Origin of the sequence: Bradyrhizobium sp. 45 (assembly GCF_023073155.1) — a bacterium.
Taxonomy (GTDB): domain Bacteria; phylum Pseudomonadota; class Alphaproteobacteria; order Rhizobiales; family Xanthobacteraceae; genus Bradyrhizobium; species Bradyrhizobium canariense_D.
Genome location: NZ_JADPIX010000131.1, coordinates 55067 through 164939, shown reverse-complemented (window position 1 = coordinate 164939; position 109873 = coordinate 55067). Strand labels below are relative to the sequence as shown.

At 64.0% G+C, this 109873-nt stretch carries 118 protein-coding genes and 3 pseudogenes (2 of these 121 cut by a window edge); 64 read left to right on the top strand and 57 right to left on the bottom strand.

The features are described 5' to 3' along the window. Positions 1-353, top strand: the final stretch of a protein-coding gene (locus IVB42_RS30125; RefSeq protein WP_247295114.1) for an alpha/beta hydrolase-fold protein. The gene continues 964 nt to the left of window position 1, outside the view; the window shows 353 of its 1317 coding nt (coding positions 965-1317); its start codon lies off the left edge, out of view; its stop codon occupies positions 351-353. An 11-nt stretch (positions 354-364) separates the two neighbouring features. Here IVB42_RS30125 and IVB42_RS30120 read toward each other — a convergent pair whose 3' ends face one another. Together IVB42_RS30120 and IVB42_RS30115 are read right to left on the bottom strand one after the other, a co-directional pair. Further along, on the bottom strand, positions 365-631 hold the full coding sequence (locus IVB42_RS30120; RefSeq protein WP_018460323.1) for a Plug domain-containing protein: 267 nt from the start codon (positions 629-631) through the stop codon (positions 365-367). A 62-nt stretch (positions 632-693) separates the two neighbouring features. Next, a complete protein-coding gene (locus IVB42_RS30115; protein ID WP_157643161.1) occupies positions 694-1761 on the bottom strand; it encodes a hypothetical protein in 1068 nt (355 codons plus the stop codon). Between the two features lie 101 nt (positions 1762-1862). Here IVB42_RS30115 and IVB42_RS42085 point away from each other — a divergent pair, with 101 nt between their 5' ends. Next, complete coding sequence (locus IVB42_RS42085) at positions 1863-1991, top strand: hypothetical protein (protein WP_018460321.1); 129 nt, start codon at positions 1863-1865, stop codon at positions 1989-1991. A gap of 62 nt (positions 1992-2053) precedes the next feature. On the opposite strand, the gene IVB42_RS30110 is transcribed toward IVB42_RS42085, so the two are convergent. Further along, a complete protein-coding gene (locus IVB42_RS30110) occupies positions 2054-2338 on the bottom strand; it encodes a hypothetical protein (protein ID WP_018460320.1) in 285 nt (94 codons plus the stop codon). Positions 2339-2510: 172 nt separating this feature from the next. Between IVB42_RS30110 and IVB42_RS30105 the strand changes: the two genes are divergently transcribed. Then, positions 2511-3320, top strand: coding sequence for a substrate-binding domain-containing protein (locus IVB42_RS30105; RefSeq protein ID WP_026234000.1), 810 nt, complete (start codon positions 2511-2513; stop codon positions 3318-3320). Here IVB42_RS30105 and IVB42_RS30100 read toward each other — a convergent pair. Continuing rightward, entirely contained in the window at positions 3294-3992 is a 699-nt protein-coding gene (locus IVB42_RS30100; RefSeq protein ID WP_018460318.1) for an ABC transporter permease, read from the bottom strand. The genes IVB42_RS30105 and IVB42_RS30100 overlap by 27 nt on opposite strands. Before the next feature lie 217 nt (positions 3993-4209). Further along, positions 4210-5262, bottom strand: coding sequence for a histidinol-phosphate transaminase (hisC, locus tag IVB42_RS30095; protein WP_026233999.1), 1053 nt, complete (start codon positions 5260-5262; stop codon positions 4210-4212). A 222-nt stretch (positions 5263-5484) separates the two neighbouring features. On the opposite strand from hisC, the gene IVB42_RS30090 reads away from it, so the two are divergent. The 5 genes from IVB42_RS30090 to IVB42_RS30070 all read left to right on the top strand — a co-directional run bounded on the left by IVB42_RS30090 (position 5485) and on the right by IVB42_RS30070 (position 11439). Next, a complete protein-coding gene (locus tag IVB42_RS30090) occupies positions 5485-6963 on the top strand; it encodes an FAD-binding oxidoreductase (protein ID WP_247393610.1) in 1479 nt (492 codons plus the stop codon). Positions 6964-7221: 258 nt separating this feature from the next. Continuing rightward, positions 7222-8073, top strand: a complete 852-nt coding sequence (locus IVB42_RS30085; protein WP_018460315.1) for a 3-hydroxybutyryl-CoA dehydrogenase — start codon at positions 7222-7224, stop codon at positions 8071-8073. 139 nt (positions 8074-8212) lie between these two features. Continuing rightward, positions 8213-8677, top strand: coding sequence for a group III truncated hemoglobin (locus tag IVB42_RS30080; protein WP_247295107.1), 465 nt, complete (start codon positions 8213-8215; stop codon positions 8675-8677). A gap of 264 nt (positions 8678-8941) precedes the next feature. Continuing rightward, positions 8942-9595 carry a Rieske (2Fe-2S) protein gene (locus IVB42_RS30075; RefSeq protein WP_018460312.1) on the top strand — a complete coding sequence of 218 codons (654 nt, stop codon included), beginning with the start codon at positions 8942-8944 and terminating at the stop codon, positions 9593-9595. 116 nt (positions 9596-9711) lie between these two features. Then, positions 9712-11439 (top strand): methanol/ethanol family PQQ-dependent dehydrogenase, encoded by a 1728-nt coding sequence (locus IVB42_RS30070; protein ID WP_247368967.1) that lies wholly within the window; start codon positions 9712-9714, stop codon positions 11437-11439. Between the two features lie 306 nt (positions 11440-11745). Here the strand turns inward: IVB42_RS30070 and IVB42_RS30065 are convergent, their stop codons facing one another. The 7 genes from IVB42_RS30065 to xoxF5 form a co-directional block, all read right to left on the bottom strand. Beyond that, positions 11746-12006: a hypothetical protein gene (locus IVB42_RS30065; protein ID WP_018460310.1), complete on the bottom strand. Its 261-nt coding sequence runs from the start codon at positions 12004-12006 to the stop codon at positions 11746-11748. A 57-nt stretch (positions 12007-12063) separates the two neighbouring features. Next, positions 12064-14376 (bottom strand): molybdopterin cofactor-binding domain-containing protein, encoded by a 2313-nt coding sequence (locus tag IVB42_RS30060; RefSeq protein ID WP_085384846.1) that lies wholly within the window; start codon positions 14374-14376, stop codon positions 12064-12066. Between the two features lies 1 nt (position 14377). Beyond that, positions 14378-14830, bottom strand: coding sequence for a (2Fe-2S)-binding protein (locus tag IVB42_RS30055; protein WP_007601363.1), 453 nt, complete (start codon positions 14828-14830; stop codon positions 14378-14380). Positions 14831-15472: 642 nt separating this feature from the next. Continuing rightward, positions 15473-16036 (bottom strand): S-(hydroxymethyl)glutathione synthase, encoded by a 564-nt coding sequence (gene gfa, locus IVB42_RS30050; protein WP_018460308.1) that lies wholly within the window; start codon positions 16034-16036, stop codon positions 15473-15475. Positions 16037-16069: 33 nt separating this feature from the next. Continuing rightward, the gene (locus IVB42_RS30045) at positions 16070-17179 is read right to left on the bottom strand and encodes an S-(hydroxymethyl)glutathione dehydrogenase/class III alcohol dehydrogenase (protein ID WP_018460307.1); all 1110 of its coding nucleotides are present in this window, start codon (positions 17177-17179) and stop codon (positions 16070-16072) included. Between the two features lie 61 nt (positions 17180-17240). Next, positions 17241-17729 (bottom strand): c-type cytochrome, methanol metabolism-related, encoded by a 489-nt coding sequence (locus IVB42_RS30040; protein ID WP_007601366.1) that lies wholly within the window; start codon positions 17727-17729, stop codon positions 17241-17243. Positions 17730-17838: 109 nt separating this feature from the next. Next, positions 17839-19644, bottom strand: a complete 1806-nt coding sequence (gene xoxF5 / locus IVB42_RS30035) for a lanthanide-dependent methanol dehydrogenase XoxF5 (RefSeq protein ID WP_018460306.1) — start codon at positions 19642-19644, stop codon at positions 17839-17841. 512 nt (positions 19645-20156) lie between these two features. Here xoxF5 and IVB42_RS30030 point away from each other — a divergent pair. Further along, entirely contained in the window at positions 20157-21125 is a 969-nt protein-coding gene (locus tag IVB42_RS30030; RefSeq protein ID WP_007601369.1) for a helix-turn-helix domain-containing protein, read from the top strand. A gap of 58 nt (positions 21126-21183) precedes the next feature. Here IVB42_RS30030 and IVB42_RS30025 read toward each other — a convergent pair whose 3' ends face one another. From IVB42_RS30025 to IVB42_RS30005, 5 genes are all read right to left on the bottom strand, one after another. After that, positions 21184-21609, bottom strand: coding sequence for a hypothetical protein (locus IVB42_RS30025; RefSeq protein WP_085350671.1), 426 nt, complete (start codon positions 21607-21609; stop codon positions 21184-21186). A 130-nt stretch (positions 21610-21739) separates the two neighbouring features. Continuing rightward, positions 21740-22729, bottom strand: a complete 990-nt coding sequence (locus IVB42_RS30020) for a tripartite tricarboxylate transporter substrate binding protein (RefSeq protein ID WP_085384845.1) — start codon at positions 22727-22729, stop codon at positions 21740-21742. Between the two features lie 113 nt (positions 22730-22842). Continuing rightward, positions 22843-23772, bottom strand: a complete 930-nt coding sequence (locus IVB42_RS30015) for a transporter substrate-binding domain-containing protein (RefSeq protein ID WP_247471631.1) — start codon at positions 23770-23772, stop codon at positions 22843-22845. Next, positions 23769-24125 (bottom strand): c-type cytochrome, encoded by a 357-nt coding sequence (locus tag IVB42_RS30010; protein WP_247471628.1) that lies wholly within the window; start codon positions 24123-24125, stop codon positions 23769-23771. Before IVB42_RS30010 ends, IVB42_RS30015 begins: the two co-directional genes overlap by 4 nt. Before the next feature lie 10 nt (positions 24126-24135). Next, a complete protein-coding gene (locus IVB42_RS30005) occupies positions 24136-25800 on the bottom strand; it encodes a methanol/ethanol family PQQ-dependent dehydrogenase (RefSeq protein WP_247368970.1) in 1665 nt (554 codons plus the stop codon). Between the two features lie 345 nt (positions 25801-26145). On the opposite strand from IVB42_RS30005, the gene IVB42_RS30000 reads away from it, so the two are divergent. The 4 genes from IVB42_RS30000 to IVB42_RS29985 all read left to right on the top strand — a co-directional run bounded on the left by IVB42_RS30000 (position 26146) and on the right by IVB42_RS29985 (position 28060). Continuing rightward, positions 26146-26538 carry an EF-hand domain-containing protein gene (locus IVB42_RS30000; protein ID WP_026233996.1) on the top strand — a complete coding sequence of 131 codons (393 nt, stop codon included), beginning with the start codon at positions 26146-26148 and terminating at the stop codon, positions 26536-26538. 171 nt (positions 26539-26709) lie between these two features. Further along, positions 26710-26790 (top strand): pyrroloquinoline quinone precursor peptide PqqA, encoded by an 81-nt coding sequence (pqqA, locus tag IVB42_RS29995; RefSeq protein WP_018460299.1) that lies wholly within the window; start codon positions 26710-26712, stop codon positions 26788-26790. A 36-nt stretch (positions 26791-26826) separates the two neighbouring features. Beyond that, positions 26827-27732: a hypothetical protein gene (locus tag IVB42_RS29990; RefSeq protein WP_018460298.1), complete on the top strand. Its 906-nt coding sequence runs from the start codon at positions 26827-26829 to the stop codon at positions 27730-27732. 118 nt (positions 27733-27850) lie between these two features. Continuing rightward, positions 27851-28060: a hypothetical protein gene (locus tag IVB42_RS29985; RefSeq protein WP_018460297.1), complete on the top strand. Its 210-nt coding sequence runs from the start codon at positions 27851-27853 to the stop codon at positions 28058-28060. A gap of 170 nt (positions 28061-28230) precedes the next feature. Here IVB42_RS29985 and IVB42_RS29980 read toward each other — a convergent pair whose 3' ends face one another. From IVB42_RS29980 to IVB42_RS29965, 4 genes are read right to left on the bottom strand one after another with little or no spacing between them, the layout of a single operon-like run. Further along, positions 28231-28584: a hypothetical protein gene (locus IVB42_RS29980; RefSeq protein ID WP_018460296.1), complete on the bottom strand. Its 354-nt coding sequence runs from the start codon at positions 28582-28584 to the stop codon at positions 28231-28233. Positions 28585-28631: 47 nt separating this feature from the next. Next, positions 28632-29342 carry an ABC transporter ATP-binding protein gene (locus tag IVB42_RS29975; protein ID WP_018460295.1) on the bottom strand — a complete coding sequence of 237 codons (711 nt, stop codon included), beginning with the start codon at positions 29340-29342 and terminating at the stop codon, positions 28632-28634. Further along, entirely contained in the window at positions 29332-30069 is a 738-nt protein-coding gene (locus IVB42_RS29970; RefSeq protein ID WP_018460294.1) for an ABC transporter permease subunit, read from the bottom strand. Before IVB42_RS29970 ends, IVB42_RS29975 begins: the two co-directional genes overlap by 11 nt. 1 nt (position 30070) lies before the next feature. Continuing rightward, positions 30071-31051 carry an ABC transporter substrate-binding protein gene (locus tag IVB42_RS29965; RefSeq protein ID WP_204513979.1) on the bottom strand — a complete coding sequence of 327 codons (981 nt, stop codon included), beginning with the start codon at positions 31049-31051 and terminating at the stop codon, positions 30071-30073. Positions 31052-31139: 88 nt separating this feature from the next. Here IVB42_RS29965 and IVB42_RS29960 point away from each other — a divergent pair, with 88 nt between their 5' ends. Continuing rightward, the gene (locus tag IVB42_RS29960; protein WP_018460292.1) at positions 31140-31499 is read left to right on the top strand and encodes a hypothetical protein; all 360 of its coding nucleotides are present in this window, start codon (positions 31140-31142) and stop codon (positions 31497-31499) included. Between the two features lie 120 nt (positions 31500-31619). Here IVB42_RS29960 and IVB42_RS29955 read toward each other — a convergent pair whose 3' ends face one another. Beyond that, positions 31620-32438 (bottom strand): quinoprotein dehydrogenase-associated SoxYZ-like carrier, encoded by an 819-nt coding sequence (locus IVB42_RS29955; protein ID WP_026233994.1) that lies wholly within the window; start codon positions 32436-32438, stop codon positions 31620-31622. Positions 32439-32488: 50 nt separating this feature from the next. Continuing rightward, on the bottom strand, positions 32489-33412 hold the full coding sequence (locus IVB42_RS29950; protein WP_026233993.1) for a quinoprotein relay system zinc metallohydrolase 2: 924 nt from the start codon (positions 33410-33412) through the stop codon (positions 32489-32491). Between the two features lie 127 nt (positions 33413-33539). Between IVB42_RS29950 and IVB42_RS29945 the strand changes: the two genes are divergently transcribed. Both IVB42_RS29945 and IVB42_RS29940 read left to right on the top strand, forming a co-directional pair. Further along, positions 33540-34421 carry a substrate-binding domain-containing protein gene (locus tag IVB42_RS29945; RefSeq protein ID WP_247295105.1) on the top strand — a complete coding sequence of 294 codons (882 nt, stop codon included), beginning with the start codon at positions 33540-33542 and terminating at the stop codon, positions 34419-34421. Between the two features lie 10 nt (positions 34422-34431). Beyond that, complete coding sequence (locus IVB42_RS29940) at positions 34432-34989, top strand: PQQ-dependent catabolism-associated CXXCW motif protein (RefSeq protein ID WP_018460288.1); 558 nt, start codon at positions 34432-34434, stop codon at positions 34987-34989. A 127-nt stretch (positions 34990-35116) separates the two neighbouring features. Here IVB42_RS29940 and IVB42_RS29935 read toward each other — a convergent pair whose 3' ends face one another. The 6 genes from IVB42_RS29935 to IVB42_RS29910 all read right to left on the bottom strand — a co-directional run bounded on the left by IVB42_RS29935 (position 35117) and on the right by IVB42_RS29910 (position 39985). Continuing rightward, positions 35117-35416, bottom strand: a complete 300-nt coding sequence (locus tag IVB42_RS29935; RefSeq protein WP_007601401.1) for a copper-binding protein — start codon at positions 35414-35416, stop codon at positions 35117-35119. A gap of 137 nt (positions 35417-35553) precedes the next feature. Next, a complete protein-coding gene (locus IVB42_RS29930) occupies positions 35554-36168 on the bottom strand; it encodes a hypothetical protein (protein WP_247393614.1) in 615 nt (204 codons plus the stop codon). Next, positions 36165-37013, bottom strand: a complete 849-nt coding sequence (locus IVB42_RS29925) for an ABC transporter permease (RefSeq protein WP_018460286.1) — start codon at positions 37011-37013, stop codon at positions 36165-36167. Before IVB42_RS29925 ends, IVB42_RS29930 begins: the two co-directional genes overlap by 4 nt. Then, positions 37010-37816 (bottom strand): ABC transporter ATP-binding protein, encoded by an 807-nt coding sequence (locus IVB42_RS29920; RefSeq protein WP_018460285.1) that lies wholly within the window; start codon positions 37814-37816, stop codon positions 37010-37012. Before IVB42_RS29920 ends, IVB42_RS29925 begins: the two co-directional genes overlap by 4 nt. Continuing rightward, positions 37813-38793, bottom strand: coding sequence for a YVTN family beta-propeller repeat protein (locus IVB42_RS29915; protein WP_026233991.1), 981 nt, complete (start codon positions 38791-38793; stop codon positions 37813-37815). Before IVB42_RS29915 ends, IVB42_RS29920 begins: the two co-directional genes overlap by 4 nt. Positions 38794-38803: 10 nt before the next feature. Next, entirely contained in the window at positions 38804-39985 is a 1182-nt protein-coding gene (locus IVB42_RS29910) for an ABC transporter substrate-binding protein (protein ID WP_018460283.1), read from the bottom strand. 127 nt (positions 39986-40112) lie between these two features. Here IVB42_RS29910 and IVB42_RS29905 point away from each other — a divergent pair, with 127 nt between their 5' ends. Next, positions 40113-40613, top strand: coding sequence for a DUF3280 domain-containing protein (locus tag IVB42_RS29905; RefSeq protein ID WP_018460282.1), 501 nt, complete (start codon positions 40113-40115; stop codon positions 40611-40613). 9 nt (positions 40614-40622) lie between these two features. On the opposite strand, the gene fghA is transcribed toward IVB42_RS29905, so the two are convergent. Beyond that, positions 40623-41468: an S-formylglutathione hydrolase gene (fghA, locus tag IVB42_RS29900; RefSeq protein WP_018460281.1), complete on the bottom strand. Its 846-nt coding sequence runs from the start codon at positions 41466-41468 to the stop codon at positions 40623-40625. 70 nt (positions 41469-41538) lie between these two features. Beyond that, the gene (locus IVB42_RS29895; protein ID WP_018460280.1) at positions 41539-42159 is read right to left on the bottom strand and encodes a response regulator transcription factor; all 621 of its coding nucleotides are present in this window, start codon (positions 42157-42159) and stop codon (positions 41539-41541) included. Positions 42160-42305: 146 nt separating this feature from the next. Between IVB42_RS29895 and IVB42_RS29890 the strand changes: the two genes are divergently transcribed. From IVB42_RS29890 to IVB42_RS29850, 9 genes are all read left to right on the top strand, one after another. Continuing rightward, entirely contained in the window at positions 42306-43664 is a 1359-nt protein-coding gene (locus IVB42_RS29890; protein ID WP_026233990.1) for a histidine kinase, read from the top strand. A gap of 153 nt (positions 43665-43817) precedes the next feature. Beyond that, positions 43818-46337 (top strand): TonB-dependent receptor, encoded by a 2520-nt coding sequence (locus IVB42_RS29885; protein ID WP_018460278.1) that lies wholly within the window; start codon positions 43818-43820, stop codon positions 46335-46337. A gap of 131 nt (positions 46338-46468) precedes the next feature. Beyond that, the gene (locus IVB42_RS29880) at positions 46469-46768 is read left to right on the top strand and encodes a hypothetical protein (RefSeq protein WP_085384859.1); all 300 of its coding nucleotides are present in this window, start codon (positions 46469-46471) and stop codon (positions 46766-46768) included. Beyond that, positions 46765-46998: a hypothetical protein gene (locus tag IVB42_RS29875; protein WP_018460276.1), complete on the top strand. Its 234-nt coding sequence runs from the start codon at positions 46765-46767 to the stop codon at positions 46996-46998. The genes IVB42_RS29880 and IVB42_RS29875 overlap by 4 nt, the downstream gene beginning before the upstream one ends. Positions 46999-47167: 169 nt before the next feature. Beyond that, positions 47168-47335, top strand: coding sequence for a hypothetical protein (locus tag IVB42_RS29870; RefSeq protein ID WP_162847266.1), 168 nt, complete (start codon positions 47168-47170; stop codon positions 47333-47335). A 60-nt stretch (positions 47336-47395) separates the two neighbouring features. After that, positions 47396-47803: a hypothetical protein gene (locus IVB42_RS29865; RefSeq protein ID WP_018460275.1), complete on the top strand. Its 408-nt coding sequence runs from the start codon at positions 47396-47398 to the stop codon at positions 47801-47803. Positions 47804-48666: 863 nt separating this feature from the next. Beyond that, positions 48667-50130 (top strand): GH1 family beta-glucosidase, encoded by a 1464-nt coding sequence (locus tag IVB42_RS29860; protein ID WP_085361044.1) that lies wholly within the window; start codon positions 48667-48669, stop codon positions 50128-50130. Positions 50131-50278: 148 nt separating this feature from the next. Continuing rightward, entirely contained in the window at positions 50279-51511 is a 1233-nt protein-coding gene (locus IVB42_RS29855) for an acetyl-CoA C-acetyltransferase (protein WP_247335377.1), read from the top strand. Positions 51512-51868: 357 nt separating this feature from the next. Beyond that, entirely contained in the window at positions 51869-52171 is a 303-nt protein-coding gene (locus IVB42_RS29850) for an HU family DNA-binding protein (RefSeq protein WP_007601427.1), read from the top strand. A 70-nt stretch (positions 52172-52241) separates the two neighbouring features. On the opposite strand, the gene IVB42_RS29845 is transcribed toward IVB42_RS29850, so the two are convergent. The 5 genes from IVB42_RS29845 to IVB42_RS29825 all read right to left on the bottom strand — a co-directional run bounded on the left by IVB42_RS29845 (position 52242) and on the right by IVB42_RS29825 (position 56228). After that, positions 52242-52397, bottom strand: coding sequence for a hypothetical protein (locus IVB42_RS29845; RefSeq protein WP_247295101.1), 156 nt, complete (start codon positions 52395-52397; stop codon positions 52242-52244). Positions 52398-52402: 5 nt separating this feature from the next. Then, positions 52403-54808, bottom strand: coding sequence for an endopeptidase La (gene lon, locus IVB42_RS29840; RefSeq protein WP_247335373.1), 2406 nt, complete (start codon positions 54806-54808; stop codon positions 52403-52405). Between the two features lie 8 nt (positions 54809-54816). Further along, a complete protein-coding gene (locus tag IVB42_RS29835; protein ID WP_007601432.1) occupies positions 54817-55200 on the bottom strand; it encodes an Hsp20/alpha crystallin family protein in 384 nt (127 codons plus the stop codon). 154 nt (positions 55201-55354) lie between these two features. Further along, complete coding sequence (locus tag IVB42_RS29830) at positions 55355-55921, bottom strand: ferritin-like domain-containing protein (RefSeq protein WP_085384836.1); 567 nt, start codon at positions 55919-55921, stop codon at positions 55355-55357. Positions 55922-56021: 100 nt separating this feature from the next. Further along, on the bottom strand, positions 56022-56228 hold the full coding sequence (locus IVB42_RS29825) for a hypothetical protein (protein ID WP_007601434.1): 207 nt from the start codon (positions 56226-56228) through the stop codon (positions 56022-56024). A gap of 89 nt (positions 56229-56317) precedes the next feature. On the opposite strand from IVB42_RS29825, the gene IVB42_RS29820 reads away from it, so the two are divergent. From IVB42_RS29820 to IVB42_RS29810, 3 genes are all read left to right on the top strand, one after another. Continuing rightward, complete coding sequence (locus tag IVB42_RS29820) at positions 56318-56944, top strand: MarC family protein (protein ID WP_247335370.1); 627 nt, start codon at positions 56318-56320, stop codon at positions 56942-56944. A gap of 158 nt (positions 56945-57102) precedes the next feature. After that, positions 57103-57756: a class II aldolase/adducin family protein gene (locus tag IVB42_RS29815; RefSeq protein WP_198957640.1), complete on the top strand. Its 654-nt coding sequence runs from the start codon at positions 57103-57105 to the stop codon at positions 57754-57756. A gap of 12 nt (positions 57757-57768) precedes the next feature. Then, positions 57769-59556 (top strand): chloride channel protein, encoded by a 1788-nt coding sequence (locus IVB42_RS29810; RefSeq protein WP_085361046.1) that lies wholly within the window; start codon positions 57769-57771, stop codon positions 59554-59556. Positions 59557-59606: 50 nt separating this feature from the next. Here IVB42_RS29810 and IVB42_RS29805 read toward each other — a convergent pair whose 3' ends face one another. After that, positions 59607-59864 (bottom strand): DUF2798 domain-containing protein, encoded by a 258-nt coding sequence (locus IVB42_RS29805; RefSeq protein ID WP_085350586.1) that lies wholly within the window; start codon positions 59862-59864, stop codon positions 59607-59609. A gap of 286 nt (positions 59865-60150) precedes the next feature. Between IVB42_RS29805 and IVB42_RS29800 the strand changes: the two genes are divergently transcribed. From IVB42_RS29800 to IVB42_RS29780, 5 genes and pseudogenes are all read left to right on the top strand, one after another. Then, positions 60151-60540: a hypothetical protein gene (locus tag IVB42_RS29800; RefSeq protein WP_247335410.1), complete on the top strand. Its 390-nt coding sequence runs from the start codon at positions 60151-60153 to the stop codon at positions 60538-60540. Between the two features lie 1034 nt (positions 60541-61574). Continuing rightward, complete coding sequence (locus IVB42_RS29795) at positions 61575-62195, top strand: TetR/AcrR family transcriptional regulator (RefSeq protein WP_345947075.1); 621 nt, start codon at positions 61575-61577, stop codon at positions 62193-62195. Positions 62196-62247: 52 nt separating this feature from the next. Beyond that, positions 62248-63440, top strand: a pseudogene (locus IVB42_RS29790) (MFS transporter). Positions 63441-63576: 136 nt separating this feature from the next. After that, a complete protein-coding gene (locus IVB42_RS29785; RefSeq protein WP_026233102.1) occupies positions 63577-63987 on the top strand; it encodes a hypothetical protein in 411 nt (136 codons plus the stop codon). A gap of 138 nt (positions 63988-64125) precedes the next feature. Beyond that, positions 64126-64335 (top strand): hypothetical protein, encoded by a 210-nt coding sequence (locus IVB42_RS29780; RefSeq protein ID WP_018456179.1) that lies wholly within the window; start codon positions 64126-64128, stop codon positions 64333-64335. 257 nt (positions 64336-64592) lie between these two features. Here the strand turns inward: IVB42_RS29780 and IVB42_RS29775 are convergent, their stop codons facing one another. Next, positions 64593-65564, bottom strand: a complete 972-nt coding sequence (locus tag IVB42_RS29775) for a LysR family transcriptional regulator (RefSeq protein ID WP_247298573.1) — start codon at positions 65562-65564, stop codon at positions 64593-64595. Positions 65565-65684: 120 nt separating this feature from the next. On the opposite strand from IVB42_RS29775, the gene IVB42_RS29770 reads away from it, so the two are divergent. The 9 genes from IVB42_RS29770 (at position 65685) to IVB42_RS29730 (ending at position 74919) form a co-directional block, all read left to right on the top strand. Further along, on the top strand, positions 65685-66722 hold the full coding sequence (locus tag IVB42_RS29770; RefSeq protein ID WP_085352578.1) for a class 1 fructose-bisphosphatase: 1038 nt from the start codon (positions 65685-65687) through the stop codon (positions 66720-66722). 13 nt (positions 66723-66735) lie between these two features. After that, entirely contained in the window at positions 66736-67611 is an 876-nt protein-coding gene (locus tag IVB42_RS29765) for a phosphoribulokinase (protein ID WP_063993396.1), read from the top strand. Positions 67612-67627: 16 nt separating this feature from the next. After that, positions 67628-69649, top strand: coding sequence for a transketolase (gene tkt, locus IVB42_RS29760; protein WP_247369264.1), 2022 nt, complete (start codon positions 67628-67630; stop codon positions 69647-69649). A gap of 14 nt (positions 69650-69663) precedes the next feature. Beyond that, positions 69664-70749, top strand: coding sequence for a class II fructose-bisphosphate aldolase (gene fba / locus IVB42_RS29755; RefSeq protein ID WP_247471623.1), 1086 nt, complete (start codon positions 69664-69666; stop codon positions 70747-70749). 31 nt (positions 70750-70780) lie between these two features. Next, entirely contained in the window at positions 70781-72241 is a 1461-nt protein-coding gene (locus tag IVB42_RS29750; protein WP_085352576.1) for a form I ribulose bisphosphate carboxylase large subunit, read from the top strand. Positions 72242-72252: 11 nt separating this feature from the next. After that, on the top strand, positions 72253-72660 hold the full coding sequence (locus IVB42_RS29745) for a ribulose bisphosphate carboxylase small subunit (protein ID WP_018456187.1): 408 nt from the start codon (positions 72253-72255) through the stop codon (positions 72658-72660). Between the two features lie 98 nt (positions 72661-72758). Continuing rightward, positions 72759-73694 (top strand): CbbX protein, encoded by a 936-nt coding sequence (gene cbbX / locus IVB42_RS29740; RefSeq protein WP_247369261.1) that lies wholly within the window; start codon positions 72759-72761, stop codon positions 73692-73694. Beyond that, positions 73691-74428 carry a ribulose-phosphate 3-epimerase gene (gene rpe / locus IVB42_RS29735; protein ID WP_018456189.1) on the top strand — a complete coding sequence of 246 codons (738 nt, stop codon included), beginning with the start codon at positions 73691-73693 and terminating at the stop codon, positions 74426-74428. Before cbbX ends, rpe begins: the two co-directional genes overlap by 4 nt. Before the next feature lie 278 nt (positions 74429-74706). Further along, on the top strand, positions 74707-74919 hold the full coding sequence (locus IVB42_RS29730; protein WP_018456190.1) for a hypothetical protein: 213 nt from the start codon (positions 74707-74709) through the stop codon (positions 74917-74919). 115 nt (positions 74920-75034) lie between these two features. On the opposite strand, the pseudogene IVB42_RS29725 reads toward IVB42_RS29730, so the two are convergent. Beyond that, a pseudogene (locus IVB42_RS29725) lies at positions 75035-75852 on the bottom strand (universal stress protein). A gap of 210 nt (positions 75853-76062) precedes the next feature. On the opposite strand from IVB42_RS29725, the gene IVB42_RS29720 reads away from it, so the two are divergent. After that, on the top strand, positions 76063-77601 hold the full coding sequence (locus IVB42_RS29720; RefSeq protein WP_247369259.1) for a Do family serine endopeptidase: 1539 nt from the start codon (positions 76063-76065) through the stop codon (positions 77599-77601). Between the two features lie 267 nt (positions 77602-77868). Then, positions 77869-78243: a hypothetical protein gene (locus IVB42_RS29715; protein ID WP_026233103.1), complete on the top strand. Its 375-nt coding sequence runs from the start codon at positions 77869-77871 to the stop codon at positions 78241-78243. Positions 78244-78249: 6 nt separating this feature from the next. On the opposite strand, the gene IVB42_RS29710 is transcribed toward IVB42_RS29715, so the two are convergent. After that, positions 78250-78567 carry a DUF6496 domain-containing protein gene (locus IVB42_RS29710; protein WP_018456194.1) on the bottom strand — a complete coding sequence of 106 codons (318 nt, stop codon included), beginning with the start codon at positions 78565-78567 and terminating at the stop codon, positions 78250-78252. 85 nt (positions 78568-78652) lie between these two features. Continuing rightward, complete coding sequence (locus IVB42_RS29705; protein WP_018456195.1) at positions 78653-78847, bottom strand: DUF3072 domain-containing protein; 195 nt, start codon at positions 78845-78847, stop codon at positions 78653-78655. Between the two features lie 115 nt (positions 78848-78962). Between IVB42_RS29705 and IVB42_RS29700 the strand changes: the two genes are divergently transcribed. Beyond that, the gene (locus tag IVB42_RS29700; protein WP_018456196.1) at positions 78963-79184 is read left to right on the top strand and encodes a hypothetical protein; all 222 of its coding nucleotides are present in this window, start codon (positions 78963-78965) and stop codon (positions 79182-79184) included. A gap of 15 nt (positions 79185-79199) precedes the next feature. Further along, entirely contained in the window at positions 79200-79412 is a 213-nt protein-coding gene (locus IVB42_RS29695; protein ID WP_018456197.1) for a hypothetical protein, read from the top strand. A 130-nt stretch (positions 79413-79542) separates the two neighbouring features. On the opposite strand, the gene IVB42_RS29690 is transcribed toward IVB42_RS29695, so the two are convergent. Continuing rightward, positions 79543-79791 carry a hypothetical protein gene (locus IVB42_RS29690; RefSeq protein ID WP_247369257.1) on the bottom strand — a complete coding sequence of 83 codons (249 nt, stop codon included), beginning with the start codon at positions 79789-79791 and terminating at the stop codon, positions 79543-79545. Between the two features lie 94 nt (positions 79792-79885). After that, positions 79886-80143, bottom strand: coding sequence for a hypothetical protein (locus tag IVB42_RS29685; protein WP_018456199.1), 258 nt, complete (start codon positions 80141-80143; stop codon positions 79886-79888). A 138-nt stretch (positions 80144-80281) separates the two neighbouring features. Here IVB42_RS29685 and IVB42_RS29680 point away from each other — a divergent pair, with 138 nt between their 5' ends. Further along, the gene (locus tag IVB42_RS29680; RefSeq protein WP_018456200.1) at positions 80282-80503 is read left to right on the top strand and encodes a hypothetical protein; all 222 of its coding nucleotides are present in this window, start codon (positions 80282-80284) and stop codon (positions 80501-80503) included. Here the strand turns inward: IVB42_RS29680 and IVB42_RS29675 are convergent. Continuing rightward, the gene (locus tag IVB42_RS29675) at positions 80500-81990 is read right to left on the bottom strand and encodes an HWE histidine kinase domain-containing protein (RefSeq protein ID WP_085352570.1); all 1491 of its coding nucleotides are present in this window, start codon (positions 81988-81990) and stop codon (positions 80500-80502) included. The two genes, IVB42_RS29680 and IVB42_RS29675, sit on opposite strands and share 4 nt — an antisense overlap. 13 nt (positions 81991-82003) lie before the next feature. Continuing rightward, a complete protein-coding gene (locus IVB42_RS29670) occupies positions 82004-88291 on the bottom strand; it encodes a HAMP domain-containing protein (protein WP_247363566.1) in 6288 nt (2095 codons plus the stop codon). 282 nt (positions 88292-88573) lie between these two features. On the opposite strand from IVB42_RS29670, the gene IVB42_RS29665 reads away from it, so the two are divergent. Further along, positions 88574-88870 (top strand): hypothetical protein, encoded by a 297-nt coding sequence (locus tag IVB42_RS29665; protein WP_085352568.1) that lies wholly within the window; start codon positions 88574-88576, stop codon positions 88868-88870. Between the two features lie 4 nt (positions 88871-88874). On the opposite strand, the gene IVB42_RS29660 is transcribed toward IVB42_RS29665, so the two are convergent. Beyond that, positions 88875-89387, bottom strand: coding sequence for a DUF4142 domain-containing protein (locus IVB42_RS29660; RefSeq protein WP_085352567.1), 513 nt, complete (start codon positions 89385-89387; stop codon positions 88875-88877). 96 nt (positions 89388-89483) lie between these two features. Between IVB42_RS29660 and IVB42_RS29655 the strand changes: the two genes are divergently transcribed. Continuing rightward, positions 89484-89678 carry a hypothetical protein gene (locus tag IVB42_RS29655; protein WP_026233106.1) on the top strand — a complete coding sequence of 65 codons (195 nt, stop codon included), beginning with the start codon at positions 89484-89486 and terminating at the stop codon, positions 89676-89678. A gap of 315 nt (positions 89679-89993) precedes the next feature. Beyond that, entirely contained in the window at positions 89994-90200 is a 207-nt protein-coding gene (locus IVB42_RS29650; RefSeq protein WP_007594775.1) for a hypothetical protein, read from the top strand. 137 nt (positions 90201-90337) lie between these two features. On the opposite strand, the gene IVB42_RS29645 is transcribed toward IVB42_RS29650, so the two are convergent. After that, positions 90338-90586 carry a hypothetical protein gene (locus IVB42_RS29645; protein WP_018456205.1) on the bottom strand — a complete coding sequence of 83 codons (249 nt, stop codon included), beginning with the start codon at positions 90584-90586 and terminating at the stop codon, positions 90338-90340. 175 nt (positions 90587-90761) lie between these two features. Between IVB42_RS29645 and IVB42_RS29640 the strand changes: the two genes are divergently transcribed. Beyond that, positions 90762-90929 carry a hypothetical protein gene (locus IVB42_RS29640; RefSeq protein WP_162847273.1) on the top strand — a complete coding sequence of 56 codons (168 nt, stop codon included), beginning with the start codon at positions 90762-90764 and terminating at the stop codon, positions 90927-90929. Here the strand turns inward: IVB42_RS29640 and IVB42_RS29635 are convergent. The 6 genes and pseudogenes from IVB42_RS29635 to IVB42_RS29610 all read right to left on the bottom strand — a co-directional run bounded on the left by IVB42_RS29635 (position 90926) and on the right by IVB42_RS29610 (position 95425). Next, positions 90926-91414, bottom strand: a complete 489-nt coding sequence (locus IVB42_RS29635) for a DUF3147 family protein (protein ID WP_247369254.1) — start codon at positions 91412-91414, stop codon at positions 90926-90928. The two genes, IVB42_RS29640 and IVB42_RS29635, sit on opposite strands and share 4 nt — an antisense overlap. Beyond that, on the bottom strand, positions 91414-91761 hold the full coding sequence (locus IVB42_RS29630; protein WP_018456208.1) for a DUF3147 family protein: 348 nt from the start codon (positions 91759-91761) through the stop codon (positions 91414-91416). The genes IVB42_RS29635 and IVB42_RS29630 overlap by 1 nt, the downstream gene beginning before the upstream one ends. Next, entirely contained in the window at positions 91758-92342 is a 585-nt protein-coding gene (locus IVB42_RS29625; RefSeq protein WP_247298602.1) for a phosphatase PAP2 family protein, read from the bottom strand. The genes IVB42_RS29630 and IVB42_RS29625 overlap by 4 nt, the downstream gene beginning before the upstream one ends. Before the next feature lie 134 nt (positions 92343-92476). Next, a pseudogene (locus IVB42_RS29620) lies at positions 92477-92575 on the bottom strand (NAD(P)-dependent oxidoreductase); the annotation flags it as partial. A gap of 188 nt (positions 92576-92763) precedes the next feature. Continuing rightward, positions 92764-93315, bottom strand: coding sequence for a DUF4142 domain-containing protein (locus IVB42_RS29615; protein ID WP_085352563.1), 552 nt, complete (start codon positions 93313-93315; stop codon positions 92764-92766). 322 nt (positions 93316-93637) lie between these two features. Then, positions 93638-95425 carry a thiamine pyrophosphate-requiring protein gene (locus tag IVB42_RS29610; RefSeq protein WP_204513879.1) on the bottom strand — a complete coding sequence of 596 codons (1788 nt, stop codon included), beginning with the start codon at positions 95423-95425 and terminating at the stop codon, positions 93638-93640. A gap of 157 nt (positions 95426-95582) precedes the next feature. Between IVB42_RS29610 and IVB42_RS29605 the strand changes: the two genes are divergently transcribed. From IVB42_RS29605 to IVB42_RS29570, 8 genes are all read left to right on the top strand, one after another. Continuing rightward, the gene (locus IVB42_RS29605) at positions 95583-95957 is read left to right on the top strand and encodes a PRC-barrel domain-containing protein (protein ID WP_007594753.1); all 375 of its coding nucleotides are present in this window, start codon (positions 95583-95585) and stop codon (positions 95955-95957) included. A 24-nt stretch (positions 95958-95981) separates the two neighbouring features. Next, positions 95982-96140, top strand: a complete 159-nt coding sequence (locus IVB42_RS29600; protein WP_007594751.1) for a hypothetical protein — start codon at positions 95982-95984, stop codon at positions 96138-96140. A gap of 200 nt (positions 96141-96340) precedes the next feature. Next, entirely contained in the window at positions 96341-97495 is a 1155-nt protein-coding gene (locus tag IVB42_RS29595; RefSeq protein WP_085352694.1) for an HlyD family secretion protein, read from the top strand. Then, positions 97492-99111: a DHA2 family efflux MFS transporter permease subunit gene (locus IVB42_RS29590; RefSeq protein ID WP_247396512.1), complete on the top strand. Its 1620-nt coding sequence runs from the start codon at positions 97492-97494 to the stop codon at positions 99109-99111. The genes IVB42_RS29595 and IVB42_RS29590 overlap by 4 nt, the downstream gene beginning before the upstream one ends. A 92-nt stretch (positions 99112-99203) precedes the next feature. Next, a complete protein-coding gene (locus tag IVB42_RS29585; RefSeq protein WP_247391544.1) occupies positions 99204-100205 on the top strand; it encodes a nitronate monooxygenase family protein in 1002 nt (333 codons plus the stop codon). A gap of 107 nt (positions 100206-100312) precedes the next feature. Further along, positions 100313-100732 (top strand): hypothetical protein, encoded by a 420-nt coding sequence (locus IVB42_RS29580; protein ID WP_026233109.1) that lies wholly within the window; start codon positions 100313-100315, stop codon positions 100730-100732. Between the two features lie 98 nt (positions 100733-100830). Next, a complete protein-coding gene (locus IVB42_RS29575) occupies positions 100831-102396 on the top strand; it encodes an alkaline phosphatase D family protein (protein ID WP_247396509.1) in 1566 nt (521 codons plus the stop codon). A gap of 145 nt (positions 102397-102541) precedes the next feature. After that, positions 102542-103360, top strand: a complete 819-nt coding sequence (locus IVB42_RS29570; RefSeq protein WP_247298616.1) for an aldo/keto reductase — start codon at positions 102542-102544, stop codon at positions 103358-103360. A 235-nt stretch (positions 103361-103595) separates the two neighbouring features. Here the strand turns inward: IVB42_RS29570 and IVB42_RS29565 are convergent, their stop codons facing one another. After that, positions 103596-103823, bottom strand: a complete 228-nt coding sequence (locus IVB42_RS29565) for a hypothetical protein (protein WP_026233110.1) — start codon at positions 103821-103823, stop codon at positions 103596-103598. 96 nt (positions 103824-103919) lie between these two features. Beyond that, complete coding sequence (locus IVB42_RS29560; protein WP_240543189.1) at positions 103920-104360, bottom strand: hypothetical protein; 441 nt, start codon at positions 104358-104360, stop codon at positions 103920-103922. A gap of 169 nt (positions 104361-104529) precedes the next feature. Here IVB42_RS29560 and IVB42_RS29555 point away from each other — a divergent pair, with 169 nt between their 5' ends. Continuing rightward, positions 104530-104802 (top strand): helix-turn-helix domain-containing protein, encoded by a 273-nt coding sequence (locus IVB42_RS29555; protein ID WP_018456224.1) that lies wholly within the window; start codon positions 104530-104532, stop codon positions 104800-104802. Positions 104803-104806: 4 nt separating this feature from the next. On the opposite strand, the gene IVB42_RS29550 is transcribed toward IVB42_RS29555, so the two are convergent. Then, positions 104807-106039 (bottom strand): PLP-dependent aminotransferase family protein, encoded by a 1233-nt coding sequence (locus IVB42_RS29550; RefSeq protein ID WP_018456225.1) that lies wholly within the window; start codon positions 106037-106039, stop codon positions 104807-104809. A gap of 91 nt (positions 106040-106130) precedes the next feature. Further along, positions 106131-106658: a DUF3124 domain-containing protein gene (locus IVB42_RS29545; RefSeq protein ID WP_247471617.1), complete on the bottom strand. Its 528-nt coding sequence runs from the start codon at positions 106656-106658 to the stop codon at positions 106131-106133. Between the two features lie 67 nt (positions 106659-106725). Between IVB42_RS29545 and IVB42_RS29540 the strand changes: the two genes are divergently transcribed. From IVB42_RS29540 to IVB42_RS29530, 3 genes are all read left to right on the top strand, one after another. Next, positions 106726-108453 carry a cation:proton antiporter gene (locus IVB42_RS29540; RefSeq protein ID WP_085352555.1) on the top strand — a complete coding sequence of 576 codons (1728 nt, stop codon included), beginning with the start codon at positions 106726-106728 and terminating at the stop codon, positions 108451-108453. Positions 108454-108606: 153 nt separating this feature from the next. After that, a complete protein-coding gene (ribB, locus tag IVB42_RS29535) occupies positions 108607-109683 on the top strand; it encodes a 3,4-dihydroxy-2-butanone-4-phosphate synthase (protein WP_018456228.1) in 1077 nt (358 codons plus the stop codon). A 160-nt stretch (positions 109684-109843) separates the two neighbouring features. Beyond that, positions 109844-109873, top strand: partial view of an acyl-CoA dehydrogenase gene (locus tag IVB42_RS29530; RefSeq protein ID WP_247391548.1) — the 5' end (the start) only. Its footprint extends 1185 nt past the window's final position; only the first 30 of its 1215 coding nucleotides appear in the window; its start codon is at positions 109844-109846; the stop codon falls past the right edge of the window.

The following is a 109873-nucleotide window of genomic DNA, read 5'->3' as shown; positions in this document are numbered from 1 at the left end:
AGTATCACAGCGCATGGACGGGGCCAGCCACACCCCATCTCATCTCCAAGGCGGGCGTGCTCACGCCGGCCGAGCCGCCCGGCCTGCCGCTGATCGTCGCCGCGCCGACCAAGCCGATCCGGTTCTGGTTCTTCGGCGGCGACCAGGACCTGTTCTATCCGAACCCCACCATTCCCGATGGCATGCACGACTGGACCCTCTCCAACGCGCTGATGGCCAAGGTGCTCGCGGAGAAGGGCTACCACTATCAGTTTCTGTTCGTCCGCAACGCCAAGCACGTCGACCGTCCCACGATCGCGCAGACGCTGCCGTCGGCGCTGGAGTGGGTCTGGAAGGGCTATCCTATCCCCTGAGCGAAAGTAGCCTAGCGCCCGATCGTCACGCCGGCGGTCGAGCGCATGGCGTCCTTGAGGCTCGTCGCGTTCTTGTCGTCGAGGACCTCTCGCGTCAGCACGGTGGTCTGGCCGGGCGTGTTGAGGATCGTCTCTCCGCGCGAAAAGGAGAGGCGGTCGGCCTTGTAGGGTGAGGCCTGATCGGTCGTGGGCGCATGGCGTTTACTGGATGCGGCGAAGGCTCCTTGCGAGACGCAGAGGACGACAATCACGACCAGTCGCAACGATCTTGCGGGCATGCGATCTCCCAAATTCAGGGCGTTAGCCTAGCATATGGGCTGCTCGTCACTGGAATAAAGGGTCAGGCGAGAGCGGCCTGGCGTTCCCGCATTAATTCGCGGACCGGATCGGGTTTCCCCGGCTCGGCGAGCCGTGTAAAACTGCGCTGGCTTGCATGCGCGGGGGCTTCGACAATCACGCCTTCGCAGACGATCTGTCCGCCGAGCATCCGGAATTCCAGCTTGTCGTAGCGCGGCATCGTCTCGCCGGGCGCGGGCGGCAGCAGCCCGACGCTGCCCTGGATGTTCAGCGTGGCATCATCGGCGCCGTGGAGGCGGGGATTCCACATCCTGATCCCGGTCTCCGCCCAGCGCTGCCGGATTAGCGCGGCGCGGTCGGCGGGCTCTGCGGCTCTCACGCGAGCTTTCGGTGCATACGGGATCTCCGGAGCCGGAGACACGAGGGCCGGAGCTGGCTCGATAGTTGTGACGACGCCGAGCGTCTCGGTGGAGTCTTCCGCGGCGCCGGGGGAAGGATCGCTCTCGATGCTATCCTCAGGGACATGCTCCGGCGAGATGTCGCGATCGGCGAACGCGACACACGTGTCGTCGAGAGTCGAGGAAGTATCCACGTCGACGACCAGAGCGATGGCGTCAACCGTGACGACCTCGACATCGACAGAAGAGGCCTTCTCCGCCACAACGGGCTCAACGTCGGCCGAAAGTTCGGAAGTTGGATCGCTGTTGATGATGAGTTCGGGGACGTCGACCGCTTCGCGCACGACGTCGATAGTCGCGACCGAAACTTCCACGACGATCGGCTCGACTTCCGTCGGCGTCTCCTGGGATGAATCGTCGCTGCCGCTGACATCGGCTGGCGTTTCCGACGGGCTCTCCGCGATGACAGGGCTGGAGGTGTTGTCTTCGGCGGCTGAAGCCGCGACCGGGACGTCGCAGTGCGACGTATCCGCGTTGATGCTGGTGTCGAGAGCCGGAGCCGTATCTGCAATTTCTGCAACAATGGCGGGTGAGGCGTCTACTGCGTCAGGCGTGACGTCGATGCTGCCACCGTGCGGCGCGGGGCGAAGCCGGGTGAACGCCCATTTCACCGCGGCGATGCGGCGCAGCAACGATATCAGTCTCGAAAGCACTGGGAGTTGTCCAAGAGGTACTCGGCTTGAGGCCATCGCTGATTCGCCAGCAATGTAAAAATCCCCGGCTGTCACACTGATGTCAATGTAGGTAGGACCAATTGCAGAACATCCACGCCTTCAGGGCGCGCGGCTGCGATTTAGCCGGCGTGACTGTAACCAAGGTGCAGCCCCGCCAATACGCTTCGTTCGACACCAACACCTTCGCACATGACATCGACAAGCTTTGACGGCACAAAGGTTCTGGAGAGGGGACGATCGCCCCTCTCCAGGATTTTCGATCGATACCGGCCTACTTTCCGGCGCCGGAGCCGGAGCCAGCGCCGCCGCCGGCCTGGCTGCCCATGTTATTGGTGTTGCTGCCGCCGGCCGACGGGGTCTGCTTGCCCTTGCTGTCGGCGGCCTCGTTCTGCATGTTCGACGACGCGCCGGTTGTCATGCCCTTGGTCGCGGGGCCCCGCGACGAAGGGCCAACGTCGCCCTGGCCGGATGCGCCTGGGGCGGGTTGTGTCTGCGCAAAGGCGCCGCCGGTCGCCAGCGCCATGATGCACGCGGATGCCAAAATGATCTTCTTCATCTGGTTTCCTCCTGGGTTGCCTTGACGACAACTTGCGCGCGGAGCGGACGTTCCTCACTTAGGAGCGCCGCGAGGCTCATGACCAAGCGCATTGCGGCGCTGTCGAGGTTCCCTGTACAGCTCTATCGACGGTAAAGTTTGGAACATCGAGCATCTTGTGTAAGGACGAGGCATGAAAAGGATAATGACTCTCGGAGCGGTTCTGCTCTGGTCCACCATCGCGTTCGCACAGGAGCGCACCATTACTGTGGCCTCGACGACGTCGACGGAACAGTCGGGGCTGTTCGGTTACTTGCTGCCGCTGTTCTCGAAGGCCAGAGACGTTGACGTGAAGGTCGTTGCCGTCGGTACGGGTCAGGCGCTCGACATCGGGCGGCGCGGCGATGCAGATGTCGTGTTCGTCCATGACAGGCCTGCCGAAGACAAGTTCATGTCCGAAGGCGAGGGCGTGAAGCGCTTCGACGTCATGTACAACGACTTCGTCATTGTCGGGCCGAAGAGCGATCCCGCCAAGATCGCCGGCGGCAAGGATGTGGCCGAGGCGCTGCGCAAGATCGCGGCCGTGAAGGCGCCGTTCATCTCGCGCGGCGACAAGTCCGGCACGCACGCGGCCGAACTGCGGCTGTGGAAGGAGGCAGGCATCGACCTCGGTGCCGCCAAGGACGGCTGGTATCGCGAGATTGGCCAGGGCATGGGTCCAGCACTGAACATGGCGTCGTCGTCGAACGCCTATCTGCTGTCGGACCGCGGCACCTGGTTGTCATTCAAGAACCGCGGCGACCTTGCCGTCCTCACCGAAGGCGACAAGCGGCTGTTCAACCAGTACGGCGTCATGCTGGTCAATCCGGCCAAGCATTCGAACGTGAAGGCGCGGGACGGGCAGGCCTTCGTCGACTGGCTGATCTCTCCTGGGGGGCAGGAGGCCATCGCGGGCTACAAGGTCGGGGGCGAGCAGCTATTTTTCCCCAACGCGTCCCACTAGCAGGAAGGCGACGGTCGACACTGCGACGCTGAGTGCGAGCAGGATCAGCCCGAGCCCGAGCGCCAGCGGCAGGTCGCCCTTGCTGGTCTCCAGCGCGATCGCGGTCGTCATCGTGCGCGTGAAACCGCGAATATTGCCACCGACGATGAGGATGGCGCCGACCTCGGCGATCGCGCGCCCGAAGGCTGCGAGAAAGGCCGTCAGCAGCGAGGTCCGGCCCAGCGCGAACAGCAAGCCGATGCTGCGTAGCGTTGACAGCCCGTCGATCCGTGCGAGGTCGCCATACTCCGCCCACAGCAGGCTCGCCGGCCGGTGCACCAGTGCGACCACGATCGGTGTGGCGAGCAGCGTCTGCGCGACCACCATGGCCGCCGGCGTGAACAACAGGCCGGCGGCCCCGAGCGGGCCCGAGCGCGACAGCAGAAGATAGAGCGCGAGCCCGACCACGACCGGCGGAAGGCCAAGCAAGGCATTGGTCAGGACGATGATGACCTGCCGCCCACGGAACCGGGTGATCGCAAGCAGCGCCCCGAACGGCGCCCCGATCAGAAGCGCGAGGATGCTGGCAGTCAGGCTGACGCGCACCGACAGCCCGACGATGCCCAAAAGCTCTGCGTCGGCCTCGCCGATCAGTGTGAATGCGGCGCCGATGGATCGCGCGAAGTCGTTCATCCGTGCCCGAGCTTCGGCGCCCGCCACGATGCCTCGGGTGCGCCGATTTCGGGACTGCGGGGGTGATTCACGTATATTTCCCTGAGGGCAGCGTCGTGCAAGGCAGCGGCGGAGCGGTTTGGTAACCCGAATTTGACCGGAAATCAAAGCCTTGCGCGGCATGGGTACGAGGTGGCGTTCGGCCTCATCTTTTGCCCGATGCGGGGACGGTCGGGGCTCAGATCAAGCCGCGCAGCACTTCAACGAGCCGGGCACACTCGGCCTCCGTTCCGATCGTGATGCGCAGAAAGTCCTCGATGCGCGGCTTTCCGAAATGCCGGACCAGAACGCCACGCTGGCGAAGCGCTGCCGCGAGATCTGCTCCGCTCCGGCTTCGATGGCGCGCGAAAACGAAGTTGGCGAGCGACGGCAGCACATCGAAGCCGAGTTGTCTGAGATCGCGGGCCAAGGTTTCGCGGCTTGCGATGATACGGGCACGGGTGTCTCGGAACCAGCCGTCGTCCTCGATCGCGGCGACGGCGCCGGCGATCGCGAGGCAATCGAGCGGATAGGAGTTGAAGCTGTCCTTCACCCGTTCCAGCGCTTCGATCAGCGGTCGTTGGCCGATGGCAAAACCAACCCGCAGGCCAGCGAGCGAGCGCGACTTCGAGAAAGTCTGGATAACCAGCAGATTGTCGTGGCGTGCAACCAGCGGCACGGCGCTCTCGGCGCCGAAATCGACATAGGCCTCGTCCACCACCACCAGCCGGTCCGGCTGTTCGGCGAGCAGCCATGCGATGGCGTCGCGCTGAAGGGCGATGCCGGTTGGAGCGTTCGGATTGCAGAGCAGGATGGCGCTCGATGGTCGCCTGTAGTCGGAGATATCGATCCTCATCGCAGCATCGAGCGGCACCTCGTCATGCGTTATTCCATAGAGGCCGCAATAGACAGGGTAGAAGCTGTAGGTGACGTCGGGGAATAGAAGCGGTGGTTCGTGCTTCAGAAGTGCCTGGAAGGTGTGGGCCAGCACCTCGTCGGAGCCGTTGCCGACGAACACTTGCTCGGGCGCCACATCGCAATGGGCCGCGATGGCCTCGCGCAGGCGCGTTGCGCGCGGATCGGGATAAAGGCGCAGCCGCTCCGCGGCCGATGCGATCGCCGCCAGCACGCGCGGCGAGGGCGGGTAGGGATTCTCGTTGGTATTGAGCTTGACGATGCCGTCCTGCTTGGTCTGCTCGCCGGGGACATAGGGCGAAAGCGTGTGGACGACTGGACTCCAGAAACGGCTCATGAGCTCCAATCCGAATTTGATCGGGGCACAGTAGGGTATGCGGGAGCCCGGTGGAAGTGCGCCTGCGTTCAGCATTGCAGGCAAATCCGCACGAGGCTTACTGCCGGAGACGTTCCCGCAAGCGCGACCCCTATGCTAGGGTCATTGCACCACCGCCCAGAATGAAAAAGAACGAAGGCCGGCGCGCCCCAAGGCGCGCAACGGCCGAAAAGAGAGGAACACATGCCGGGTGCAGCCCTTCCCACCGCCCCCTCGATTCCGAGCGCGCCGGTGACGTCAGCCGTTCTCGACCGCTTGCGGGCCATCGTCGGCGACAAAGGCCTGATCGTGGACGAGCAGGACAAGCTGCCCTTCGTGACCGACTGGCGCGGCACGCTGGCGGGGCAGGCCGCGGCGATCGTGCGTCCGGCCATCACCGCGGAAGTCTCCGCTGTCGTCAAGCTCTGCTACGACAACGGCATTGCCATCGTTCCGCAAGGTGGCAACACCGGCCTGATGGGCGGTGCCACGCCGTGGCCCATGCACCGCGGCATCGTGCTGTCGCTTGGTCGCATGAACCAGGTGCTGAATATCGATCCCGTCGGCTATGCTATGACTGTGGAGGCGGGCTGCATCCTCGAGACGCTTCAGGACACAGCCGCGCGCCACGACCGCCTCTTTCCGCTCAGCCTCGGTGCTCAGGGCTCGTGCATGATCGGAGGTAATCTGTCCACCAATGCCGGCGGCGTGCAGGTGCTGCGTTATGGCAATGCGCGAAATCTGGTGTTGGGTCTCGAGGTCGTGCTGGCTAACGGCGATATCTGGGACGGCCTGCGCGCACTCAAGAAGGACAACACCGGCTATGACCTCAAGCATCTGTTCATGGGCGCCGAAGGGACGCTCGGCATCATCACCAAGGCGGTGCTGAAACTCTGGCCGGCGCCGAAAGACGTGTGCACGGCATGGCTCGCAATTCGCGATCCCAAGGCAGCCATCGACCTTCTGTCGGAGGCGCATGCCGCTTCCGATGACAATGTCGGCTCCTGTGAGCTCATCAGCCGTGCGTGCACCGACATGGTGCTGCGCCACATTCCCGGCACCCAGGATCCCCTCAAGGCTGAGACGGAATGGTATCTCCTTCTCGAATGGTCATCGGCACGGCCACGGCAGGACGGAGGCACGGGCATGTCGGACAGGATGGAGCAGTTCTTGGCCGACCAACTCGAGACGGGCCGGGTGCTGGATGCGGTGATCGCGCAAACCGAAGCGCAGTCGCGCAACATGTGGCGGATTCGCGAGAGCGTGGCCGAGGCATCGCGCACCGAAGGTCCGGGCTTGAGCTACGACGTGTCGGTCGCGGTCTCCAGGATTCCCGAGTTCATCGACAGCGGTCTCGAGGCCGTACTCGCAATCCTGCCGGCGATCCGCCCCTATCCGCTCGGCCACATCGGAGACGGCAATGTGCACTTCTCCTTCATGGGCCCGAAGCGCATGGACCGCGATACGCTCTCCCAATATTCCGCGGCGATCACACGGGCCGTCAACGACCTCGTCACCTTCATGGGCGGCTCGATCTCGGCGGAACATGGCATCGGCATCGAAAAGCTCGACGAGCTCCAGCACTACCGTTCCCGGACCGAGCTCGACATCATGCGCACGATCAAGCGGGCGCTCGATCCCAAGAACATCATGAATCCGGGCAAGGTGCTTCGTCTCGGTTGAGCTGTGCCCACCTCAAGCCCGGTGCTCCCGAACGCTCGGCGCTCACGGAGACGGATGCCGCGGATAGGCCGGGCCAAACAGCCGGGGGCGTCAAATCATGCCGTGTGGCGGCCGAAAGGCGGCTTTATTCCCGCCTTGGATGCTTTAAGGAAGGGACAGGATCAGGTCGCACCCGCCCGGGGGCGGTGCTAGACCCTGATGCAGGAACAAAGGGGCGGGCCGGCATGGCACGTCCGCAAGGATGAAGGATTTGAGGCAATGATCCAAAGCGTTGGCATCATCGGGGCAGGCACCATGGGGAACGGCATCGCGCAGATCTGTGCCGCGGCCGGGCTTTCGGTCGTGATGGTCGATATTTCCGATGCGGCGGTGAACCGCGGGATTTCGACGGTTGGCGGCAGCCTCGAGCGCCTGGTCAAGAAGGAGAAGATGTCGGCGGGCGATCGCGACGCCACGCTCAAGCGCATCACCGGCACCACCGACCGCGCCAAGCTCGTTGATTGCGATCTCGTCATCGAGGCCGCGACCGAGAACGAGGAACTCAAGGTCAAGATCCTGAAGGATCTCTGTGCGACGCTGTCGCCACGCACGCTGCTCGCCACGAACACCTCGTCGATCTCGATCACGAAGCTCGCCGCGGCGACCGACCGTCCCGACCGATTCATCGGCATGCACTTCTTCAATCCGGTTCCAGTTATGGCGCTGCTGGAGCTCATCCGCGGCTTGCAGACCTCCGACGACACCCACGCCAAGGCGCTCGATTTGGCCAAGCGCGTCGGCAAGGTGGCGATCACGGCCAAGAACAGCCCGGGCTTTGCCGTCAACCGCATCCTTTGTCCGATGATCAACGAGGCGATCTTCGCGCTGCAGGAGGGGATTGCGACGGCGGAAGAGATCGATGCCGGCATGAAGCTCGGCTGCAACCATCCGATCGGCCCGTTGGCGCTCGCCGATCTCGTCGGGCTCGACACCATGTTGTCGGTGATGGAGGTCTTTTACAAAGGCTTCAACGACCCCAAATACCGTCCGGCCCCCTTGCTCAAGGAAATGGTCGATGCCGGCCATCTCGGCCGCAAGACGGGGCAGGGCTTTTATACCTACAGCGCCTGACAACGGCGCGGGCGGCGGGCGTTGAGTGTGCTCGCCGCCAGACCCCGCGATTTGCGCTGCGACAAAGACGCCGCGCGCAATCGGCCCGACAATGTCGAACGGGCGCCGTGCGGGAACAACGGAACGGATAACAAGGGACATGTCGGATCGACTGAAGGCCGAGCGCGAGGCTGCGACCGCGCGGCGGAATTTGCTGACCCAGGATGCAATCGAGCGCACGGGGATCACCGAAGAGATGATCGGGGAACTCGTGACCCGCTTCTACGGGCGCATCCGCGAGGATGAGCTGCTGGGGCCGGTGTTCGCGAACGTGCAGAATTGGGACGAGCATCTGGCCAAGCTCCGGGATTTCTGGTCGTCGGTCGTGCTGATGAGCGGCCGCTACCATGGTTCACCGATGCGGGCGCATATGCCACTGAACCTGATCGGGGATCATTTCGACCGCTGGCTCGATTTGTTCGAACAGACGGCACGCGAGGTCTGCCCGCCGCCGGCAGCCGCGCTCTTCATCGACAGGGCGCGCCGCATCGCCGACAGTTTTGAGATGGCGTCGGCAACGTTGGCCGGACGCATCGCTGCGCCGCGTCACGTGCTCCGCTCCTAGAACACAAAACGCCTGCCTGAGAAATGCGCAGCCGCGCTGATGGCGCTACGATGGCGCCGAGCGTCGGCGCATTGCACCAATACCGGCAGCATTGATCTGATCTGCAAAATCATCATGCCGGTCGCGTAGCGTGACGTTGCAATTAGAAAAATGCGCGTAAATGCGCGTGTTCTCGTTCAATCAGTGCGAGCATAACCATGTGATGCACTGCGGGAAAAAATCTTTGCCTTTTTTTCGGCAGAGTTCCAGCGCCTGCTTGCGGGCATGTCGCGTGCATCGTTCAACACATCCTCTTCATCCTCCGACAACACAGCGGAATCCGACGCTGACGCCTGCACGGAGCAAACCCGGCGGGCGCTGTTGATGAATGCGCTGGCCACCACGGCGTGCCTCGCCTGTTCCACGCAGGTCCACGCGGGCGAGGATGCGCCCGGCTCCGACGAACGGCCTCAGAAGGGCGATCTGCTCGTGTTCTCCGAAGGCGATCAGGAGGGAAAGCCCGTCACCGCGGCCGCTCTGTCGGCCGGCGGACCGCCGGTGCATGCCTGGCCGAAAGATCCGAAGACATCGGTCGTGCGCAGCGCCTCGCGCCTCAATGAGATTCTGATCATCCGCCTTGACCCCACCGAGCTCGACGAGCAGACGAAAGCGCGCGCTGTCGACGGCATCCTCGCCTATTCGGCAATCTGCTCGCATGCCGGCTGTCCTGTCACGGCCTGGGTGAAGAGCGATGTCGGCGACAAGGAAGTGCTCAAATGCATGTGCCACAACTCCGAATACGATCCTCGCGCGGGCGCGCAGGTCGTGTTCGGGCCGGCGCCGCGACGGCTCGCTGCGCTGCCGCTGGCGCTGGCTGACGGCTCGCTCAGCGTCGCCGGGAACTTCATCGGAAAGGTAGGTGGCGCGCAGCCGGGATGATGGGCGTGCGGGTTGTGCCCGCGTCACGAGAGGCCGCATCCGCCGATGGGCGGACGACGGGACGAACGACAAGAATTCAAAACAAGAATTCAAACGGATATAAAAGGGGAACGTCCATGACCAGGAAGCAATGGTTACTGTCCGGCTTTGTCGCCTTCACGTGTCTTGCATCGACCGCCGCCATGTCAGGCCCGATCGAGAACTACGCGCCGGTTACCGCGCAGCGGTTGGAAAACCCGGAGCCCGCCAACTGGATGCTTTACCGGCGGACCTATGACGGGCAGGGCTACAGCCCACTCGACCAGATCAACACCTCGAATGTGAAGAACCTCACCCCGGTCTGGACTTTCGCGACCGGCGTGGTCGAAGGTCACGAGGCGCCGCCGATCGTCAACAACGGCGTGATGTTCGTGGCGACCCCGATGGGCCAGGTGATCGCGCTGAACGCCAAGACCGGCGACGAATATTGGCGCTACAAGCGGCAGCTCCCCGACGACCTGTTCCAGTTGCATCCGACCAGTCGCGGCGTCGGCCTCTGGGAGGACAAGCTCTATCTGGCCACTACCGACGACCATGTCGTCGCGCTCGACGCCAAGACCGGCAAGGTGGTGTGGGACACCAAGGTTCAGGATTACAAGAAGGGCCAGTACATGACCCTGATGCCGCTGATCGTCGACGGCAAGGTCATCGTGGGCGGCTCCGGCGGCGAGTTCGGCGTGCGCGGCTATGTCGCCGCCTATGACGCCAAGGACGGCAAGGAGCTCTGGCGGACCTATACGATTCCGGGCGAAGGCGAACCCGGCCACGACACCTGGCAGGGCGAGGACTGGAAGAACGGCGGCGGCTCGGCCTGGATGACCGGCAATTACGACAAGGACACCAAGACGATCTATTGGGGCGTAGGCAACGCCGCGCCCTGGCCCGGCGAGATGCATCCGGGCGACAATCTCTATACCTCGTCGGTGCTCGCGCTCGATCCGAACACCGGCAAGATCAAGACCTATCATCAGTATCACCAGAACGATTCCTGGGATTGGGATGAGGTCGAAGCGCCGATGTTGATCGACCTGCAACGCGACGGTCGCAACATCAAGAGTCTGGTCCATCCGGGACGCGATGCGATCTTCTGGATACTCGAGCGCACGCCGACCAAGATCAACTACGTCGCCGGTTGGCCGTTCGTCTCCACCGACGTCTGGAAGGGCATCGACGCCGAGAGTGGCAGGCCGGTCGTCGATCCCGCGCACAAGCCGATGGTCGGCAAGCGCGTGGAGTTCTGTCCGTCGCTGTGGGGCGGCAAGGATTGGCCCTCGGCGGCCTACAGCCAGAAGACCGGCCTCGTCTACGTGCCCGCCAACGAGAATTTCTGCGGCGGGTTCACCGGCGAGAAGGTTCCGCTCAAGCCCGGCGAACTCTGGCTCGGCACCAAGCCGGAGGACATCGGGCTGAAGACGAAGCCCGGGGCGGATCATTTCGGCGAGCTCCAGGCCTGGGACCCCGTTACGGGCAAGAAGATGTGGCAACACAACTTCCCGAAATCGCAGCTGTTCGGATCGGTGACGGCGACCGCGGGCGATCTCGTCTTCGTGGGCGGCACCAACGACCGCAACTTCCGCGCCTTCAACGCCAAGAGTGGCGAGCTGCTGTGGGAGCAGAAGACCAATTCCGGTATCATGGGCATGCCGGTGTCCTATGAGATCGACGGTACGCAATACATCGCGATCCAGTCGGGATGGGGCGTGGATGCGCAGCGCATCCAGGATGCCCTCGTGACCAACAATATCGGCATCGAAGCCAACGTGCCGCAGGGCGGCGTGATCTGGGTGTTCGCGCTGAAGAAATAGGCCCCGCTGGCGGATCGAAAGAAGCGGAGTGTCAGGGGGCAAATGCGGCGGACGGTAACGTCCGCCGCATTTTGCGTGGGCGTTGTCCCTTCTTCCCCTGCGGGAGAAGGTGGCGCGAAGCGCCGGATGAGGGGTTCTATCCGCGCGTCTCAATGTGCGGACCCGCGCAGGCATACCCCCCACCCACGCGTGATCGTGGCAACTGGCGTCGCTGCCCTCTCCCGCAAGGAAAGAGGGCACATCGATGCGCTTCGGCGAAGAAGTAGAGCCGATATTCGCGATGTCAAAACGCCGATGCTCAGATCGCTACTTCCCCTCGCGCTCGACCTTGTCCTTTTCCTTCTGGTTCATCTCGCGAACCTTGGGATCGGGATTGTGCTGTCCGGTAGTCTGGGTGGTCGAGGGCGGCGTGGCATTGGCGTTGGGCAGCGAGTTCTGGTCCGGCGTGCTGGGGCGCGTCGCCGTTGTCGGCGGCGTGGTGTTGCTCTGGGCGTATGCGCCAGTGGCCGTCAAAAGAAAGGCGCTCGACAGCAACGAGACTGCGAGCGCCTTTGGGATATGGGTCATCGATCTGCTCCTGTCAGATCGATGCAAACGGCGCGAGGCCGCCTTGTGTTCCCGCCTTTACGCTTCCAATTGCTTGCCGAGCGGAAGGCTGCGGATGCGCTTTCCGGTCGCGGCGAAGATGGCGTTCATCAGCGCCGGCGCGAATGGCGGGACGCCAGGCTCGCCCACGCCGCTCGGCGGCGTGTCGGGTCCTGGCGGCACGATGTAGACGTTGGTCACCGCAGGGGATTCGTCGATCCTGAGGACCTGGAAGTCGTCGAAGTTCTTCTGCTGCACCTTGCCGTCCTTGAAGGTGATCTCGCCGTATTTGGCGAGACTGAGCCCCATGATCGCCGCGCCCTCGATCTGGGAGGCGATGCGCTCGGGGTTGACATAGGTGCCGCAGTCGATGGCGGTGTCCACCCGCGGCACCGCCAGCTTGCCCTTGTCGTCGACGGCCACCTCGACGATGGTCGCGATATAGCTGACGAAGCTGCGGTGCACGGCGATGCCGAGGCCATGGCCCTTCGGCACTTGACGGCCCCATTCGCCCTTCTCGGCGACCAGCTCGACCACCTTGCGCAGGCGCGCGGTGTCGATCGGATAGCTGTCCAAGGGCTCGCCGTAGTTCCACATGTCCTTCACGGCGGGCTTGACGATGCGCGGGCTCCCGATCAGCGCGAGCAGCGTCTCCTTCTGGTCGCGGCCGGTCGCATGGGCGATCTCGCCCACCATCGACTGGACCGCGAAGGCGCGCGGGATGTTCGAGACCGAGCGGAACCAGCCGATGCGGGTGAACGCCGCGGCTTCCGGGTTCTCGCAGGAGATGTTAGCGATCTCGAACGGCATGTCGACGAGGCCCATGCCGAGCTCGAAGGGCGCCTCATGCTTTGCACCCGCCGCGAACGTCGAGGCGATGCTCGGGGCCACGCTGCGATGGCGCCAAGCGATCACCTTGCCGCTCTTGTCGAGCCCCGCCTCGATCCGTTCCACGGAGACCGTGTGCAGGAAATCGTGGCGGACGTCGTCCTCGCGCGTCCACTGCACCTTGACGGGTACGCCGAGCTCCTTCGACAGCAACGCGGCCTCGAGCGCAAAGTCGCATTTCGACTTGCGGCCGAAACCGCCGCCGAGCAGCGTGACGTTGACCGTGACATTGCCCTCGGGAATGCCGAGCGTCTTCGCGACGTCCTCGCGCGTACCGCCCGGGCTTTGCACCGGCGCCCAGATCTCCGCCTTGTCACCCTTGACGTCGGCGACCGCCACCGGCGGCTCCATGCTGACATGAGCAAGATGCGGCAGATAATATTCGCCGACGACGACCTTGTCGGCGCCCTTCAGAGCAGCCTCGGCATCGCCTTCCTGGCGCACCACAAGGCCCGGCTTGCGCGAGGCCTCCTCGAGCTCCTTGCGGTAGGCGACGGAATCGTATTTGCCGTTGGCGCCATCGTCCCAGGTCAGCTTCAGCGCGTCGCGACCCTTGATCGCCGCGCCGGTATTGCGCGCGATCACGGCAACGCCGCCGAGCGGCTGGAATTTCGACGGCCACGGCCAGCCGCGCACCTCCATCACCTTCTCCACGCCCGGGACCTTCAACGCCGCGTCCGGATCGAACGAGACCAACTTGCCGCCGGTCACCGGCGGGCGCGCGATCACGGCATACTTCATGCCAGGCAGCCGCACGTCGGCGCCGTAACGCGCTTTGCCGGTGGTGATGTCATGGAGATCGACGATGCCGATCTGGCCCTTGCCGAGATAGCGGAAGTCCTTGGGGTCCTTCAGCTTGAGCCCTTCGATGCTCGGGACCGACTCCTTGGCAGCGTCGGCTGCGAGCTCGCCGAACCCGAGCTTGCGGCTCGTCGCGCTGTGGACGACTTCGTGATTGACGGCCTTGACCTCGGTTGCCGGCACACCCCAGCGTTTCGCGGCGGCCTGCTCAAGCATGGTACGGGCGGAGGCACCGATCTGGCGCATCGGCATCAGATAATGCCGCGTGCTGCGCGAGCCGTCGGTGTCCTGGTTGCCGAACTTGACCTCGTCGCCATGGGCCTGTTCCACCTTGACCCGTGACCAGTCGGCTTCCATCTCCTCGGCCACGATCAGCGGCAGGCTGGTGCGCACGCCCGTTCCCATCTCGGCGCGGTGGGCGAGGATGGTGACGGTGCCGTCGGGCGCGACCGCGACGAATACGCGCGGATCGACCACGACGCCGTGCGGCATCTTGCCGGCGCCGGTCTCGTAGGCGAACGCCTGGCGCGACATCACGGGCGCCGCGAGCACAAAGCCGCCGGTGATGCCGAGCCCCTTCAGGATGCTGCGGCGCGAAACCTTCTCGACCTTGATGTTCTTCTCGAAGCCACGAAGCTTCTTCGGGTTGTCGATGAAATTCATGTCACACTCCCGTCGATGCGAGATGGACCGCATTCTCGATGCGCTGGTAGCAGCCGCAGCGGCAGATGTTGCCGGACATCGCCTCGCGGATCTGGTCGTGCGACGGCTTCGGGTTGTCCATCAGCAGCGCAGCCGCCTGCATGATCTGGCCCGCCTGGCAGAAGCCGCACTGGGGTACGTTGACCTGACGCCAGGCCTTCTGCACCGGGTGATCGCCGTTCGGATGCAGTCCCTCGATCGTCGTGATCTCGCGGCCGGCGACGTCGTTGATCGACGTGATGCAGGCGCGCACGGCTTCCTTGTCGACGATAACGGTGCAGGCGCCGCACAGGGCCTGGCCACAGCCGAACTTGGTGCCGGTCAGCCCGGCCTCGTCGCGCAGGAACCAGAGTAGCGGGAGATCCGGGTCGCCGTCCCAGCTCTGTTCCTGGCCATTGATCTTCACCTTGATCATGATCGTCCCTCGCTCTTCATAAGCTTGCCGATTTCAGATTTTCCAGATGCCGGTCGGTGGAACGCCCGCTGCGCGGCGTCGCGTTCCAGCCGTCCTCCCGCGCGGGCAGATCCCGGCAGGACTCAGAGGAATGCCAATGTCATGTCCGGATGTGCTCGATACCTCCCGTCGTGTTCTTGATTATTGAATTTCGCGCGGCATCGTCACGACGCGATCGTAGCAGGATCGCTTCGGTCTGGCGTTCACAGCCAAGTGTTTTCCAATCAGCTGTTCTCGACGGGAAAAGATTGCAACGAAGGTTTGTCAAAAGCAGGGCGCCCCATCGCGCCGCGCGCCTCTCGAGATGGGCGCACTAAAAAAAGAGCTTCGTCCGCCAGAAGACCTGTGCGGACGAAGCAGGATGCCTCAGTCGAGGGAGGGAGAAACGCAGGCCGCGGACTTCAAGCCGGAAGCCGGCGGCCCTGCGCAGTCATTCAGAGACCAGGACTGAGGGAGTTGACGGTCCCCACACAAGTGCAGTTGAAAAGCGGCGGCATCGCCGCGATTGTCCCGGGCCGGCTCCGTCCGCTCGCTGGGTGTGGTGGAACGCGAGCGGACGGGGCGCAGCAAACGTCAGGCGACCTTTGCTCAGGCGGCCTTTGCTTAAGCGGCCTTGGCTTTCGCCACGTGGGTCGCGATCGCGTCCATCAGCGCCGGTGACAGGCAGTCATAGGGCTCAAGTCCAAGCTCCTTGAACCGAGCCCGTATTCCGCCCATCTGCTCCGGCTTCACGCCCGATTCGATCACCGACGAGACGAAGGCGGCGAATTGCGGCGCCTGCGAACCCTGCTCCTGGAACAGTTCGGGGTGGATGAAGTCGAGGCCGTAGAACGGGTGATCCTTGTTCTCGATGCGGCCGTACATGTGCGTGCCGCAGGCCTTGCAGGCGTAGCGCTGGATCGTCGCCGATGGATCGACGATCTGGAGCTTGTCGCCGTTCTCGAGCACGGTGACGTTCTGGCGGGGTACCACGGCGACGACGGAGAAATTCGCCCCCTGCGGTTTCCAGCACTTGGTGCAGCCACAGGCGTGATTATGCGCGACGTCGCCCTTGACGGCGACCTTGACCTGATGGTCCTTGCATTTGCATGCGAGCGTGCCGCCGGCGAAGCTGCCGCTGCCCTGTTTGATGCCGTTATCGATCGAGGGATGGAGTGCAACAGTCATGGGTCGATCCTCCTTGGGGTGACGCTTTTCGAACTAGAACACGACGACTGAACGGATGGACTTGCCCTCATGCATCAGGTCGAAGCCTTTGTTGATGTCTTCGAGCTTGAGCGTGTGGGTAATCATCGGGTCGATCTGGATCTTTCCGTTCATGTACCAGTCGACGATCTTCGGCACGTCGGTGCGGCCCCGCGCGCCGCCGAAGGCGGTGCCGCGCCAGTTTCGCCCGGTGACGAGCTGGAACGGGCGGGTCGCGATCTCCTTGCCGGATTCGGCAACGCCGATGATGATCGAGGTGCCCCAGCCGCGATGGCAGGCTTCCAGCGCCTGGCGCATCACTGTGGTGTTGCCGGTGCAGTCGAAGGTATAGTCGGCGCCGCCGTCGGTCAGGGTCACGAGATGCGGGACGATGTCGCCGGTGATCTTCTTGGGATTGACGAAGTCGGTCATGCCGAACCGGCGTCCCCATTCCTCCTTGGAGTCGTTGATGTCGACGCCGATGATCTTGTCCGCGCCAGCCATCTTGGCGCCCTGGATCACGTTCAGGCCGATGCCGCCGAGGCCGAACACGACCACGTTGGAGCCCGGCTCGACCTTGGCGGTGTTAACGACGGCGCCGACGCCCGTGGTGACGCCGCAGCCGATGTAGCAGCTCTTGTCGAACGGCGCGTCCTCGCGGATCTTGGCGACCGCGATCTCCGGCAGCACGGTGAAGTTCGAGAAGGTCGAGCAGCCCATGTAGTGGTAGATCGGCTTGCCTTTGTAGGAGAATCGGCTGGTACCATCGGGCATCACGCCTTTGCCCTGCGTCGCGCGGATCGCGGTGCAGAGGTTGGTCTTCTGGCTGAGGCAGCTTTTGCATTGCCGGCATTCCGGCGTGTAGAGCGGGATGACATGGTCGCCCGGCTTCACCGAGGTCACGCCAGCACCGATCTCGCGGATGATGCCCGCGCCCTCATGGCCCAGGATCGACGGGAAAATTCCCTCGCTGTCGAAGCCGTCGAGCGTGTAGGCGTCGGTATGGCAGATGCCCGTCGCCTTGATCTCGACCAGGACTTCGCCGACCTTTGGTCCTTCCAGATCGACTTCGACGATCTCGAGCGGCTTCTTGGCTTCGAAAGCGACGGCGGCACGTGTCTTCATCTTAAGCTCCTTAAATTCCAGCAGGGCGCCCAGATCCAGGTCCTGGTCGGGCTCCGCACGTTCATTTCTTGCCCATGCACGAATCTTCGTTCTTGGTATAGGCGTCGTTCTTGTCCTCGTGCTTGCCGGGTCTTGTGCGGCCCCAGGCCTCGTTGGAGCGGGCGCGCAGGTAGACGTAGAGATCGTCCATGTAGCAGGCGACGTTCGGGTTATCGCCGAAGGCCGGCATCACGTTCTCTGCAGCAGTCGAGATGTTCTTGCGGCCGGAGGCGACGACGCCGAGAAAATCGGCATAGCTCATCGTCTTCAGCGAATCCTTCAACGCCGGGGCGTAGGTCGAGCCCATGCCGTCCGGGCCGTGACACACATGGCAATCCGAGTGATAGCGGCGGTATCCGGAATAGGTGTACCAGTCGACGGATCCGTCGGTGATCTTGTAGGTTGGGTTGCCTTCCTTGTCGGACCATTCGCCGGTTTCGTTCTGCTTGACGGCAGTCGGGTCACCTGATCCGTCAGCGACGGCAATTCCCCCGGACGCGACCAAGAACATCGCAGCAATGGCAGAGCAGATTTTACGCAAGAGATTTTCCTCGGAAGGCATTCGGTGAGACGAGCCGGCGCGTGGAGTTGATCCACGCGCCGGAGCGATGCTGAGAGGCCTAGTTGGGCAGCGAGAACACGGTCAGCGTACCGCCGAGTGCCGTGTAGTTGCTGAGCGCCGCGTAGCCACCGACGGCGCCGAGACCGGCGGTCGGATCGGTCAGGCCTGCCGCCAGACCGATGCCGGCCCAGCCGCCCACGCCGGAGAGCACTGCGACATACTGCTTGCCGCCGTTCTCATAGGTGGTGACGTTGCCGATGATGCCGGAGGGAGTCTTGAACTTGTAGAGCTCCTTGCCGGTCTTGGCGTCGACTGCCTTCAGGTAGCCTTCGAGCGTTCCGTAGAACACCACGTTGCCCGCGGTTGCGAGCGCACCCGACCAGACCGAGAACTGCTCCTTGTTCGACCAGACGATCTTGCCGGTCTTGCCGTCCCAGGCGATGAAGTTGCCCATGTGGGTTTCACCCTGTGGCGGATACATCGAGAGCGTTGCGCCCACGTAGGGCTGACCCGCGGTGTAGCTCACCTTGAACGGTTCGTAGTCCATGCAGACGTGGTTGGTCGGAACGTAGAACAGCTGCGTGTCCGGCGAGTAGGCTGCCGGCTGCTCGTCCTTGGTGCCGAGCGCGGCCGGGCAGATGCCCTTCACGTTGTGGTCCTCGCCCGCCTTGTCGGTCGAAGCTGCATCGAGCACCTTCGGGCGGCCGTAGGTCGGCGAGTTCTTGTCCATGTCGACGCCGGAGGTCCAGTTCACCTTCGGATCGTACTTTTCGGCGACCAGAAGCTCACCGGTGGCGCGATCGAGCGTGTAGCCGAGGCCGTTACGATCGAAATGCGTCAGCAGCTTGCGCGGCTGGCCGTTGATGGCCTGGTCCGAGAGGATCATCTCGTTGACGCCGTCATAGTCCCACTCGTCGTGGGGCGTCATCTGATAAACCCACTTGGCCTGGCCGGTGTCAGGGTTGCGAGCCCAGATCGTCATCGACCATTTGTTGTCGCCGGGACGCTGCTTCGGATTCCAGGTCGAGGGATTGCCCGACCCGTAATAGACGAGGTTCAGCTCGGGGTCGTAGGAGATCCAGCCCCAGGTGGCGCCGCCGCCGATCTTCCACTGATCGCCTTGCCAGGTCTTCAGGCTCGAGTCCTTGCCGACCGGCTTGCCGAGTGCGGTGGTCTTCTCTGCGTCGACCAGGATCTGATCGTCCGGTCCTTCAGAGTAGCCGCGCCAAGCCAGCTTGCCCGTCTTGATGTCGTAGGCGGTCATATGGGCTTGAACACCGAACTCGCCGCCGGAGATGCCGATCAGCACCTTGTCCTTGACGACCATGGGGGCCGAAGTACCGGTCTCGCCCTTGCTGGCGTCGCCGTTCTTCGCGGTCCATGCCACCTGACCGCTCTTGGCATCGAGCGCGACGAGCGTGGTGTCGGCCTGATGCAGGAAGATCTTGCCGTCGCCATAGGCCAGGCCGCGGTTGACCGTGTCGCAGCACATCACTGGGATTACGTTCGGATCCTGCTTCGGCTCGTACTTCCAGACGATCTTGTTCTCATTGGAAAGGTCAATAGCGTAGACCTTGTTTGGGAACGGCGTGTGGACGTACATCATGTTGCCGATGATCAGCGGGCCGCCTTCGTGGCCGCGCAGCACGCCGGTCGAGAAGGTCCAGGCGACCTGGAGCTTGCCTACGTTTTGTGCGTTGATCTGGTTCAGCTTGGAATAGCGGGTGTTGGCGTAGTCGCCGGTCGGCATCACCCAGTCTTTCGGGTTCTGCGACATCTTGAGCACTTCGTCGTTGGCCGACGCGCTGCCGACGGCGAGAGCCGCCGCGGAGCCAAGATAGGCCGCGAGTAGTACCTTGCGCATAGTCATTCCTCCATTGGTCTCGTTTATTGTTTCCGAAGCATTGCTTAATCGCCGGGCTTTTCGTCCGGCGTCTGCTCGTGCAGGGCGGTCACGATTGGACCAGAAACGATGCTGTGGTGTTTCCTCCTCCTGATGAGAGCCACGGGTCCACGTGCGGAGCGGCCCGTTCTTGTTGTTCCTGATACAATCCCTAACGACTTCGTCATCGGGAAACTTGCCCAAGAGAGAAGCTGGTTTGCTTGACAGCGCACGGGTCGGAAGTTTTTGATTTTGCAGTAGCGAATTCAGCGGCTTCCGCAACGCTTTGGCAGCGCCTTCACCGCTCAGGTTCCGCTTGACGGCGCTGCAACTAAGGCGGAGGATTAACTTACAAGGGTGGCAATGGAACGATGGCGCTCGTTCTAGAAGATCGCTCAAAATCGAGGTAAACGTCACGCAATCACGGTTCAGGGCTCCGGCAGCGCGGCTCGCGATTCGCGTCAAATCTCCGGATCAAACCAGTGGCTGGATTAATGTCCGACACGATTCACACGCTCTCGACGACGGGCATGACGCCGAAACGTCAGATCCAAAGCTGGATCGACGGGCTGACCAGCCTGTGTGGGCATTTCGACGTAGATCCGCTGGAAGCGTCTTCGCTCGAAGGCCGCATCGACTACACCAGCGTCTCGCGTCTGAAGCTCTGCCAGATCGAGGTCAGCCAACATCGCATCGCGCACACGCTGGCGCGCGCCAAGGCCAATGAACACCCGTATATCAAGATCCACTTCCAGACTTACGGCGTGTCCTATTTCGAGCAGGAAGGCCGCCACATCGAGCTGAACCCGGGCGACATCATCGCCTATGACGTCTCCTGTCCGCATTCGATCATCAGTCCCGCTTTCACGCGCCATGACGTGGTGATCGTGCCGAAGGCGCTGCTGCGCGACCGTGGATTCCCGTCGCAGCGAATGCCCGCCTGCAAATTGACCTCACGCACGGGGACGGGGCGCATCGCCCATGATTTCGTCCATGCGACCTTCGACGAGGCGGCCAAGCTGTCGGCGAACAGTGCGGTCGGCGTCGCCGATTCGCTGATCGACCTCTTGCTGCTGCCGCTGCGCGAGGCCGACACGATGCTCGATCGCGTCGGACCCGAAGCGACCTATGTGCGCGCGCAATTCTTCATCCGCGAGCATTTGCGCGATCCGGATCTGTGCATCGACCAGATCTCCGGCGAACTGGGCTGCTCCAAGCGTTATCTGCACATGCTGTTCTCGGAGCGCGGCACCACGGTGAGCGACTACATCTGGCAGGCGCGTCTTCAGAATTGCCGCCAGGAGCTCGAGGCCCACGCCGGCAAGACCATTACCGACGTCGCGTTCTCCTGGGGCTTCTCCAGCTCATCGCATTTCAGCCGGGTGTTCCGGAAATATTTCGGCGTAGTGCCGTCCTCGATCCACAAGGCGCAACAGGGCGCGGTTGCGGCGGACGAGCACTAGGCAAACGCCAGGTTCGGAGTCGACGCGACGGTTGACCGTCACGCGCCCGCGATGTCTCTCATGCCGATATGGCGATGTAGGGAATGCTGGTCAGGAGAGCGACGAGCAACACCGCGTTGCCCAGCATTCCACTCCAATGCAGTCGGCGTAGCCGGCGCGGGGCCTCGGCATCGCCGGCGTCCCTGGCGCTGAGCTGTTCGTCCATCTGTTGCATGAACCAGCGGCGCCCATAGATCGCCAAGGCTGCAAGGAGGCCAACGCCCATCGCTGCGACCAGACGACCGTCGAGCAGGAAAGCGACCGCTCCGATGATTCCGGCAACGCGCATCACCAGAAAATGCGCATTGAACATTCCGCGCAAAAGCTGGGCGACGGGCTGGATATCCAGCTTCACCAGCAGGAAGGCCGGAGACGCCAGGGTGAAATAGCCCATCGGAAAGAGTAGGATGATCATGACGGCTACGGCAACGCCATCCGGTGTCATGGGATCGGCCTTTCTCGTCCGCGCCGGCGAGACCTTCCCGCCAGCGTCGCACAATCATAGCGGGAAAATGCGCTTCCGGCACTAGGCTTTGGTCGGACGCCGCGCTGCGAAGGGCGTCATGCCTCGCGGTTCAGGCGGGTTCGAGGCCGAGCGATCGCGCGCTCTCGATCCAGATCGGCAGCTCGCGCTGATACAGGGCGTTGGTTTCCTTGAAGCCGATCGCGGGTTCGAGCACGAACGTGTTGAGAACCTCCTTCACCTTCGGATCGCTGTTGGCAGCGACGCAAAGCTCCGCCAGGCGGTCGACGACCGGCTGCGGTGTCGCTTTCGGCACGGCCCAACCGGAGAAGCCGCTGACGGTGAAGAATTTCGACGTCGCGCCCTGCTCGGGGAGGGTCTTGATATCAGGGATGGCGTCGACCTTCTTCGAATGCACCGCGAACACGGTGCCGCGATCGCTTTGCAAGACCGATTGCGCTGCGGTGTAGCTGCCCATGGCCACATCGAGCGTACCTTCCAGCATGCCCGTCCACATCGGGGCTTCGCCGCGATAGTGGATCGGCTCGATGGCAAGGCCATACTGCTTGTTGAGCTCGTGGACCGTCATATGCGGGGCCGAGCCCGCGCTATAGGTGCCGAAGTTGACTTTGCCGCTCTTGCGCGCAAAGGCGACGAAATCCTCCAGCGTCTTGACGCCGGTTTTCGGGTTCGCCACCAGCAACAGGCCGGCGCCCGGAATGACGCTGACCAGCGTCAAATCCTTGTCCATGTCGTAGCCGGGAGTCTTCATCACCACCCGGTTCATGATGTAGGTGGTCGAGATCGAGCACAGGATTGTGTGGCCGTCGGGCTCTGCGCGGGCGACCTCCGCCGTCCCGATCGCGCCGGCGGCACCGGGCTTGTTCTCGACGACGACGGTCTTTCCGACCTGCTTGGCAATGAATTCACCATAGGCGCGCGCGAGCAGATCGGTCTGTCCGCCGGCGGGATAGCTGCAAATCATGCGGATCTGCCGCGATGGCCACGCAGCCTGCGCCGAGGCGCCACGCGAGACGAAAGGCATCGCGAGTGTGGTGGTGCCGGCGGCGATGAAGCGGCGGCGATCGAGTTTTGCGGACATGATTCTCTCCCGGGTTGTCGCCGACGGTACTGCATCGGGTCGCCTCTGCCATGGGTGGCTGGCGAGACAGATTGGCGCATTCGAAGGGCCGCGCTGGGTGCGCCAGCTGTCCACTAGCGCTGAATGATCTTCAACCAGACGTCGCCAAGGATCGCAGGCTCCCGCGGCGGCAGATAGCTCAGCCCCGCCTGTGTGCCGAATTCGGCGATCTTGCCCTCGGCAGCAAGCCCGGTCAGCGCCTTGTTGACGGCGTCGAGCAGTGCGGGATCGCTGGCCAGCCCGACATAGCCGCGATTGGCCCCGATCGGATAGTAATAGCCGGACGCGGTGATCGCCGTGTCGGGGTGCGCGGCGCGATGGGCGTCGAAGCGGCCGAGGTCGATCAGCGTCGCGTCATAATCGCCACGGGCAAGTGCGCCGAGGAGATCATCGCGGCCGGGGACGAGATGCGTGATGTCGTCGATCAGGCGCCCCTTGTCGAAGGTCATGAGGATCGCATCGCCGAGCGAGCCGCTCTCGATGACGAGGCTCAGGCCGGCGAGATCTCCGATATCGCCGATGTTGCGACCCCGCGCCTTCGGCCCGAGCACGACCGTCATCGGCGAGTAGACATAGGGCTGGCTCGGCGCGAGCACGCCGAGCGCGACGCGGCGGCGCCGGTCGTCGCGCGTGGCGCCGGCAAAATCCGGCAAGCGCGCCGTTTTCATGCCGGGCTTGACGAGGGAGTCCGTCGTCAGCGCGTAGCCGCCGACGAGCGAGCAACGCCCATCGGACAGCAGCGCATTGGCCTCGAGCTGCGGGCTCGAATCCTCGTCCAGCTTGCTCTCGAACCACTGGATCGTCAGCGGCCGTCCGAGCCGGTCGGCGATCGCCTGCGCCAGCAGCACGTCGAAACCCGAGCCGGGCTTGCCCTTGTGATGCACGGAGAGCGGCGGCCTGACCTCGTCGAGACAAATCTTGAGCGGATCGTCGGCCGCGCGTGCAGCTGCGGCCGCCGCCGCGAGAATCGCGGCAATGCTCCAAACGGCCAGCCAGCGCCTCATGGTTTTCTCCGGCTCGAGATGAAGGCCCAGAGATTCCCGATCTCCTCGTCGCTGAGAATGTCAGCCCAGGGCGGCATCTTGTTGTTCTTGCCGTTCTTCACGGTGGTGACGAAGCGCGTCTTGTCGTCGGGGAAGGCGCGCAGGTCCGGCGTGATGGTGCCGGGGTTCATCATGTTGGGGCCGTGGCAGTGCGAGCATTTCTCGGCATAGGTCGACTTGCCGTGGTCGATCTGTGCCTGCACGGGATTGCCGGTTGAATCATCCGCGGCACGAACGGTCGCCGCAAGCGCGACCGTCAGCACCGCGAGGGCGGCGAGGATCGCCACCGTCTTGTGAGATAGCTTTCTCAGCATCGTGCCGTGGTTATTGCTTGACCGCAAAAACCCAAAGTGAGCCGCCGGGCGGGACTTTGGCCAGCCGTTCGTCGCCGGAGAACAGCGAGTAGACGCCGCCATAGCCGCTCGTCACGGCGACATACTGCACGCCGTCCTGCTGCCAGGTCACCGGTTGTCCCTCGATGCCCGAGCCGGTCTGGAACTGCCAGAGCTTCTTGCCGGTATCGGCATCGAAGGCCTCGAACTCGCCGGTCAGCGCGCCCGAGAACACGACACCGCCCGCGGTCGACAGCACGCCGGAGAAGCGCGGGATGTCGCTGGGTGCTTCCCACTTCGCCTTGCCGGTCATGGGATCGATCGCCTTCAGATGACCGCGCGGGCCGTCACCCCATTCCCAGAGATCGGTGAGGTCCATGCCGAGATACCATTCACCCTGCTTGAAGGTGGCGGGTTCGGTCTTGTACCTGCCGCCGAAGGCGAGCGTGTTGGCGTAGGCGAGGCCGGTCTGCGGATTGAACGACATCGGCTCCCAGTTCTTGCCGCCGAGGATCGACGGATAGACGGTCACCTTCTTGCCCTCACGCGCATCCTTCGAGACGTCGGTCTCGATGGGACGTCCGGTCTTCATGTCGATTCCCGTCGCCCAGTTGACCTTCACGTAAGGATTGGCCGCGAGCAGCTTTCCGTTGGTGCGGTCGAGCACGTAGAAGAAGCCGTTGCGGTTGGCGTCCATCAACACCTTGGTCGGCTTGCCCTCGACGTTCATATCGGCGAGGACCATCTCGGCCACGCTGTCATAGTCGAACGGATTGTTGGGCGAGAACTGGTAGTGCCACTTGATCTTGCCGGTCTTGGAATCAATCGCCAGCACGGAGCAGGTGTAGAGGTTGTCGCCCGGGCGTACCGCCGAGTTGAACGGTCCGGGATTGCCGATACCCCAGTAAACCGTGTTCAGCTCGGGATCATAGGAGCCCGTAATCCAGGTCGAGCCACCGCCGAGCTTCCAGGTATCGCCCTTCCAGGTGTCGCCGCCGGGCTCATCCGGAGAGGGGATCGAATGGGTGCGCCACAGGTGCTTGCCCGTTGCGGGATCCCAGCCGTCGATGAAGCCGCGGGTGCCGAACTCGGCGCCGGAGATGCCGGTGATCACGACGCCGTCGGCGACCAGCGGCGCCACCGTCATCGAATAGCCTTCCTTGATATCGGCCGCCTTCTGTCGCCACAGCTCTTTGCCGTCCTTGGCGTCGAGCGCGATCACGTTGGCGTCCAGCGTGGTGCGGAACACCTTGCCCTCATAGAGTGCTGCGCCGCGATTGATGATGCCGCAGCAGACGATGCGCGGCGTTTCGGCAGGATACTCGACCTTGGATTTCCAGATCTGCTTGCCGGTCTTGGCGTCGACCGCCATGGTCGCGTTGTGCGACGTCACGTAGATCACGCCCTGGTACACCAGCGGCTGCGATTCCTCGCTGCGATCGTCGTTGAAAGAGTAGTTCCAGACCGGGACAAGGTTCTTGACGCTGTCCTTGTTGATCTGGTTCAGCGTCGAGAAACGCTGAAGATTGTAGCCCATCCCGTAGTTGAGAACGTTCGATGTATCGGTCGCGCCTTTGACCAGCTGCTCGCTGGTTTGTGCACTTGCACAAGTCGATGCAAGCATGACGAGGCTCGCGGCCATCGCAAAGCGTTTCATCCGTCCCTCCCAATATGCGCGCCTATTGACGCTGCGACAGCAACACTCCGCCCGAATGCAAAACGCGTCAATACGAAAGTCGTAATTGCGATGCCGATATGGTAGGCGGCGCGGGATGCCGTCACCTGACGGAGACCTGACAAAGCAACTCTCACTTGTGCGCAGGCGCTGAAGAAATTCCGCGGCATGGAGCAGAGCGCGTGCGCCACGGCAGCGGTCGCGCCGACGGGTTCTGCAAGTTGTGCGGTGCGCAGGCTGCAATTCGGGACTTGAACCGAGGCTCGCTTGTGGACTTATGTCGTTTCGATCCGGTTCGAATCGGAGCTCTTGGTGAGGGAGGTTTTCATGATATCGCGTCGCTCTGTTGCACTTGCGCTCACGATTGCACTGCTGTCCGGTCCGGCATGGTCGGCCTCCGGCAACGCGGTCAAGACGTTCGATACCGACAATGACGGCACCCTCGATCTTGCCGAGGTGAAGAAGGCGGCGGCGGCGTTGTTCGCCAAGCTCGATCCCGATCACGACGGCACGCTCGACGCCCGCGAATTGCGCGGACGGTTAACAGCGAAAGAACTCGCCGCCGCCGATCCCGATCGCGACGGGACTCTCACGCTCGACGAATATCTCTCGGTGGTGGAGCAGCGCTTCAACGCGGCGAATCCCGACAAGGATGGAACGCTGGATGCGAAGGAGCTGAACTCGCGCGCCGGTCGCGCGCTGCTGCGCTTGTTGCGGTGAGAACCGCGCCGCTTGACTGGGAGCGAAGGCGAGTTGCCCGAGAGAGAAATTTGCAAGCGCGATGCGACAGTTCGCTGTGTCAACGGTGCGATTCCAGACTTGCGCTGTGGCTGACGCAGCCCTAGGTTTTCGCCGGCGCGATGTCGCGCTCAATCCCTTGGGAGTCCCCGAATGGCCTGGAAAGCTCCGAAGATCGTGGAAGTGCCGGTCGGCATGGAAATCAACATGTACGCCTGCGCTTTGCGCAAGTAAGACCACAAGTAAGACTGACGACCTGCCGCGGCTTCGATGGCAACCACCGTCGAAGCCGTGGTAGTGTCGGGGATGCGCGCGAGAGCCCTTACATTCTGGACCATAGCCGCCTGCACCGTCGCGCTCGCGCCGGCATGCGTCCGCGCCGAAGAGGGCTTCGATACCGAACACATCTTCGGCTTCATGATCGGTACCGATGTCGGCAATCCCGGCGAGCGCGAATTCCAGACTCAGACGACAGGCCGATTCGGCAAAGGAGGCGGGACCTATCGCGCCCTCTCGCAGGAGGTCGAGATCGAGATCGTGCCGCTGCCGAACTTTCGCATCGAGGTCGGCGGCACTGCCACCCTGCACGACATCACCGGCGTCCCCGACATCGGCGACCGCCGCCAGTTCAATTTTCAGGGCGCTTCGCTCGACCTGCGCTATCGCCTGCTCGATCGCGAGCGCGCGCCATTCGGGTTGACCGTCGCCGCCGAACTCCATGGCGACCGCATCGACGAGACTTCTGGAGCAAAAGGGCGGATGTACGGTACCGATTTCACGCTCGCCTTCGATCGCGAGCTGATCCCGAACTTCGCCATCGGGGCGCTCAACCTGATCTATCAACCCGAATGGGCGCGTTTCGAAATGGCGGGACTGTCCGAAAAGAGTTCGACCATCGGCGCGGCCTTCGCCGGCCTGGTGCGCGTGCGGCCCGATGTGCTGCTCGGCGGCGAGGTGCGCTACTTCCGGCAGTACGAAGGCATCGGCCTCGGCGAGTTCGCAGGACAGGCGCTCTTCGTCGGTCCGACCGCTTATTTCCAGCTTTCCGAGCGCTCGCGCCTGACCATGAGCTGGAGCATGCAGGCATGGGGCCGGCCGGCCGGATCGGGCGGCAATCTCGACCTCGTCAATTTCGAGCGCCACCAGGCAAGGCTGGTCTTTGGAGTTAATTTCTAGCGCTCGGGGAGAGTTGACAGGCAATTCCCGCTTTATTTCGGGCGGCCGGATTGAAACTTCCCGCTCATCGGAACGTAATCTTTTGTGCTAACTTCATCGCCTCTGCGAGGATCCCGGCATGAATCCGATCGACCTGGTGGTGACTGTGTGTGCGTTGCTCTCGCCAGCGACCTGCGAGGAGCAACATCTGGTGTTCAACTATGCGGGGTCGCCGACGCAATGCGCGATGGCTGCGCCGCCCTATATCGCGCAATGGATTGGTGACCATCCGAAGTGGCAGGCGGTGCGGTGGCGCTGCGAATATCCGCATCCGAACGACAAGGCGTAAAGCCCTGAGCTGCGTTGCCGGTCGCGACTGGCTTAGGTCCTCATCCTGAGGAGCTTGCGAAGCAAGCGTCTCGAAGGATGGCCGCAGGGCGACAGACGGGCCTGCATGGTTCGTGACGCGCGTTCCGCGCTCCTCACCATGAGGGGATAACGCTCGTAACGCAGCCCCCGTTACTTGCTGCAGTCCTTCAGATCCTTGTCGGCGATCGAGAACACCGCATCCGCCTTGATCTCGATGTCGCGCACGATGCATTGCCGCGCATTGGGATAGCTGACCCTGGCGTCGTAGCGGCCGGGCTCGACGCCGGTGATGCGCAGCCGCTCGTCGTGGTCGACCTCCTTGTCTTTGTCGTTCAGGCACTGGTTCGGCCCCCACTCGGTCTTCCCGGCCGGGGAGAGCTGGAAGCCGGAGATCGCCTCCGTCGTCAGATTCCAGAGCCGGATACCCTTGCCCTTGGCCTGGGCGAGCGCCGCGCCCGGCATCGCAACCAACAGGATGCCGATCGCAATCAGCGTACGCCGCATGATGACCCTCCCGCGAAGATGTCGTTGGTCCAATTGACCATGAGTTCTCATTGCGATTCAAGCTGCAACGCCGCGAGCTCGGCCCTGATCTTGCCGAGTTCGGCCTCGCTGCGCTCCGCGCGCGGGATGGCAATCGGCACCTCGCGCACGATGCGCGCCGGTCGCGGCGACAGCAAGAACAGGCGGTCGCCGAGCCGGATCGCGTCATCCAGACTGTGGGTGACGAGCAACGTCATCACCGGACGGCGCGCCACCAGCGTCGCGATCTCGTCGCGCAAACGGCCGGCGAGTGCGTCGTCGAGCGAGGCGAGGGGCTCGTCGAGCACGAGCAGGTCAGGCTCGACGGCAAAGGCGCGAGCGAGCGCGACGCGCCGGGCGAGGCCAAGCGACAGCTCGCCTGGAAAATGACTGCGATGCGCGTCCAGCTCCAGGATCCTGAACAGCTCGGCGAGCTTGGCGTCGGTGACATCGGGTGCCGCAAGCCGCACATTCTGCTCGACCGAGCGCCATGGCAGCAGCCGCGGCTCCTGGAAAACCATACCGATCCGCGCTTCCGGCGGGCGCGAGACGCGTCCCTCGAAATCGCGGTCGAGGCCGAGGATAATGCGCAGCATCGTGCTCTTGCCGCAGCCGGACGGTCCGATCAGCACGCCGACCTCGCCGGATTGAAGCGCGAAGCTGACCGGCGCGAGCACCTCCTGCGTCCCGCCCGCGGCACTCTTGAACCTCTTGCCTGTGATATCGACCTCAAGCCGCACGGGGTCGCCATCGTGTTGCGCGGGCTTCGAACGGTTGCACCAGCGCGGTCTCGATCACGAGCACGACGGCGGCGAAGGTTAGCGAATAGGCCAGCAGCCGCGGCGTGTCGAACAGCTGGAAGGCGACGCCGATCTCGAAGCCGACGCCGTTGGGTCGCCCCAGGAGTTCGGCGACCAGCACGATCTTCCACACCAGCGACAATCCGGAGCGGGCTGAGGCTGCGATATAGGGCGCCAGTTGCGGCAGCACGACGTGGCGGAAAGCGCGCCAGCGCGGCATCGCGAACACGCTCGCCATCTCGTCGAGCGAGCGGTCGAGCGCGCGCGCGCCCTCGCGCAGGGTGACGATGGCGGTCGGCAACTTGTTGATGGCGATCGCCGCGATCGCTGCGGCTTCGGTGAGCCCGGCCCAGATATAGGCCAGCACGATCACGACCAGCGCGGGCAGGTTCAGGAGCAGGATTAGCCAGGGATCGCCGAGCCGGTCGGCGAGCTTCACCCGTCCCATCAGATAGCCGATGGCGCTGCCGAGCGACATCGCCAGCACGAAGGCGAGGCTTACGCGGGCAAGCGTTGCGCCGAGATGCAGGAACAGCGCGCCGCTCGATGCTTCCGCGACGACGACGTCGAGCACGGCGGGCGGGGAGGGCAGCTTCGCGGCGCCGACGAAGAGGGCGGCGATCCACCAGATCGCGAGCAACAGGGCAAACGACAGAAGACGCAGCACCTCACTCCCCGGCAACTGCGTGAAAGAACGTGCCGGGATCGAGCTCGGCAGCCGGGCCGACGAGGTCGCGGCCGCCGGTCTCGGCCAGCACGCGGTAGAGCACGCGCGCGTCCCTTTCTTCGTCATCGATGCTCCGGCGCGGAATGCCGTCGCGATAGCGCTCGCGATAAGTCTTGAGCAGGGTGGCATCGCTCGTGCCGGTGAGCGGTGCGATCTTGTCCCAGGCGGCATCGGAGGTCACCAGCAGCTGCTTGGCCTTGCGGGTCATCGCGATGAAGCGCGCCACCGCATCGCGATGACTTGCCGCCCAGGTTTCGTCGAAGACATAGCCGACCGCGGAGACCGCGCCCTTGGCGCCGAGTTTCGGCAATATGTCCTCGATACCGGCAAGGCGTCTAAAACCCTTGGCCTCCAGCTGTGCGCAGAAATTCCAGAAATTGAGGCTCGCATCCATCTCGCCGTCGAGCGCCTTGGCGGCGAGCAGAGGCGGAGCACCATAGACGATGGTCGCCTCCGATTTCAGGTCGATGCCGTCCTGCTTCATGCGCGCCTGGAGCAGCAGCCAGCTCTTGTCGATGGGACCGCCGCCGACGGCGAGCTTGCGGCCCTTCAAGTCGGCGAGCGACTTGATCGGCGAGGAGGCCGGCACCATCACCGCGCCGAGCGCGCTGGAATAGGGATAGAAGGTGAGCTTGGCGCCAAGCGTGCGCTCGCGAGACACCCACAGCCAGTCGGAGAGGATGATGTCGGCATTGCCGGCGCGCAGCGCGATCTTGCCGGCCTCGGGGCTCGCAAGCTCGGCGACGTCGAGCGACAGGTCGGCCTCCTTGTCGAGGCCGTTGGCGCGGATCGCGGCCAGCTCCCAGGAGAATGTTCCGGTCTTCTGCACCGCAAGGCGAATCGTATCCGCGGCGCGGCCGGGCCCGGTTAGCGTCAGCGCCAGCGCCACCGCGAGCGCCAATGATCCACCAAATGTTCTCATCACGTTGTGAGCCGTTTCCTCTGACAGAAGTGCTTTTCAGGACAATACGCATAGCATAGCTTCCGTCGCAACCAGCGGGAGGACGCTCATGAATCTGGCCGGACAGCTACGACCGATTGTCGCCGCATTGGCGGTGTGGGCTGCGACCGCGCTCGCCGCGCAGGCTGAACAGGCCAATGATTATCCGACGTCGGCGCGTGCCGAGTATGTCTATGGCTGCATGAAGGCGAATGGCGAGAGCCGGCAGGCGATCGAACAATGTTCCTGCTCGATCGACGTGGTGGCCTCGATCGTGTCCTATGAGCGCTACGTTACCGCAGAAACCGCGCTCAGCATGTCCCAGGTCCGCGGCAATCTCGGCGTCCAGTTCCGCACCTCGGAGCAGGCGAACTCGGCCGTGAATGATTTGAGGCGTGCCCAGGCGGAAGCCGAGGTGAGGTGTTTCTGACCGCTTGGTTGTACGACCACCGTATTCGTCATGCCCGGGCTTGTCCCCGGGCATCCACGTCTTGGCGGCACCTAAGATCGTGGATGGCCGGGACAAGCCCGGCCATGACGACCGGGAGCCTCACGTCCCCGGCTTCTCCACGTCCCACTCGTTCCGGAACACGTGTCCGTCCGTGTCCTTGGCTTCCGCGCGAAAACGCCTGGCGCCGTTGGATACATAGGTGAAGCGCAGATTTGGATCTTCCGAGATCGAGATGCCGCCTTCCATCGACAGCACGGGGCTGTCGTCCTGCGTCAGCTTGAGCTGGTTGATGAAGAAGGCGGGAATGTAGAGCTGTGTGACCTGGTCCATCTGCAGGCCGGAATTGTTGGGATGGCCGATCATGATCTGCGCTTCCCGCATGCGGCTCGCCGGGGCCTCCTCGCGCGCGAATTGGCGGTAGCGCATCTGGCCGAGCCGGTTCTGGGCCTCCTCGGCATTCTTCCCTGCTGGTGCCGAGCAGCCGCCGGAGGCCTTCACGTAGACTTTCGAGACATAGAGCTGGCCATCGCTGAGCTCGGCCACCGCATGAACGTCGGTGTAATTGTTGACGCGCACGCGGGTCGAGATTTCAGTGACGTTGGCATCCGGTCCGAGCTCGAACTTCGCCGCCATCGGCGCGGGATTACGATCGATCACCAGCGTGATCGAACGGATGCGGCGGGCATCGCCGGGCGAGAGCTTGCTGCGCAGGGTCACCGGCACGATGGCCGCGTCTTCGGCACGATACGGCATCTCGATTCCAATGACATTGCCGCCGTCATTCATCGGACGGCTGCTGAAGATGTCCTGCACCAGGCCCGGCCAGGGATCGTAAGCCTCTTCCGCCTGCGCCGGCACGGCGAATGCAATGCCGAGGAGCAGGGCGATCAGAGGCAGTCGGCGCGTGCATCCCGTCATGGTCATGGTCCCGCGGACGAAGCAACGTTTCACGCATCGTAGCGCGTCCGCTACTCCCATTCAATTTCCGAAAATGCTGCGGTTGCGTTGCGGGCGTTGTAGTCGTCGAACAGCTCCCAGTGCGGCCGTTCCGAGGCGGCGGCCCTGTCTGCAGCGGTTCGGATCGGCTCGCCCTTCTTGTTCGACGCCCGGATGTCCGCCAGCAGTGCCGTCAGATAGCGCCGTTCATCGGTCAGCGCGGCAGGCCATTCACTCACAGGTCCGTGACCGGGAACGACGCGCTGCGCCGGAATGCTCTCGAGTTCCGCGAGGATGCGAAGCCAGCCGCGAATGCTGCCGTCCATCACCGGAATATGGCGGAGGAAGATGAGGTCGCCAGTGAACAGCGTCTTCGTCATCTCATCGAACACGGTCAGGTCATTGTCGCTGTGCCCGGCCGGCCAAGCCCGCAGGTTGAGGCGGCGCGCACCGAGATCGAGCATCAGGGTGTCCGTGACGAGCATTGTGGGCGGCACGATTTTCACGGGAGATATCAATTCGTCGCCCATGATGCGCCTAAAATTGTCGAGATAGTACGGCCCACGGGCAGCGAGCGCCCGCGGCAATCGGCTGTGACCGACGAAAATGGTGTCCCCGGCGACGAAAGCCGCATTGCCGAAAACATGGTCGGGATGGCCGTGGGTATTGATGACGTAGCGGATCGGCTTGCTGGTGCGGGCCCGCACCGCCGCCAGCAGCGCCTCGCCCTCGCGAACGCTACCGCCGGTATCAATCACGGCCACCGCATCTTCGCCCACGATGAAGCCGACATTGGCGATGTCGCCCTCGTTCTCGCGGGTCATCAGGGCGATGGTCCCGGAGTGTACGAAGATTCCCGGCGCGACTTCGCTCACAGGCAATTCGGCCGCTGCGGCGCATGCTAGCGTCGCTGTTACCAGGGACAAGGCTGCGATCACGAGAGCGATGCGAGACACTTTTCAGCCTCAGTTCAAAGGTTGCGCGCATTGCACTGCAACAAAGAAAGCCAGCACAAAGTCTGGCAAAACATGGCGCGTCATGCGTTGCATGGCTAGCATTCAAACAAGCCTAGGAGGAAGCGCGATGACGGAGGCCGGACGACATCGTCGCTGGTTGCTTTCACTGAGTATCCTGGTTGCGTCTTGCGCGTTCGGCGACGTCGCCATAGCGCAGACCAACGAGACGGGTGACCTCTCGTTCGAACTGGTCGACCCCAAGGTGCTACGCGTCTGTTCCGACCCGCGCAATCTGCCGTTCTCGAATGAGAAGGGCGAGGGGTTCGAGAACAAGCTTGCCGAGCTGTTTGCGGACAAGCTCCAGAAGAAGCTCGACTATGTCTTTTTTCCGCAAGCCACCGGCTTCGTGCGCATGACGCTCGGCTCGCATCGCTGCGACGTCATCATGGGCTTCCCCCAAGGCGATGACCTCGTGCAAGGCACCAATCCCTACTACCGCACGAGCTATGCCTTGGTCGCGAAAGCAGGTAGCGGGCTGGAGGAGGTCGACACGCTGGAGGATGCCAGGCTCAAGGGCAAGCATGTCGGCATCGTCGCCGGCACGCCGCCTGCGACCAACATGGCCATTGCGGGACTGATGGGTGATGCAAAGCCCTATCCGCTCATGATCGACACGCGCTACGACAATTCGGCGCAGGCAATGATCGATGATCTCACGGCGGGCAAGATCGACGCCGGCGTGCTGTGGGGACCGATGGCAGGGTTCTACGCGAAGAAGGCGGGGTCGCTTCATGTCACGCCGCTGGTGAAGGAAACCACCGGGCCAAAACTGGTCTATCGCATCGGCATGGGCGTGCGTGGCGCCGACCAGAACTGGAAGCGGCAGCTCAACAAGCTGATCCAGGAGAACCAGGGCGAGATCAACAAGATCCTGCTCGATTTCGGCGTGCCGCTGCTGGACGAGAACGATCGGCCGCTTGGCGCGGAGACGACCAAGAAGGCACCATGAGGCAGACGCCATGAGGCGGCACCTTGCGGCTGCGCTGGTCGGCGCCGTGCTGGTGGCGCCGGTCGTTGCGCAGCAGCAGGAGCCGTTCGAGCCCGAAGGCTATCGCACCGACAACTACCGCGCGCCCGTGCCGCCGACGCTCGGCGGCGCGCGCGTGCTGTCGACGTCAGAAGCCGAGGCGATTTGGCGCGCGAAGAGCGGCGCCTTCATCGACGTGCTGCCGCGCGCGCCGAAGCCGAAAAACCTTCCCGCGGGTACCGTTTGGCGCGAGGCGCCGCGCAAAAATATTCCGGGCAGCATCTGGCTGCCGGATACCGGCTACGGCACGCTGCCGCCCGCCATGGACGACTATTTCCAGCGCGGCCTGGCGCGTGCATCACACGGCGATAAGAACGCGCTGCTCGTGATCTATTGCCTGGCCGATTGCTGGATGTCCTGGAACGCCGCCAAGCGCGCGCTCGCGTATGGCTACTCCAACATCGCCTGGTATCCCGATGGCACCGACGGCTGGGAGCGTGCAAAGCTTCCTACTGAGGAGGCGCAGCCCGAGCCGCGGCCGGAGCAATAGGCAAGAGATCGTCATGCCTGGGCTTGCCCGGGCATCCACGTTCTTGGTGCCTCGTGGCTGTGCGTGGATGGCCGGGACAAGCCCGGCCATGACGCCCTGTCGCACGTGGGAAGAGGCGAGGAAAAGCTTACTGCTTCTGCAACTTCGTCAGCGTGCCCGTCCCGTTATTGTCGGTCGCAGAGTAGCTCACCCTGTCGCCGGCGTGGACGGCGTCGAGCATCGCGGCATCCTTGGCCTTATACTCCTGGAGCGCGCCGGCGCCGCCTGCGCTGCCGCCGACTGTGCCCTTCTGCGTCTGCTGGATCGAAATCGTGCTGTTGAGCCGATCTATCCGGGTGACCATTCCGGTCAGATCGTCAGCGAATGCGCTGCTTGCGAGCATGCTGATGGCTGCAGCGCCTGCGAGGATGAATTTCGTGGTTCCCATCGAGGCCTCCCGATGCCTTGGATTACCCGTCGACAAGACATCCTAGACCGATTTGGTTCCGGCATATAGCACGGCGGCAGGTTAATGATCGCCATGGAGGCGCGGGAACCGGCCGCAAGCGGTCAATGAGGCTGACTCTATTCCATTTCCTGCTGGATCAAGCGTCCAAGCGCAAACAGCCGCTGGTCGATGGTGGTGGGAACCTCGCAGACGAATCGCACCACCTTGTGGCGGTCCTCGAAAATGCGAGTCTTCCAGATCAGCTCGTTGCTGAGCGCATCGACCTTAGCCTCGTCGCGCGGCGTGGCGCCTTGGAGCGCCTGAAGCTGGACGCTCTCCTCGCGGATCTTGTCGGCGGCTTCGCGCTGCTTGCGGCTGACGCGTTCCAGCCCGCTCATGACCTGCGAGCGCTGAGCGTTGAGCGTGTCGAACAGGCCTGCGAACAGCAGTTTTGCGTTCGTGGTCTTGTCGGCCGCGGAGCCCGCCAAAAACTCCTTCACCAACTTCTCGCCCTCGTCCAGCGGCGTCTTGCGTGCCGACAGTTTGGCGACCAGCGCGCTGACCTTGGCGTCGTCCTTCCATTTGTTCTGCACGTCGTCGAGCGGAGGACCGGCCCATACGGCGGCGAGCGAAATTTCCGGCACTTTGGCCTGCGTGCAGGGCCAATCCGGATAGCGCGGATCGGCCGCGCGTGCCGCCGTGCTCGCGGCTGCGAGCATCAGAGCGGCCATGGCCAGAACCCGAACCGTCATCCTTCGCCTCCCGCAGGCCCCCGTCGCGCCAGCCCGCGCGAGGGATCATAGGCCAGAATCGCGCCGATCATGAAGACGATTGTGCAGGTCGCGACCACCGCCAGCGAGATCCAGTTGATCTGTCCGTACAGCGCGAAGCGGATCAGCTCGACCGCATGGGTGAACGGATTGGCCTCGCAAACATAGTAGAGATATGGGCTGCCCTCCTGCACCCGCCAGAGCGGGTAGAGTGCCGATGAAGCGAAGAACATCGGGAAAATGACAAAATTCATCACGCCGGCAAAGTTCTCCAGCTGCTTGATGCCGGAGGAGATCAGCATGCCCAGCGAGCCCAGCATCAGTCCGGACAGGATCAGGGCCGGCAGCACGGTGAGATAGCCCGATAGGGGAGGGGTGATGTCCCAGAACCAGGCTATCAGCAGGAACGCGTAGACCTGGAGCAGCGACACCGCGGTGCCCGCGAGCAGCTTGCAGAACAACAGGTAGCCGCGCGGCAGTGGGCTCACCAGCAGCGTGCGCATGTTCCCCATCTCACGGTCATAGACCATCGAGAGCGAGGACTGCATGCCGTTGAAGAGCTGGATCATGGCCATCAGCCCCGGCGCGATGAAGACCTCGTAGAGGATGTAGGTCTCGTAGGGCGGGATGATGGAGATGCCGAGCACCTGGCGGAAACCGGCGGCGAAGATGAACAGCCAGACCAGCGGCCGCACCAGCGCCGAGACGAACCGCTCGCGCTGGTGCAGGAAGCGCAGTCCCTCGCGCCAGACAATGCCCGTGAGGCAGGTCATGTATTCGGCGGCCGAGAAGCCGCGCTGCGCCTCGCGCGTGGTGATGCTGCTCATGCGCCGCCGCCCGGCAGGGTCTGCGCGCCGGTCAGGCGCATGAAGGCGGTGTTGACGTCCTGCGCGCCGGCTTCCGCGACGACGCGGCTCATCGGTCCCTGCGCCAGCACCTTGCCCTGATGCAGCACCACGAGATCGTCACCGGCCATGATTTCGTCGAACAGATGCGTGGCCCAGAGTACGCCGATGCCTTGCTCGCTCACGAGCTGGCGCACATGGCTGATGATGTCGGCGCGCGCCTTGACGTCGAGGCCGACGGTCGGCTCGTCCAGCAAGAGCAGGCGCGGCCGGTGCAGCAGCGCCCGGGCGATCTCCAGCCGCCGCATCTGCCCGCCCGAGAGATCGCGCACCTTGCTGCCGGCGCGCTCGGTAAGCCCGATGCGACCGAGCAGCTCGGCGGCTCGAGCGCCGGCTTCGCGGCGGCTGATGCCGTGGAGTGCGGCGTGATAGAGCAGGTTCTGCGTCAGCGACAGATCGAGATCGAGCGTGCGCGGCTGGAACACGACGCCGAGCAACCGCAGCGCCTCGCCGGGACTCTTGCTGATGTCATGGCCGAAAATGCCGACGCGGCCGGACTGGATGCCGAACAGGCGCGTGATCAGCGAGAACAGCGTGCTCTTGCCCGCCCCGTTGAGGCCAAGCAGGGCCGTGAAGCTCGCGGGCTGCACGTTGAAGGACACGTCCATCAGCGCGCGGCGCGGTCCATAGGCGTGGCTGACGTCGTCGATCGATAGCGCGGGCACGGTCGCCGGATCGGGCCTTGGTGTTTCGCGTTGTTCGGCGATGGGAACAGGGCTGGTCATGGCGCGATCGTGATACCCCAGGGCAGTTCGCCCACTTGAATGGTCTTGATCACCTTTTGCGCGGCGACGTCGATGACGGAGACGTCGTTCGAGACGCCATTGGTGGTGAGCAGAAATTTTTCGTCCGGGGTGAATGCCATGTGCCAGACCCGCTGTCCCACCAGCAGATATTTCGTCACCTTGCGCGAGGCGGTATCGACCACGGCGACGCGATTGGCGGGACCGAGCGCGATGAAGGCGGTCTTGTCGTCCCGGGTCATGCCGATGCCAACGGGCTGGATCGCCTCTTTCCTCAACCCCGGAATCTCGAAATTGATCTTGCCGGTCACCTCGTGCTTTCCGGGGTCGATGATCGAGACGGTGCCGCCGATCTCCGAGGACACCCACAATTCGGAAGCGTCGTGCTTGAATTCGGCAAAGCGCGGTCGCGCGTCGACCAGCACGTTGGCGACGATCTGGCGCGACGACGTGTCGATGAAATGCGCCATGTTGGTGGTCTCGGACGTGTTGATCAGCGTCTTGCCGTCCGGGCTGATGGTCATGCCCTCGGGCTCGACGCCGACCTGGATGTCGCCAAGGCGAGCGCGCTTCTCGAGGTCGATCACGGTCACTGTGTTGTCGTTCTCGTTGGCGACATAGAGGACCTTGCCGGCGGCATCCTGGGCGAACAATTCAGGGTCGGGACCGGAGGGCAGGCTGTCCACCACGGTTTGCGTCTTCGCGTCGATCATCTGGATCGTGTCGTCGTCGCCGACCGCGACCATCACGAACTTTCCGTCGCGCGTGAAGTCGATGCCACGCGGGCGCTGGCCGACCTTGATGGTCTTGGTCACCGTCCAGCTTTCGGTATCGATCACCGACACCGTGTTGCTCTTCTCGTTCGAGACATAGGCGATGAACGCATGCGCCGGCGCTGCCGCCAGCGCCAATCCGGACAGCAACCCAACACGCCACGCGCGGAACGTCCAAGTCCTCACTTTAATGTCCTCACTTCAGCTTGCATTTGCTCTCCGGGCGGTCATAGCCGAGCGTGTCGAGCTCGGAGACCTGGTGCAGGAAACCTTCTTGCGGCGACACCGACACCACCATGCGGCCATCGACCAGCAGGATCGGCTGGCGCAGCTGCAGGTTCCAGTCGCGCAAGGTCAGCTTCGTGCCCTTGAAGGCGGCGACCGAGAACTCCGGGCCCTTGATGAAATCGGTGACCTTCTTGACCTCGCCGGAATTGGTGCGCGACGTGGCCTCTCCGATCATGCGCACGGCGGTCCACGCCTGCATGTCGAGCGCAGTCATCCGCCGCGCGTTGAGCTTGACGAAGCGGTTCTGCATCTGGATCGCGCCCCACTGGTCCTGCGCAGCGTCCCAGCTCCGCGGCACGAGGCCGGCCGAGCCCGCGACAGGCCGTGGATCCCAGGTGCGATAGGGCAGGTAGGCGCCGAACACCTCGCTCTCGTCAGCGGCGACCAGTACATCATAGGCCGGAGCTTGTTGCGTGAACACCGGCATCTGCCGCTGGATCAGCGTCACGCCGGAGTCCGTGCGGCGCGCGCCGCCTTTGTCTTCGAAGCTGCGCTCCTGCACGATCTTGGCGCCGAACCGCGTCGCGGTGCGCCGGAGCGCATCGGCGAACAGTCTGTCCTCGTCATGCGAGCCAACCACGAGCAGCCAGCGCTTCCATTGCTTCCACACCAGATACTGACCGAGCGCATCGGCCAGCATTGCGCGCGTCGGCGCGGTGTGGATGACGTTGGCACGGCAATCGGCCTCGCGCAGCCGCTCGTCGATCGCGCCGGCGTTGAACAGCAACGTGCCGCGCTCGCGCAGGGCGTCGGCGACCTTCAGCAGCGTGTCGGCCGGCAGGTCGGCGATGATGAAGCCGTTGCGTGCGGCGAGCTCTGTCGCGGCCTGCACGGCATCTTCGCCCTCCTTGATACGACGCTCCTCCAGCGCAAATCGCTGGTTGAGGAATTTGCCGGTAGTGTTGTTGTCCTCGATGGCCAGGCGTGCGCCGGCGACGCCGTCATTCTCCGCGGGCTGCTCGACCAGCGACAGCGTTGATCTGGTGCCGGCGATTCCGAGATAGCCGACGCCGATCATGACAGGGTCGGCTGCGAGCGCACTCGTCGCAGCAAAACCCAGGCAGATCAGGCCGACCAACCATCGGATCATGTTTCCTCCAGATGTTCTCCCCGGCTTGACCGCCGATGGAGAATTGTCTCTGCTAAAGCATGACCGATTTGTCAGGGCATGCAACCCCGCATTTCGTCCTCACGCCGCCACGCCGGGAATCACGATCATGCGAGCGCTGATATGTTTCGCCGCTTTGCTGTTGACGGGCTCGGCCGCATTCGCCGATCCGCCGAAACTCGCGGTGTTCGATTTCGAACTGATCGACACCAGCCTGCCTGGCGAGTTCTACGGCTCCAAGCCCGAGGAAGCGCGGCTCGACCTCATCAGCGAGCAGTTGCGCAAGGCACTGGTTGAGTCAGGCAGGTTCCAGCTGATCGATATTGCGCCGGTCCGGGATGCGGCCCGTCACGCCAATCTGCAGGCCTGCGGCGGCTGCGACCTCAAGCTTGCCGGGCAGCTGGGTGCCGATTTGGAAATCACTGGCATGGTGCAGAAGGTCTCGAACCTGATCATCAATCTGAACATCTACCTGCGCGACGTGAAGACCGGCAACATGATCACGGCCGCCAGCGCCGATATGCGCGGCAACACCGATGAATCCTGGACGCGCACGATGAGCTATCTGATCCGCAACCGCTTGCTGGCGCCGAACTACGGCAAGCCGTGAGGGAGATATTTACCCCTTCAATCGCTCCGCATGCCAGTGCAGGTGATCGCCCATGAAGGTCGAGATGAAGTAATAGCTGTGGTCGTAGCCCGCCTGCCGCCGCAGCGTCAGCGGAATGTTGGCCTTGGCACAGGCCGCCTGCAGCAATTCAGGACGAAGCTGCTCTTTCAAAAAGTTATCGGCCTCGCCGACGTCGACGAGGAAGCCTGAAAACTTCGCGCCGTCCTCGATCAGCGCCACCGTGTCGTGGCTGCGCCAAATGTCCTTGTTCGGCCCGAGATAGCCGGTCAACGCCTTGATGCCCCAGGGCACGAGCGACGGCGCGACGATCGGCGCAAAGGCGCTGGCCGCGCGAAAACGGTGCGGGTTGCGCAGCGCGACCGTCAGCGCGCCATGGCCGCCCATCGAATGGCCCATCACCGATTGGCGCTTCGCATCGACCGGAAAATTTTCCGCCACGAGTTTCGGCAGTTCGTCGGTGACGTAGCTCCACATGCGATAATTGCTTGAAAACGGCGCTTCCGTCGCGTCGACATAGAAGCCGGCGCCAAGACCGAAATCATAGGCATTATTGGCATCGCCGGGCACGTCGGGGCCTCGCGGGCTGGTGTCGGGCGCGACGAAGATCAAGCCGAGCTCGGCGCAGGCTTTGCGGAATTCGCCCTTCTCGGTGACGTTGGCGTGCGTGCAGGTGAGGCCGGAGAGATACCAGACCACAGGCAGCTTGGCGCCCTGTGCGTGCGGGGGAACATAGACCGAGAACGTCATGTCGGTTCCGGTCGCCTGGCTGGCATGGCGATACACGCCCTGCACGCCGCCATAGGATGTATTGGTCGAGACAGTCTGGATCGTCATGCCGTTATGCTCCGTGGCATCAAACCACATCAGGATTGCAACGCTTGTGTGACCGAATTCGCGGCGGCCGTCAGGCCACGCCGCTGTCGATCGCCAGCCGCACCAGCTCGACAGAGGTTTTCACCCCGAGCTTCTGGCGCATGATGGACGAGGTGTTGGCGACAGTCTTGTAGGACGACTGCACCAGCCAGGCGATCTCGGATAGGCTCTTTCCGGCGCTGAGCAGCCGCAAAATCTCCATCTCGCGCGCGTTCAGCTTCGACAGCGGGCTTTGCGCCAGCGCGGGTCCCGCAAAGGCGATGCTGCGCGCGATCGCGCTCGGCAGATAGGTGCCGCCGCCGCCGACGGTGCGAATCGCCTCGACGAGATCGTCGGGGTCACCGGTCTTGGAGACATAGCCCTTGGCGCCGCACTCGATCGCCCGCGCGGCAAAAGCAGGGTCGTCGTTCATGCTGAACATGATGATCCGGGCCTCGGGCGCGCGCTCGAGGATGCGGCGCGCGAGCTCGAAGCCGGACACGGTCGGCAGGTTGATGTCGATGATCGAGAGGTCGGGGCGCTCGACGATGAAGACGCACTCGCCGTCTTCGGCGTCGGCGGCCTCCAAAATCTCGATCTCGCCCTCGTCCGCCAGCACGGCACGGCAGCCGGAGGCGACGATGGGATGATCGTCGACGATCAAAATGCGCATAGGCGTTCCTCGCGACAGCGTCTTGGCCTGTTTCGCGCCCGGCCGGGATTGCTGTACGCTTTCGATTAGATATCGGGCGCTTCGCCTCTGTCAACGTTATCGGACAAGGGGCAGGCCAATCCTTCGCGGGGGCACGGGCGATACCAATGTGGCAAAATCTATCCTTGCGCGGGCGCATCAACCTGCTGCTGGCGCTGCTGCTGGCGCTGGGACTCGCCGTCAATATCGGCCGCCAGGTCGCGGAAGCCGGGCCGCGCGTGCAGGCCGAGGACCAGAGCGTGATCCGGCTCGCGCGCGAATTCATCGAGATGATCGTTGCGGATCTCAACGAGGCGCCCGATCCGGATGCCAGGCTGAACCAGATCGCACGCGACCTCAGCCGCCTGCGCCATGTCAGCATCGCGCTTCGGGACGAAGCCGGCCGTCCGCTGACGCAGCCCCGGACCGACGCCGATGACGACACCCGCGCGCCGCCGGCCTGGTTCGTCAGCCTGGTTCATCCCGAGCAGACCGCGGTGAGCGTGCCCGTCTCGATCCATGGCAAGCCGGGTTCGCTGCTGATCACCTCCCATCCCGATGACGAGATCGCCGAGATCTGGGACGCCATCGTGACCCAGCTCGAGGTCGGCTCGGTGATCGCGCTGGCGCTGTTCCTGGTGATGATGAATGTGATCGGCCGGGCATTGGCGCCGCTCCAATCCCTTGCGGACGTGATGGCCGAGCTCGAAGACGGGCGTTATCAGGCGCGCGTCGCGCCGGGCGGCGCGCCGGAACTCGCCGCGATCTGCACCAAGCTCAACCATCTTGCGGCAACGCTCAGTGACGCCATCGAGGACAAGCGGCGCCTCGCCGAGCGAACGGTGTCGCTCCAGGACGTCGAGCGCAAGGAGATCGCGCGCGAGCTCCATGACGAGTTCGGGCCATACTTGTTCTCGCTACGCGCGCATGCCAGCGCGCTGGCGAAGCAGGCGGACGGACGCGCCCCGAATGCGGAGGCCGTGCGAAAACACGGCAGTGCCATGCTGGAGCAGATCAACGCGCTTCAGCAGTTCAATCGCCGCGTGCTGGAGCGCCTCCGGCCAGTCGGCCTGGCCGAGTTCGGCCTGCGCCAGGCGCTGGAATCGCTGTCGCGGCTGTGGCGGGAGTCGCATCCCGATGTCACCATCGAGACCGTGATCTCGCCGGCGCTTGGCGTCACCGGGGAGACCGCCGACCTCACCATCTACCGCATCGTGCAGGAGGCGCTCACCAACGTGTTCCGCCACGCCGGCGCGACCTCGGTTAACGTCGTCATCGAGCCGGTGGCGGAGGCGGCAAGCGACGGCCGCAGCTGTGCCCGGGTGCGGGTCAGCGACAATGGCCGCGGCATGGAGCCCGGCCAAAAGCTCGGCTTCGGGCTCGTCGGCATGCGCGAGCGGATTCTCGCGCTGGGCGGCACGCTCAACGTCGTCTCGGGTGACGGTGGTCTGACCGTAGAGGCCCTGGTCCCGACGGCAGCGGCCTGATCGCGTCGGGAAAAATTCCCGATTTGGTCGGGAAATTTGGTGCGATACGGCCCGACCTTTTGTGGCTGGCGCACGCATTCCTGCCGATTACACTCGTCTCGACCAACCGGGGGAAGATCAAAACAGTCGGTGGTCACGGATGGGAAGGCTGGGATGGGCGATCGTGTTTGGTTCAAGCGTTTTCGGTTCAAGCCTATTGGGTTCAAGCCTCTTGGGTTCAATCGTCGTTTGTTGATCGCCTTGGTTTCGACCGGGCTGCTCTCCGTCTTCGCGATCCCCGCGGGGGCCGCGCAGGACGAGGAAACCAACGTCCAGAACCTGCCGCCGGTCGAGGTGACGGCGCCGCCGCGGTCAACGGCGCGGCGCACCGCGTCATCGCGTCCGGTCGCGCACATCGGAGCGCCGTCATCCGCCAGCCCCAAGACGCGCCTCTACGTCTATCCGACCGCGCCGGGTACCGGCAGAGGTCTTGACGTCGACAAGGTCCCCTCGGCGATCAACGCCGTCGACGCCAGCCAGATCAAGCGCACCGGCTCGCTGAACATCACCGACGCGCTTCGCGACAACATCGCCGGCGTCAACATCAGCGAGGTTACCGGCAATCCATTTCAGCCGGATGTCGAATTCCGCGGCTTCGTTGCCTCGCCGGTGACGGGCACGCCGCAAGGCCTCGCTGTGTATCAGAACGGGGTTCGCATCAACGAGGCCTTCTCCGACGCCGTCAACTGGGACCTGATCCCGACCGCGGCGATCCGGTCGGTGACGCTCGTGACCAACAATCCCGCCTTCGGCCTCAACGCGCTGGGCGGCGCGATCAATTTGCAAATGAAGGACGGTTTTACCTATCAGGGCGCGGAGCTTGATCTCATGGGCGGCTCGTTCGGCCGCATTCAGGGCTCGGCGCAATGGGGCAAGACGGTCGACAAGAACTACGGCGTCTATGCCGCGCTCGAAGGCCTGCACGACAACGGCTTCCGCAATTTCTCCCAATCGGACGTGCGGCGCTTCTACGGCGACGTCGGTTACAAGGCGGGCGACAGCGAATTCCACGCCAACATGGGCGTCGCCAAGAACGATTTCGGCGCCAACGCCACCGTTCCCGCCGAGCTGCTCGACAAATATTGGGGCGCGACCTACACGACCCCGCAGACCACTTCCAACCGCGTCGGCTATCTCAACCTGACGGGCAAGGTCGATGCGACGCCGACCTGGACACTCGAAGGCACCGCGCATGTGCGCAGGTACGAGCAGAAGCTCGTCGACGGCAATCCGACCGACGCGCAGGAATGCACTGACCCGGGGCTCGCTGGGCTTCTTTGCTTCGGCGACGGCGCCACACCGGCAAACGGCGTGAACGGCCTGCCGCTTGCCAATCCTTTCGCGTCCGGGACCATCCTCGGCGAGATCGACCGGAGCTCGATACGTTCGACCACCTTCGGCGTGTCGGGGCAGGCCACCAACACCGACCAGCTGTTCGGCCACGACAACCGCTTCGTGATGGGCGCGACCTATGACGCCAGTGTCACGCGCTATAACGCCACCGCCGAAATCGGCACGATCGGAGAAAGCTACGTCGTCAGCGGCGGCGGCCTCTTCCTGGGGCCGACTGGCGTACCTGATACCGTTGCCGGCCCTGTCTCGCTGCGGACCGTCAATCAATATAACGGCCTCTACGCAATGGACACGTTCAATATCACGGACGCCTTCGCCGTCACCGGCGGCGGCCGGTTCAACGTCGCGCGCATCACGCTGGAGGATCAGCTCGGGACCGATCTCAACGGCGATCACACCTTCACCCGCTTCAATCCGGTAATCGGCGGCACCTACAAGATCACGCCGGAGCTGACGGCCTACGCCGGCTATTCCGAGGCCAACCGCGTTCCGACGCCGCTCGAGCTCGGCTGCTCGGATCCAGCCCGTCCCTGTCTGATTGCCGCGTTTCTCGTCTCCGATCCGCCATTGAAGCAGGTCGTGTCCAAGACCGTGGAAGCGGGCCTGCGCGGCAGCAGGGAGCTGAACATCGGCACGCTCGGCTGGAAAATCGGCGGCTTCCGCGCCACCAATTACGACGACATCGTCGCCGTTCCCGCAGTCGGCCGCACCGGCTTCGGCTATTTCTCCAACGTCGGCCGTACCAGGCGTCAGGGGCTCGAAGCTGAGGTCAACATCAAGTCGCCCACGCTTCAGTTTCAGGCGAGCTACGCTTTCGTCGACGCACGCTATCTCGACGCTTTCGCGCTCGGTTCCGAAAGCCCGTTCAGGGATACTGTCACCGAGACCATTCAGGTGCTACCCGGCAACCAGCTCCCCGCGATCCCGCGCCATCGCGTCAAGGTCGGCATCGACTATGCCGTCACCGACGTGTGGAAGGTTGGCGGCAACGCGCTGTTCGTCTCCAGCCAATATCTGGTCGGCGACGAGTCCAACCAATATACGAAGCTGCCGTCCTACACCGTGTTCAACTTGCACACGTCCTACCAGGTGACCAAGAACGTCCAGCTCTACGGCAAGATCGACAATATCTTCGACAGGCGCTACGCGACCTACGGACAGTTCTTCGACCGCGAAGCCGTGCCCAACTTCACCAATGGCGGTGCCGAGTTCACCGACCCGCGCTCGCTCAGTCCGGCAAGGCCGCGTGCGTTCTATGCGGGGATGCGGGTGACGTTCTGATCTTGGCTCGGTAAGCCCGGGTTGGCGCCGCCCGGCATGGCGTGTCACGCCGGCTCTGCTCTACCTCAAGCCGATTGACTCATTGTTCATGTTTTGTTCTTATGCTGCTCGTCCAGCCAAGGGAGCGAGCCATGGACAACCGCATCAACGAAATCCGCAGGATCATCAGGGCGTTACGCGTCAGCATGCGTGAGGCCGAGGCGATCATGCATGAGCAGATCAACAGGGACGAGGACTGCAGCTTCGTCGCAGGCGAAGTCATGAAGATGCGCACGGTAATGAGCGGGCTCGTTCAGGAGCGGGCCGCGCTCGGAGACACCGACCCGATCGTCGTCGCCAGCCTGTTCGTTCCCCGCCGTCGGCCGATGCCATCGCGCGTCGGGGTTGAGAAGCGCAGCCTTGTTCCGCCGCGAAAGATGGCACGAGCATGAAGGGGGAGAGGCCGACCTACTTCTCCGACATGCAGGAGCCGCCGGAATTTCTGAAGGCGCTTCATCATGCGCGGCGCCTGTCCTGCCTCGAGGGTTGGTGCCGCATGCACATCGAGGCCATCCAGGTTGCGATTGATCAGTACGCGGAGGCGGCTCTCGGTAACCGGGAGTTCTTCCTCAATAAGCCGCACAGCATCGGTGGAAGTCGCAGCGGCGGCGACGTGCCGTGACAGCGGTGCGTGTCAGCGTATCGACCTTTTGACATCTCCGATGATCCCGCCCGCCGGCGAAGCTTGGCGTCGCGTTGTTTTTACCGATTGGAAACCATAGCGAATGATCCTAAAATTGTAACGAAACTGTTCGGCTGTCTCTGCGTCGGTTCGTCGGAGGGCCCGTCCGATGACAGAGCACCAGTTGAGAGAGCAGGAATTCCAGATCGCGCGGTACCGGCATTTGGAGCGCGAAGTGACCGATCCACTTGCCGCCTGTCTGCTTCACAGCATCATTGAAGACCTGGAGGCCGAGCTGCGCAGGAATAGCCCGGATTGGCTCGGGCCGCGCGATTAACGCTTTGTTAGCGCTGATCGTGTCGATATGCGCGAGGAAATACCAGGGGAGACTGCTCCCATGTTGAAGGACGGCACCTACGCCGCCTGGTACAAGACGCCGCTCGATCAGGGGACCGGGATCGTCCATATCGCAGACGGACAGATCTGGGGCTGCGACAGCCTGATGACCTATCACGGCTCTTGCAAGGTCGACGGCGATCGCTTCACCGCCACCGTGTCGACGAAGCGCCATACCGACGGACGCGCAACCGTGTTCGGCGTCGACGATGAGCTCACGCTGGACATCGAGGGAAACTGCCCGGGCAAGGTGGCGACCTACACGGCGACGGCAGCGCAAGCGCCGGGAATGATCCTCCAGGGTACGCTGATTCTGACGGAACAGCAGGCGCCCGCACCTGAACGAACCGGGCAGATGCCGCCGTTCAATCCCGACAAGCTGCCAAAGTTGCCGAAGCGCTCGCGCTGATCGCGGAAGCCCGCGCGCCACCGCGGCGGAAGGACCTCATGTCTGCTCCCGACCCAGGCAGACATTCCGCAATCCAGGCTCGCCAAGCAACGAGAACGGTCCCGTCGTTGGTCATGGCAACACCGAGCCAATTCATCCGCGCTGGATTCCCGCCGTCATCAAGCGATCACTGCGAATACGAAAGCTGATCTTCCGTGACGACTCGCTCGATTTTCTCCGACTTGCACTTGATGCGGTATCGGAGACGTCCATCGGACTCGATGGGCATATGCTGGACGATGGTGTAAATCATCGGTGGCTCAGTTGCGGCACGTCCTTGTGGGCCTTGGGGCTGGTGGCGAACGTCTTCATTCAGCTTGTAGGCATACGACATATATCTACCTCGAATTCACGGTGGCTCTGACGCGGGTCAGTCATTGTATCCCTGGCAGGACAGGCGCTTGGTCAAGCGGAAGAGGTTACCACAGTCTGATGCGGTCAAACCGCGTCATAAGTCAGTCGTTCTCTTGCTTGACCGGTGCAGACAGACAATCGCCCAGAGCGGAGCGGCGATGGCTGCAGCATACGCCATATTTGCGAAGTTTGGTCGTAATTTCCGAGCGGTATATGGCATTCTGTGAGCCTACGGGCCCTCGTATCGAGGGAACTGACAACTTCCTTGCCGGATTGGGCTGGAATTCGAATGACGGTGGGGCTGGTATTTCGGCTTTGGGGTAGCTCTGCCGACGATCGCCCTAGCCCCTTTCGGACAACTTTGTCGCATTCCGCAATCCTGCATCCTCGGCCCTCGGCTCGCCCGCTTCTCAAACGACCCGCGATTCGCCATGGTGCCACCGAAAGAGCATCACCCCGGAGCACGATCAATGTCGGACAAGGTCTCGCGTCGCCAGTTCGCCACGCTGGCGGGATTGTCCGCAGCCGGAATCGCCAATCCTCTCGAGGTCGCGGACGCCAAGCCCGCATCGCCGCCGCGAAACGTGGACGGTTTCCCCGCGGGCTTCGTCTGGGGCACGGCGACCTCGTCCTATCAGGTCGAGGGCGCGGTCAACGAGGACGGGCGAGGGGCCTCGATCTGGGACAAGTTCGTCCGCATCCCCGGCAAGATCGAGGATGGCTCGACCGGCGACCGCGCCAACGAGCACTATCACCGCTACAAGGAGGACATCGCGCTCATCAGGGAGCTCGGCTGCAAGGCCTATCGCTTCTCGGTGGCCTGGCCGCGGCTGTTTCCGGACGGCGACGGCAAGCCCAACCCGAAGGGACTCGATTTCTACAACCGCCTGGTCGACGAACTCCTCAAGAACGGCATCGAGCCGTGGCTGACGCTCTATCATTGGGACCTGCCGCAATCGCTCCAGGACCGGTTTGGCGGCTGGCGGTCGACGGAGACCTGCAAGATCTTCGGTGATTACGCGGCCTATGTCGCCGAGCACCTGACCGATCGCGTCAAGAACGTATTCACACTGAACGAGAGCGGTCGCTTCGTCTATTTCGGCTACGGCATCGGCATCGACGCGCCCGGCGTGACGCTGCCACAAGCCGAGGTCAACCAGATCAGGCACAACAGCGCGCTCGCGCACGGGCTTGCGGTGCAGGCGGTACGCGCCCATGGCCGCCGTGGCACCAGGGTGGGGCCGGCGGAGAACATCGATGCCTGTGCCCCCGCGATCGACACGCCGGAGAACGTCCGCGCCGCAGAGATCGCGCTGCGCGAAATGAACGCCGGCTATCTCAACGTCATCATGACGGGCCAGTACACCGACGCCTTCCTGAATTTCGCCGGGCGCGACGCGCCGAAATACACGGATGCGGAGCTGAAGATCATCTCCTCGCCGGTCGATTTCCTCGGCCTCAACATCTACGCGCCGCAGAACTATGTGGTGGCCTCCGACCAGGGCGCGGGCTTCATGCCGCTGCCGATCCCGAAATCCTTCCCGCACATGAATTCGGACTGGCTGCGCGTCGGCCCCGAGACGATCTACTGGGTGCCCAAGCTGGCGGCAAAGATCTGGAAAACGGACGCGATTTATATCAGCGAGAACGGCACCTCCGGCGACGACGTCGTGACGCCCGACGGCAAGATCTACGACACCGACCGCATCATGTATTTGCGCAACTACCTGGCCCAGCTCCAGCGCGCCACCGCCGAAGGCGTGCCGGTGCGCGGCTATTTCCTCTGGAGCCTGATGGACAATTTCGAATGGGTATTTGGGCTCAACAAGCGCTTTGGGCTCTACCACGTCAATTTCGATACGCAGGTGCGTACGCCGAAACTCAGCGCCAGCTTCTATCGCAACGTGATCGCGAAGAACGCAGCGGGGGTTTGATTGCTCTCCCTCGCCCCGCTCTTGCGGAAGGGCGACGAGCTTGGCTCGCGTTGAGAGGGCGGGGTGAGGCGGTTCCGCCAGCGCGCATTGACTCCCTTCGCCCGCTGATTCAAAACGCTTCCAACCGTTCAACAAGAGGATAATGCCAATGATCGACGCACTCATCATCGATGCCTGCCGGACCCCGCGGGGCGTTGGCAAGGCCGGCAAGGGGGCGCTCTCGGGCATTCATCCGCAGCAGCTGGGAGCAACCGTGCTGCGCGCGCTCGCGACGCGCACCGGCATCGACACCGCCGACGTCGACGACGTCATCTGGGGCTGCAGCGCGCAGGTCGCAACGCAAGGCGGCGATCTCGGCCGCATGTCGGCGCTGGACGCCGGCTACGACGTGCGCGCGAGTGCCGTAACGCTCGACCGCTTCTGCGGCTCCGGCATCACCGCCGTCAACATGGCCGCAAGCTCGATCATGTCGGGCACGGAGGACCTCGTCGTCGCCGGCGGCTGCGAGATGATGTCGATGGAAGGACGCCGCGGCGGCGGTCCGATGATGATGGACAACGGCAATCTGCGCCTGCGAGCGCGGCATCCGCAGTCGCATCAGGGCGTCTGCGCCGACGCGATCGCGACGCTGGAAGGCATCACGCGAAGGGACGTCGACGCGCTCGGCCTCGAAAGTCAGAAGCGTGCCGCGCATGCGATCGCGAACGGCCACTTCAAGAAGAGCCTCGTGCCGGTGCATCGCGAGGACGGCAGCCTCGCGCTCGACCATGAAGAATATCCGCGGCCGCAGACCACGATGGAAGGGCTGAGCGCTTTGAAGCCCGCATTCCCCGCAGTCGCCGACCATGCGCTCGACGACAGGGGCACGACCTATCGCGGCCTGATCCTGCAGAAATACCCCGACCTCGAGATCGACTTCATGCACCACGCCGGCAACTCGTCCGGCGTCGTCGACGGCGCCGCCGCGATCCTTCTGGCTTCGCCCGCTTACGCCAGGGCGCACGGCCTGAAGCCGCGCGCCCGCGTCGTCGCGATGGCGAATATGGGGGACTCGCCGACGCTGATGCTGAACGCGCCGGTGCCGGCGACGCGCAAGGTGTTGGCGAAGGCGGGGCTGACCATCGACGACATCGACCTGTTCGAGATCAACGAGGCCTTTGCCGTGGTTGCGGAAAAATACATCCGCGACCTCAAGCTCGACCGCGCCAAGGTCAACGTCAACGGCGGCTCGATCGCGCTCGGCCATCCCATCGGCGCCACCGGCTCGATCCTGATCGGCACCCTGCTCGACGAGCTTGAACGGCGCGACTTGAAGCGCGGTCTCGTCACCATGTGCGCGGCCGGTGGCATGGCCCCGGCCGTCATCATCGAACGTATCTAGCGCGAGCGAAGCTCGTCGCGCTCCCTAGAAATAAGGGAGAGAAAGTACCCGCGATCGCCACATCACGACGATCTAGGCTTATTTTCCAGGGTGAATCGCGACCGGACTCCGACAAAGAGGCCGGTCATCGCTTGTCGAAAGCATCGAATCAGCTTTAGCAAGGCTGCGTGCGGGCCTTTGAAACAAGGTAAAATCCGCTGCCTGAGGCTTCTCCCGCTCCGGAAGTGGCTAAAAAGCAGGGTTTTTTGCCACAGAGGGCCAAAAAAGCCCGTAAAACCCCGACAAAACTGTGCAGAAGGCTATAGGCCTTCACCGGTTGGTCTAATATGCAGCCGTCAACGAATCAGAGGAGACACGATGGCCACCCAAATGTCGAAATCGCAGCTGATCGAAAAGATCGCGACCACCACCGAGCTTTCCAAGCGTGACGTCAAGAGCGTCATGGAGACGCTGACCGACGTCGGTCACAAGGAGCTCAAGAAGAACGGCCTGTTCCTGGTGCCGGGCTTCGCCAAGTTCGTGGTCATCAAGAAGCCCGCCACCAAGGCGCGCAAGGGCACCAACCCGTTCACGGGCGAAGAGATGATGTTCAAGGCCAAGCCGGCCCGGAAGATCGTCCGCGCCCGCCCGGTCAAGGCCGCCAAGGACGCCGTGGGCTAACAACGCAAAGGCCCCCTCGAGCGAGGGGGCCTTTTGTTCGGGGCTGTCGCGAGGACTTGAGACGGAGGGCTCAACCCTTGCGGCGCTTCGCGCGGACCGGGATCGGCTGAAGCCGCGGTCCGGATGCCGCCAGCGCATCGCGAACCCCGTCTATGGCGCGATCGAGCAACTGGCGCAACCGCTGCGTCTTTCGCGATTGCTTCGCTTTTTCCAGCAGTTTCTTCATCGCATTCACTCCGCCGCTTCGACCTTGGCCTCGATTTTGGCCTCGGCCGGCTCGAGCGCCGCGGCGATGGCTTCGTCGACGCGCTCCAGCCAGATGAATTCGAGGTTGTCCCGCGCGCTCTGCGGGATATCGTCGTAATCTCGCTTGTTGCGCGCTGGCAGCATCACCCGCTTCAGGCCCGCGGCCGCGGCTGCCACCACCTTCTCCTTGATGCCACCGACCGGCAGCACCAGGCCGCGCAGCGAGATCTCGCCGGTCATGGCGGTGTCGCTGCGCACCGTGCGATTGGTGAGCAGGGACGTCAGCGCCGTGAACATCGCAACGCCCGCGCTCGGTCCGTCCTTCGGGGTCGCGCCTGCCGGCACGTGAACGTGGATGTCGCTCTTTTCGAACAGCTGCGGATCGATGCCGAGCTGCGTGGCCTTGCTCTTCACCAGCGTCATCGCAGCCTGCACGCTCTCGCGCATGACCTCGCCGAGCTGGCCGGTCAGGATCATGCCGCCGCGGCCTGATACCCGCGAGGCCTCGATGAACAGGATGTCGCCGCCGACCGGCGTCCAGGCCAGGCCAGTGGCCACGCCTGGAATGCTGGTGCGCTGCGCGATCTCGCCTTCGAAGCGCGGCTGGCCGAGCACAGTGCCGATGTCCTTTGGCGTCACGACGATCTTGGCAGCCGTGCCCTCGGCGACCTGCACGGCAGCATGGCGGAACAGCTTTCCGATCTCCCGCTCGAGGTTACGCACGCCGGCTTCGCGGGTGTAGCCCTTGACCACCAGCTTCAGCGCCTCCGGCTCGATCTCGGCCTGCTCGGCGGTCAAGCCGTTGGCCTCGAGCTGCCGGCGCACCAGATAGCGCTTGGCGATCTCCAGCTTCTCATCCTCGGTGTAGCCGGCGAGGCTGATCAGCTCCATGCGGTCCAGCAACGGACCCGGGATCTGGTCCAGCATATTGGCGGTCGCGATGAACACCACGCGCGACAGGTCGAAGGGCACGCCCAGGTAATTGTCCCGGAACGTCCCGTTCTGCTCGGGGTCGAGCACCTCCAGCATCGCGGCGGAAGGATCGCCCTGCACGCCGCGGCCCATCTTGTCGATCTCGTCCAGCATCATGACGCAGTTCCGGGCGCCGGCCTTCTTGATGCCCTGGATGATGTTGCCAGGCAGCGCGCCGATATAGGTGCGCCGGTGGCCGCGGATCTCGGCCTCGTCATGCACGCCGCCGAGGCTGACGCGCACGAAGGGACGGTCCATCGCGCGTGCGATGGACTGGCCGAGCGAGGTCTTGCCGACGCCGGGCGGTCCGACGAAGCACAGGATCGGCGCCTTGCCCTGCGGCGCCAGCTTGCGCACCGCCAGATATTCGATGATCCGGCTCTTGATCTTCTCCAGGCCAAAGTGATCGGCGTCGAGGATGCGGCGCGCTTCCTTGATGTCGATCGGCTTCTCCGCGGGCAGTGCCCACGGCAGCTCGATCAGCCAGTCCAGGTAAGTGCGGACCATGCCGGCCTCGCCGGCGGCCTCCGGCATGCGCTCGTAGCGGCGCAGCTCCTTCTTCGCATGTGCATCGGCCTCGGGCGGCATGTTGGCCTTGGCGATGGCAGCGGTCAGCTCGGCCACCTCGGCCGCCTTGCCGTCGCCTTCGCCGAGCTGGCGCTGAATGGTCGCCATCTGCTCGCGCAGGATCGCTTCGCGCTGCCGCTCGTCGAAGCTGGCGCGGGTCTGCTGGCCGATCTCGTTGCTGATGCGCAGCACCTCCAGCCGTTCGGCCAGATGCTTCGACACCTTCTCGACACGCAGAGCGAGGTCGATGGTCTCCAGCACCTCCTGCTTGTCCTGCGGCTTGATGTCCATGAACGAGGTCGCCAGGTCCGCCAGCGCGCCGGGCGCCGTGGTGCCCTGGAACATCGCGACCAGTTCGGGCGGCGCCTGCGGCAGCAGCTCGATCGCCTCGATGGCCTGGCGCTGCAGGTTCAGCCCGCGGGCCTCGATCTCGGGCGTGCTGGTGGTCGGCTCCGGAATCTGCTGGATCCGCGCGGCCGGGAACGGCGTCCCCGGCAGGAAGTCGAGGATGCGCGCGCGCTGCACGCCCTGGCAGACGATGTGATGGGTGCCGTCGGGCGCGGTGATGTAGCGCACGATGTTGGCGATGGTCGCGACCCGATAGAGGTCGTCCGGTCCGGGCTCCTCGGTCTCGGGGCTGCGTTGCAGGACGATGCCGACCGGTCGCTGCTCCCGCAGCGCCTGTTGCGCGGCGGCGACCGACTTCGGCCGCGCGATCGCGATCGGCGCGATGGCGCCGGGGAACAGCACCATTTCGCGCACGGGAATGATGATCAGCGCGTCTTCGGGAATCTTCACGTCGGAATTGCTCTGGGGATTGGTCGGTGCGGTATTCATTGGTTCGGTGGTCATGATCGACCTCAGGATTTGGCGAGGCGCAGCGCGACGCAGCCGTCCATCACGAAGCGGCTGATGGCGTAACGGCCAACGGGCAATGCAATGCGGCGCTCAAAACGCCCCTGCGGCAGTTCGAGCCGGTGGATGCGGGCGTTGCGAAGCTCTGGCGGAAGGGTGCGCTGGCCGGAGATGACGAGCACGCCGTCATGGATGACAGTCTCGACATTGTCGGGATTGACGCCGGGAAGCGCGACCAGGATCAGGAGCTCATGCTCGGTTTCGAGCACGTCGATCGGCGGCTCCCAGCAGGCTTCCTGCCGGCCGAACTGCTGGCGCAGCCGTTCGGCGCGGGTCAGCGAGTCCAAGGCTTCGGACAGCATCCAGTCGAGGGGATTTTTGGGTTGCATGATGCGGGCTCGGCGGGTGAGGAACGCTGAATATGGGGCCGGTTCCCGAGAATTCCAGCCCGGCTGCGCGCAGGTGCCATGCGGATCGTGCGATCCGAAAACAAGCGCCGCGGCCTTCCGGGCCGCGGCGTTCCGTCGTCACCCTATGTGTGCCTCAGGCCGCCTGGCGGTATTCCTCTTCCGCCTCGAGGTTGATCACGGAGGTGGCGAGCTCGGTCAGGGCGTGATCGGTCGCCTCTTCCTCGTCCAGCGTCGCCTGCAGCAGCTTTGCCGCGTCCTGCATGCCGAGCTCCTCGGCCCAGGTGCGCAGCGTGCCGTAGCGGGAGATTTCGTAGTGCTCGACCGCCTGCGCGGCTGCGAGCAGGCCGGCGTCGAGCGCAGGCGCGTTCTTGAACTCCTTCATGATCTCGGCACCTTCGTCGGTGATGCCGTTGATCGCTTCGCAAGGCTTGCCGCGGGCCGGCTTGCCCAGCATCTTAAAGATCTGGTCCAGACGTTTGACCTGGCCCTGGGTCTCGCGCAGATGCTTGTTGAAAGCCGCCGCGAGCTCCTTCGAGTTGGCAGCCTTGGCCATCTTGGGCAGGGTCTTGATGATCTTGTTCTCGGCGAAATAGATGTCCTTGAGCGTCTCCAGGAATAGGTCGCTCAACATCTTCGGCGCCTGACGGGCGCGGCCCGTCGACGATTTCTTGCTTGTGCGCTTCTTTGCTCGTTTTGCCATACATCCTCCTCTTGAGGTGACGCGCGAAGGCATCGCCTTCCGCAATCCTCAGGCGATCAAAAGCTTTCGGAGAACGAAAGTTCCAAACTGCAGCCTGCGCTCAGGTCGGGCGCTTGTAGGGATCTTCCTGCCGCTGCCGCGCCTCGGTGTTGCGGTCGAGCTGCGCGCGCTCGCGGCGCCGCAGGCGCCCCGCCTTCGCCACGCCGTAGACGAGGACCGCACCGAGCACGAAGGCACCGATGAACCAGAGCCAGAGCAGGTTGCCCGAAAGGTGACCCAGCAACATTCCAATTCCACTGTCACTCATTGTGCATCTCCGGTGATTTTCAAAGCGGTTCTATCGGGCTAAGTCAGTCCGCCAGCCATCGTTCCTGCGTCCAGGGAGCCCACCGAGACATGATCGACTTCACCCTGTCCGCGTTCGTGACGCTGCTGCTCGTGGTCGATCCGGTGGGCCTTGCGCCGGCCTTCCTCGCTGCGACCGGAGGCATGCCCGACAAGACCATGCGCACCATCGCGCTGCGTGCGCCGCTGATTGCGGCGTCGATCCTGGTGGTGATCGCCCTGATCGGAAACTGGCTGCTGCGCCAGCTCGGGATCGGCATCCCCGCCTTCCAGATCGCCGGCGGGCTGCTGCTGTTCGGCGTGTCCTACCAGATGATCTTCGGCGACCGTCCGCATCGCGAGGCCCGCGAGGCCGATAAGGCAACCTCGGAGCATGCCTCCGACGTCGCGGTATTCCCGCTGGCGATCCCGATGATGGCCGGTCCCGGCGCGATCGCGACCACGCTGCTCCTGACCGGCGATGCCGGCTACGGACCGAGGCTCGCGATCATCATCGCGGTCGTGCTCGCCGTGTGCCTGCTCTGCATGCTCTGCTTTGTCTCCGCGAACATGATCGCGCGGAGCCTCGGGCGCACCGGCAACGCCGTCCTCTCGCGCGTGCTCGGCATGCTGCTCGCGGCCTATTCGGTGCAGTTCGTGATCAACGGCATCGCTGCGGTCCGGGCAAGCTTGCCGTAGAGCTGCGACAATCTGTTAATGCGTTGATTTTCATGTTTATTCCATGATGCCATGAGGCGGCTGGCGGGATCGCGCGCGATCCGGTCCGCTTTCTCTTGCGCTGCCATATTGCTTGACGTACTCCCCGTCTGACAGGCGCCCATCGTCAGGAAATCGAGATGTCGATGACAGCGGACGAGCTCGACAAGAGACAGGCCATCATCGGCGCCTGCCGCCGCATGAATGCGCTCGGCATCAACCAGGGCACCTCGGGCAATATCAGCGTCCGGCATGTGGACGGGCTTCTGGTCACCCCGACCAGCGTGCCCTACGACGCCATGACGCCGGACCAGATCGTGTTCATGACGATGGACGGCTCGCACGCGCCCGATCAGAAGCCGTCCAGCGAGTGGCGCTTCCACCTCGACATCCTGAAGGCCCGGCCAGACGTCGACGCCGTCGTCCACGCCCATCCGACCTATTGCACCATCCTGGCGATCATGGGCCTGGAGATCCCGCCCGTGCACTACATGATCGCGGCCGCCGGCGGCGACAGCATCCGCTGCGCGCCCTATGCCACCTTCGGAACGGCGGAGCTGTCCGAACATGCCGTGCGGGCGCTGGAGGGCCGACTTGCCTGCCTGCTCGACCATCACGGCATGATCGCGATCGGCAAGTCGCTGGACAAGGCGATGTGGCTCGCGGTCGAGGTCGAGACGCTGGCGCGGCAATATCACGGCTGTCTCCAGATCGGAGAGCCGCCGCTGCTGTCGAGCGCCGAGATCGAGCGGGTCCGCCAGCGCATGTCCGGTTACGGCATGTCGGAAGGGTAGGGCGGACAGAACGTGTTCCTGCGGATCAGACATCTCGCCGACCGCAAGGGGACGAACCGCATCATGGTTCGGCTGCGGGCGCTGCTACGCAGCAACGAATTCTATCTGATCCCGCTGGCGCTGGTGATCGGCACGCTCGCCGGCGCCATCGTGACGCTGATGGCCGAGATTGCGCAGATTGCCCACATGGTGATCTACGGCATTCCCATCGACGTCCGCCTGTCCGCCAATACCAGCGTCAGTCCGTGGGCCGCGCTGATCGCGCCCGCGCTGGGCGGGTTGGTGCTTGGGATCATGGAGTGGTGGCGGCGACGGCTCAAGCTCTCCAGCGCGGTCGATCCGATCGAGGCGAACGCACTGCGCGGCGGCAATCTGTCGATGCGCGACAGCGTGGTGGTGTCCAGCCAGACGCTGATCTCGAACGGCTGCGGCGCCTCCGTCGGCCTCGAGGCCGGCTATACCCAGATCGGCTCGGGTATCGCCTCGTTGCTCGGCAAGTTCTTCAATCTGCGCCGCAACGATCTGCGCCTGATCGTCGGCTGCGGTGCCGCTGCGGCGATCGCGGCGGCCTTCGGTGCACCGATCACGGGCGCCTTCTACGCCTGCGAGCTGATCGTCGGCGTCTACTCGGTCGGCAGCGCGGCGCCGATCCTCGCCGCCTCGCTCGCGGGCGCCCTGACCGCGCAATGGCTCGGCGGCGCGCCATACTCGCTCGAAATACCCAAGGTCAGCGCCGTCGGCGTCGAGCAATATCTCGCGCTGATCGGTCTCGCGCTCGTCACCAGCGGTGTCGGCATCGCCGTGATGCGCTCGTCCTCGATGTTCGAGCGCCTGTTCAAATGGCTGCCGGTCTGGTTGCGCCCGGTGATCGGCGGCCTCATCGTCGGCGGTTTTGCGATCGTCACGCCGCAGGTGCTGGCGGCCGGCCACGGCGCAATGGTGCTCGATCTCTTTCACGACATGACGATCGGCCTGATCGCGCTGATCATCGCCTTGAAGGTGACGGCCTGCCTGATCTCGCTCGCCTCCGGTTTCCGCGGCGGCCTGTTCTTTGCCTCGCTGTTCGTGGGCAGCCTGATCGGAAAGTTCTTCTCCGCGGTGCTGCTCTTGATCAGCCCGAACTTCGTGATCGATCCGCTGGTCGCGATGCTGACGGGCATGGCGACGCTGGGCGTCGCCATCGTCGGCGGTCCCTTGACCATGTCGTTCCTCGTGCTCGAGATGACCCGCAACGTCGACGTTACCGCCGTGGTGCTCGCCGGCTGCATCGTCACCTCGATCTGCGTCCGCTTCATGTTCGGGCACTCCTTCTCGACCTGGCGCCTGCATCTGCGCGGCGAGACCATCCGCAGCGCCAACGACGTCGGCTGGCTGCGCAACCTCACCGTCGAGCGGCTGATGCGCTCAGATGTTGGCAAGGTGCCGTCGACCACGACGATCGCCGCGGTCCGCCGCGAATTCGCGCTGGGCTCGCGGCCCGGGATCGTCATCGTCAACAATGCGGACGAATATGTCGGCCTTGTCCTGCTGCCCGACCTGTTCTCGGGCGACCTCGACACCATCGCCGACGAAATCCAGGTGATCGAGCTCGCGCGCCTGACCGAGATCGTGCTGATCCCGGAAATGAACGTGAAGTCGGCGATGGCGGTGTTCGACGAGGCGGAGGCCGAGATGCTGGCGGTGGTCGATTCCACCGACAGCCGCAAGGTGGTCGGCTTCCTTACCGAGACCTTCGCCCGCCGCCGCTATGTCGAGGAGATCGACAAGGCGACGCGCGGCGTACTCGGCGCGCTGTCGTAAGGTCACGCGGAAGCGGGACGGCGTGCGTCATGCGCCGCCGTCCGCGCCTGCTATCGGCCTGGCTGCAAGGGAGCAGCGACGACGCTAGCCACGATCCGGCGGACCAGTGGCAGCACCATCAGCAGCGTCGGAAAGGCGACGAGCCATGACAGCGCCCAGGCGCCCGGCCAGGTCGCGAGGAACGCCGGCGTTGCGCCGAGGCTTCGAAGGGTGGAAATGACCGACACCACGGCTGTCATGAGGATGGACAGCACAAATGGCATCACGATCGACGCATAGCGCGCCGGCAGTTTGCGAACCGCAATCATCTGGTTTCTCTTGGAATAAGACGCGTCAGTCACGGTGAACCCAAGAATGGCATCGATCCCGACGGCGTCGGTTGATGCGTTGGTTCACGTAAAACGCTTACGGCGACCGAAAGACGGTGCGCCTGTTCATTATCCGCTCATGTTGGATGGTTCAAGCTGGATCTGGACGTTCGATCTACAATCGTTCAACGCGTGGCAGATTGCCGCGATCACGAAACCATTTCAGTGGTTTGGACGTTTAGTCTTGTTTGATTATGTCGCTTCGAGCGAGAACAGGAAGGTCAAGATGAATAAAGGACCGATGATTTCCGCAGCCGGCCGCAGCGTTGGGCTGGCAGCTTTCGCAAGTCTTGTTCTGATGACGGCCCCGATCACCCCTTCGGCTGCCAACTCGCCCGCGCCCACCAAAGCCGCTGCCGCGGGCTCGGTCGCTCCGGCTGCCACCGATTTCAGCGCGGCTCGCCGCCACCACTATTATCGGCGAGGTCCGAACGCTGCAGGCCTCGCTTTCATGGGCGTGGCGGCAGGTCTGATCGGCGGCGCGATCGCAGAGAGCAGGCGCCAGGAGTACTACGAGGACCGCTATAATTACGGTCCCGGTCCTTACTACGGCGGCCAGAGATATTACGGCGGCGGTCCCTACTATGGTCCGCGTGGCTATTATCAGCCGTATTAGGCGCCTGTCCTCGCCGCAGTCTCGTTCTCGCCAATGGGCGGTGTTTTGCACCGCCCCTTGTTGCTTCTGCGCGAGGCGTCTCATTGCGCGACCTGTGTCGCGGGCGCGTCAATCCCCTCCAGAAAAAAAGATTCCGCTTTACCGAAATTCGGAATTGGCGTATGTGTCGCCCATCCCGGCTCATCCTTGAGGGGCGATCTTGTGGTCGTCATGTTCGCGAGCCGGGCTTGCGGTGGACGCGGCAGCGTTCGGGTGCGAGAGGCCAAGGGCAGGGCGGATTGCTCTCCGTGAGCCCAAGGCTTCGTTCCGACGAGCGGCGCTGCTAGGCTTCGTCTCGTCTGTAAGTTTCCGGCTCCGTCGACAGGGCTGGAAAAACTGCGGCGAAATGGCGAGCCGTGCGTACGGCAAAACCGTGTGGTCCTGGCCGTCGTTGCTACGGTCAAGCCCTGGCGAATGCGGCATCCGCGTCAACCGGCGCGGTGCCGGTGACTTTCGTTGGGGCGAGGGAGGCCAAAGAGAACTCGGCTCCCGAGAGAGCACGGCATAAGCCGTCCAACCATCGCGCAGGGAAGGCCGAGTGATTGGCTACACCTGTATGCTGCTGTGCGGTTTTCCTGCGTGTGCTTTTCGCGCAGCGGACCGCGGGTGCCAGCCGGCACCCGGCCTTCCCTGCGCCCTCTTGGACAAGAGGGTGGAGCGATCAAGCAAAGCTCGGGCGAAATCAGCCGCGAGGATGAGAAGGCATGTCTGCAAGTTGAAATGTGCGCAGGACCGCGATGTGGCCTGCGCCGTGGCGATGCCCGGCAGTCAGGCGTAACAACCTCAAATGTCGTCGTGGCTAAGGCCAGGACCATACCGCGAGGTCTATCGATTTAAGGCGGTATCAATCCCACCGAACGAATGTCCGCCCAACCCCTTCCCTGGGATAATGGGTCCTGGCCTTGGCCAGGGACGACGCCGGAGTTAGTGGCCCTACCGCCCCAATCACAACCAAGTGTCTTTGTTTGGAAACAAACATTCCCTATTATCCCGCAATGCAAAAAGCGGCCCGCAAATCCAGCTCCGTCGCCCGTTCGCCCGGCCGTCCGCGGGAGTTCGACATGGACACCGCGCTCGACAGGGCCGTCCGCGTGTTTTCCGAGCGCGGTTATCATGCCACGTCGATCGGCGATCTCACCGCGGCGATGCGGCTGGCGACGGGCAGCGTCTACAAGGCGTTTCGCGACAAGCATGCGGTGTTTCTCGCCGCCTTCGAGCGCTACGCCGCGCTGCGCCAGGAGCAGACGCGCAGCGCGGCGGCAAAAGGCGCCAATGGCCGCGAGCGGCTGCGCAACATGCTGCTGTCGTATGTAGAGCATTCCCAGGGCAGCGAGGGGCGGCGCGGCTGCCTCGTGGTCGGCAGCGCGGTCGAATTGTCCGCGGTCGATCCGGTGGTCGCCGCCCTCGTCAGCGCGCGGCTCGAGACCAACGAAGGCTTCATCGCCGGCCTCATTCGCGAGGGGCAGGCCGACGGCTCGATTCCCCGCCATGTCGCCGCCGCCGACACCGCGCGCCTGATGATCTGCATCACGCAAGGCCTGCGCGTGGTCGGCAAGGCGGGCCTTTCGCTCGACGGCAAGCGCCTGGTCGCCGTCGCGATGAAGCTGCTCGCCTGAATTTTTTGTCATATTAGGAAACGACCGTTTCCGATATCTGGAGAGCCTGTGAATGACGATGAATGCCACGATCGAGACCGCGCCGGATCCGGATGCGGTGTCGCAGCGACTGACCTTCGTGCTTGCCGCGGCCTGTGGCATGGTCGCCGCCAACATCTATTACGCCCAGCCGCTGATCGCCCCGATCAGCGCCGCGCTCGGCCTGTCGCATGAAGCGGCGGGACTGATCGTCACCATGACGCAGATCGGCTACGGCGTGGGGCTTCTCTTCATCGTCCCGCTCGGCGACCTCGTCGAGAACCGTACCCTGATTTGCTCCGTCATCACGCTCGGCGCGGCAGCCCTGCTCGCCGCGGGCTTCGCGTCCCACGCGCTGCCCTTCCTGATCGCCGCGTTGTTCATCGGACTCGGCTCGGTCGCGGTGCAGATCATCATTCCCTATGCCGCGCATCTTGCGCCGGCAGCCATTCGCGGCCGCTTCGTCGGCAATGTCTCGACCGGCCTGATGCTCGGCATCATGCTGGCGCGGCCGGTGTCGAGTTTCGTCACGGCGATGCTGTCGTGGCATGCAGTGTTCTTCTGCTCGGCCGCGTTGATGATCGTGCTCGCAGCGGTACTCTGGATGACGCTGCCGAAGCGCAGGCCGGTCGCGCGGATGCATTACGGCGAGTTGCTGCTGTCGATGCTCCATCTGGTGCGGACCACGCCGCTGCTGCGCCGCCGCGCGCTGTACCAGGCCAGCCTGTTCGGCGCATTCAGCCTGTTCTGGACCGTGACGCCGCTGCTGCTCGCGAGCGAATTCGGCTTCACCCAGCGCGGCATCGCGCTGTTCGCGCTTGCCGGTGTCGCCGGCGTGTTCGCAGCCCGATCGCGGGACGGCTTGCCGATCGCGGTCATAGCCGCATGGCCACACTGGTCGCGCTGCTACTCGCGGCCGTAGGATTCCTGATTACGCATGTCGGCGCGCCCGGATCGGTGCTGAACCTCGCCTGCCTGGTCGTGGCTGCGATCGCGATCGACATCGGCGTGCAGGGCAACGTCGTGCTCGGCTTCCGCGCGATCTTCGCGCTGGGGCATGAGCACCGCAGCCGCCTGAACGGTCTCTACATGGCGACCTTCTTCACCGCGGGCGCGGCGGGCTCGGCGGTCGGCGCGTGGGCGTTTGCACAAGGCGGCTGGACGCTCGCATCGGCCTTTGGCCTCGCGCTGCCCGTCGCAGGCCTGGTCTATGCGGCCACCGAGTAGGGGCTGGTTGCTCCAATTAGCGATCCGGCCCGTTTACCAAGGCCGCCGGGTCGGCAATTTCCACCTCGCAGTTTCCCTGCCGCTGTAGTACTTTGGTCGCAAGCGAGCCTGGTTAACGGGCGGCAGGGGGAGGCTGATGAGGCGTGCGGGGCTGGTTGGCGTACCGCGGGTACGACCATGGTCGTGGCAGGCGTTTCTGCTTGGATTCATCGTTGTCGCAATGTCGGCTGCGCTCCAGGGCGGCTGTGTCGCGCTCGGCGCAAAACTCTATTTCGCGGCGTTCCTGCCCAGCCTGTTCGTGCTCGGCATTATTGCGGGCGCACCGGCGGCGGCGTTCGCCGCACTACTCACCATTCCGCTGGTATGGTGGGCATTCATGCCGCCCTTCTTCGAGTTCAATTCGCTGACCAGCGCGCATGCCGATTCCATCAAGCTGTTCTGCCTGCTCGCCGTGCTGGTGATCGGCCTTGCCGATCTCTGCCGCGAGATCATCAGCCGCGGTGGGTTGAAGCCGCGGGGCGAGAGCGCGGCGACGAATTCGCAATAGATCGGCCTTGTGCGGCCGCGCACGTTGCGCGCGGGCAACAGTCCGGAAACCATTCGCACGCTTGCTGTGCGGCGCTAACTTTTCGAAAAAGATTTGGCCGCAATTTCTCCCTCGGGAATGACGAGGGAGTTTTCGGACATGAACGGCCAAATCACCGGTCACGCCATCTTGGAGAACGTGCGCCGCTACCGCGGTATCGCATCGCTCTATCGCCAGACCGCTGCATTCCGCCCGGACCAGAGCTGGTCGCTGCTCGAGCAGGCGAAGGATTGGGAAGCGCGGGCGCTGCTGGAGCTGGAAGCCTATTTCGCCGCGCGGATGGACTACGCCCCTACACGCGCGGCCTGATCGTTAACCATCGGCGCGGCCTTGCGCAGGCCCGCCGAAGGGCCGGTCGTCGGGTCGTGCACGGAAAACACGGGGCGATTACGGAGTTATCTCGTCGCCCGTCTGTGCTAGCAACGTCCCGACCGAGACATCCCAATTCGGCCGGGGCAAGCGATGACCACCTTCAACCGCATCTTCACGACCGAGCGCCTGCTCCAGATCATCGTCATTCTCGCGGCTACGGTCGCGATGAAGCTGATGGGCTGAATTTCGACGGGCTATCGCGCGCCGAATTCGGGCACGTCGGGAAGATAGTTCGACCCCTCCGATCCCAAGAAATCGAACATCGCCTGCGCCGGCGGCAACAGCACCTTGTCGCTGCGGCGGATCACGTACCATTGCCGCACGATCGGCAGGCCCGCGACGTCGAGCACGATCAGCCGGCCCTCGGTGAGCTCGTGCGCCACGGTGTGGGCCGAGATGAAGGCGATGCCGAGCCCGGCGATGACCGCCTGCTTGATGGTCTCGTTGCTGCTCATCTCCATGCCGATGATCGGCTCAAGATCCGACCTCTGGAACATGCCTTCCATCAGTGTCCGCGTCCCCGAGCCGGGCTCGCGGGTGAGGAAGGTCTCGTGCACGAGGTCGGTGAGGTTGAGGCCGGAATCCTTCTCCAGCCAGTGCCCCTTGCGCGCGACGATGATGTGCGGATTGCGCCCGAGCTGCCGGACGTCGACGCTGACATCGGCCGGTGGCCGACCCATCACCGCGAAGTCGAGGTCGTAGCCGTGCATGGCCCCGCGGATCTCCTCGCGATTGCCGACCGTGAGCTTGATCTCGATCTTCGGATACCGCTTCGAGAATGCCGCGATCGCGTGCGGCACGAAATATTTCGCGGTCGAGACCGCGCCGAGATGCACCGTGCCGCCGGTTCGCCCCGCAAGCAGGTCGAGCGAACCCTGGCAGTCCGCGATTGCGGCCTCGACGCGCTCGGCGAGCGCCAGCACCTCCTTGCCGGCTTCCGTCAGCAGCATGCCGTCGCCGGTCCGCTGAAGCAGCGGCAGTCCGGCGAGATCCTGCAGCTGACGCAATTGCTGGGTCACGGCCGGCTGCGTCAGGCCGAGCTGGGTCGAGGCTGCCGTGACGCTGCCTTTTGCCGAGAGCGCCGCAAGCGAGCGAAGCTGCCGGATCGTGAGATGCCGGAGCTGTGCCGTCGAATGGACATTATAAGATAATTCTTTGGCGCTCATTATGAATAGAAATTTTCCTTATTAAGCCGCCCCTGTCAATCTCGTCGTTGTTGGCACTGACCGCACCGACCTCCAGCGAGGAGGGAACTGGATGCGGCGCCTGCAAAGGGATGGACGCAGATGACCGGGCAACTCAGGCTGGACGACCACCTTCAGCGGTATTCCGAGACGGCGCCGCATGCGCTGGCCGTAGCGGCCGCGGTCGATGCCATCGCGGCGGCCGCGATCGAGATCGCCGATCTTATCGCCACGGGAGACCTTGCGGATGCGTCGGGCCTGACCACCGGCCGCAACAGCGACGGTGACGTGCAGCGCGATCTCGACGTGCAGGCGGATGCGATCCTGCGCCGCTGTCTCGGCAAGCTGCCGATCGCGGCACTGGCGTCGGAGGAGATGCGTGAACCGCAGATCGGTGACCGCGCGGCGAAGATCTGCGTCGCGATCGATCCGCTCGACGGCTCCTCCAATATCGACATCAACATGACCGTGGGCACGATCTTCTCGATCCTGCCCGCGCCCGACGATCTCGCGCTCGCCTTCCATCAGCGCGGCTCGGCGCAGCTCGCGGCGGGATTCGTCACCTACGGCCCGCAGACCTCGCTGGTGCTGACGCTCGGCGAGGGCGTCGACATCTTCACGCTTGACCGCGGGTCCGGTTGCTTCCGTCTCGCGCGTAGCGCCGTGCAAATCTCCGAGACCTGCGAGGAGTTCGCGATCAACGCCTCGAACCGCCGGCATTGGGAACAGCCGGTGCGCGCCTTCGTCGACGAATGCCTCGCCGGTGTGGAAGGGCAGGCCAACCACAATTTCAACATGCGCTGGGTCGGCTCGCTGGTGGCCGAGGCCTATCGCATCCTTACCCGCGGCGGCGTGTTCCTCTATCCCTCCGATTCACGGCCCGGCTATGGCGATGGCCGCCTGCGCCTCGTCTACGAGGCGCACCCGATGGCTTACATCGTCGAGCAGGCCGGCGGCTCGGCTTCGACCGGGCGCGAGCGTATCCTCGAACTCTCGGCGCAGAGCCTGCATCAACGCGTGCCGCTGATCATGGGTTCGAACAACGAGGTGCAGCGCGTCGAGGAACTGCATTGCGATCCCTTGCTGGTCGCCAGCGTCTCCGCACCGCTGTTCGCGCGGCGCGGCTTCTTCCGGCTCTGAGCGAGGCGCCCCGATGTCCAGGAAGCATCCGATCATCTCCATCACCGGCTCTTCCGGCGCCGGCACCACGTCGGTCAAGAAGACCTTTGAGCAGATCTTCTTCCGCGAGAAGGTCAACGCCGCCTACATCGAAGGCGACGCCTTCCATCGCTACGATCGCGCGGAAATGCGCACGCAGATGGCGAAGGAGGCCGATCGCGGCAACAGGCATTTCAGCCATTTCAGCCCCGAGACCAATCTGTTCGAGGAGCTGGAGCGGGCGTTCCGCGACTATGGCGAGACCGGCACGGCGACGACGCGGCACTACGTCCACGACGCCGAGGAATCCGCGCTGCATGGCGCCGCACCCGGCACCTTCACCGAATGGAAACGGCTGCCGGAGAGCTCCGACCTTCTGTTCTACGAGGGCCTGCACGGTGCTGTCGTTACCGACAAGGTCAACGTCGCGCGTTATGCCGACCTCAAGATCGGCGTCGTGCCCGTTATCAATCTCGAATGGATCCAGAAGCTGCACCGCGACCGCAGTGCGCGAGGCTATTCGACCGAGGCCGTTACCGACACCGTTCTGCGGCGGATGCCCGATTACATCCACTACATCTGCCCGCAATTTTCCGAGACCGACATCAACTTCCAGCGTGTGCCGACGGTGGACACCTCCAATCCGTTCATCGCGCGCTGGATCCCGACGCCGGACGAGTCGATGGTCGTGATCCGCTTCAAGAACCCGCGCGGCATCGACTTCCCCTATCTGCTCTCGATGCTGCCGCAAAGCTGGATGTCGCGTGCCAATTCGATCGTGTGTCCCGGCGCGAAACTCGATCTTGCGATGCAGCTGATCCTGACGCCGCTGATCATGCAGCTGATCGAGCGTAAGCGAAACCTGAAGTGAACGAGAGGAGGATCCGATGAACATCTCCGTCCACGCCGACGCTGACCTCACGGCGGTATCGCATGGCGATCTCGCCAACGCCGTCCGCTTCCTCGCGGTCGACGCCATCGAGACTTCGCAGTCCGGCCACCCCGGACTGCCCATGGGCATGGCCGATGTCGCCACCGTGCTGTTCTCGCGCTTCCTGAAATTCGACTCGGCTCACCCCCATTGGCCGGATCGCGATCGCTTCGTGCTGTCGGCGGGCCATGGCTCGATGCTGCTCTATGCATTGCTCCATCTCACCGGCGGCGACGTCAGCCTCGATGACATCAAGGCCTTCCGGCAATGGGGCTCGAAGACGCCGGGCCATCCGGAATATGGCCATACGCCGGGCGTCGAGACCACGACCGGTCCGCTGGGGCAGGGGATTGCGACCGCGGTCGGCATGGCACTCGCCGAGCGCATGGCCAATGTGCGACATGGCGACGGCCTCGTCGATCATTTCACGTACGTCATCGCCGGCGACGGCTGTCTGATGGAGGGCATCAGCCAGGAAGCGATCTCGCTCGCCGGGCATCTCGGGCTGGGCCGCCTGATCGTGCTGTTCGACGATAACGGCATATCCATTGACGGCCCGACCTCGCTTGCGACCTCCGATGACCAGCTCGCGCGCTTCGCTGCCTCCGGCTGGTCGGTGCGCCATGTCGACGGGCACGATCCCGAAGCAGTTGCGCAGGCGATTGCCGAGGAGCGTGAGAGCACAAGACCGTCGCTGATCGCCTGCCGCACGGTCATCGGCTACGGCGCGCCGGATCGTCAGGGCACCGAGAAGGCGCATGGCGCGCCGCTCGGCACGGAGCAGACGGCCGCGGCGCGGCGAACGCTCGGCTGGGACTATCAGCCCTTCGTGGTGCCTGTCACGATCCTGAAAGCATGGCGGATGATCGGGCAGCGCGGGCAGGTCGAGCGTCTCGCCTGGCTCGATCGCTATGAATGCGCGACGCCCGAGCAGCGCGACCTGTTTATCGAGGGCAAGGCGGTTGCCCTGCCGAACGCCTATGCCCAGGCCTCGGCGAAATTGCGCGAGCGCTTTGCCACCGAGCGTCCGAAGCTCGCGACGCGGCAGGCGTCGCAACAGGTGCTCGACGGCATCGCCGAGACGATTCCCGGATTTGTCGGCGGCTCGGCGGATCTCACGCATTCGAACCTGACGCATGCCAAGGCGCAGACCCCGGTCAAGCGCGACGCGTTCGCCGGCGATTACATCCATTACGGCATCCGCGAGCATGGTATGGCGGCCGCGATGAACGGCCTCGCGCTGCACGGGGGCTTCATTCCCTATGGCGGCACCTTCCTCGCGTTCTCCGATTACAGCCGGCCGGCGATCCGCCTTGCGGCCTTGATGCGGATCCGCGTCATTCATGTGATGACCCATGACTCCATTGGCCTCGGTGAGGACGGCCCCACGCACCAACCGGTCGAGCATCTCGCAGCGCTCCGCGTCATTCCGAACCTGCTTGTTTTCCGGCCGGCCGACGCGGTTGAGACGCTGGAAGCATGGGACTGCGCGCTCCAAGCTGAAAATCGTCCCTCCGTGCTGTGCCTGTCCCGTCAGGCGCTGCCGACCTTCCGCAGCGATGTCCGCGGGAGGAACCGCGTCGCACGCGGCGCCTATCTGATCGTCTCGCCGGACGGTGGCCGCGACGTGACGCTCATCGCAACGGGTTCGGAAGTGTCTATTGCGCTGGAGGCGGCCCGCCTGCTCGCTACCGAGCACGTCCGTGCGGCCGTGGTCTCCGCGCCCTGCTTCGCGTTGTTCGAGGAGCAGCCGGAGGATTACCGCGCCGCTGTGCTCGGCACCGCGCCGCGGGTTGGCATCGAGGCGGCAGTCGTCGGCGATTGGCACCGCTGGATCGGCACCGAGGGCGAATTCGTCGGCATGCGCGGCTTCGGCGCTTCGGCGCCGGCCCCGGTGCTCTACCGCGAATTCGGCATCACGCCGCAAGGCGTTGCGGAAGCCGCCCGGCGGGCGATGGCCCGCGCCGGCAAGCAATAACAGGAGGATTTGTCGTGGCCCGTATCACTCTTCGTCAGCTGCTCGACCACGCCGCCAGTCACGGCTACGCGGTGCCGGCGTTCAACATCAACAACATGGAGCAGGGCATCGCGATCATGCAGGCGGCGGCCGAGGTCGACGCGCCCGTCATCATCCAGGCTTCGCGCGGCGCGCGCAGCTATGCCGGCGACCTCATGCTCTCGCACATGATCGATGCGCTGGAGCGGACCTATCCAGACATCCCGCTCTGCCTGCACCAGGACCATGGCAATGACGAGGCGACCTGCGCGTCCGCGATCGCCCATGGCTTCACCTCGGTGATGATGGACGGCTCGCTCAAGGCCGACGCCAAGACCGCGGCCGACTACGACTACAACGTTGCGATCACCCGCCGCGTCGTCGATCTCGCGCATTGGGTCGGTGCCTCCGTCGAAGGCGAGCTCGGCGTGCTCGGCTCGCTCGAGCATGGGGGCGGCGAGCAGGAGGACGGTCACGGCGTCGAAGGCACGGTCAGCCATGATCAGTTGCTCACGGATCCCGACCAGGCGGTCGACTTCGTCCGCGCCACCAAAGTCGATGCGCTCGCGATCGCGATGGGCACCTCGCACGGCGCCTACAAGTTCAACCGCAAGCCGGACGGCGACATTCTGGCGATGCGGGTGGTCGAGGAGATTCATCGCCGGCTGCCGAACACGCATCTCGTGATGCACGGCTCTTCCTCTGTGCCGCAGCCGCTCCAGGACATGTTCAACCAGTTTGGCGGCGAGATGCCGCAGACCTGGGGCGTGCCGGTCGAGGAGATCGTCCGCGGCATCACGAGCGGCGTGCGCAAGGTCAATATCGACACCGACTGCCGGCTGGCAATGACCGCGGTGTTCCGGAAAGTGGCCGCGCAAACGCGCTCGGAGTTCGATCCGCGCAAATTTCTCAAGCCCGCCATGGATGCGATGCGCGAGCTCTGCCGCGAGCGCTTCGAGCAGTTCGGCACCGCAGGCCACGCCAGCGGTATCAAGGTCGTTCCCTTGAGCGAGATGGCGCGGCGCTACCGCGCCGGCGATCTCGATCCGCGCGTCGACGCCCGCCAGCCCGTCGCGGCCTAATCATTCAGAGAGAGAAGAGCAGGAGAGAGCCATGAATGCACATGCAGGAACCGTCCGCGGCAAGGAAAGATATCGATCGGGCGTGATGGAATACAAGCGCATGGGCTATTGGGAGCCCGACTACGTGCCCAAGGACACCGACGTCATCGCGCTGTTCCGCGTCACGCCGCAAGAGGGCGTCGATCCGATCGAGGCGTCAGCCGCAGTCGCCGGCGAATCCTCGACCGCGACCTGGACGGTGGTGTGGACCGATCGGTTGACCGCCGCCGAGAAGTATCGCGCGAAATGCTACCGCGTCGATCCGGTGCCGGGCACGCCAGGCTCGTACTTCGCCTACATCGCCTATGACCTCGACCTGTTCGAGCCGGGCTCGATCGCCAACCTCTCGGCCTCGATCATCGGCAACGTATTTGGCTTCAAGCCGCTGAAGGCGCTGCGGCTGGAGGACATGCGTTTCCCCGTCGCGTATGTGAAGACGTTCCAGGGACCGGCCACCGGCATCGTGGTCGAGCGCGAGCGGCTCGACAAGTTCGGCAGGCCGCTGCTCGGCGCGACCGTCAAGCCTAAGCTCGGCCTCTCGGGCCGCAATTACGGTCGCGTGGTCTACGAGGCGCTGAAGGGCGGGCTCGACTTCACCAAGGATGACGAGAACATCAACTCGCAGCCGTTCATGCACTGGCGCGACCGCTTCCTCTATTGCATGGAGGCGGTGAACCGGGCGCAGGCGGCCTCCGGTGAGGCCAAGGGGACCTACCTGAATATCACCGCGGGAACCATGGAGGATATGTACGAGCGCGCCGAGTTCGCGAAGGAGCTCGGGTCCTGCATCGTCATGATCGATCTCGTGATCGGCTACACCGCAATCCAGTCGATGGCGAAATGGGCGCGGCGCAACGACATGATCCTGCATCTGCATCGCGCCGGTCACTCGACCTACACGCGGCAGAAAAGCCATGGGGTGTCGTTCCGCGTCATCGCCAAGTGGATGCGGCTCGCCGGCGTCGATCACATCCATGCCGGCACCGTGGTCGGCAAGCTCGAAGGCGATCCCAACACCACGCGCGGCTATTACGATGTCTGTCGCGAAGACTTCAACCCGGCCAAGCTCGAACACGGCCTGTTCTTCGACCAGTCCTGGGCGAGCCTGAACAAGATGATGCCGGTCGCCTCCGGCGGCATCCATGCCGGCCAGATGCACCAGCTGCTCGACCTGCTCGGCGAGGACGTCGTGCTCCAGTTCGGCGGCGGCACCATCGGCCATCCCATGGGCATCGCGGCCGGCGCGATCGCCAACCGTGTGGCGCTGGAAGCGATGATCCTCGCCCGCAACGAGGGCCGCGACTACGTCCACGAAGGACCGGAGATCCTGGCCAGGGCGGCCGAGACCTGTACGCCGCTGAAAGCTGCACTTGAGGTTTGGAAGGACGTCTCCTTCAATTATGAATCCACCGACACGCCGGACTTCGTGCCGACCGCGCTCGAAACCGTTTGAGGAGATTTGACATGAAGCTGACCCAAGGCTGCTTCTCGTTCCTGCCCGATCTGACCGACGACCAGATCACCAAGCAGGTGCAGTATTGCCTGACCAACGGCTGGGCGGTGAACATCGAGTTCACCGACGATCCGCATCCCCGCAACACCTATTGGGAGATGTGGGGCCTGCCGATGTTCGATCTCCAGGACGCCGCCGGCGTGATGATGGAGCTCGCCGAATGCCGCAGAGTGTATGGCGACCGATACATCCGCCTCAGCGGCTTCGACTCCAGCCATGGCTGGGAATCGGTGCGGATCTCGTTCATCGTCAACCGCCCGCCGCAGGAAGCCGAGTTCGAGCTGGTGCGGCAGGAGGTGAGCGGACGCGCGATCCGCTACACCACCGTGCGCCGGCAGCTCGCGCACGCACCAACCTAAGTCATTCTCCTCCGCGCGGAGCACTCCCTGCTCCGTTTCCTTGGCGGACCACTGCTTCGCCGCTCCCCCGCGGCGAAGCCCTTTTCTTCGAGGTGCCGATGCTGGATGTTCCCCACGCCGTGACCACTGAGCCCGGCGAGACCAGTTTCGATCTCCGCAAGGAGGCCGAAGAGGCTGGAATCACGGGCACGCTGCAGCAGCTCGAGCAGGAGCTGATCGGATTGAAGCCGGTGAAGAGCCGCGTGCGCCAGATCGCGTCGCTCTTGCTGATCGAACGTATCCGGCAGCGTGCGGGATTGGCTTCGTCGCCACCGACGCTGCATATGTCGTTTACCGGCAATCCCGGCACCGGCAAGACGACGGTCGCGCTGCGCATGGCAAAGATCCTGCACGGCCTCGGTTTCGTGCGGCGCGGGCAGGTGATCTCGGTGACGCGCGACGATTTGGTCGGCCAGTATATCGGCCACACCGCGCCGAAGACCAAGGAGATCCTGAAGAAGGCGATGGGCGGCGTGCTGTTCATCGACGAGGCCTATTATCTGCACCGTCCCGACAACGAGCGCGACTACGGCCAGGAGGCGATCGAGATCCTGCTCCAGGTGATGGAAAACCAGCGCGAGGACCTCGTCGTGATCCTTGCCGGCTATGGCGAGCGGATGACGAGCTTCTTTGCCTCTAATCCCGGCTTCCGTTCGCGGATCGCGCATCACATCGACTTTCCGGACTATGCGGAAGCCGAGCTGCTCGTCATCGCCGAGCTGATGCTGAAGGAACGGGGTTATCGCCTCTCGGCGGCGGCGCGCGAGGCGTTCGAGAAATACATCGCGCTACGTCGGACCCAGCCGTTCTTCTCCAATGCGCGCTCGATCCGCAACGCCGTCGACCGCATCCGCCTGCGGCAGGCCGATCGGCTGGTGTCCGATCTCGACCGCATGCTCGATATCGCCGACCTCGAAACGATCGATCCCATGGACGTCCTGGCGAGTCGCGTCTTCAGCGGCGGTGCGGACGCGCAGGGGAGTGCGAAGCCATGACGAGAGAAATCCTCATCGCGCCGTCAATCCTGGCTGCGAATTTCGCCCGCCTCGGCGAGGAGATCGTGGCGATCGATGCGGCGGGTGCCGACTGGATTCACTGCGACGTCATGGACGGGCATTTCGTCCCGAACATCAGTTATGGCGCGGACGTCATCAGGGCGATCCGGCCGCTGACGAAGAAAATGTTCGACGTGCATCTCATGATCGCGCCCGCCGATCCCTATCTCGAAGCGTTCGCGAAGGCCGGCGCGGATGTCATCACGGTGCATGCCGAAGCCGGTCCGCACCTCGATCGCTCGCTCCAGGCCATCCGCGCGCTCGGCAAGAAAGCCGGCGTCAGCCTGTGTCCCGCGACTCCCGAAAGCACGATCGAATATGTGCTCGATCGCCTCGACCTCGTCCTGGTGATGACGGTCAATCCGGGCTTTGGCGGCCAGTCCTTCCTCGAATCCCAACTCGAGAAGATCGGGCGTATTCGAAGCATGATAGGCGACCGGCCGATCCGGCTCGAGGTTGACGGCGGCATCACGCGCGACAATGCCGCCGCCGTGGCCGCTGCGGGCGCCGATACGCTTGTAGCGGGCTCCGCCGTGTTTCGCGGCAAGAGCAGCGCGGACTATGCCGGCAACATCGCGGCCATCCGCGCCGCTGCGGAAGCCGGCAGGGTTCCGATGCTGCAACATAGTTCGGCGCAGACAATGCGTGCCGGTGAGCCCGCGCTCATCCGGTAGACTGCCGGATACAGGCGGGCGAGCCGGCACCGCAATGGGGTGTGCCAGGGCGTGCCCCTTTGCACTGCAGACATACGAGGATGACCCACAACCCTAGCCCTGGCCTGCGGTAAGGTCCGAAGCGTTGAGTCGCGCTGATTGGAACTTTCGCCTCGATACGCGTTTGCCTAGAAACAAGCGAGTCAAGCGCGCGGCGGGCGCAGCAAATCTTTTGCACAACCGCCATCGCCCTGACGCAAATAAGGGCAATAAGCTCTGTGAATGCGAGGGAGGGTCTCATGGACAACGTACGTCGCTACCGCGCGTTAGCGTCCCTCTGTCGTCAGCAGGCCGCCTACCGGCCGCTCCAGAGCTGGGAACTGCTCGGCCAGGCCGAACATTTCGAACATCTCGCCGAAGTCGAACTCAAGGCGCATTTCGACGCGTGCAATGCGCAACAAGACGAGGACGGCGTCGAGGCCACGGCGTGGGAGAGACCCGCCGCGGCGTGACGGTCCAACGTGTTCGAATATGACCTGAACTTGCCGATGCCGGCACCGCTCAAGGACGCGGTTGTCAGCCCGAACGACAAGGCCTGTGACCGGCCCGACCTGGATAAGCCCTCGATTAATGCGACATCAGCGTCGGGACGGTCATGGCTCCAGCATGGCGCGGGTGACGCCGCCGAGGAACCGCTCCTGCAAACGCGAATGGCCGTAGCCGCCCATGATCAGAATATCCAGGTTCTCATCGGCTGCCAGCGACAGCATGGTCGGCTGAATCAGGTTGACCGTGCGGGTCGACAGTCCGCGCCGGCCGAGATGCCTTGCCAGATTGCGCGTCGAGACTTCCTCGGGAACCATATCTGTTTCGTTGATCGCAATGATCACGATCTCCTCGGCGCGGGCCAGGAATGGTGCGGCGTCGCGCATAGCGCGCGCGGCGAGGCGGCTGCCATCCCAGCAGATGCCGATCCGTTTCGCCTTGAACGCTCCATGGAAGGTGTAGGGCAGGAAAAGCACCGGGCCACCCGCCTGGAACAGGATCTCGCCGGGCACATCGTTGTCGAGTGAGCCTTGCGCCGGATCCGGCTGGAGCACGATGCTGAGATCGTGCAGCCGCGCGATCTCGCCGAGCAAGCCGACCGCATCCCCCGGCATCGCCCCGAGTGGGTGGCATGTGTAGGAAATGCCGGCGTTCATCGCTTTGCTCTTGAATACCGCGAGCGCCGCCTCGGCCCGCTCCACTGCACTCTCGCGCTCCATCTCGAACACCGCCGCCACCGCAGCGCCGCCCTCCATGATATAGGCCGCACTGGTTGCCACATAGCCAACCGCAACTGCATCGAGATGGGCGTTGAGGCCCGCTGCGAGCGAGATCGAGCCGTCGATCACCGGGCGGATTGGCCGCTCGGTGGGGATGTGGACGAGAATGTCTTTGTACATGACGGGCCTCCGATGGACATCATCCGGTGGCCGCAGTCTTCCACGGTGCGCATGGCCCGCGTTGAGCTGCATCAAACGTGCAGCCTTGACCTTTGGCCGTATCGCCGGCCCCGGCTACTTTGCCAAGATTTAATCGCGTGGACGGGACGCTGTAAGGTGGCGACCACCATGTTGGGTGCAAGGCGACTTACCCAACATGGACATATCGACATGAGCGATCACGTCAATTCCGACACCACAACGTCCCGCAAGGTCCTGAGGCCGCGCCGGCTCGCGCTGCTCGGCACCGTGGCCGCGCTTGGCGTGGCCGTGCTGGCGACTGCTCCCGGCTCTTCGCCGTTCAGCGCGACCTCCTTCATTGCGCCCGCCCAGGCCGCGGAGACCGCCGCGACACCGCCGGGCTTCGGCGACCTCGTCAGCAAGGTCAAACCCGCCGTCATTTCGGTGCGGGTCAGGATCGACCAGAACAATGATAAGAGCGCGATGCTGCAACAGAACCGGATGGATTCGGACGAGGCGACGCCGTTCGACCAGTTCTCGCGGCAATTCGGCTTCCGCGGCCCGGGTGGCATGGAGGGCATGCCGCGCCAGCGCCGCCAGATGATCACGGGTGAGGGCTCCGGCTTCTTCATCTCCGCCGACGGCTATGCCGTGACCAACAACCACGTCGTCGATCACGCCGAATCGGTGCAAGTGACGATGGACGACGGCACCATCTACAGCGCGAAAGTGGTCGGCACCGATCCGAAAACGGATCTCGCGCTGATCAAGGTCGAGGGCAAGAAGAATTTTCCGTTCGTCAGATTCTCCGACCAGAAGCCGCGTATCGGCGACTGGGTGGTCGCGGTCGGCAATCCCTTCGGCCTCGGCGGCACCGTGACCGCCGGCATCGTCTCGGCCAGCGGCCGCGACATCGGCAATGGTCCCTATGACGACTTCATCCAGATCGACGCGCCGATCAACAAGGGCAATTCCGGCGGCCCGGCCTTCGACATGAACGGCAACGTGATCGGCGTGAACACTGCGATCTTCTCGCCCTCCGGCGGCTCGGTCGGCATCGGCTTCGACATTCCGGCTTCGACCGCAAAGCTCGTCGTCGCACAGTTGAAGGACAAGGGCGCGGTCACGCGCGGCTGGCTCGGCGTCCAGGTGCAGCCGGTGACGTCGGATATCGCCGACAGTCTGGGCCTCAAGGAGGCGCGCGGCGCGATCGTCGACAATCCGCAGGACGGCAGCCCGGCGGCGAAGGCGGGCATCGAGGCGGGCGACGTCATCACCGCCGTCAACGGCACCGCGATCAAGGATTCCCGCGATCTCGCCCGCACCATCGCCACCCTGGCGCCGGGCACGTCCGTGAAGCTCGATGTCGTCCACAAGGGCGACAGCAAGACGGTGACACTGGCGCTTGGCGAGTTGCCGAACGAGCGGCAGGCTAGAGCCGACGAGGGCAAGTCGCAGCCAGATGCCGGCATGCCGCCGCGTCTCGGGCTTAGCCTGGCTCCGGCGGGCGACGTGCAGGGCGCCGGCCAGAAGGGCGTCGTCGTCACTGAAGTCGATCCGCAAGGCCCGGCCGCGCAACGCGGCATCCAGACCGGCGACGTCATCCTCAACGTGGGCGGCAACGCCGTCGCCAATATCGGCGATGTCCGTTCGGAGCTGGCGCAGGCGAAATCGTCCGGCAAGCGCAGCGTGCTGCTGCAGGTCAGAAGCGCGCAGACGACCCGGTTCGTGGCGGTGCCGCTCGCATAAGGCGAACGTCGATCGGCGCAACTCCAAAAAGGCGGCCTTCGGGCCGCCTTTCCCGTTCGCCTTCAGGATTTCCGCACATCGCCGATAACATTCTCGTTAACGGCAGGGAGGATGACCCGGTTTCGTCCGAAAAAGCCGTGTTCGCTCATCACAATTGCGGATCTCGTACGGACTCGGCGGCAATGAAGCCGCCGACGATTGCAAGCGTGGAACTTCGAACTTGCCGCCGCTGAGCCGGCCGGCAATTCGTATTTGATCGGTGCCGACATGGATCGATTGAAGCTCTCGCTGAGAAGTGCGCTGCTTGTGGCGCCGTTGGTAGCGCCACTCGTGCTATGGGGTGGAAACGCTCTCGGGCGCGACGACGGCCGCTACGCGGACTCACCTCTCAAGCCGTGGTTCGACGGCCTGCGCAGCCATCTCGGTCCGTGCTGCTCGGATGCGGATGGGTTTGCGGTCGCCGATCCCGATTGGGACTCGCACAATGGACATTACCGCGTGCGGCTCGACGGCGAGTGGGTCGAGGTACCGGACGAAGCCGTGATCACCGAGCCGAACCGGGCCGGCCGCACCATGGTGTGGCCGGTGAAGACCGCGTTCGGCGTTTCGATCCGCTGCTTCATGCCGGGCAGCATGATCTGACTGAGGTCAGCGCGACCGTTTGGAGGATTTGCGCTTCGACGTCTTCTTCGAACTCTTTCTCGAAGTCTTCTTGGATGTTTTCCGAGATGTCTTCTTTGACGTCTTCTTGGACGTCTTTCGTTTCGCGGCCTTCTTCGGGACCTTCTTGCCCTTCTTGCGCGCTTTCGACAGGCCGATCGCGATTGCCTGCTTGCGGCTCTTCACGCGTCCGCCTCGACCGCCCGGTCCGCTTTTCGCGGTCCCCTTCTTGTAGCGCTTCATCTCGCCTTCGACATCGCTGCCGGAGCTGCGCGAGTAGCGGCGCTTCTTTGCCTTGCGTGCCATGCATGTTCTCCCTTGGCCTGGGAAAACAATCCGGGACAGGCATGGTTCCGAAAGCGCAAGCAACGTTCCGGATGGGCGACCTAGCCTAGAACGAATCCGCCAGCTCGATCTCCGCTTCCAGCACCTGAATGCGCCGTGCTGCCTCGCTGGAGGACAGATCCCGCGCGTATTGCGCGGGCTGATACGCCTCTTCGCTCAGCCGTTTCAGCCGGAGGCCCTGCGCCCGCGTCATCTGCTCGGTGAGGAAAGACTTGGCATCGTATTTACCTTGAACCTGCATGTCGCTTCTCCCTTCTGAAATCGTGACTTGACTATATGTTCTTATTTTGTTCTAACAAGTCATGGACAACAAAATTAATGAAATTCGACGTAAAATCAGCGCCTTGAGGCTGGAAATGGCCGATGTCGAGGCGGCCGTACGCGAGCTTGTCGAGCGCGATCGGGACTGCACGGAGAAGGCCCTGGCGCAGATGGATCTGCGCCGGAAAATCAATCTGCTGATCGGCGAATGGAAGGCTGCAGGTGGCGGCGATGTCCTGCCGAATGTCCGCGATAGGATGCGCCTTCGTTCCGCGAAGACATCAGGTAGTCCTCTGCGCGTGATCGCGCGCCGCTGAGAGCCTTGGGAGCGCATGGTGGAGGAAGACCCGGATGCATACCGGATTCTAAAGCTGCGCGCCGAGATTCTCGAACTGGGCTCTGCCATCCGGCAGCTGCAACGCGAGGGGCTCGACGACGCCGCGGCCCAGCTCTTGATCGCGCGCAAGCGCGCACGACTCGACCATCTGGTGAAGTCAGATCCTGCAGGCGTTCATCCTGACATCCTGGGCAGCCATCGTAGCTGAAGCCTACGCGCAACGCGAGGTGCGGGGCTCGTCGATACCGCATGTTGACGAAGCGGCCCGAGAGAAGTCTGTTCGAATACCAAAGCAAGAGGCCCCGCGATCGCGGGGCCTTCGTGTTTTCGACGAACGCCTACTTGGTGTTGCTCATGCCGGCTTTGTTGTTCGTCATGGTGCCGCCCTGGTCGGAGCCGGGGCCGGAGCCGCCCTGACCGGAGGGATCAGCACCCTTGGAGGACTTGGTGTTGGCGCCCGTGGTGGTCTGCGACGATGACATCGATGATCTGTGTTTTGCCTTGTGCGACTTGGCCTGCACGGCGAACGGTGCAGCGGCGAGGCCGGTTGCCAACATCACGGCAAGAGCGAGCTTGGTGGTCTTCATCTGCGGGAACTCCCTGAGTTGAATTGACGCAGGCAGCCAACTGCCATTCGTCGCAGGAGTTCCGAACAAAGAATTCCGGTAAAGCACGCATAGTTCAAGATTGCTTGTCCTCGGCCAGGATGAAAACGACGCCGGTCAGTGTCGCGCCGATCGCGAACGTCGTCACCAAGGTGAGGGCGAAAACGACAACGGCCTGCCTTCCGCCGTGACTCAGCAAATTGGCGACGCCGGGATTGGACAGCACGAGCAAGAGGCTGAAAGCGAGTCCTAAGGCTGCGCCCATCATCGCGTGCGTCATCAGCTTGACGAGCCCGCTGGGAGAGATCAGGTCAGACGACTTCTTCGCGCGCATGGAACTCTATCCCAATCTCGCATGCAACGCCTGCGACACGCGCCGGTTCCACCCGCATGAAGGAATTGTCATCGTCCGCTTCATCCGACGTTCATGCCGGGTGGGCGAGAATGACCGCGCAACACGGGAACATTCGATATGGGTAAGGTGGTCTTTCTCTATCGCTCTCTGGCTTATCGTAATGCCGCTGCGGACATCCTCCGCAAAGCGCGCAAGCTGCCCCGCGGCGCGGAGCGAAGCGCGGCGTGCCGCTATGCCAAGGCTCTGCGCGATCTCGCCCAAACAGAAGCCTGGCTCGAAGGACGGGTCGCGCGCGAGCCGCAAACGACGCAGCGCAGGAAGAGTGCGGCCTCCGGTTAGCCGGAAGCGCGTTGCAATTCGGCGGAGCTGGCGGCTTCGAAGTTGCCGGGCGCGGTCGTCGCGGCAGTCTTGCGGACCAACGGCACCTCGAGCCGGCACAGCAGACCCTCGGCGCGCCAATCGAATCGCGCCTGCCCGCCGAGCTGGGACTCGACGCTCGCAAGCAGGCTCCGCGTACCAAAGCCGCGGGATTTCGGCGTCATGACGAGCGGGCCGCCGGATTCCTCCCAGGTCAGCGTGAGCAGCTCGTCCTCGACCTGCCAGCCGATTGCGAGCCGTCCCGTCCGCGTCGAGAGCGCGCCATATTTCGCCGAGTTGGTGAAAAGCTCATGCAGCGCCAGCGCCAGCGTCTGGGCGGTTGCCGGCAGCAACTGAACTTCCGACCCCGCCAATTTGATCTGGCCGCCGAGGGAATAGGGCGCAAGCTCCTCGTCAATCAGCTTCGAGAGTTCGGCGCCCTGCCAGCTCGATAGCGACAGGATCGTGTGCACGCGCGCCAGTGCATTGATGCGTCCCTCGACGGCGCTGACATAGGCTTTGACCTCGTCGGCGCGGGTGAGGCGCACGATCGATTGCGCCAGCGCCAGCGCATTCTTGGCGCGATGATCGACTTCCCGCGCCAGGAGAGTCTGCCGTTCCTCGGCGCGCTTGCGTTCGGTGATGTCCACCGTCACGCCGCTGACGCGCATGACCCGACCGCTATCGTCAACCGTGGCGGCGGCCGTGCCGACACACCAGCGCACATCGCCGTCGGGCCGCACGATGCGGAACTCCGTTTCATAGGAGCGCGTGCCCTTGTTGAATTCGGCGATCGCCTTGCGCAACTGATCGACGTCATCCGGATGCAACAGCGCCTGAACGTTGGCCGGATTCACCTCGAAGCTCTCCGGGCCAACACCAAAGATGCGGTATTGGCCCTCGTCCCACATCCAGTCGCCGGTGATCCAGTCCCAGTCCCAGGAGCCCATCTTGCCGGCGGCGATCGCCATGCTGCGCCGCTCTTCGCTCTCGCGCAGCTTTGCTGTGGAATTCTCAAGCTCGGCGGTGCGTGCACGCACGCGGTCCTCGAGGTCCTGATTCAGCCGTTCGAGCTCGCGCGTCTTGCGATAGAGCTCTGCAAACACCTTGACCTTGGCGCGCAGCACCTCCGGCACGACCGGCACCGGGACGTAGTCGACGGCGCCCATCTCGTAGCCGCGCAGGCGGTCGATGTCGCTGACTTGAATGGCCGAGATGAAGATCATCGCGGTCTTCTGGAAGCGCGGGTGCTCGCGGATCATCGCGGCGAGCTCGAAGCCGTCGAGCTCGGGCATGCAGACGTCGACCAGGATCACCGCGATCTCGGTCTTGAGCAGCACCTCCAGAGCCTCGCGACCGGACGAGGCGATCACGAGGTTCTGGCCGAGATCCTTCAGGATCACCTCATAGGCGAGCAGCTTGGCCGGCTGGTCGTCGACGAGGAGGATGTTGACCTTTTCGTGGTCCATACGGGCATCCAACTCAGCGGTGCAGCCACATGCGGATTGCAAGCAGCAATTGATCGGTGTTGACGGGTTTGGCGAGATAGTCGGACGCGCCGGCCTCGAGGCATTTCTCGCGGTCGCCCTTCATGGCCTTGGCCGTCAACGCGATGATCGGAAGACGGGCGAAGGTGGGGTTTTCACGAATGACGCCGATGGTCTGATAGCCATCCATCTGCGGCATCATGATGTCCATCAGCACGATGGCGATCTCCGGGTTGGATTCGACCAGGGCCACCGCCTCGTTGCCAGTCGTGGCCGTCAGCACCTTCATGCCGCGCCGCTCCAGCACGCTCGACAGCGCAAAGATGTTGCGGGCGTCGTCGTCGACGAGCAGGGCGGTCTTGCCGATCAGGTCTTCGTCGGAACTGTTCAGCTTCTCGAGCATGCGCTGCTTCTCGATCGGCAACTCCGTGATCACGCGGTGCAGGAACAGCGCGGTCTCGTCGAGCAGGCGCTCCGGCGATTCCACGCCCTTGACCACGATGCTCCGCGCCATGGTGTGGAGCTCCGCATCTTCCTCGGCCGACAGCTCGCGGCCGGTGAAGACGACCACCGGAACGTTCGAGAGCGCCTCGTCATTGCGGATCTGGTCCAGCACCTCGAAGCCGGTCATGTCGGGCAGGCGCAGGTCGAGCACGACGCAATCACAGGGGTTCTCACGCAGCATCGAGAGCGCGTCGGCACCGGTGCCGGTCGTCACGATCTCGATGTCGTCGTGATGCAGGAGCTCGCGGATCGAGAGCTGCTCGGCCTCGTTGTCCTCGACAATGAGCAGCCGCTTGCGCCGCGGTCGCGCATATTCCTTGATCTGGGTCAGCGCGGCCGAGACACCCTCGGTCGTCGTCGGCTTGTTGACGAAGGAGAAGGCGCCGCGCGCCAGCGCATGCTGGCGGTCCTCGTCGAGCGTGATGATCTGCACGGGGATGTGGCGGGTCAGCGGATTGTGCTTGAGCTGGCTCAACACGGTCCAGCCGAGCATATCCGGCAGGAATACGTCGAGCGAGACAGCCCTCGGCTGGTACTGCTTTGCAAGCTCCAGCGCCTCCGCGCCGCGGGCCGCGACCAGCACCTTGAATCCCTTGTCGCGGGCGAGGTCGACCAACACGCGCGCGTAGTGCGGGTCGTCCTCGACGATCAGGAGGATGCTATCGCCGGGTTCGAGGTTGAGCCGGTCGTCGGGAAGCTGCTCGATCACGCGCTGCGGTTCGGCTGTCGCGGGCTGCAGCGCCGGCGGCTGGCTCTGTTGGGGCGTTGCGCGGGGCGCGAGCGTCGGGCCGGAATATTTCAGCGGCAGGTAAAGCGTGAAGCACGAGCCCTTGCCCGGCAAGCTGCGCAGGTGGATCTCGCCGCCGAGCAGGCTTGCGAGTTCGCGGCTGATCGCAAGGCCGAGGCCGGTACCGCCATATTTGCGACTGGTGCCGGCATCCGCTTGCTGGAACGCCTCGAAGATCAGCTTCTGCTTCTCCAGCGGAATGCCGATGCCGGTATCGGACACTTCGAATGCGATCACGGCCGGCGCCGAGTTCAGCACGGGATGATCCGTGCCCCAGCCGCCGACCGCGGCGGCGACCTTCAGGCGCACTTCGCCCTCGGCGGTGAACTTGAAGGCGTTGGAGAGCAGGTTCTTCAAAACCTGCTGCAGGCGCTTGGAATCGGTGACGAGGCTGCGCGCAAGATTCGGATCGACGTCGATCTTGAACGACAAATTGCGGTTCTCCGCCTCGTGACGGAACGGCCGCCCGACCGTCTCGAGCAGATTCGCGGTCAGGATTTCCTCGGCGTCGACCGTCACCGTACCGGACTCGATCTTGGAAAGATCGAGAATGTCGCTGATGAGATTGAGCAGGTCGGTGCCGGCGCCATGGATGGTGCGGGCGAATTCGACTTGCTTGCCGGTAAGATTGCCGTCCGGATTGTCGGTGAGCTGCTGGCCGAGGATCAGGATCGAGTTCAGCGGCGTGCGCAGCTCGTGGCTCATATTGGCCAGGAATTCGGACTTGTACTTCGAGGTCAGTGCGAGCTCGGTCGCCTTTTCCTCCAGTGCGCGCCGGGCCTGCTCGATCTCCTGGTTCTTGCGCTCGACTTCGACGTTGCGCTCGGCGAGCTGCTGCGCCTTCTGTTCGAGCTGGTCGTTGGTCTGCTGCAATTCGCGCTGCTGGGTCTGGAGCTCGCCGGCGAGCTGCTGCGACTGCTTGAGCAGGCCCTCGGTCTGCATCGTCGCCTCGATCGAGTTGAGCACAATGCCGATCGAGTCCGTAAGCTGCTCCAGGAAGGTCATCTGCGAGGTGGTGAAGGAGGTGAGCGAGGCGAGCTCGATGACCGCCTTGACCTGGCCTTCGAACAGCACCGGCAGCACCACGAGGTTCTTCGGCGCGACGCGAAGCAGCGCCGAATTGATCGGCACCACGTCGGCCGGAATGTCCGCAATCACGCGCGGGCGCCGGTCGAGCGCGCATTGGCCGATCAGGCCGTCGCCGAATGGCAGCACGCGCGGATACGGATAGACGCCGTCGCCGGCATAGGAGGCAAGCAGCAGGAGCCGCGGATTCTCTTCATTCTCGACCTGGTAGATCACGCCGGTATGCGCATTCACCAGCGGCGACAATTCGGTCAGCAGCAGGCGACCGACGGTGGTGAGGTCGCGCTGGCCCTGAAGCATGTTGGTGAATTTCGCCAGATTGGTCTTCAGCCAATCCTGCTCGGTGTTCACGTCCGTCGTGAGACGGAGGTTCGTGATCATCGTGTTGATGTTGTCTTTCAGCTCTGCGACCTCGCCGCGGGCGTCGACCTGGATCGACCGCGTCAGGTCGCCCTTGGTCACGGCGGTCGCCACTTCCGCAATCGCGCGCACCTGCGAGGTGAGGTTGGCTGCCAGCAAATTGACGTTGCCGGTGAGGTCCTTCCAGGTGCCCGCGGCGCCGGGCACGTCGGCCTGACCACCGAGCCTGCCCTCGACGCCGACCTCGCGCGCCACCGACGTCACCTGGTCGGCGAAAGTCGCGAGCGTCTCGGTCATGTTGTTGATGGTGTCGGCGAGCGCCGCGACCTCGCCTTTCGATTTCACGGTGAGGTTCTGCTTGAGATCGCCGTTGGCGACCGCGGTCACCACCTTGACGATGCCGCGGACCTGCTCGGTCAGGTTCGCCGCCATGAAGTTGACCGTGTCGGTGAGATCCTTCCAGGTGCCGGCGACGCCGGGCACCTGGGCCTGGCCGCCGAGTTCGCCTTCGGTGCCGACCTCGCGGGCAACGCGCGTCACTTCGCCGGCGAAGGCGTTGAGCTGGTCCACCATGGTGTTGATGGTGTTCTTGAGCTCGAGAATTTCGCCCTTCACGTCGACGGTGATCTTGCGCGACAGGTCGCCGCGCGCGACGGCGGTGGTGACTTCGGCGATGTTGCGGACCTGGGTGGTGAGGTTCGCGGCCAGCAGGTTGACGTTGTCGGTGAGGTCCTTCCAGGTGCCGCCGACGCCGGGCACGACGGCCTGGCCGCCGAGCCGGCCCTCGGTGCCGACCTCGCGCGCGACGCGCGTCACTTCCGCGGCGAAGGAGCGGAGCTGCTCGACCATGGTGTTCAAGGTGTCCTTGAGCAGCAGAATTTCGCCACGCACGTCCACCGTGATCTTCTTCGACAGGTCGCCGCCGGCGATCGCGGTCGCGACCTCGGCGATGTTGCGGACCTGAGCCGTGAGGTTCGAGGCCATGAAGTTGACGTTGTCGGTGAGATCCTTCCAGGTGCCGGCAACGCCGGGCACCTCGGCCTGGCCGCCGAGCTTGCCTTCGGTGCCGACTTCGCGCGCCACGCGCGTCACTTCACCGGCAAAGCCGTTGAGCTGGTCCACCATGGTGTTGATGGTATTCTTCAGCTCCAAAATCTCGCCACGGACGTCGACGGTGATCTTGCGCGAGAGGTCGCCGCGCGCCACGGCAGTGGTGACTTCGGCGATATTGCGGACCTGGGCGGTGAGGTTGCCCGCCATCGAGTTGACGCTGTCGGTGAGGTCCTTCCAGGTGCCGGCGACGCCGGGCACGTTGGCCTGGCCGCCGAGCCGACCTTCAGTGCCGACCTCGCGCGCCACGCGCGTCACCTCGCCCGCGAAGCGGTTGAGCTGGTCGACCATCGTGTTCAGCGTGTCCTTGAGCTGAAGGATCTCGCCGCGCACGTCCACGGTGATCTTGCGCGACAAGTCGCCGCCGGCGATCGCGGTCGCAACTTCGGCGATGTTGCGGACCTGGGCGGTGAGGTTGCCCGCCATCGAGTTGACGCTGTCGGTGAGGTCCTTCCAGGTGCCGGCGACGCCGGGGACTTCGGCCTGGCCGCCGAGCTTGCCTTCGGTGCCGACTTCGCGCGCGACGCGCGTGACTTCGCCGGCGAAGGCGTTGAGCTGGTCCACCATGGTGTTGAGCGTTTCCTTCAGCTGAAGGATTTCGCCTGACACGTTGACGGTAATCTTCTTCGACAAATCGCCCTTGGCCACCGCGGTCGCGACTTCGGCGATGTTGCGGACCTGGCCGGTCAGGTTCGAGGCCATCGAGTTGACGCTGTCGGTGAGATCCTTCCAGGTGCCGGCGACGCCGCGCACCTGGGCCTGGCCGCCGAGTTTGCCTTCGGTGCCGACCTCGCGGGCAACGCGCGTGACTTCGCCGGCAAAGGCGTTGAGCTGGTCCACCATGGTGTTGATGGTGTCTTTCAGCTCGAGGATCTCGCCGCGGACATCGACGGTGATCTTTTTCGACAAATCGCCGCCCGCGACCGCGGTCGTCACCTCGGCGATGTTACGGACCTGCGCGGTGAGGTTCGAGGCCATCGAGTTGACGCTCTCGGTCAAGTCCTTCCAGGTGCCGGCGACGCCGAGCACGTTGGCCTGGCCGCCGAGCCGGCCCTCGGTGCCGACCTCGCGCGCGACGCGCGTGACTTCGCCGGCGAAGGCGTTGAGCTGGTCGACCATCGTGTTGAGCGTTTCCTTCAACTGAAGGATTTCGCCCGAGACGTTCACCGTGATCTTCTTGGAGAGGTCGCCGCTCGCGATGGCGGTGGCAACGTCGGCGATGTTGCGGACCTGCGCGGTGAGGTTCGACGCCATGAAGTTGACGTTGTCGGTGAGGTCCTTCCAGGTACCGGCGACGCCCGGCACCTGGGCCTGGCCGCCGAGCTTGCCTTCGGTGCCGACCTCGCGCGCGACGCGCGTCACTTCCGAGGCGAACGAGTTGAGCTGGTCCACCATGGTGTTGATGGTGTCCTTCAGCTCCAGGATTTCGCCGCGCACGTCCACCGTGATCTTGCGCGACAGGTCGCCGCGGGCCACGGCGGTGGTGACGTTGGCGATGTTGCGCACCTGTGCGGTGAGATTGCCGCACATCGCGTTGACGCTGTCGGTGAGATCCTTCCAGGTGCCGGCGACACCTGGCACGATGGCTTGGCCGCCAAGCTTGCCGTCGGTGCCGACCTCGCGCGCCACGCGCGTCACTTCCGACGCAAAGGAGCGGAGCTGGTCCACCATCGTGTTGATGGCTTCCTTGAGCTGAAGGATCTCGCCGCGGACGTCGACCGTGATCTTCTTCGAGAGGTCGCCGTTCGCAACTGCGATCGTCACCTCGGCGATGTTGCGAACCTGGTTGGTCAGGTTGTTCGCCATCGAGTTGACGCTCTCGGTCAGATCCTTCCAGACGCCGGTCACCTCAGGCACCTGGGCCTGGCCGCCGAGCTTGCCTTCGGTGCCGACCTCGCGCGCCACGCGCGTCACCTCGGAGGTGAACACGCCGAGCTGCTTGATCATGGTGTTGACGATGGTCGCCGACTGCAGGAATTCGCCGCGCAGGGGGCGTCCATCGACGTCGAGCTTGACGGTCTGGAGCAGGTCGCCCTGCGCCACGGCTGCGACCGCGCGCGTCACCTCGCGCGTCGGCCACAGCAAATCGTCGATCAGCGTATTGACCGAGCCTTCCATGTCGGCCCAGGAGCCGGAGGCCAGCCCAAACTTCACGCGCTGGCGGGTCTTGCCCTCGCGGCCCACCACCTGGCCGACCAGTTCGAGCTGCTGCGCCATGCGCTGATTGGCGGCGATGATGTCGTTGAAAGTGTCGGCGAGCTTGCCGTCGATGCCGAGATAGTCGCCGCTCATGCGCACGGAGAAATCGCCGTTGCGCATGGCCTGCAGGGCGAGCAGCAATTCTGCCCGGGAATCGGGCTCCGACATGCCGTTGGTTTTTGGCTTTGGAACGCGACGACCGGAACGTGATGCAGATCCGGGATCGAGGTCGCTCATAATTTGTCCCCCGCAGGCGTCAGCCGATTCCCAGGCAAGACGCGGATTATCAAAATAGAGCGTCAGCCAAATTCGAAATCAAGCGCCAACGTTACGGCGCCAGGACGTGGAACCTGCTTTGCTCAGCCCGATTAACATAATAGCGATACCTCGGAATGGTTCCATTGGGTTCCTGATTTCTGCCGAGGGAAGACACCTTTGGGGCCCGTTTCGGGCCTCGGTCATCGCTTCCGGAACGGACCGCTGGTCCTGCTGTTAGCCTCGAATACAGGGAGAGCGCACATGAAAGCAGGATTTGCCGTGATCGGCACCGTGATGTTGTTGGCTGGATCGGCGTTCGCACAAGGCGGCGCGCCCAGCGGCCGTGGTGCGGTGACCGGCGACCCCGCCGCAAGCTCCGCCACCCCACGCGCGGACACACCAACTACGGGTGCGTCGACCCGGTCCAATCCCAGCGGTAGCGGCACCTCGACTTCGGGCGGGAAGGATGACAATGGGGATGCCGGCCGGGACCGGATGCCGGAGAGCGACCGCACCGTGCGGCCGGAGAGCCAGCAAAGTCATCCGAACAATAAATAAACGGCTACTTGTCTGCCATGGTGCGCTCGGCGTCTTTGACCTGTGAGCGCAACAGTGGGAGCTGCTCGCGCGCGAATGTTGCAAGCGCGGCATTGTCGGGCGCCTTCAGATAGCGCTCGAGCAGGTCGATCACCGATTCATACTCGGGAATCTGCGCGGCATAGAAGCTTCTGACGAAAGTCGGTCCGTCCGAAGTTTCGGGCTCGACCAGGCTCGCGCTCGCCGAGGTCGTCTTGGCGACGCGCGGTTCGGTGCCGATCGTCTCCTGAATCTGTTTCAGGGCCTTGTCGCGCCGGGCTGCTTCTTCGGCGCGCAGGGCGGCGAGGTTCTTGACCTCGGCATTGCCCTTCAGGTCGGTGCTCTCCAGCAAGCCCTGCTGAAAGCGGCTGAAAGTGTAGAGGTCGCTGATGGTCTCGGTTGCGGTCGGCGTGCGGCCGGTCGGCCGTCGCTCTCCGGTGCTGTCGGCAAGCGGTGCAGTGCTGATGAACGCCAAAACCATCGCGAGAAGAATCCGCATGGACGTCCAATGGCGGACGGCGGTCGAAAGTTCCGCAGATGTTACGATCCGGTTAGGGCGGTTGCGACGCGTCGGTTCCGTCCCCAATTCATGTTGATGAAACAGTCCGAGATCTTCAGGGATAACGCCGACAACTGCCTCCAGCTCGCCGAGAGGGCCGAAGCACAGCCGGCACACAATCGTTTTCTGCGCATGGCGAATGCGTGGACGGCACTTGCCGACGAGCAGGATTGGCTCGACGGCGAGGTGCCGCCCGTTCCAACGCGCAGGCCTCAAAAGCAGGATGCGTAATTCTGTCGTGTTCGTGGATCTGCGTGTGAGACTGCGCACGGACAACAAGCAGGATCATTCGTAACAGTCGATCGCGTTGATTTCCTATTTCAGGAGGTTTTTGCAATGGCTCCACGTCTGGCTCTTCTTTCGCTCATCCTCGCCTTTGGCGTGTCGGTCGCGTTCGCCACCGTGACGACAGTGCGGCAGGTGCATCACGAAAATGCATCGACCCCGGTGCACTCAGCGCACAGTTAGCAGTCTGATCTCGCGGGTCGGAACCTTCGACGCTCCGGCGCGTAAGCGCTTCGAGACAGCAAAGAGGCGAGAGCTATCATGGCCCATTCCGACCAAGGCATCATCAGAGATCAGCGCGGTGAACAGCAGCCGCGGGACAAGCAGCGTGCGCAGACCGTGCACAAGTCGGAGCCAAAGGGCTCGCCCTCTCGTGAGGCCACGCGCGATCCCAAGCTGAACGACAACAGCAAGACGCCCGGTTCCGGCATGGCGCCCGATGATTCCGGCGACGCGCCGAGCGGCTAATTCCTTCAGGAACGAATTCGCACGCGAAGAGTCGAGGGATTGCTTCCGGTTGTCATGCCCCCGGTGATCCGGAAGTAATCTCCAAGGACGGCCCTGGCACCCCGTGCCGGGGCCGTTTGCTTGAGCATCAGGCTGGACTAATCCTCGGAGCCGCGCTCGGGATGCGGTTGCGTATGGCCGTCCGGGCCGCGCCCGAAAACTCCGAACCTGCTCGATTTGACATTCGCCCCTGCATCGACTGCGGCGGTGGCCAGTCCGAGCTTCAGGAGCTCGCGCACGGCCGCGGCTCGCGTCGGCATGCGATGTTTGAACCGGAAGTCGTCCACCGCGGCCAGTTCTTCCGGTGACAGCATGACCTGGAGCCGCTCGGCGCGAAGGTCGTTCATGATCAATCACCCAAAATGAGCAAGTTGAGTAGTTTACTCAACGAACTCATTCGGCCGCGGTTCCACAAGATGCGGCTATGACGCCAAGTTAGCCAGAAATATAATGAAATCAATAACTTATGTGATGCAAAGATCCTTTGACAGGTGTATACTCCCGGCAAATGGGAGAGACGTCATGACGAACGAAGTCAGATTGCCCCGCACACATGTCGAAGAGAGCGAAGCACCCAGGCCGGTGCGCCCCAGCCACCAGAAGGTCATCGAGCAGGTCGAGCGCTGGGCCAACAGCCCGGGCCTTCAACCGCCGAGATTGCAGCCGTCAATGCATGCCAAAGCGGGCTAACGCTTCGTAAGGGGAGAACCCTTTGCTGATGGCGAATGGGCTGACCGGGGCGGTTTGCGGGAGACGATGCGCAGCTTGCGCCTGAGCCCCCAGGCCAATACCGAAACCACGGCCCAAGCTATCAACGCGGCGGCGAAAGCGCCCGGAACGCTTGCGGCCACGGTAACATGAAAGACGGCGGCGAATGCCAGGAGACCGATGCTTCCCCAGGCGGCACCAGCCGCGTCGAGCCCGGCGGCCTCTTGTCCGCGGCGCGTGCCGCTGAGGCCGGCCTTCTCCTTGGTGCGGCGTTCATGGCTTTCGACCAGCGTTGCGCTCGCGCAGAAGATGGCGGGAAGCGCAAGGAAAAGTCCGCCGACGGAAACACCGAAGCGCGCTCCCAGAACCCCCGTGAGCACGGTCGCCAGGCCACCGAGCAGGAAACGAATGCCGTATTCGTACCAGCGCGTCTGCTTCAGCGCGGAGAGCGACAGCTTGACCGGCATCAGGCCGCACCTCCAAAGCCGGCGAGCAGGCCGAAGGCGACCGCAAGCCACACGATACCAGCAAGGACGGTCGCCGGCAGCGCGGACACACAGTATCTGATCAGCAGATGGCAGACGACGACGCTGTAGCAGCCGAGCGCGACCGCGCCATAGATCATCGTCCAGCTTTCTGCCGCGGCATATTGCGGGCCGTGCTGGACGACGGCGATGCCGAGCGTCGCCAGTGCAACTGACGGTGCTGCGCCGAGCAACCCCGCAAAGCTTTTGGGTTTGAGCATATCCCCCAAGATCGCAAAAGCGGAGACGATGATGCCACCGGCGATGAAGCGCACGACATATTCGGTCATGGCCGTTTCCGCCAAGTGAGCTGCTTGCGCAACGATTGCGTCAGTGTCCATGGCCGCAAGAGTCTCTCTACGGCCGCGCCCAGCGCAAAGCCTGCGACGACGTCGCTTGCCCAATGCGCGAGTACCGCAATCCGTGTCAGCGAAAGTGCGACCGCAATCGCACGCACCAACCGACGCGGCGTTTTCGGCAGCAGGCCCGCCGCCGAGGCAAGTGCGCCCATATGGACCGCGTGACCGGACGGGAAGGCGTCGCGCGCCTGTCCTGAGATGGGTACTCCATGTCGGTGTCCGCGTATGGTCAGCCGGTCTGGCCTGGTCTGATCGAATATGGATTTCAGGACATGCGGGAGGACGGCAGTCGCCAGCGACACGGCCACAACGTGATTTGCAACGGGGCGCTGTTGGGGCTGCCAAATATGAGTGTAGAGCCACCCTGCCGCGGCCAGCGCGAGCAGCACGTGCTCGTCGGCAGCCCAGGTCAATGTCTGCGCCGTGTGCTCGATGCCTGAATTGGTGTGATCAGCGATCGTATCCGCGATCGCGGTGTCGATCCGGCTAGGTTTAACCTCTACTAATGCCATCGGTCTGCAAGCGTGATGTCCTTCATGACAGTTTTGTAAAGCCCGGAGACAAAGAAGGTTCCTGGGCTCTGCCTCGTGGCATAAGTCTGCCGCGCCGACTACGGCTGTCCCGATCCACCAGCGGACCCATACACCTAGCCGGTCGCATTGCTCGCGTCGGCCGCGGCACGCTGCACATAAATCGAGGCCAGTTCGGCGGGCTGGCCGGAACGGCCGAGCGGCGTCATGCCTCCGCTGTCGAAGAGGCCAGCGAAGCAGCAGCGAGCGTTGCGCTCGCCGCTTGGACGACGTGCCGGCGGGATACTGAAGTCTTGTCGTGATGTGTCATGACGATCTCCGCGATCTTCGATCTCACTGCGCGGAGACAGGCATCGTTGCAAAACGAGAGGACGCCGGTAGGGCCGGCGTCCTCGTAAGATGTTTACTTGGTCTGACCGACGCTCGGCGCCTTGCCGAGCTCCTTGGCCATGTCGAGATGGTGCTTGAGCGCCGGCAGCGTCTTGCCGGCCCAATCCTTCAGGTCGGAATTGTCGCCGCCCTTGGCGTAACGCTCGAACAGCGAGACCGCGTCCTCATGGGCGCTGACCTGGTACGAATTGTAATCCGAACTGAAGTCCTTGCCATTCGCGCTCTTGAGCTTGTCGAGTTTGCTCTGATGCGAGCTGTCGAGTGCTGTCGGCAGCGTCGCCTGCACCTTGCCGCCGCTGACAAGGCCCTTAAGTTCGCTGCTGGTCTTGGTGTGGTCGGTCACCATCTGTTGCGCAAAGGTCTTCTCCTGCGCGTTGCCTTTCTGCTCGGCGAGCTTGCTCGACTCGATCTCGAACATATCGCTGATGGCGACTTCCTTGACGAAGTCGGCGGTGGCGGGCGCGACGCCGAGCGCCGAGTTGACGCCGGTTTTCTCGCCGAGCGACTGGGCGAGTGCGGGGCCTGCGAGCAGCACGCAAGCAGCTGCGATAATCATTCGTTTCATGGTCCGATCCCTCCGAATGGGCGCGCAGCCTCTCGCCGCGCGACGTTGCGCCCACCAACACACTGCAGCGGCCGGAGTTCCTAACGGCTAATCCGTCGGTCTCCGCCCGCTCCGCGGGTTGATTGGATCGGTAGGCTTGCGCCGAAGCCGTTCGGGCAGAAATGGCTCGCTCGGCGTGGCAGTGGCCTCGGCACGCACGTCTGCATGGCGTTGTGCCCGTTCATGCGGCGTCCGGTTGTCGTTATCTGCCGCTTCACGTCGAGGCCATCCACGGGATCGTTGACGCCGTGCTGGATATCGCGGAAATCGCTCATGCTTCACCTCATTCGTTTCCAGGTAGGATCTTTTCCAGCACCTGCCGCGCCGCCCCCTTGATCACTCCGCTCTCGTTGGGATCGCCCTTCAGCAGCGCAAGCGAGAAGTTCTTGGCCTGCTGCAAGGTGATGTGCGGCGGCAGCGGCGGCACTTCGGGATCGGTCTTCACCTCCAGCACCACCGGCATCTCGCTCGCCAGCGCCTGCTCCCAGGCCGAGCCCAGCAGCCGCGGGCTGTCGACATAGATGCCGGAGAGGCCGATCAGTTCGGCAAAGCGCGAATAGGACACGTTTGGTATGCGCTGCGATGCCTCGAATTTCGGATCGCCGTTGATGACGCGCTGCTCCCAGGTCACCTGGTTGAGGTCTTCGTTGTTGAAGACGCAGACGATGAAGCGCGGATCCTTCCAATCGCGCCAATACTTGGCGGCGGTGATCAGCTCCGCCATGTTGTTCATCTGCATCGCGCCGTCGCCGACGAGGGCGATCACCGGGCGGTCGGAATGGGCGTATTTCGCGGCGAGCGCATAGGGCACCGCGGCACCCATCGAGGCGAGCCCGCCTGAGAGCGAGGCCATCATGCCGCGGCGCATCTTCAGGTCGCGCGCGAACCAGTTGGCGCAGGAGCCGGAATCGCTGGTGACGATGGCGCGGTCGGGCAGGCGCGGAGACAGCTCCCAGGCGACGAGCTGCGGATTGACCGGTGCTGCGGGCTGATGTGCCCGATCATCGAGCGTCTTCCACCATTTCGCGACGTCGTCCTGGATACCCTGGCGCCAGGCGCCATCGCTCTTGGGTTTCAGTCGCGGCAGCAGGGCGCGCAGCGTCTCGGCGGCATCGCCGACGAGGCCGACCTCCATGGGAAAGCGGATCGACATCATGCTGGCGTCGATGTCGATCTGCACGCCGCGCGCCGCGCCTTCCTTCGGCAGGAATTCGGCATAGGGAAAGGCGGAGCCGACCATCAGCAGCGTGTCGCATTCCATCATCATGTTGTAGCTGGGCTCGGTGCCGAGCAGGCCGATCGAGCCGGTGACCCAGGGGAGATCGTCGGGGAGCGCCGCCTTGCCGAGCAGCGCCTTGGCGCAGCCGGCGGACAAGCGGTCGGCGACCGCGATCACCTCCTCGGTGGCGTGGAGCGCGCCGGCGCCGATGAGCATCGCGACCTTCTTGCCGGCATTGAGCACCTCGGCGGCACGGTCGAGGTCAGCGTCACGAGGCTTGATGCTTGGCGCGCTATAGCCAATGCCGGAGTGCAGAGTGCCGTGAGCGCGCGGCGGGTCCTCGTAGGGCTCCTCCTGGATATCGTTGGGCAGGATGATCACCGTTGGCGTCCGCCGGGCCAGCGCGATCCGGATCGATCGATCGATCAGATGCCGGATCTGCGCCGGCGAGGAGGCCTGCATGACGTAGGCGCCAGCCACATCCTTGAACATCGAGACGAGATCGAGTTCCTGCTGATATTGCCCGCCCAGCGCATTGCGTGCCTGCTGGCCGACGATCGCGAGCACGGGCTGGTGATCCAGCAGGGCATCGTAGAGCCCGGTGATCAGATGCGAGGCGCCGGGGCCCGAAGTTGCGATACAGACCCCGAGTTGGCCAGAGAACTTCGCATAGGCGCTCGCCATGAAAGCGGCCATCTCCTCATGCCGGGTCTGAACAAAGCCGATCTTGCCCTCAGCACGCTGAAGGGCTCCGAACACGCCGTTGATGCCATCGCCAGGATAGCCAAAGAGGTGGCGCACGCCCCATTGATGCAGACGTTGAACGATGAAGTCGGAGACGGTCTGGGACATCAAGGGCGGCCCTTCGTTTTCCGGTATTTGGTTTCCGGGATTTGAAGTTGAGAGAACCACCCGTTTCCGGCGATGTTCCTCAAGTCTGACGGAACATGCCGGAACGATCGCGCACCTCTTCGGGTTGTCTCCACAACTGGCTGAGTGGAGAATTGAGATGTTGAATCAGGGTGAACTGGACCAAAACGAGATGGGTCGGTTGATCGGCAGCGACAAGGTCGAGGGAACATCGGTCTACGGTGCCGATCGCAACAAAATCGGCTCGATCGAACGCGTGATGATCGACAAGATCAGCGGCAAGGTGTCCTACGCCGTGCTCGGCTTCGGCGGATTTCTGGGCCTCGGCAACGACCACTATCCGCTGCCGTGGCAGTCGCTGAAATACGACACGGAGCTCGGCGGTTACGTCACCGGCATCACCACCAAGGAACTGGAAGGCGCGCCCAAATACGGCGAACGGAGTGATTGGAACTGGGGTGATGACGCCGCGGTTCGCGGGATCAACTCCTATTACGGTGTCCCCTTCGCGTAAGCGTTTCCACCGAAAGGAAGCTCGATGAGCAAGGAACGGCCTAACGACGATCCCCGGCAGCAGAGCGACTGGGGTTCGCACAAGCAGACGGACAAGCCCTGGAAGGGCACTCCGGAAAAGGAGCAGGGATCGGACGAGGTGAAACCCGATCTCGAGAAATGGCACGCGACGAAGACGCACTGAGACCGGGTGCGCTTCCCATGAGATATCGAGGCGAGCGCGGCATGCACTGTGCCGCGCTCGCTTTTTGGGCAGGGCGTTCACGAACGCGATGGTGCTCGCAACAAGCGGAACCATGATCAGGAGTTGCAGTTGGGCTCGCGGCGCGTGTGCCGGCCTTGGCGGCTCTGCCGCCAGTTTGATCCCCGAGAAAGGTGTTCACCGTGGATGCTCAAACACGGGAGCGTGGACCGTCCGCGGAGCAGCCGCAGAGGGCGAAGGAAGCTCCGAAGATATCTCCTGATCAGGCCCGTGACGCCACGGACTCGAAGCCGGCCAAGGCGCCGTCGCTGCGAGAGCGGATTCGCGAGCATTGGTTGCTGGCAAGCGTTGGCACCATCGTCTTGCTCGCGGCCCTTATCGGCGGAGTGCTCTATTGGCTCCAGGTGCGCCACTATGAATCCACCGACGATGCCTTCGTCGCCGCGCGCAGCTTTTCCGTGGCCTCCAAGGTTGGCGGCTACGTGACCGACATACCCGTGACGGACAACCAGCATGTCAAAGCCGGGGACCTTCTCGCCAAGATCGACGAGCGCGACTATCGCATCGCCATCGATCAGGCCAATGCGCAGGTCGCGGTCGCCAGGGCGAACATCGCCAATGTCGAGGCGCAGATCGTCTCCCAGCAGGAGCAGATCAAGCAGGCGGAGGCGCAGCTCGAACAGGCCCAGGCCCAGCTCCAGTTCTCGCAGGAAGAGTTCGCGCGCGCCCAGGATCTGGTCGAGAAGGGGGCCGGCACCGTGCAGCGCCAGCAGCAGACCCGCTCCGACCTTCAGGCGCAGCAGGCCAACACTGAACGCGCGAAGACCGCGGTGACGGCCGCGCAAGTTGGCATCAAGTCGCTGCACGCGCAGCTTGAGGGCGCCCGGGCGCAGCTCGAGCAGTCGCAGGCGCAGCTCGATCAGGCCAAGCTGAACCTGCAATATACCAGCGTGGTTGCGGCGCAGTCCGGCCGCGTCGTCAAGCTCAGCGGCGCCAAGGGCACTTTCGTTACAGCCGGACAGAGCCTGATGATGTTCGTGCCTGACGAGGTCTGGATCGTCGCCAACTACAAGGAGACGCAGCTCAACGACATGCGGCCGGGTCAGCCGGTCGAGATCCGCATCGATGCCTATCCCGGGCGCAAGCTGACCGGCCATGTCGAGTCCGTGCAGCCGGGCTCCGGCACCGCGTTCAGCCTGTTGCCGGCGGAGAACGCCACCGGAAATTACGTCAAGGTGGTGCAGCGCGTGCCGGTGAAGATCGTGGTGGACAGCTGGCCGGCCGATCTGCCCGTTGGTCCCGGCATGTCGGTCGTGCCCTGGACCAGGGTGCGATGACCGACACGGCGCAGGGCAGTGCATCCGCGGGCGGCTGGTCGCCGGAGCGCTCGGCGGCGGGCGGTCATAATCCCTATCTCATCGCGTTCGTCGTCTCGATCGCGACCTTCATGGAGGTGCTCGACACCACCATTGCCAACGTTGCCTTGCGCCACATCGCCGGTGGGCTTGCCGTCGGCATCGACGAGAGCACCTACGTCATCACCAGCTATCTCGTCGCCAACGCCATCGTGCTGTCGATCTCGGGCTGGCTGTCGACCGTGATCGGCCGCAAGCGCTTCTACATGATGTGCGTTGCGATCTTCACGGTCTCCTCGCTTTTGTGCGGCTTCGCCTGGAATCTGCAGGCGCTGGTGCTGTTCCGAATCCTTCAGGGCCTTGGTGGCGGCGGCATGGCGACCAGCGAGCAGGCGATCCTCGCCGACTCCTTCCCGCCGCACAAGCGCGGCCAGGCGTTCGCGATCTATGGCGTCGCGGTCGTGGTCGCGCCCGTGGTCGGTCCGACGCTCGGCGGCTGGATCACCGACACCTACACCTGGCACTGGGTGTTCCTGATCAACGTCCCCATGGGATTGCTGTCGCTGTTCCTGGTCGGCACGCTGGTCAAGGAGCCCTCGGGCGCGGAGGAGGAGAGGGAGAAGCTGCTGAGCAAGGGCCTGCGCGTCGACTATGTCGGCTTCCTGCTGGTCGCGATCGGGCTCGGCTCGCTCGAATACGTGCTGGACGAGGGCCAGCGCAACGACTGGTTCGGCTCGAACATGATCGTGTTCTTCGCGGTACTTTCGGCCATGTCACTGCTTGCGCTGATCCCGTGGGAGCTGACGCGGGAGGATCCCATCGTCGATCTCCGCCTGCTGGGCCGTCGCCAGTTCGCCGCCTGCTTCCTGGTCATGCTTGCGACCGGCGCGGTGCTGATCTCGACGACACAGCTTTTGCCGCAACTGCTCCAGAGCGATTTGAACTACACCGCCATGCTGGCCGGTCTCGCTTTGTCGCCCGGCGGCGTCGCGACCCTGGTGCTGATGCCAGTGGTCGGCCGCCTCGTCAGCAGCGTGCAGCCGAAATATCTCATCATGTTCGGTGCCGCCATCGTCGCCTTCTCGATGTGGCATCTCACGGGCCTTACCGGCGATATCACCTACGGCTATGCCGCGATGTCGCGGATCTTCCTCGCGCTCGGTCTTCCTTTCCTGTTCCTGCCGGTCACGACCGCGTCCTATGACGGTGTGCCGCCCGACAAGACCAACCAGGCGTCGGCGCTGATCAACGTCGCCCGCAATATCGGCGGCTCCATGGGCGTCGCGCTGGCGCAAACAATTCTGGCGCAGCGCCAGCAATTCCACCAGAGCCGCCTGATCGAGCACGCCGCGCCATCGGACCTCGGCTATCAGCAGACCATCGAGACGATGACCCGCTTCTTCCAGGCTCAGGGCTCGAACGCGGGTGATGCAGCCTCGCAGGCGGTCGCCTGGGTTGGGCGCACCTTGCAGCAGCAGGTCGATTTTCTCGCTTATATCGACGTGTTCTGGACGCTCGCGATCATCGCGGTGCTGATGATCCCGACCGCCGCGGTGCTGCGCCCGATCAAGCTGGGCGCTCCCGCGCGGGGGCATTGAGCAATGGCCGTTCGGAGAGAAAGGGTGACCGCGGCGCAAAAGTCTGGCTAGACTGGTCCGAACGTCAAGCAAGAGCCCGGGAGGTAGTTTAAGTGAAGACCGCGATCACCGAACTGTTCGGCATTGAGCACCCCATCATCCAGGGCGGCATGCATTTCGTCGGCTTTGCCGAGCTGGCGGCTGCCGTCTCCAATGCCGGCGGACTCGGCATCATCACCGGTCTCACGCAGAAGACGCCGGAGCTGCTGGCAAAAGAGATCGCACGCTGCCGCGATATGACCGACAAGCCGTTCGGCGTGAACCTCACTTTCCTGCCGACCTTCGCCGCGCCGCCTTATCCGGAATACATCGCCGCCATCGTCGAAGGCGGCATCAAGTCCGTGGAGACCGCCGGCCGCAGCCCGGAAGCCTACATGCCGGCGCTGAAGGCTGCCGGGATCAAGGTCATCCACAAATGCACCTCGGTGCGCCACTCCCTGAAGGCCGAGCGCATCGGATGCGACGCCGTCAGCGTCGACGGCTTTGAGTGCGGCGGCCATCCCGGCGAGGACGACATTCCCAACATGATTCTGCTGCCGCGCGCGGCGGAGGAATTGAAGATTCCGTTCGTCGCGTCCGGTGGCATGGCGGACGGCCGCAGCCTCGTCGCGGCGCTGTCGCTGGGGGCGGCCGGCATGAACATGGGCACGCGCTTCATCGCGACCAAGGAAGCCCCGGTGCATCAGAACGTCAAGAACGCGCTGGTCGCGGCGACCGAACGCGACACCCGCCTCATCATGCGGAGCCTGCGCAACACCGAGCGCGTGCTGAAGAACGCCAATGTCGACCGCCTGCTCGAGATTGAACGCGAGAAGGGCGACAAGCTGAAGATCGACGACATCCACGACCAGGTCGCGGGCGTCTATCCCAGGATCATGCTGGACGGGCAGATGGACGCCGGCGCCTGGAGCTGCGGAATGGTCGCAGGCCTCATCCACGACATCCCCACCTGCAAGGAACTCGTCGACAGGATCATGGCTGAGGCGGAAACCATCATCCGTACCCGTCTAATGGGGTTTCTTGAAGGGACGGGTGCACCGCGAAAGGTCGCCTGACACCGCCAAACTTCTTAACCACGGCGGCAGCTGACCGCTGGAATTGCGCGCGACGCCTCCTAAATAGAGGTAAATTACCTCTTAACAATCAATTTCAGGAGGCGTCCGTGATTCTGAAGAGCGCTCCTTTTGCAATGGCCGTTGCCCTCGTGCTCGCATGGGGCGGCGTCGCGCGCGCTGACGACTACAAGCCCGACGACTATCTCGGCCTCGATCTTTCGAAGGCGGTGTTGTCGCCCAAGCGGCTCGGGCCCGAAACCCGGTTCGCGCCTGTCGCGCTGGAGGCGCGCGGTGGCAACGAGGCGCAGGCGCGCGCCGAGCCGGTCGACGTGCCGAAGAAGGTCGCCGCCGAACGCGTGCGCGTGTCGGAGCCGAAGGTCGCGCACGTCAAGCCCGCGCAGCCACGCGGCGCGGCACGCACCAAGCTCGCGCATCGCCACGGCAATCCGCTCGACGCGCAGGCGATGGACACCCGGATCCAGACCTGGCCGTGCCGCAGCGGCGGCATCTGCAACTGGAAGCACTAGGTCAGCTCCGAGCCGTCATCCGCACGTCGCAAAAAACCGTAATCCGGGGGTCAAACGACGCAGGCACCTTCCGTCGCTAGTCGACGAAGGTTTCCTGAATGGTAGCGCTCCGCGCCTCGCGCGCCTGGACTCGGCGGCAATTCCTGGTCCGTTCCACCTCGAGCCTCGCCGTTGCCGCGCTCGCAACGCCGCATCTCAGCCGCGCCGCGGATCGTCCGCAGATCGCAGGCGGCATCCAGTCCGGCGACGTCTCGGATGGCTCCGCCGTGATCTGGGCGCGCGCCGACAGGCAGGCGCGGATGCGGGTGGATTATTCATCCGTGGAAAGCTTCAAGACCGTGATCGCGTCGGCTTCGGGCGATGCGTCGCCCGATGACGACTTCACCTCGAAACTGCTGCTGGACGATCTGCCGCCCGGGCAGGACATCTTCTATCGTGTGCGCTTCGACGATATCGCGACCGGCATCGCCGGTGAAAGTCGCATCGGCCATTTCCGCACTGCGCCGGCTGCCGGCCAGTCGATCTCGTTCCTGTGGTCCGGCGATACCGCGGGGCAGGGTTGGGGCATCGACACATCGCGCGGCGGCTACCGCAGCTATCGCACCATGCTCGACAATCGCCCGGACTTCTTCATCCACTCGGGCGATCACATCTACGCCGACTGCACGATCCCCTCCGAGCAGAAGCTGCCGAACGGCGAGATCTGGCGCAATGTCGTGACCGAGGAGAAATCAGAGGTCGCGCACACGCTGGCGCAGTTCCGCGGCAATTACAAATACAACCATCTCGACGAGCACTTCCGCGCCTTCCACGCCGAGGTGCCGATGTTTGCACAATGGGACGACCACGAGGTCACCAACGATTGGTCGCCGACCGGCAGCTATGACGCCGCCGGCCACGAGGATGACGGCACCCCGCGCCTGGTCGCGCGCGCCCGTCGCGCGTTCTTCGACTTCATGCCGATCCGCGACATCGGCGCGCGAAAGGGGCGGGTCTATCGCAAGATCGCCTATGGTCCGCTGCTCGACGTCTTCATGATCGACATGCGCAGCTATCGCGACGAGAGCTGGAACAAGGGCGACGATCATCGCGGCTCGATCCTGGGTGCCGAGCAGCTCGCCTGGCTGAAGCGTGAAGTCGCGGCCTCGCGCGCGACCTGGAAGGTGATCGCGGCCGATCTGCCGATCGGCCTGGTCAGTCTCGATGCGGTCGCGCTGGGTGATGGGCCGCCCGACCGGCGCGAGCACGAGATCGCCGATCTTCTCGCGTCCATCAAGCGCGCCGGAATCCGCAACATCGTCTGGCTCACCGCCGACATGCACTACACCGCCGCGCATTATTACGATCCGAACAGGGCGCAATTCCAGGAGTTCGAACCGTTCTGGGAGTTCGTCTCGGGGCCCTTGCACGCCGGAACATGGGGCCCGGGCGAGCTCGACAATACCTTTGGTCCGGTCGCGATGTACCAGAACGGGTGCAGTGAGGCGCAGGGCGAAAACCTCGCGCCCTGTTTCGGACTGCAGTTCTTCGGCAAGGTCGACATCGATGGCCGAACCGGCGTGATGACCGTGACGCTGAAGGACGTCGACAACCGGGATCTCTGGTCGGTCGATATCGAGCCGCAGCCGCAGACGCGTCCAGCCGTGGTGGCGCAGCATTCCTAGGTCGCTAACCCGATCTTGATTGGCCGCCGTGCGTCTGCCGCACTATGCTGTCCGCTCCCGCCACCTCTTTTCCATCCCCGAAGAGTCTGCTCACGCAGCATCGCTGCTGGCCTCCGGCGGGCCGAACGATGTCAGGAACTTGTTCATGGATAATCTCAAGACACAGGGCATCAGCATGCCCAAGCTCGGCCTCGGGACCTTCCGCATGCAGGGCGATACCTGCCGCGCGGCGGTCGAGAGCGCACTGTCGATCGGCTATCGCCATATCGATACCGCCGAGATGTACGGCAACGAAGAACCGATCGGCGCGGCGCTCGCCGCGGCCCGGCTGCCGCGGGGCGAGCTGCACGTCACGACGAAAGTCTGGCACGAGAACCTCAGCCCCGACGCCATCCGCCGCTCTTTCGACGCCAGCCTGACCAAGCTCAGGCTTGACCATGTCGACCTCTATCTCGTGCACTGGCCGTCCAAGGCGGCGAACTGGGGTGCTGTGTTCGAGACCTTGATGACGCTGAAGCAGGAGGGGCGGACGCGGGCGATCGGGGTCGCCAACTTCACCACGGCGCTGCTGAAGATCGCGGTCGAGGACATCAAGGCGCCGATCGCATGCAATCAGATCGAATACCACGCCCTGCTCGATCAATCGAAGGTGCTGGCCTATCTCAACGCCAAGTCGATCCCGCTGGTCGCCTATTGCCCGCTGGCGCAGGGACGCATCGCGTCAGATGAGGTGCTGGCCGAGATCGGCGCCAAGCATAATGCAACTGCGGCGCAGGTCGCGCTGAAATGGCTGCTGGACCAGGACGGTGTGGCCGCGATCCCGAAAGCCTCGCGCCGAGAGAGCCAGCAGGCCAATCTCGACGCGCTGAAGATCACGCTCGACGATGCCGACCGCAACAAGATCGCCGCGCTGCCGAAGGACAGGCGCTGCGTCAATCCCGGCTTCGCACCGGCATGGGACTGAGAGTCGACGCTGGGCCGCACCGCCGGACCCTCTCCCCTTGTGGGAGAGGGTGGCTCGCCGCGCAGCGGCGAGACGGGTGCGGGGTCTCTCTCCGCGCGCACATTTGTCAGTTTGAATTCGCCGAGGGATACCCCTCATCCGGCGCTTCGCGCCACCTTCTCCCACAAGGGGAGAAGGAAGAAGGCACGCAAAGAAAATGGCCCCGTGAAGGGCCATTTCCATATTGCGTTGCGCATTAGTCCCAATGATGACGGTGACCACGCTTGATCACGACGACGCGGTCGCGATGGCGCCAGCCGCGATGCCAGCCGTGATCGCGATGCATGCCGTATTCGGCGCGGGCGCCATACATGCCGTGATGATGACCACCGCGCTTGATCACTACCGTCTCCGCGCTGGCGAGCGTCGGCATTGCAACCGCGAGCGCGCCGACAGCGGCAAGCACATAACCAATCTTCTTCATGATGTCCTCCTCCAATGGAATGCAAATCTAAACGGCGCATTCGCGGGAACGTTCCGGAGGAATCGCAGGAGATTTCTGAACGCCTGTTCAGGTGGGTTAATCGCAGCGCTGTTGTGAAGGTGTTGGCGCGCCGGTCGCGACGTATTTGCCGTCCCTGATCGTGTACTCGCCGCGCTCACTGCGATTGTAGATTGCGCGCAAGCTGCCTTGCTTCGAGAGTAGCAGACCGAACTCGCGCGTCTGCTGCAGCAAGGGGAAGTACACCATCACATTGAGCAGGCCGTCGGCGTTGACCATCGCCGATACCACTTCGTTTTCGTCCTTGGCCTCGCCGAAATTGCGCCGGTACATCACCCTTCCGTCCTTCCGGATCTCGTAAGTCAAGAGCGCGCCCTTCTCGCGGTCGGGCCGGCCGGCGCAATCGACCGCCCATGAGCCGAGCAGGCCCCATTGCTCGACGGTCGCCGCAAGCGACTCGGCACCGGCCGCGGGCGTGAACGCAACCCACAGCACTGCTGCCGCGATAGAGCGGCACAAACAACGTCTCATGTCCTGAAAGGCCCCACCTGCAAAGAATTCCGAAGTGTAGCATGCCGCGCGCCATCGTCCACGCTGACCGCCATTCGCGCGCGAATTTGATCCGCGTCAATGAGGCAGCCCGTTTCCCCGGTAGGATGGCGCTCCCGAAGGGAAATTGGATAAACCGATGCTGAATCAAGTCAGGGATTTCGCAGGCGAGGTGCTGCCGGGGAGCTGCGCCGTGCCGCCTTATTCCGAGAGCGCGTTTCTGGCCGAGCTGGGCGACCGCTTGAAGTCCTCGCGCATGCGCTGCGTCCTGTCGCGGCGGGAGCTCGCCCGCCGCTCCGGGATATCCGAGCGCTACATCGCCCAGATCGAGGCCGGAAAGGGCAACGTCTCGATTGTGCTGCTGCTGCGGCTGGCCTCCGCGATCCACGGCAGCCAGCCCCAGATCGTCTGAAGGCTCAAGCTCGATTCTCCACATTGGCACTGCGGGCCGGCACGCCGAACTCCTTGCGGCAGACCTCGGCCAGCACGGCCACGCCCTCGCGGATCTGCTGATGCGAGGGGCTCGCAAAGCACAGCCGCAGTCGCGATCTGGAGTGGTTTTTGTCAGTCGACCATTCCGGCCCCGGATTGATCGATACGCCGGCGGCAAGCGCGGCCTGATACAGCTTCAGCGTATCCACCTGATCGGGCAGCTTCACCCACAGGAAGATCCCGCCCTTGGGCTCCTCGAACTCGGCGGCCGTCCCGAACTGCTCGTTGACGGCCTCCATCAGCGTATCAAGCTTGGTCCGTAGCGCCTTCGTCAGTGCCGGCACGTGGGTCGAAAAATGCGGCTTGCAATAGGCAGCGAGCACCATCTGCTCCAGCGCGCCTGAGCCGGCGTCCGTCTTCAGCGCCAGCATCCGCGACATCACATCCCAGGGCGCGACGATGAAGCCCACGCGCAGCGCCGGCGCGATCGACTTGGAGAACGAGCCGATATGGATCACGCCGCCGTTCGGGCTCATCGCATGGATCGCCGGCGGCCGCTGTCCCGACCAGACCAGATCGGCATAGCAATCGTCCTCGAAAACAGGCACGCCGTAGTCTGCCGACAGCCGCAACAGCTCGGTGCGGCGGCCCTCCGGCATGATGCTGCCGGTCGGGTTCTGCACGGTCGGAATGGTGTAGATGTATTTCGGACGGATGCCGCGGCCCTTGAGGTCGGCCAGCGTCGTGGCCAGCACGTCCATGCGCATGCCGTCGTTGTCGAGGGGAATGCCAATCACGTTGACTCCGAGCCGTGCCAGGCGGGTCAGCGAGCCCTGATAGCTATCCTGCTCGAAGATCACGGTGTCGCCGCGCGTCAGCAGCGTGGCGTTGACGAGGTCGAGCGCCTGCAGCGAGCCGGACACGATCAGGAGATCGTCGACCGTGCAGTTGATGCCGGCATCGCGCTTGAGTTTTGCCACCAGGAATTCGCGCAAGGGCAGATAGCCCTGGGGACCATGTGCCAGCCCGTAAGTGGCGAGCGAGCGGCCTTCGCGTTGCAGAGCCAGATTGGCCGCCTCGATCAGATCATCGAGCGGCACCTGCTCGGAGTCGTTGTTGCCGCCGACAAAACTGTATTTGGCGAGGCCCGTCCAGCGCGCAGAGGGGGCCGGCAGCCCTGCGGGAAACAGGGGCGCAAAATCGAAGCTGGACGTCATGGGAGCGTTCCTCGTTGTTTTCTTTTTGAGCCGGCCGGCGTTGCGTCGGCCATGCCTATTTCTTTTGCCCGCATCCGGCGGACAGACGGCCTTAGTTCTTGCCGGCCGTCCGGGTCGGACGGCCTTGGCTGATGAAAGCGTAATGCGCATTGGCGACGCCGCCAACCATCAAGGCCTCGACAGCAGGCTCGGCGATCTCGCTTGCTGCGGCCCAATCGACCAGGAAATTGGCTCCGGTCCCGCCGCGTACGTCGTCGGTCGGAATGAAGATCGAGACGGTGGCGAGGGGCTTCAACGCGACGGGCGCCTTCAGATAGCTCTCGACCTGCTTGCCTGCGGTGTCGAAATAGGCGATGCGTTTGACGACCAGCGGCTGGGTCTCGGAGGCGTTGTGCACGCTCAAGGTCACCGAGAAGTCGACGCGCAGCTTGCCCTGGCTCATCGCGACACTGGAATAGGCGGGCACGTAGAACCCGCCGGCGACGGCGAGTTCTTCTTTCGGCAGCGCGGTGAGGGAATCTGCAAAGTTTTGTTCGATATTGACCTTGGATTGAGCGGCTGCGGGCACGGAGCAGGCGAGGGGGCATAGCAGCAGTGCAGTGGCGAGCTCCATCCGCATGTGACGAATTGCTTGCTTGCCGCACCGCACTCGATCACTAGGGTGCGGCAAAACGGACCAATCTGGCATGCACGAGCTCATTCGCGACATCACTCTCTGTATCCTGTTTGCCTGGATGCTGGGCCTGCTTGCCCACTTCTCCAGGCAACCGCTGATCCTTGCCTATCTTATCGCCGGCTTCTGCATTGGTCCATTTGGCGCCGGCTGGGTCAAGTCGCAGGAATCGATCAGCGTCATCTCCGAGCTTGGCCTGATCTTCATGCTGTTCATGATCGGCCTGGAGATCGACCTGAAGAAGATCGTGCGGGCCGGAAAGGTCATCCTGTTCGCGGCGGGCGGCCAGCTCCTCGGCGGCTGCCTGCTCGGGGTGCTGTTCTTCGTCGGCATCGGCCTGTCGCTCGGGGGCGGACAGTTCGATGCGGTTTACCTCTGTGTCGCCTGCGCGCTGTCGAGCACCGTCATCATCGTCAAGGTGCTCTACGAGAAGCGCGAGCTCGACACGCTGCCCGGCCGCATCACCCTCGGCGTGCTGGTGCTCCAGGACATCTTCGCCATCCTGTTTCTGGCGGTGCAGCCGAGCCTTGCCAATCTGGAAATCAGCGTGATCCTGCTCTCGATCGGGCGGGTCGCAGTGCTGGTCGCCGCGGCACTGCTGGTGAGCCGCTACGTGCTGCCGCGCCTGTTTCACCAGATCGCCCGCCGCCCCGAGTTGATCCTGCTCGGCGCGCTCGCCTGGTGCTTCCTGGTCGCCGAGACCGCCGAGCGGCTGTCGCTGTCGCGCGAGATGGGCGCCCTGATCGCCGGCGTCTCGCTCTCGACCTTTCCCTATGCGCTCGATGTCACGGCCAAGGTCACCACGCTTCGCGATTTCTTCATCACGCTGTTCTTCGTCGCGCTCGGCATGACCATTCCCGTGCCCGGCCTCTCCGTGATCGGACTTGCCCTGATGATCGCGGCGTTCACGGTGGTGAGCCGCCTCGTGACCACCTTCGTCCCGCTCTATCTGATGAAGCAGGGCCTGCGCGCCAGCCTGTTGCCGGCCCTGAATCTCGCGCAGATCTCCGAGTTCTCGCTGGTGGTGATCCAGACCGGCGTTGCCGACCACCACATCGCAGCCCAGACGGCGAACGCGGCCTCCTTCGCCTTCGTGGTGCTGGCGGTGCTCTCGACCTTCGTGATGACCCGCAGCGACGAGATCACCCGCTGGGCGATCGGTCCCCTGAAGCGGATCGGCCTGCGCGATCTCGACCACGGCAATGGCCACGGCGAGGAAGGACACGAGGGCCATGGCGAGGCGCGCCGCATCGTCATCCTCGGCTTTTTCCGTGCGGCGAGCGCGCTGCTGGCCGAGATCGAGCGGCAGGCACCGGTGCTGCTCGAGCAGATCACCGTGATCGACTTCAATCCCAATGTGTACCAGACGCTGCTGTCGCGCGGCCTGCACGTGATCTATGGCGATATCAGCAGCGCCGACACGCTGCTCCATGCCGGCGTCGGCAAATCCGAGATGATCATCCTCAGCGTCCCGGATGCGCTTCTGAAGGGTGCCAGCAACGAGAAGCTGGTCCGCCACGTCCGCACCCTCAACCCGACCGCCATGATCATTGCCACGGCCGATCTGTTGTCGGATGTAGACGAACTCTACGCGGCTGGCGCCAGCTATGTCACCGTGACCCGGCTCAGCGACGCCCATGAGCTGTTCACGGTGATCGAGGCCGCCCAGGCCGGCCTGTTGGCCGACAAGCGGGCCGAGCTCGATCAGCGGCTCGGCGAGCGGCGCGAAGTGCTGCCCTGACCGCTCCCGGCCGGCTTCTCACCGGGCTTAGGCCCGACGCGAGCCGCCCGTCGGGCAGGGCTGCGGTCCGGCATATGCGGTTGCGCCGGGGACACTAGCGCCCCGGCTCAAGTCCGGCTAAGCCTCCGGGCCATAACCGATAGAGATTGGGAAATGCCGGATAACGTCCAGGAAGTCTTGCAGGCCTTTGCCCGGGGTGAGCTCGTGGTCGTCACCGACGACGAAGACCGCGAGGGCGAGGGCGATCTGATCGTCGCCGCCTCGTTCTGCACCGCCGAGAAGATGGCGTTCATCATCCGCCACACCTCCGGCATCGTTTGCGCCCCGATCACCAGCGAAGATGCGCGCCGCCTGCGGCTCGATCCGATGGTGGCCCACAACGACTCAGCGCACACCACCGCATTCACGGTCTCGATCGACTACAAGCCCGACGGCGGCACCGGCATCTCGGCCGAGGAGCGCGCCTCGTGCTGCCGCGCGCTGTCCAATCCCAATGCCGGCGCCAACGACTTCGCCCGTCCCGGTCACATCTTCCCGCTGATCGCCAAGGACGGCGGCGTGCTGCTGCGCTCCGGCCATACCGAGGCCGCGGTCGACCTGTGCAAGCTCTCCGGCCTGCCGCCGGTCGGCGTCATCAGCGAGTTGATGAACGACGACGGCAGCGTGATGAAGGGCGAGCAGGTCGCCCGCTTCGCCGCCCAGCACAAGCTCAAGCACGTCACCATCGCCGACATGATCGCCTACCGCCAGGTGCGCGAGAAACTGATCGAGCGGGTCTCGACCTTCGTCACCGAGAGCCCGATCGGGCCGCTGCAGGGCTATGCCTACCGCTCGCCGTTCGATTCCATCGCCCATGTCGCCTTCGTCTACAACGGCGTCGGCGACGGCAAGAACGTCCTGACACGCTTTCACAAGCCGAACATCGTCAAGGACATCTTCACCGGCCACAAGCGCATGGCGGCGGTGCTCGAGCACTTCAAGAAATCGGGCCGTGGCGTTCTGGTCTATCTGCGCGACGGTGCGGCCGGTGTCCCTGTGGCGCCGCTGCCCGATGAGAGCGCGACCGAGGCCGACCGCAACCGCCAGTGGCGCGAAGTCGGCGTCGGTGCACAGATCCTGCGCGATCTCGGCGTCACCTCGATCCGGCATCTCACCTCCTCGGTGCACGACTACAAGGGCCTTTCGGGCTTCGGCATCGAGATCGTCGCCAACGAGCTACTCGAAAGCTAGCGCTGTCATCCAGGGGTGCGCGAAGCGCATCCCCCGAGGCGCGCCTCGCGGGTCCCCGGGAATCACGCAGACCCGTACATCTGCAACGCAATTGCACTTGTTGCCGCGGCGCTTTACTTTGTCGGGCAAATTTTGACGGAACCAGACGAAAGGACGTTTCATGACCGCGCGCCCTCAGGCCAAGGACAAG

Coding starts and splice junctions, on each gene's coding strand:
- IVB42_RS30120 (WP_018460323.1), bottom strand. CDS start 631: ATGCCCGCAAGATCGTTGCGACTGGTCGTGATTGTCGTCCTCTGCGTC.
- IVB42_RS30110 (WP_018460320.1), bottom strand. CDS start 2,338: ATGAAGAAGATCATTTTGGCATCCGCGTGCATCATGGCGCTGGCGACC.
- IVB42_RS30105 (WP_026234000.1), top strand. CDS start 2,511: ATGAAAAGGATAATGACTCTCGGAGCGGTTCTGCTCTGGTCCACCATC.
- IVB42_RS30100 (WP_018460318.1), bottom strand. CDS start 3,992: ATGAACGACTTCGCGCGATCCATCGGCGCCGCATTCACACTGATCGGC.
- hisC (WP_026233999.1), bottom strand. CDS start 5,262: ATGAGCCGTTTCTGGAGTCCAGTCGTCCACACGCTTTCGCCCTATGTC.
- IVB42_RS30090 (WP_247393610.1), top strand. CDS start 5,485: ATGCCGGGTGCAGCCCTTCCCACCGCCCCCTCGATTCCGAGCGCGCCG.
- IVB42_RS30085 (WP_018460315.1), top strand. CDS start 7,222: ATGATCCAAAGCGTTGGCATCATCGGGGCAGGCACCATGGGGAACGGC.
- IVB42_RS30080 (WP_247295107.1), top strand. CDS start 8,213: ATGTCGGATCGACTGAAGGCCGAGCGCGAGGCTGCGACCGCGCGGCGG.
- IVB42_RS30075 (WP_018460312.1), top strand. CDS start 8,942: ATGTCGCGTGCATCGTTCAACACATCCTCTTCATCCTCCGACAACACA.
- IVB42_RS30070 (WP_247368967.1), top strand. CDS start 9,712: ATGACCAGGAAGCAATGGTTACTGTCCGGCTTTGTCGCCTTCACGTGT.
- IVB42_RS30065 (WP_018460310.1), bottom strand. CDS start 12,006: ATGACCCATATCCCAAAGGCGCTCGCAGTCTCGTTGCTGTCGAGCGCC.
- IVB42_RS30060 (WP_085384846.1), bottom strand. CDS start 14,376: ATGAATTTCATCGACAACCCGAAGAAGCTTCGTGGCTTCGAGAAGAAC.
- IVB42_RS30055 (WP_007601363.1), bottom strand. CDS start 14,830: ATGATCAAGGTGAAGATCAATGGCCAGGAACAGAGCTGGGACGGCGAC.
- gfa (WP_018460308.1), bottom strand. CDS start 16,036: ATGACTGTTGCACTCCATCCCTCGATCGATAACGGCATCAAACAGGGC.
- IVB42_RS30045 (WP_018460307.1), bottom strand. CDS start 17,179: ATGAAGACACGTGCCGCCGTCGCTTTCGAAGCCAAGAAGCCGCTCGAG.
- IVB42_RS30040 (WP_007601366.1), bottom strand. CDS start 17,729: ATGTTCTTGGTCGCGTCCGGGGGAATTGCCGTCGCTGACGGATCAGGT.
- xoxF5 (WP_018460306.1), bottom strand. CDS start 19,644: ATGCGCAAGGTACTACTCGCGGCCTATCTTGGCTCCGCGGCGGCTCTC.
- IVB42_RS30030 (WP_007601369.1), top strand. CDS start 20,157: ATGTCCGACACGATTCACACGCTCTCGACGACGGGCATGACGCCGAAA.
- IVB42_RS30025 (WP_085350671.1), bottom strand. CDS start 21,609: ATGACACCGGATGGCGTTGCCGTAGCCGTCATGATCATCCTACTCTTT.
- IVB42_RS30020 (WP_085384845.1), bottom strand. CDS start 22,729: ATGTCCGCAAAACTCGATCGCCGCCGCTTCATCGCCGCCGGCACCACC.
- IVB42_RS30015 (WP_247471631.1), bottom strand. CDS start 23,772: ATGAGGCGCTGGCTGGCCGTTTGGAGCATTGCCGCGATTCTCGCGGCG.
- IVB42_RS30010 (WP_247471628.1), bottom strand. CDS start 24,125: ATGCTGAGAAAGCTATCTCACAAGACGGTGGCGATCCTCGCCGCCCTC.
- IVB42_RS30005 (WP_247368970.1), bottom strand. CDS start 25,800: ATGAAACGCTTTGCGATGGCCGCGAGCCTCGTCATGCTTGCATCGACT.
- IVB42_RS30000 (WP_026233996.1), top strand. CDS start 26,146: ATGATATCGCGTCGCTCTGTTGCACTTGCGCTCACGATTGCACTGCTG.
- pqqA (WP_018460299.1), top strand. CDS start 26,710: ATGGCCTGGAAAGCTCCGAAGATCGTGGAAGTGCCGGTCGGCATGGAA.
- IVB42_RS29990 (WP_018460298.1), top strand. CDS start 26,827: ATGGCAACCACCGTCGAAGCCGTGGTAGTGTCGGGGATGCGCGCGAGA.
- IVB42_RS29985 (WP_018460297.1), top strand. CDS start 27,851: ATGAATCCGATCGACCTGGTGGTGACTGTGTGTGCGTTGCTCTCGCCA.
- IVB42_RS29980 (WP_018460296.1), bottom strand. CDS start 28,584: ATGCGGCGTACGCTGATTGCGATCGGCATCCTGTTGGTTGCGATGCCG.
- IVB42_RS29965 (WP_204513979.1), bottom strand. CDS start 31,051: ATGAGAACATTTGGTGGATCATTGGCGCTCGCGGTGGCGCTGGCGCTG.
- IVB42_RS29960 (WP_018460292.1), top strand. CDS start 31,140: ATGAATCTGGCCGGACAGCTACGACCGATTGTCGCCGCATTGGCGGTG.
- IVB42_RS29955 (WP_026233994.1), bottom strand. CDS start 32,438: ATGACGGGATGCACGCGCCGACTGCCTCTGATCGCCCTGCTCCTCGGC.
- IVB42_RS29945 (WP_247295105.1), top strand. CDS start 33,540: ATGACGGAGGCCGGACGACATCGTCGCTGGTTGCTTTCACTGAGTATC.
- IVB42_RS29940 (WP_018460288.1), top strand. CDS start 34,432: ATGAGGCGGCACCTTGCGGCTGCGCTGGTCGGCGCCGTGCTGGTGGCG.
- IVB42_RS29935 (WP_007601401.1), bottom strand. CDS start 35,416: ATGGGAACCACGAAATTCATCCTCGCAGGCGCTGCAGCCATCAGCATG.
- IVB42_RS29930 (WP_247393614.1), bottom strand. CDS start 36,168: ATGACGGTTCGGGTTCTGGCCATGGCCGCTCTGATGCTCGCAGCCGCG.
- IVB42_RS29925 (WP_018460286.1), bottom strand. CDS start 37,013: ATGAGCAGCATCACCACGCGCGAGGCGCAGCGCGGCTTCTCGGCCGCC.
- IVB42_RS29920 (WP_018460285.1), bottom strand. CDS start 37,816: ATGACCAGCCCTGTTCCCATCGCCGAACAACGCGAAACACCAAGGCCC.
- IVB42_RS29910 (WP_018460283.1), bottom strand. CDS start 39,985: ATGATCCGATGGTTGGTCGGCCTGATCTGCCTGGGTTTTGCTGCGACG.
- IVB42_RS29905 (WP_018460282.1), top strand. CDS start 40,113: ATGCGAGCGCTGATATGTTTCGCCGCTTTGCTGTTGACGGGCTCGGCC.
- fghA (WP_018460281.1), bottom strand. CDS start 41,468: ATGACGATCCAGACTGTCTCGACCAATACATCCTATGGCGGCGTGCAG.
- IVB42_RS29895 (WP_018460280.1), bottom strand. CDS start 42,159: ATGCGCATTTTGATCGTCGACGATCATCCCATCGTCGCCTCCGGCTGC.
- IVB42_RS29890 (WP_026233990.1), top strand. CDS start 42,306: ATGTGGCAAAATCTATCCTTGCGCGGGCGCATCAACCTGCTGCTGGCG.
- IVB42_RS29885 (WP_018460278.1), top strand. CDS start 43,818: ATGGGCGATCGTGTTTGGTTCAAGCGTTTTCGGTTCAAGCCTATTGGG.
- IVB42_RS29880 (WP_085384859.1), top strand. CDS start 46,469: ATGGACAACCGCATCAACGAAATCCGCAGGATCATCAGGGCGTTACGC.
- IVB42_RS29875 (WP_018460276.1), top strand. CDS start 46,765: ATGAAGGGGGAGAGGCCGACCTACTTCTCCGACATGCAGGAGCCGCCG.
- IVB42_RS29870 (WP_162847266.1), top strand. CDS start 47,168: ATGACAGAGCACCAGTTGAGAGAGCAGGAATTCCAGATCGCGCGGTAC.
- IVB42_RS29865 (WP_018460275.1), top strand. CDS start 47,396: ATGTTGAAGGACGGCACCTACGCCGCCTGGTACAAGACGCCGCTCGAT.
- IVB42_RS29860 (WP_085361044.1), top strand. CDS start 48,667: ATGTCGGACAAGGTCTCGCGTCGCCAGTTCGCCACGCTGGCGGGATTG.
- IVB42_RS29855 (WP_247335377.1), top strand. CDS start 50,279: ATGATCGACGCACTCATCATCGATGCCTGCCGGACCCCGCGGGGCGTT.
- IVB42_RS29850 (WP_007601427.1), top strand. CDS start 51,869: ATGGCCACCCAAATGTCGAAATCGCAGCTGATCGAAAAGATCGCGACC.
- IVB42_RS29845 (WP_247295101.1), bottom strand. CDS start 52,397: ATGAAGAAACTGCTGGAAAAAGCGAAGCAATCGCGAAAGACGCAGCGG.
- lon (WP_247335373.1), bottom strand. CDS start 54,808: ATGACCACCGAACCAATGAATACCGCACCGACCAATCCCCAGAGCAAT.
- IVB42_RS29835 (WP_007601432.1), bottom strand. CDS start 55,200: ATGCAACCCAAAAATCCCCTCGACTGGATGCTGTCCGAAGCCTTGGAC.
- IVB42_RS29830 (WP_085384836.1), bottom strand. CDS start 55,921: ATGGCAAAACGAGCAAAGAAGCGCACAAGCAAGAAATCGTCGACGGGC.
- IVB42_RS29825 (WP_007601434.1), bottom strand. CDS start 56,228: ATGAGTGACAGTGGAATTGGAATGTTGCTGGGTCACCTTTCGGGCAAC.
- IVB42_RS29820 (WP_247335370.1), top strand. CDS start 56,318: ATGATCGACTTCACCCTGTCCGCGTTCGTGACGCTGCTGCTCGTGGTC.
- IVB42_RS29815 (WP_198957640.1), top strand. CDS start 57,103: ATGTCGATGACAGCGGACGAGCTCGACAAGAGACAGGCCATCATCGGC.
- IVB42_RS29805 (WP_085350586.1), bottom strand. CDS start 59,864: ATGATTGCGGTTCGCAAACTGCCGGCGCGCTATGCGTCGATCGTGATG.
- IVB42_RS29800 (WP_247335410.1), top strand. CDS start 60,151: ATGAATAAAGGACCGATGATTTCCGCAGCCGGCCGCAGCGTTGGGCTG.
- IVB42_RS29795 (WP_345947075.1), top strand. CDS start 61,575: ATGCAAAAAGCGGCCCGCAAATCCAGCTCCGTCGCCCGTTCGCCCGGC.
- IVB42_RS29785 (WP_026233102.1), top strand. CDS start 63,577: ATGAGGCGTGCGGGGCTGGTTGGCGTACCGCGGGTACGACCATGGTCG.
- IVB42_RS29780 (WP_018456179.1), top strand. CDS start 64,126: ATGAACGGCCAAATCACCGGTCACGCCATCTTGGAGAACGTGCGCCGC.
- IVB42_RS29775 (WP_247298573.1), bottom strand. CDS start 65,564: ATGAGCGCCAAAGAATTATCTTATAATGTCCATTCGACGGCACAGCTC.
- IVB42_RS29770 (WP_085352578.1), top strand. CDS start 65,685: ATGACCGGGCAACTCAGGCTGGACGACCACCTTCAGCGGTATTCCGAG.
- IVB42_RS29765 (WP_063993396.1), top strand. CDS start 66,736: ATGTCCAGGAAGCATCCGATCATCTCCATCACCGGCTCTTCCGGCGCC.
- tkt (WP_247369264.1), top strand. CDS start 67,628: ATGAACATCTCCGTCCACGCCGACGCTGACCTCACGGCGGTATCGCAT.
- IVB42_RS29750 (WP_085352576.1), top strand. CDS start 70,781: ATGAATGCACATGCAGGAACCGTCCGCGGCAAGGAAAGATATCGATCG.
- IVB42_RS29745 (WP_018456187.1), top strand. CDS start 72,253: ATGAAGCTGACCCAAGGCTGCTTCTCGTTCCTGCCCGATCTGACCGAC.
- cbbX (WP_247369261.1), top strand. CDS start 72,759: ATGCTGGATGTTCCCCACGCCGTGACCACTGAGCCCGGCGAGACCAGT.
- rpe (WP_018456189.1), top strand. CDS start 73,691: ATGACGAGAGAAATCCTCATCGCGCCGTCAATCCTGGCTGCGAATTTC.
- IVB42_RS29730 (WP_018456190.1), top strand. CDS start 74,707: ATGGACAACGTACGTCGCTACCGCGCGTTAGCGTCCCTCTGTCGTCAG.
- IVB42_RS29720 (WP_247369259.1), top strand. CDS start 76,063: ATGAGCGATCACGTCAATTCCGACACCACAACGTCCCGCAAGGTCCTG.
- IVB42_RS29715 (WP_026233103.1), top strand. CDS start 77,869: ATGGATCGATTGAAGCTCTCGCTGAGAAGTGCGCTGCTTGTGGCGCCG.
- IVB42_RS29710 (WP_018456194.1), bottom strand. CDS start 78,567: ATGGCACGCAAGGCAAAGAAGCGCCGCTACTCGCGCAGCTCCGGCAGC.
- IVB42_RS29705 (WP_018456195.1), bottom strand. CDS start 78,847: ATGCAGGTTCAAGGTAAATACGATGCCAAGTCTTTCCTCACCGAGCAG.
- IVB42_RS29700 (WP_018456196.1), top strand. CDS start 78,963: ATGGCCGATGTCGAGGCGGCCGTACGCGAGCTTGTCGAGCGCGATCGG.
- IVB42_RS29695 (WP_018456197.1), top strand. CDS start 79,200: ATGGTGGAGGAAGACCCGGATGCATACCGGATTCTAAAGCTGCGCGCC.
- IVB42_RS29690 (WP_247369257.1), bottom strand. CDS start 79,791: ATGAAGACCACCAAGCTCGCTCTTGCCGTGATGTTGGCAACCGGCCTC.
- IVB42_RS29685 (WP_018456199.1), bottom strand. CDS start 80,143: ATGCGCGCGAAGAAGTCGTCTGACCTGATCTCTCCCAGCGGGCTCGTC.
- IVB42_RS29680 (WP_018456200.1), top strand. CDS start 80,282: ATGGGTAAGGTGGTCTTTCTCTATCGCTCTCTGGCTTATCGTAATGCC.
- IVB42_RS29675 (WP_085352570.1), bottom strand. CDS start 81,990: ATGGACCACGAAAAGGTCAACATCCTCCTCGTCGACGACCAGCCGGCC.
- IVB42_RS29670 (WP_247363566.1), bottom strand. CDS start 88,291: ATGAGCGACCTCGATCCCGGATCTGCATCACGTTCCGGTCGTCGCGTT.
- IVB42_RS29665 (WP_085352568.1), top strand. CDS start 88,574: ATGAAAGCAGGATTTGCCGTGATCGGCACCGTGATGTTGTTGGCTGGA.
- IVB42_RS29660 (WP_085352567.1), bottom strand. CDS start 89,387: ATGCGGATTCTTCTCGCGATGGTTTTGGCGTTCATCAGCACTGCACCG.
- IVB42_RS29655 (WP_026233106.1), top strand. CDS start 89,484: ATGAAACAGTCCGAGATCTTCAGGGATAACGCCGACAACTGCCTCCAG.
- IVB42_RS29650 (WP_007594775.1), top strand. CDS start 89,994: ATGGCCCATTCCGACCAAGGCATCATCAGAGATCAGCGCGGTGAACAG.
- IVB42_RS29645 (WP_018456205.1), bottom strand. CDS start 90,586: ATGAACGACCTTCGCGCCGAGCGGCTCCAGGTCATGCTGTCACCGGAA.
- IVB42_RS29640 (WP_162847273.1), top strand. CDS start 90,762: ATGACGAACGAAGTCAGATTGCCCCGCACACATGTCGAAGAGAGCGAA.
- IVB42_RS29635 (WP_247369254.1), bottom strand. CDS start 91,414: ATGCCGGTCAAGCTGTCGCTCTCCGCGCTGAAGCAGACGCGCTGGTAC.
- IVB42_RS29630 (WP_018456208.1), bottom strand. CDS start 91,761: ATGACCGAATATGTCGTGCGCTTCATCGCCGGTGGCATCATCGTCTCC.
- IVB42_RS29625 (WP_247298602.1), bottom strand. CDS start 92,342: ATGGCATTAGTAGAGGTTAAACCTAGCCGGATCGACACCGCGATCGCG.
- IVB42_RS29615 (WP_085352563.1), bottom strand. CDS start 93,315: ATGAAACGAATGATTATCGCAGCTGCTTGCGTGCTGCTCGCAGGCCCC.
- IVB42_RS29610 (WP_204513879.1), bottom strand. CDS start 95,425: ATGTCCCAGACCGTCTCCGACTTCATCGTTCAACGTCTGCATCAATGG.
- IVB42_RS29605 (WP_007594753.1), top strand. CDS start 95,583: ATGTTGAATCAGGGTGAACTGGACCAAAACGAGATGGGTCGGTTGATC.
- IVB42_RS29600 (WP_007594751.1), top strand. CDS start 95,982: ATGAGCAAGGAACGGCCTAACGACGATCCCCGGCAGCAGAGCGACTGG.
- IVB42_RS29590 (WP_247396512.1), top strand. CDS start 97,492: ATGACCGACACGGCGCAGGGCAGTGCATCCGCGGGCGGCTGGTCGCCG.
- IVB42_RS29575 (WP_247396509.1), top strand. CDS start 100,831: ATGGTAGCGCTCCGCGCCTCGCGCGCCTGGACTCGGCGGCAATTCCTG.
- IVB42_RS29570 (WP_247298616.1), top strand. CDS start 102,542: ATGGATAATCTCAAGACACAGGGCATCAGCATGCCCAAGCTCGGCCTC.
- IVB42_RS29565 (WP_026233110.1), bottom strand. CDS start 103,823: ATGAAGAAGATTGGTTATGTGCTTGCCGCTGTCGGCGCGCTCGCGGTT.
- IVB42_RS29555 (WP_018456224.1), top strand. CDS start 104,530: ATGCTGAATCAAGTCAGGGATTTCGCAGGCGAGGTGCTGCCGGGGAGC.
- IVB42_RS29550 (WP_018456225.1), bottom strand. CDS start 106,039: ATGACGTCCAGCTTCGATTTTGCGCCCCTGTTTCCCGCAGGGCTGCCG.
- IVB42_RS29545 (WP_247471617.1), bottom strand. CDS start 106,658: ATGCGGATGGAGCTCGCCACTGCACTGCTGCTATGCCCCCTCGCCTGC.
- IVB42_RS29540 (WP_085352555.1), top strand. CDS start 106,726: ATGCACGAGCTCATTCGCGACATCACTCTCTGTATCCTGTTTGCCTGG.
- ribB (WP_018456228.1), top strand. CDS start 108,607: ATGCCGGATAACGTCCAGGAAGTCTTGCAGGCCTTTGCCCGGGGTGAG.